The 115,343-nt window shown below is 58.7% G+C and carries 95 protein-coding genes, 1 tRNA gene and 1 pseudogene (2 of these 97 only partly in view); 38 read left to right on the forward strand and 59 right to left on the reverse strand.

Annotated elements, in window-relative coordinates:
- Positions 1 to 620 carry the 3' portion of an NAD(P)H-quinone oxidoreductase gene (locus ABXH05_RS03315; protein WP_353559767.1) on the forward strand. The gene continues 379 nt to the left of window position 1, outside the view, so 620 of the gene's 999 nt are visible here — the last part of the coding sequence; its start codon lies off the left edge, out of view; the stop codon is at positions 618 to 620.
- A gap of 185 nt (positions 621 to 805) precedes the next feature.
- Entirely contained in the window at positions 806 to 1,597 is a 792-nt protein-coding gene (locus tag ABXH05_RS03320; RefSeq protein ID WP_353559768.1) for a DUF1013 domain-containing protein, read from the forward strand.
- 24 nt (positions 1,598 to 1,621) lie between these two features.
- Here the strand turns inward: ABXH05_RS03320 and ABXH05_RS03325 are convergent, their stop codons facing one another.
- On the reverse strand, positions 1,622 to 2,410 hold the full coding sequence (locus ABXH05_RS03325) for an SDR family NAD(P)-dependent oxidoreductase (protein WP_353559769.1): 789 nt from the start codon (positions 2,408 to 2,410) through the stop codon (positions 1,622 to 1,624).
- A 4-nt stretch (positions 2,411 to 2,414) separates the two neighbouring features.
- A complete protein-coding gene (locus tag ABXH05_RS03330; RefSeq protein ID WP_353559770.1) occupies positions 2,415 to 4,340 on the reverse strand; it encodes a propionyl-CoA synthetase in 1,926 nt (641 codons plus the stop codon).
- Between the two features lie 146 nt (positions 4,341 to 4,486).
- Between ABXH05_RS03330 and ABXH05_RS03335 the strand changes: the two genes are divergently transcribed.
- On the forward strand, positions 4,487 to 5,242 hold the full coding sequence (locus tag ABXH05_RS03335; RefSeq protein WP_353559771.1) for a sulfite exporter TauE/SafE family protein: 756 nt from the start codon (positions 4,487 to 4,489) through the stop codon (positions 5,240 to 5,242).
- On the opposite strand, the gene ABXH05_RS03340 is transcribed toward ABXH05_RS03335, so the two are convergent.
- From ABXH05_RS03340 to ABXH05_RS03350, 3 genes are all read right to left on the reverse strand, one after another.
- On the reverse strand, positions 5,223 to 5,729 hold the full coding sequence (locus ABXH05_RS03340; RefSeq protein ID WP_353559772.1) for a MarR family winged helix-turn-helix transcriptional regulator: 507 nt from the start codon (positions 5,727 to 5,729) through the stop codon (positions 5,223 to 5,225). The two genes, ABXH05_RS03335 and ABXH05_RS03340, sit on opposite strands and share 20 nt — an antisense overlap.
- 24 nt (positions 5,730 to 5,753) lie before the next feature.
- Positions 5,754 to 6,899 (reverse strand): Acg family FMN-binding oxidoreductase, encoded by a 1,146-nt coding sequence (locus ABXH05_RS03345; protein ID WP_353559773.1) that lies wholly within the window; start codon positions 6,897 to 6,899, stop codon positions 5,754 to 5,756.
- A gap of 174 nt (positions 6,900 to 7,073) precedes the next feature.
- The gene (locus tag ABXH05_RS03350) at positions 7,074 to 7,256 is read right to left on the reverse strand and encodes a DUF465 domain-containing protein (protein WP_348137960.1); all 183 of its coding nucleotides are present in this window, start codon (positions 7,254 to 7,256) and stop codon (positions 7,074 to 7,076) included.
- A gap of 226 nt (positions 7,257 to 7,482) precedes the next feature.
- On the opposite strand from ABXH05_RS03350, the gene ABXH05_RS03355 reads away from it, so the two are divergent.
- Entirely contained in the window at positions 7,483 to 7,710 is a 228-nt protein-coding gene (locus ABXH05_RS03355) for a YdcH family protein (RefSeq protein WP_348137958.1), read from the forward strand.
- 33 nt (positions 7,711 to 7,743) lie between these two features.
- On the opposite strand, the gene ABXH05_RS03360 is transcribed toward ABXH05_RS03355, so the two are convergent.
- Positions 7,744 to 8,493 (reverse strand): GGDEF domain-containing protein, encoded by a 750-nt coding sequence (locus ABXH05_RS03360; protein WP_043949754.1) that lies wholly within the window; start codon positions 8,491 to 8,493, stop codon positions 7,744 to 7,746.
- A gap of 331 nt (positions 8,494 to 8,824) precedes the next feature.
- Here ABXH05_RS03360 and purE point away from each other — a divergent pair, with 331 nt between their 5' ends.
- On the forward strand, positions 8,825 to 9,331 hold the full coding sequence (purE, locus tag ABXH05_RS03365) for a 5-(carboxyamino)imidazole ribonucleotide mutase (protein ID WP_353559774.1): 507 nt from the start codon (positions 8,825 to 8,827) through the stop codon (positions 9,329 to 9,331).
- Complete coding sequence (locus ABXH05_RS03370) at positions 9,324 to 10,418, forward strand: 5-(carboxyamino)imidazole ribonucleotide synthase (RefSeq protein ID WP_353559775.1); 1,095 nt, start codon at positions 9,324 to 9,326, stop codon at positions 10,416 to 10,418. Before purE ends, ABXH05_RS03370 begins: the two co-directional genes overlap by 8 nt.
- 8 nt (positions 10,419 to 10,426) lie before the next feature.
- Here the strand turns inward: ABXH05_RS03370 and ABXH05_RS03375 are convergent, their stop codons facing one another.
- Both ABXH05_RS03375 and def read right to left on the reverse strand, forming a co-directional pair.
- On the reverse strand, positions 10,427 to 11,083 hold the full coding sequence (locus tag ABXH05_RS03375; protein WP_353559776.1) for a COQ9 family protein: 657 nt from the start codon (positions 11,081 to 11,083) through the stop codon (positions 10,427 to 10,429).
- Between the two features lie 43 nt (positions 11,084 to 11,126).
- Positions 11,127 to 11,708, reverse strand: coding sequence for a peptide deformylase (gene def / locus ABXH05_RS03380; protein WP_353559777.1), 582 nt, complete (start codon positions 11,706 to 11,708; stop codon positions 11,127 to 11,129).
- 263 nt (positions 11,709 to 11,971) lie between these two features.
- Here def and rpsU point away from each other — a divergent pair, with 263 nt between their 5' ends.
- The gene (gene rpsU, locus ABXH05_RS03385) at positions 11,972 to 12,202 is read left to right on the forward strand and encodes a 30S ribosomal protein S21 (protein ID WP_043949759.1); all 231 of its coding nucleotides are present in this window, start codon (positions 11,972 to 11,974) and stop codon (positions 12,200 to 12,202) included.
- A gap of 150 nt (positions 12,203 to 12,352) precedes the next feature.
- Here rpsU and ABXH05_RS03390 read toward each other — a convergent pair whose 3' ends face one another.
- The 8 genes and pseudogenes from ABXH05_RS03390 to ABXH05_RS03425 form a co-directional block, all read right to left on the reverse strand.
- The gene (locus tag ABXH05_RS03390; RefSeq protein WP_348137945.1) at positions 12,353 to 13,759 is read right to left on the reverse strand and encodes an NAD(P)(+) transhydrogenase (Re/Si-specific) subunit beta; all 1,407 of its coding nucleotides are present in this window, start codon (positions 13,757 to 13,759) and stop codon (positions 12,353 to 12,355) included.
- A gap of 12 nt (positions 13,760 to 13,771) precedes the next feature.
- Positions 13,772 to 14,092, reverse strand: a pseudogene (locus ABXH05_RS03395) (NAD(P) transhydrogenase subunit alpha part 2); the annotation flags it as partial.
- On the reverse strand, positions 14,086 to 15,225 hold the full coding sequence (locus ABXH05_RS03400; RefSeq protein WP_353559778.1) for a Re/Si-specific NAD(P)(+) transhydrogenase subunit alpha: 1,140 nt from the start codon (positions 15,223 to 15,225) through the stop codon (positions 14,086 to 14,088). The pseudogene ABXH05_RS03395 and the gene ABXH05_RS03400, both read right to left, overlap by 7 nt.
- Before the next feature lie 145 nt (positions 15,226 to 15,370).
- A complete protein-coding gene (locus ABXH05_RS03405) occupies positions 15,371 to 15,532 on the reverse strand; it encodes an aa3-type cytochrome c oxidase subunit IV (RefSeq protein WP_081826357.1) in 162 nt (53 codons plus the stop codon).
- A gap of 118 nt (positions 15,533 to 15,650) precedes the next feature.
- Positions 15,651 to 16,142, reverse strand: coding sequence for a PaaI family thioesterase (locus tag ABXH05_RS03410; protein ID WP_353559779.1), 492 nt, complete (start codon positions 16,140 to 16,142; stop codon positions 15,651 to 15,653).
- 59 nt (positions 16,143 to 16,201) lie between these two features.
- Positions 16,202 to 17,560, reverse strand: coding sequence for an ABC1 kinase family protein (locus ABXH05_RS03415; protein WP_353559780.1), 1,359 nt, complete (start codon positions 17,558 to 17,560; stop codon positions 16,202 to 16,204).
- 2 nt (positions 17,561 to 17,562) lie between these two features.
- Complete coding sequence (locus ABXH05_RS03420; protein WP_353559781.1) at positions 17,563 to 19,440, reverse strand: M3 family oligoendopeptidase; 1,878 nt, start codon at positions 19,438 to 19,440, stop codon at positions 17,563 to 17,565.
- 292 nt (positions 19,441 to 19,732) lie between these two features.
- Entirely contained in the window at positions 19,733 to 20,605 is an 873-nt protein-coding gene (locus tag ABXH05_RS03425) for an OmpA family protein (RefSeq protein ID WP_353559782.1), read from the reverse strand.
- Between the two features lie 436 nt (positions 20,606 to 21,041).
- Between ABXH05_RS03425 and ABXH05_RS03430 the strand changes: the two genes are divergently transcribed.
- Positions 21,042 to 22,556 (forward strand): sigma-54-dependent transcriptional regulator, encoded by a 1,515-nt coding sequence (locus ABXH05_RS03430; RefSeq protein ID WP_353559783.1) that lies wholly within the window; start codon positions 21,042 to 21,044, stop codon positions 22,554 to 22,556.
- 42 nt (positions 22,557 to 22,598) lie between these two features.
- Here the strand turns inward: ABXH05_RS03430 and ABXH05_RS03435 are convergent, their stop codons facing one another.
- The 4 genes from ABXH05_RS03435 to ABXH05_RS03450 form a co-directional block, all read right to left on the reverse strand.
- Complete coding sequence (locus ABXH05_RS03435) at positions 22,599 to 22,850, reverse strand: DUF2312 domain-containing protein (protein WP_043949767.1); 252 nt, start codon at positions 22,848 to 22,850, stop codon at positions 22,599 to 22,601.
- Between the two features lie 90 nt (positions 22,851 to 22,940).
- Positions 22,941 to 23,240, reverse strand: coding sequence for a DUF1244 domain-containing protein (locus tag ABXH05_RS03440; RefSeq protein WP_353559784.1), 300 nt, complete (start codon positions 23,238 to 23,240; stop codon positions 22,941 to 22,943).
- A 214-nt stretch (positions 23,241 to 23,454) separates the two neighbouring features.
- Positions 23,455 to 24,600 (reverse strand): carboxylate-amine ligase, encoded by a 1,146-nt coding sequence (locus ABXH05_RS03445; RefSeq protein ID WP_353559785.1) that lies wholly within the window; start codon positions 24,598 to 24,600, stop codon positions 23,455 to 23,457.
- Entirely contained in the window at positions 24,597 to 25,436 is an 840-nt protein-coding gene (locus ABXH05_RS03450) for an N-formylglutamate amidohydrolase (RefSeq protein ID WP_353559786.1), read from the reverse strand. Before ABXH05_RS03450 ends, ABXH05_RS03445 begins: the two co-directional genes overlap by 4 nt.
- Before the next feature lie 115 nt (positions 25,437 to 25,551).
- Here ABXH05_RS03450 and ABXH05_RS03455 point away from each other — a divergent pair, with 115 nt between their 5' ends.
- Positions 25,552 to 26,028, forward strand: a complete 477-nt coding sequence (locus ABXH05_RS03455) for a DUF1036 domain-containing protein (protein WP_353559787.1) — start codon at positions 25,552 to 25,554, stop codon at positions 26,026 to 26,028.
- 3 nt (positions 26,029 to 26,031) lie between these two features.
- Entirely contained in the window at positions 26,032 to 27,465 is a 1,434-nt protein-coding gene (gene pyk, locus ABXH05_RS03460) for a pyruvate kinase (RefSeq protein ID WP_353559788.1), read from the forward strand.
- Positions 27,466 to 27,480: 15 nt separating this feature from the next.
- Here pyk and ABXH05_RS03465 read toward each other — a convergent pair whose 3' ends face one another.
- The 5 genes from ABXH05_RS03465 to ykgO all read right to left on the reverse strand — a co-directional run bounded on the left by ABXH05_RS03465 (position 27,481) and on the right by ykgO (position 31,139).
- Positions 27,481 to 28,482, reverse strand: a complete 1,002-nt coding sequence (locus ABXH05_RS03465; protein ID WP_353559789.1) for an alpha/beta fold hydrolase — start codon at positions 28,480 to 28,482, stop codon at positions 27,481 to 27,483.
- Between the two features lie 78 nt (positions 28,483 to 28,560).
- Positions 28,561 to 29,130 carry a tetratricopeptide repeat protein gene (locus tag ABXH05_RS03470; RefSeq protein WP_353559790.1) on the reverse strand — a complete coding sequence of 190 codons (570 nt, stop codon included), beginning with the start codon at positions 29,128 to 29,130 and terminating at the stop codon, positions 28,561 to 28,563.
- A 65-nt stretch (positions 29,131 to 29,195) separates the two neighbouring features.
- On the reverse strand, positions 29,196 to 30,251 hold the full coding sequence (locus tag ABXH05_RS03475) for a saccharopine dehydrogenase family protein (protein WP_353559791.1): 1,056 nt from the start codon (positions 30,249 to 30,251) through the stop codon (positions 29,196 to 29,198).
- A 118-nt stretch (positions 30,252 to 30,369) separates the two neighbouring features.
- The gene (locus ABXH05_RS03480) at positions 30,370 to 30,978 is read right to left on the reverse strand and encodes an HAD family hydrolase (protein ID WP_353559792.1); all 609 of its coding nucleotides are present in this window, start codon (positions 30,976 to 30,978) and stop codon (positions 30,370 to 30,372) included.
- Between the two features lie 35 nt (positions 30,979 to 31,013).
- Positions 31,014 to 31,139: a type B 50S ribosomal protein L36 gene (gene ykgO / locus ABXH05_RS03485; protein ID WP_027842262.1), complete on the reverse strand. Its 126-nt coding sequence runs from the start codon at positions 31,137 to 31,139 to the stop codon at positions 31,014 to 31,016.
- A 282-nt stretch (positions 31,140 to 31,421) separates the two neighbouring features.
- On the opposite strand from ykgO, the gene ABXH05_RS03490 reads away from it, so the two are divergent.
- Positions 31,422 to 32,438 (forward strand): alpha/beta fold hydrolase, encoded by a 1,017-nt coding sequence (locus ABXH05_RS03490; RefSeq protein ID WP_353559793.1) that lies wholly within the window; start codon positions 31,422 to 31,424, stop codon positions 32,436 to 32,438.
- Between the two features lie 9 nt (positions 32,439 to 32,447).
- Here ABXH05_RS03490 and ABXH05_RS03495 read toward each other — a convergent pair whose 3' ends face one another.
- Positions 32,448 to 33,767: an MFS transporter gene (locus tag ABXH05_RS03495; protein ID WP_353559794.1), complete on the reverse strand. Its 1,320-nt coding sequence runs from the start codon at positions 33,765 to 33,767 to the stop codon at positions 32,448 to 32,450.
- A 126-nt stretch (positions 33,768 to 33,893) separates the two neighbouring features.
- Here ABXH05_RS03495 and ABXH05_RS03500 point away from each other — a divergent pair, with 126 nt between their 5' ends.
- Positions 33,894 to 34,622 carry an SDR family NAD(P)-dependent oxidoreductase gene (locus ABXH05_RS03500; protein WP_353559795.1) on the forward strand — a complete coding sequence of 243 codons (729 nt, stop codon included), beginning with the start codon at positions 33,894 to 33,896 and terminating at the stop codon, positions 34,620 to 34,622.
- Positions 34,623 to 34,630: 8 nt separating this feature from the next.
- A complete protein-coding gene (locus tag ABXH05_RS03505; RefSeq protein ID WP_353559796.1) occupies positions 34,631 to 36,163 on the forward strand; it encodes a cryptochrome/photolyase family protein in 1,533 nt (510 codons plus the stop codon).
- On the opposite strand, the gene ABXH05_RS03510 is transcribed toward ABXH05_RS03505, so the two are convergent.
- Both ABXH05_RS03510 and ABXH05_RS03515 read right to left on the reverse strand, forming a co-directional pair.
- Positions 36,141 to 36,293, reverse strand: a complete 153-nt coding sequence (locus ABXH05_RS03510) for a DUF2256 domain-containing protein (RefSeq protein ID WP_353559797.1) — start codon at positions 36,291 to 36,293, stop codon at positions 36,141 to 36,143. The two genes, ABXH05_RS03505 and ABXH05_RS03510, sit on opposite strands and share 23 nt — an antisense overlap.
- A gap of 44 nt (positions 36,294 to 36,337) precedes the next feature.
- Entirely contained in the window at positions 36,338 to 37,093 is a 756-nt protein-coding gene (locus tag ABXH05_RS03515) for a glutathione S-transferase family protein (RefSeq protein WP_353559798.1), read from the reverse strand.
- Positions 37,094 to 37,209: 116 nt separating this feature from the next.
- On the opposite strand from ABXH05_RS03515, the gene ABXH05_RS03520 reads away from it, so the two are divergent.
- The 3 genes from ABXH05_RS03520 to ABXH05_RS03530 all read left to right on the forward strand — a co-directional run bounded on the left by ABXH05_RS03520 (position 37,210) and on the right by ABXH05_RS03530 (position 40,569).
- On the forward strand, positions 37,210 to 37,797 hold the full coding sequence (locus tag ABXH05_RS03520; protein ID WP_353559799.1) for a TetR/AcrR family transcriptional regulator: 588 nt from the start codon (positions 37,210 to 37,212) through the stop codon (positions 37,795 to 37,797).
- 64 nt (positions 37,798 to 37,861) lie between these two features.
- On the forward strand, positions 37,862 to 39,094 hold the full coding sequence (locus tag ABXH05_RS03525; protein WP_353559800.1) for an acyl-CoA dehydrogenase family protein: 1,233 nt from the start codon (positions 37,862 to 37,864) through the stop codon (positions 39,092 to 39,094).
- Between the two features lie 53 nt (positions 39,095 to 39,147).
- On the forward strand, positions 39,148 to 40,569 hold the full coding sequence (locus tag ABXH05_RS03530) for a tetratricopeptide repeat protein (protein WP_353559801.1): 1,422 nt from the start codon (positions 39,148 to 39,150) through the stop codon (positions 40,567 to 40,569).
- Here the strand turns inward: ABXH05_RS03530 and ABXH05_RS03535 are convergent.
- Positions 40,566 to 41,675: a hypothetical protein gene (locus tag ABXH05_RS03535; protein ID WP_353559802.1), complete on the reverse strand. Its 1,110-nt coding sequence runs from the start codon at positions 41,673 to 41,675 to the stop codon at positions 40,566 to 40,568. The genes ABXH05_RS03530 and ABXH05_RS03535 overlap by 4 nt on opposite strands.
- A 162-nt stretch (positions 41,676 to 41,837) precedes the next feature.
- On the opposite strand from ABXH05_RS03535, the gene ABXH05_RS03540 reads away from it, so the two are divergent.
- The gene (locus ABXH05_RS03540; protein WP_353559803.1) at positions 41,838 to 42,518 is read left to right on the forward strand and encodes a nitroreductase; all 681 of its coding nucleotides are present in this window, start codon (positions 41,838 to 41,840) and stop codon (positions 42,516 to 42,518) included.
- A gap of 6 nt (positions 42,519 to 42,524) precedes the next feature.
- Here ABXH05_RS03540 and ABXH05_RS03545 read toward each other — a convergent pair whose 3' ends face one another.
- Positions 42,525 to 42,920, reverse strand: a complete 396-nt coding sequence (locus ABXH05_RS03545) for a hypothetical protein (RefSeq protein ID WP_353559804.1) — start codon at positions 42,918 to 42,920, stop codon at positions 42,525 to 42,527.
- A 186-nt stretch (positions 42,921 to 43,106) separates the two neighbouring features.
- Here ABXH05_RS03545 and ABXH05_RS03550 point away from each other — a divergent pair, with 186 nt between their 5' ends.
- Positions 43,107 to 43,532, forward strand: coding sequence for a Zn-ribbon domain-containing OB-fold protein (locus tag ABXH05_RS03550; protein ID WP_353559805.1), 426 nt, complete (start codon positions 43,107 to 43,109; stop codon positions 43,530 to 43,532).
- A gap of 2 nt (positions 43,533 to 43,534) precedes the next feature.
- Positions 43,535 to 44,680 carry a thiolase C-terminal domain-containing protein gene (locus ABXH05_RS03555; RefSeq protein ID WP_353559806.1) on the forward strand — a complete coding sequence of 382 codons (1,146 nt, stop codon included), beginning with the start codon at positions 43,535 to 43,537 and terminating at the stop codon, positions 44,678 to 44,680.
- Positions 44,681 to 44,712: 32 nt separating this feature from the next.
- Here ABXH05_RS03555 and ABXH05_RS03560 read toward each other — a convergent pair whose 3' ends face one another.
- From ABXH05_RS03560 to ABXH05_RS03575, 4 genes are all read right to left on the reverse strand, one after another.
- Positions 44,713 to 45,423, reverse strand: a complete 711-nt coding sequence (locus tag ABXH05_RS03560; RefSeq protein ID WP_353559807.1) for a DUF2461 domain-containing protein — start codon at positions 45,421 to 45,423, stop codon at positions 44,713 to 44,715.
- A 127-nt stretch (positions 45,424 to 45,550) separates the two neighbouring features.
- A complete protein-coding gene (locus tag ABXH05_RS03565) occupies positions 45,551 to 46,861 on the reverse strand; it encodes an HlyD family type I secretion periplasmic adaptor subunit (RefSeq protein WP_353559808.1) in 1,311 nt (436 codons plus the stop codon).
- Between the two features lie 35 nt (positions 46,862 to 46,896).
- On the reverse strand, positions 46,897 to 49,038 hold the full coding sequence (locus tag ABXH05_RS03570) for a peptidase domain-containing ABC transporter (protein ID WP_353559809.1): 2,142 nt from the start codon (positions 49,036 to 49,038) through the stop codon (positions 46,897 to 46,899).
- The gene (locus ABXH05_RS03575; RefSeq protein ID WP_353559810.1) at positions 49,035 to 50,876 is read right to left on the reverse strand and encodes a peptidase domain-containing ABC transporter; all 1,842 of its coding nucleotides are present in this window, start codon (positions 50,874 to 50,876) and stop codon (positions 49,035 to 49,037) included. Before ABXH05_RS03575 ends, ABXH05_RS03570 begins: the two co-directional genes overlap by 4 nt.
- 328 nt (positions 50,877 to 51,204) lie before the next feature.
- Here ABXH05_RS03575 and ABXH05_RS03580 point away from each other — a divergent pair, with 328 nt between their 5' ends.
- Positions 51,205 to 63,138 carry a hypothetical protein gene (locus ABXH05_RS03580; RefSeq protein WP_353559811.1) on the forward strand — a complete coding sequence of 3,978 codons (11,934 nt, stop codon included), beginning with the start codon at positions 51,205 to 51,207 and terminating at the stop codon, positions 63,136 to 63,138.
- 97 nt (positions 63,139 to 63,235) lie between these two features.
- Here ABXH05_RS03580 and ABXH05_RS03585 read toward each other — a convergent pair.
- Together ABXH05_RS03585 and cpdR are read right to left on the reverse strand one after the other, a co-directional pair.
- Positions 63,236 to 63,310 (reverse strand) — tRNA-Val (locus ABXH05_RS03585).
- Positions 63,311 to 63,450: 140 nt separating this feature from the next.
- Entirely contained in the window at positions 63,451 to 63,810 is a 360-nt protein-coding gene (gene cpdR, locus ABXH05_RS03590) for a cell cycle two-component system response regulator CpdR (protein WP_043949788.1), read from the reverse strand.
- 282 nt (positions 63,811 to 64,092) lie between these two features.
- On the opposite strand from cpdR, the gene ABXH05_RS03595 reads away from it, so the two are divergent.
- The 3 genes from ABXH05_RS03595 (at position 64,093) to ABXH05_RS03605 (ending at position 68,102) form a co-directional block, all read left to right on the forward strand.
- The gene (locus tag ABXH05_RS03595; protein WP_353559812.1) at positions 64,093 to 65,046 is read left to right on the forward strand and encodes an N-formylglutamate amidohydrolase; all 954 of its coding nucleotides are present in this window, start codon (positions 64,093 to 64,095) and stop codon (positions 65,044 to 65,046) included.
- Between the two features lie 517 nt (positions 65,047 to 65,563).
- Positions 65,564 to 66,358 (forward strand): lysozyme family protein, encoded by a 795-nt coding sequence (locus ABXH05_RS03600; protein WP_353559813.1) that lies wholly within the window; start codon positions 65,564 to 65,566, stop codon positions 66,356 to 66,358.
- A 175-nt stretch (positions 66,359 to 66,533) separates the two neighbouring features.
- Positions 66,534 to 68,102 (forward strand): FMN-binding glutamate synthase family protein, encoded by a 1,569-nt coding sequence (locus ABXH05_RS03605; RefSeq protein ID WP_353559814.1) that lies wholly within the window; start codon positions 66,534 to 66,536, stop codon positions 68,100 to 68,102.
- 19 nt (positions 68,103 to 68,121) lie between these two features.
- Here the strand turns inward: ABXH05_RS03605 and ABXH05_RS03610 are convergent, their stop codons facing one another.
- On the reverse strand, positions 68,122 to 69,015 hold the full coding sequence (locus ABXH05_RS03610) for a diacylglycerol/lipid kinase family protein (RefSeq protein ID WP_353560971.1): 894 nt from the start codon (positions 69,013 to 69,015) through the stop codon (positions 68,122 to 68,124).
- Between the two features lie 217 nt (positions 69,016 to 69,232).
- On the opposite strand from ABXH05_RS03610, the gene ABXH05_RS03615 reads away from it, so the two are divergent.
- The 5 genes from ABXH05_RS03615 to hisN all read left to right on the forward strand — a co-directional run bounded on the left by ABXH05_RS03615 (position 69,233) and on the right by hisN (position 75,250).
- Positions 69,233 to 70,393: a UDP-2,3-diacylglucosamine diphosphatase gene (locus tag ABXH05_RS03615; protein ID WP_353559815.1), complete on the forward strand. Its 1,161-nt coding sequence runs from the start codon at positions 69,233 to 69,235 to the stop codon at positions 70,391 to 70,393.
- Entirely contained in the window at positions 70,390 to 71,550 is a 1,161-nt protein-coding gene (locus tag ABXH05_RS03620) for a glycosyltransferase family 4 protein (protein WP_353559816.1), read from the forward strand. The genes ABXH05_RS03615 and ABXH05_RS03620 overlap by 4 nt, the downstream gene beginning before the upstream one ends.
- 129 nt (positions 71,551 to 71,679) lie before the next feature.
- Positions 71,680 to 72,354 (forward strand): YceI family protein, encoded by a 675-nt coding sequence (locus tag ABXH05_RS03625; RefSeq protein ID WP_353559817.1) that lies wholly within the window; start codon positions 71,680 to 71,682, stop codon positions 72,352 to 72,354.
- A gap of 181 nt (positions 72,355 to 72,535) precedes the next feature.
- Positions 72,536 to 74,371 (forward strand): translational GTPase TypA, encoded by a 1,836-nt coding sequence (gene typA / locus ABXH05_RS03630; RefSeq protein ID WP_353559818.1) that lies wholly within the window; start codon positions 72,536 to 72,538, stop codon positions 74,369 to 74,371.
- A gap of 60 nt (positions 74,372 to 74,431) precedes the next feature.
- On the forward strand, positions 74,432 to 75,250 hold the full coding sequence (gene hisN / locus ABXH05_RS03635; RefSeq protein ID WP_353559819.1) for a histidinol-phosphatase: 819 nt from the start codon (positions 74,432 to 74,434) through the stop codon (positions 75,248 to 75,250).
- Here the strand turns inward: hisN and ABXH05_RS03640 are convergent.
- Both ABXH05_RS03640 and ABXH05_RS03645 read right to left on the reverse strand, forming a co-directional pair.
- Positions 75,247 to 76,266: an alpha/beta fold hydrolase gene (locus ABXH05_RS03640; RefSeq protein ID WP_353559820.1), complete on the reverse strand. Its 1,020-nt coding sequence runs from the start codon at positions 76,264 to 76,266 to the stop codon at positions 75,247 to 75,249. The genes hisN and ABXH05_RS03640 overlap by 4 nt on opposite strands.
- Positions 76,263 to 76,403 carry a hypothetical protein gene (locus ABXH05_RS03645; protein WP_353559821.1) on the reverse strand — a complete coding sequence of 47 codons (141 nt, stop codon included), beginning with the start codon at positions 76,401 to 76,403 and terminating at the stop codon, positions 76,263 to 76,265. Before ABXH05_RS03645 ends, ABXH05_RS03640 begins: the two co-directional genes overlap by 4 nt.
- Between ABXH05_RS03645 and ABXH05_RS03650 the strand changes: the two genes are divergently transcribed.
- Entirely contained in the window at positions 76,404 to 78,413 is a 2,010-nt protein-coding gene (locus ABXH05_RS03650; RefSeq protein ID WP_353559822.1) for a DUF4838 domain-containing protein, read from the forward strand.
- Positions 78,414 to 78,422: 9 nt separating this feature from the next.
- Positions 78,423 to 79,979, forward strand: a complete 1,557-nt coding sequence (locus tag ABXH05_RS03655) for an acyl-CoA carboxylase subunit beta (RefSeq protein ID WP_353559823.1) — start codon at positions 78,423 to 78,425, stop codon at positions 79,977 to 79,979.
- A gap of 60 nt (positions 79,980 to 80,039) precedes the next feature.
- On the opposite strand, the gene ABXH05_RS03660 is transcribed toward ABXH05_RS03655, so the two are convergent.
- A complete protein-coding gene (locus ABXH05_RS03660; protein WP_353559824.1) occupies positions 80,040 to 80,897 on the reverse strand; it encodes a hypothetical protein in 858 nt (285 codons plus the stop codon).
- Between the two features lie 341 nt (positions 80,898 to 81,238).
- Complete coding sequence (locus tag ABXH05_RS03665) at positions 81,239 to 81,736, reverse strand: hypothetical protein (RefSeq protein ID WP_353559825.1); 498 nt, start codon at positions 81,734 to 81,736, stop codon at positions 81,239 to 81,241.
- Between the two features lie 346 nt (positions 81,737 to 82,082).
- On the opposite strand from ABXH05_RS03665, the gene ABXH05_RS03670 reads away from it, so the two are divergent.
- The 4 genes from ABXH05_RS03670 (at position 82,083) to ABXH05_RS03685 (ending at position 87,117) form a co-directional block, all read left to right on the forward strand.
- Entirely contained in the window at positions 82,083 to 83,120 is a 1,038-nt protein-coding gene (locus ABXH05_RS03670) for a TAXI family TRAP transporter solute-binding subunit (protein WP_353559826.1), read from the forward strand.
- A gap of 18 nt (positions 83,121 to 83,138) precedes the next feature.
- Positions 83,139 to 85,259 (forward strand): TRAP transporter permease, encoded by a 2,121-nt coding sequence (locus ABXH05_RS03675; RefSeq protein ID WP_353559827.1) that lies wholly within the window; start codon positions 83,139 to 83,141, stop codon positions 85,257 to 85,259.
- Between the two features lie 159 nt (positions 85,260 to 85,418).
- Positions 85,419 to 85,886, forward strand: a complete 468-nt coding sequence (locus ABXH05_RS03680) for an Hsp20 family protein (RefSeq protein ID WP_348137834.1) — start codon at positions 85,419 to 85,421, stop codon at positions 85,884 to 85,886.
- A gap of 220 nt (positions 85,887 to 86,106) precedes the next feature.
- Positions 86,107 to 87,117, forward strand: coding sequence for an alpha/beta hydrolase (locus tag ABXH05_RS03685; RefSeq protein ID WP_353559828.1), 1,011 nt, complete (start codon positions 86,107 to 86,109; stop codon positions 87,115 to 87,117).
- A gap of 14 nt (positions 87,118 to 87,131) precedes the next feature.
- On the opposite strand, the gene ABXH05_RS03690 is transcribed toward ABXH05_RS03685, so the two are convergent.
- From ABXH05_RS03690 to ABXH05_RS03700, 3 genes are all read right to left on the reverse strand, one after another.
- The gene (locus tag ABXH05_RS03690) at positions 87,132 to 87,590 is read right to left on the reverse strand and encodes an Hpt domain-containing protein (protein ID WP_353559829.1); all 459 of its coding nucleotides are present in this window, start codon (positions 87,588 to 87,590) and stop codon (positions 87,132 to 87,134) included.
- Between the two features lie 107 nt (positions 87,591 to 87,697).
- Positions 87,698 to 91,849 carry a translocation/assembly module TamB domain-containing protein gene (locus ABXH05_RS03695; protein WP_353559830.1) on the reverse strand — a complete coding sequence of 1,384 codons (4,152 nt, stop codon included), beginning with the start codon at positions 91,847 to 91,849 and terminating at the stop codon, positions 87,698 to 87,700.
- Positions 91,849 to 93,750 carry an autotransporter assembly complex protein TamA gene (locus tag ABXH05_RS03700; RefSeq protein WP_353559831.1) on the reverse strand — a complete coding sequence of 634 codons (1,902 nt, stop codon included), beginning with the start codon at positions 93,748 to 93,750 and terminating at the stop codon, positions 91,849 to 91,851. Before ABXH05_RS03700 ends, ABXH05_RS03695 begins: the two co-directional genes overlap by 1 nt.
- A 241-nt stretch (positions 93,751 to 93,991) precedes the next feature.
- Between ABXH05_RS03700 and ABXH05_RS03705 the strand changes: the two genes are divergently transcribed.
- Both ABXH05_RS03705 and ABXH05_RS03710 read left to right on the forward strand, forming a co-directional pair.
- Complete coding sequence (locus ABXH05_RS03705; RefSeq protein WP_353559832.1) at positions 93,992 to 94,807, forward strand: DUF2189 domain-containing protein; 816 nt, start codon at positions 93,992 to 93,994, stop codon at positions 94,805 to 94,807.
- 99 nt (positions 94,808 to 94,906) lie between these two features.
- The gene (locus ABXH05_RS03710) at positions 94,907 to 95,185 is read left to right on the forward strand and encodes a hypothetical protein (protein WP_353559833.1); all 279 of its coding nucleotides are present in this window, start codon (positions 94,907 to 94,909) and stop codon (positions 95,183 to 95,185) included.
- Positions 95,186 to 95,207: 22 nt separating this feature from the next.
- On the opposite strand, the gene ccoS is transcribed toward ABXH05_RS03710, so the two are convergent.
- The 14 genes from ccoS to ABXH05_RS03780 form a co-directional block, all read right to left on the reverse strand.
- On the reverse strand, positions 95,208 to 95,402 hold the full coding sequence (gene ccoS / locus ABXH05_RS03715; RefSeq protein WP_353559834.1) for a cbb3-type cytochrome oxidase assembly protein CcoS: 195 nt from the start codon (positions 95,400 to 95,402) through the stop codon (positions 95,208 to 95,210).
- Positions 95,402 to 97,648 carry a heavy metal translocating P-type ATPase gene (locus tag ABXH05_RS03720; RefSeq protein ID WP_353559835.1) on the reverse strand — a complete coding sequence of 749 codons (2,247 nt, stop codon included), beginning with the start codon at positions 97,646 to 97,648 and terminating at the stop codon, positions 95,402 to 95,404. Before ABXH05_RS03720 ends, ccoS begins: the two co-directional genes overlap by 1 nt.
- On the reverse strand, positions 97,641 to 98,183 hold the full coding sequence (locus ABXH05_RS03725) for a FixH family protein (protein ID WP_353559836.1): 543 nt from the start codon (positions 98,181 to 98,183) through the stop codon (positions 97,641 to 97,643). Before ABXH05_RS03725 ends, ABXH05_RS03720 begins: the two co-directional genes overlap by 8 nt.
- 4 nt (positions 98,184 to 98,187) lie before the next feature.
- The gene (ccoG, locus tag ABXH05_RS03730; protein WP_353559837.1) at positions 98,188 to 99,741 is read right to left on the reverse strand and encodes a cytochrome c oxidase accessory protein CcoG; all 1,554 of its coding nucleotides are present in this window, start codon (positions 99,739 to 99,741) and stop codon (positions 98,188 to 98,190) included.
- Between the two features lie 106 nt (positions 99,742 to 99,847).
- Positions 99,848 to 100,747, reverse strand: coding sequence for a cytochrome-c oxidase, cbb3-type subunit III (gene ccoP, locus ABXH05_RS03735; RefSeq protein ID WP_353559838.1), 900 nt, complete (start codon positions 100,745 to 100,747; stop codon positions 99,848 to 99,850).
- A complete protein-coding gene (locus tag ABXH05_RS03740) occupies positions 100,744 to 100,935 on the reverse strand; it encodes a cbb3-type cytochrome oxidase subunit 3 (RefSeq protein ID WP_353559839.1) in 192 nt (63 codons plus the stop codon). Before ABXH05_RS03740 ends, ccoP begins: the two co-directional genes overlap by 4 nt.
- Before the next feature lie 11 nt (positions 100,936 to 100,946).
- Positions 100,947 to 101,681 carry a cytochrome-c oxidase, cbb3-type subunit II gene (gene ccoO, locus ABXH05_RS03745; RefSeq protein WP_348137808.1) on the reverse strand — a complete coding sequence of 245 codons (735 nt, stop codon included), beginning with the start codon at positions 101,679 to 101,681 and terminating at the stop codon, positions 100,947 to 100,949.
- A gap of 14 nt (positions 101,682 to 101,695) precedes the next feature.
- Positions 101,696 to 103,396, reverse strand: a complete 1,701-nt coding sequence (ccoN, locus tag ABXH05_RS03750) for a cytochrome-c oxidase, cbb3-type subunit I (protein WP_502947709.1) — start codon at positions 103,394 to 103,396, stop codon at positions 101,696 to 101,698.
- Between the two features lie 240 nt (positions 103,397 to 103,636).
- Entirely contained in the window at positions 103,637 to 104,680 is a 1,044-nt protein-coding gene (locus tag ABXH05_RS03755; protein WP_353559840.1) for a threonine aldolase family protein, read from the reverse strand.
- A 26-nt stretch (positions 104,681 to 104,706) separates the two neighbouring features.
- A complete protein-coding gene (locus ABXH05_RS03760) occupies positions 104,707 to 105,090 on the reverse strand; it encodes a hypothetical protein (protein WP_353559841.1) in 384 nt (127 codons plus the stop codon).
- 85 nt (positions 105,091 to 105,175) lie between these two features.
- Positions 105,176 to 105,640: a DoxX family protein gene (locus ABXH05_RS03765; protein ID WP_353559842.1), complete on the reverse strand. Its 465-nt coding sequence runs from the start codon at positions 105,638 to 105,640 to the stop codon at positions 105,176 to 105,178.
- Positions 105,637 to 106,446 carry an HvfC/BufC N-terminal domain-containing protein gene (locus ABXH05_RS03770; protein ID WP_353559843.1) on the reverse strand — a complete coding sequence of 270 codons (810 nt, stop codon included), beginning with the start codon at positions 106,444 to 106,446 and terminating at the stop codon, positions 105,637 to 105,639. The genes ABXH05_RS03765 and ABXH05_RS03770 overlap by 4 nt, the downstream gene beginning before the upstream one ends.
- Positions 106,430 to 107,410 (reverse strand): MNIO family bufferin maturase, encoded by a 981-nt coding sequence (bufB, locus tag ABXH05_RS03775; RefSeq protein WP_353559844.1) that lies wholly within the window; start codon positions 107,408 to 107,410, stop codon positions 106,430 to 106,432. The genes ABXH05_RS03770 and bufB overlap by 17 nt, the downstream gene beginning before the upstream one ends.
- A gap of 58 nt (positions 107,411 to 107,468) precedes the next feature.
- Complete coding sequence (locus tag ABXH05_RS03780) at positions 107,469 to 107,765, reverse strand: BufA1 family periplasmic bufferin-type metallophore (RefSeq protein ID WP_353559845.1); 297 nt, start codon at positions 107,763 to 107,765, stop codon at positions 107,469 to 107,471.
- Positions 107,766 to 108,776: 1,011 nt separating this feature from the next.
- Between ABXH05_RS03780 and gltB the strand changes: the two genes are divergently transcribed.
- Both gltB and ABXH05_RS03790 read left to right on the forward strand, forming a co-directional pair.
- A complete protein-coding gene (gene gltB, locus ABXH05_RS03785) occupies positions 108,777 to 113,456 on the forward strand; it encodes a glutamate synthase large subunit (protein ID WP_353559846.1) in 4,680 nt (1,559 codons plus the stop codon).
- Positions 113,457 to 113,515: 59 nt separating this feature from the next.
- On the forward strand, positions 113,516 to 114,943 hold the full coding sequence (locus ABXH05_RS03790; RefSeq protein ID WP_353559847.1) for a glutamate synthase subunit beta: 1,428 nt from the start codon (positions 113,516 to 113,518) through the stop codon (positions 114,941 to 114,943).
- A 229-nt stretch (positions 114,944 to 115,172) separates the two neighbouring features.
- Here ABXH05_RS03790 and ABXH05_RS03795 read toward each other — a convergent pair whose 3' ends face one another.
- Positions 115,173 to 115,343, reverse strand: partial view of a hypothetical protein gene (locus ABXH05_RS03795; RefSeq protein WP_353559848.1) — the 3' end only. Its footprint extends 228 nt past the window's final position; only the last 171 of its 399 coding nucleotides appear in the window; the start codon falls outside the window, past its right edge; the stop codon is at positions 115,173 to 115,175.

The raw sequence follows: 115,343 nt of genomic DNA on the forward strand, positions 1-115,343 counted from the left end.
TGCCTGAAACCATCATGACGGTCTGGACCAATGTCTTTGAAGACGGCCAGCTGAGTCCCGGCGAAACGCTTTTGATCCATGGCGGGTCTTCAGGTATCGGCACCACGGCGATCCAGCTTGCCTCGACCCTTGGCGTCAAGGTCATCGCCACAGCGGGTAGCGCGGACAAATGCAAGGCCTGCGAAGATTTGGGCGCCGTTCGGGCCATCAATTATCGCGAAGAAGACTTCGTTGAGGTCGTCAAGGACGTGACCGACGGCAAAGGCGCTGACGTCATTCTCGATATGGTTGGCGGAGACTATGTTGCCCGCAACATCGAAGCCGCTGCCCGACAGGGCCGCATCGTCAACATCGCCTACATGTCCGGCTCCCGGGTGGAGGTGGATCTCCTGCCGCTCATGCTTAAACGCCTGACCCTGCGTGGCTCAACGCTGCGAGCACGCGACGTGGCTGAAAAAGCAAGGCTCACCTCAGAGGTGCGGATGCATGTCTGGCCACTGATCGAGGCCGGACGCATCAAGGCCGTGGTGGACGACACCTACCCGCTGGCAAATGCCTCAAAAGCCCACGAACGCATGGAATCCTCCGGGCATGTGGGCAAAATCCTGCTGACGCCATAGCAAAGGTGAAAATTCGCCCGATAACGGGTCTTTCATCGCCGCGCATCTAGGCCTATAAGACAGCTAATCCCTTCAACCAATTGGATGATCAGGGGCCGTACCTGGGATGGTACGGCGCGTCACGGCCTTATGCCGTTTCGCACATGACCCCGCTCATCCGCGCGCAAGCGAAGGAAACCTGGAAAATGACCGCTCCTCTTATGCCCAAAGCCACTGCCGTTTGGCTGGTGGACAATACCGCCCTCACCTTTGACCAGATCGCAGCCTTTTGTGGCCTGCACCCGCTGGAAGTAAAGGGCATTGCTGACGGCGACGTTGCCATGGGCATCAAGGGTCAGGACCCGGTAACCGCCGGTCAGATCACCCGCGACGAAATCAAGCGCGGCGAGGACGACACATCCTATGAGCTGAAGATTCTTGAATCGAAGCACGACCTGCCGGAGCCGAAAAAAGGCCGCAAGGGCCCGCGCTACACGCCCCTGTCCCGTCGTCAGGAGCGCCCGGACGCCATTGCATGGCTCGTGCGCTATCACCCGGAACTCACAGACGGCCAGATCGGCAAGCTCGTTGGCACCACCAAGCCAACCATTCAGTCGATCCGCGATCGCTCTCACTGGAACATGTCCAACATCAACCCGGTTGATCCGGTGACCCTGGGCCTCTCCACGCAGATCGAGCTTGATGCCGCCGTCCAGAAAGCCGGCCGCCGCCTGGAGCGCGAAGCCAAGAAGGCCGGCAAGTCCGTGGAAGATCTCGGCAAGCTTGCCCCAGCCACACAGGCACTGGCAGACGCTGCAGCGGGCATCACGCCAGCTGGCGAAGGCGACTTTGGTCAGGTACTTGATCCATCAGCCTCAGACACTCCCGACGCATCTGATGCGCGCGACGGCGAACGTCCTGATGTTGATTCAGTCTTCTCAAGCCTTGGCGGCAGCACTGTTGCCCCTGAAGAAGACGACGACACGCCTCAGGGCTAATGCCGCGCAGGCTGTCCCGGAAATCTAGCTCTGGCCTTCAACCGTCAGGTTGAGGGCCAGACGCCCTCCATCGGCATAAATGCATTCGCCGGTGATGTAGCTGGCGTCGTCTGACGCCAGAAAAACTGCCACCCCCGCAATTTCATCAGGTGATCCGACACGTCCCATGGGCGTACGCGACATAAGCCGTGCGCGTCCTGCGTCATCCGCATTCACGGACCGCAACATGCCCGTCGAGATAGACCCCGGCCCGATGGCATTGACCCTGATGTCATACTGAGCCAGCGAAACCGCCATGACTCGGGTGAGCTGGTTGATCGCACCTTTGGCCACCACATAGGGCACCTGATCAGGGATCGCGACCTGAGCGTTGACGGACGACATGTTGATGATCGCCCCCTGGCGCTGGTCTTCCTCATTCTGGCGTTTCATCACCCGCGCCACGGCCTGACCAGTAATGAAGGCGCCCGTAAGATTGACCTTCATGACCCGCTCGAAGTCAGCTTCGGTAAGATCAAGGAAGTCCGCTGAGTGAACCACCGCAGCGTTGTTGATCAGAACATCAACGCGCTCGTGCGCTTCAAGAGTGGCAGCCACAAGATTGTGCACGTCCAGCCGGTCTGACACATCGCACGCAACAAACTGCGCATTGCCGCCTGCCTCCTGAATGACCGAAGCAGCTTCAGCACCTGCCGTCTCGTCAATATCCGCAAGCATCACCCGCGCACCTTCACGCGCGAACCGGGCCGCACAGGCATATCCAATGCCCTGAGCCGCACCGGTAATGATCGCAACTTTGTCTCCGAGATCCATACCGTTATGCCTTCTTGCTCGTCGCACCGGTTGCATATCCCCGCGCGGTCACCGCAGTGGTAATCTCATCCAGAATGGCCGGGTCATCAATCGTTGCCGGCATCTTCCATTCAGTGCTGTCGCAGATCTTGCTCATCGTACCACGCAGGATTTTGCCCGATCGCGTCTTTGGAAGACGCTTAACGACAATCACGCTCTTGAAGGCTGCAACCGGTCCAATTTCCTGACGTACCAGCGCAACGCAGTCGCGCTCAATATCGTCAGCGCTGCGATCACACCCGGCCTTGAGCACGACAAACCCCAATGGCAGTTGTCCTTTGAGATCATCAGCGACACCAATGACCGCACACTCTGCCACATCCGACTGCCCCGCCAGCACTTCCTCCATGCCGCCCGTGGACAGCCTGTGCCCTGCCACATTGATGATGTCATCCGTGCGCGCCATGATGAAGAGATAGCCGTCTTCATCCTTGTATCCTGCGTCAGCCGTTTTGTAGTGCCCGGGGAACTCCTCAAGATACGCTTCTTTGAATCGATCCTCATTTTGCCAGAGGGTCGGAAGACACCCCGGCGGCAATGGCAGTTTCACGGCGATGGACCCGGTGGTGCCTGCCGCCACTTCGTGACCTGCATCATCAAGCACCCGCACGTCATAACCCGGCATGGGAACCGTCGGTGACCCATGCTTGATCGGCAGAAGCCCAAGCCCAGCCGGATTGGCAGCAATCGCCCACCCTGTTTCCGTTTGCCACCAATGGTCGATGACCGGCACTTTGAGTTGATCTTCTGCCCACTGAACCGTCGGTGGGTCAGCGCGCTCACCTGCAAGAAAAAGCATGGTGAAATCAGACAGATCATAGTCGCCAATCAGCGCGCCCTGAGGGTCCTGCTGCTTGATGGCGCGAAAGGCCGTGGGTGCTGTGAACAGCGCCTTTACCTTGTGCTCCGAAATTACCCGCCAGAAAGCACCTGCGTCCGGTGTGCCAACAGGTTTGCCTTCGTATAGGACACTGGTGCACCCGGCCAGAAGCGGTCCGTACACGATGTAGGAATGCCCGACGACCCACCCGACGTCAGACGCGGCCCAGAACACATCTCCCGCATTCATGCCGTAGACCGCGTTCATGGACCAGTTGAGCGCCACCATGTGCCCGCCATTGTCACGCACCACGCCCTTGGGCTGTCCGGTCGTGCCGGACGTATAGAGAATGTAGAGCGGATCCGTCGCCGCCACCGACACACAGTCCGCCCGTCGGCCATCCACTTTCGCCGTCGCGACACTATCGGCCCAGTCATGATCGCGGCCCGCCGTCATGGCAGCCATTTCCATCGGACGCTGCAGCACAAAGCAGGCGTCAGGCTTGTGAGATGATTGCTCAATCGCCGCATCAACAAGAGGCTTGTAGGGAACAACCCGGCCCGGTTCGATCCCGCAGGACGCCAACAGGATGGCCTTGGGTGTCGCGTCATCAATGCGTGTCGCCAGCTCATGCGCGGCAAAGCCACCAAACACCACCGAATGAACAACACCCAGTCGTGCGCACGCCAGCATCGCAATGGCAGCTTCCGGGATCATCGGCATGTAGATGATGGCACGGTCACCGGCCACGAGCCCCTGCTGCTTCAGCACCGCGGCAAGGGTGGCAACTTCCTCCAGAAGCTCTGAATAGGAGTACGTCTTCTTGGTTTGTGTGACCGGGCTGTCATAAATCAGCGCGGCGCGGTCTCCATGCCCCGCCTCAACATGACGGTCGAGACAATTATACGACGTGTTGCACATGGCACCGGCAAACCAGGATCCGTTGGCCTGGGCCGACGTGTCCAGCACCGTGTCCCACTTTTTGTCCCAATGGATGTCATTTGCCGCCTTGGCCCAAAACCCTTGCGGGTCATCACGCCATGCCTGATAGCTCTCGTCGTAAGTGCTCATAACCGTCCTGTTGTTTCCGCCCGGCGATCGCTTGCCAGCCAGCGATTTTGCGCTTTAGGGGTTTTGCCTTATAGCGGCCCAATCAATTTCCCACCGCAACAAGGGTGCATGCAAGCGCTCTTCTTACCTTGGACGCCATCCCGCACATGATCGAAGACCCGTGGTTCTACATCGCAGCCGTGCCTGCTGTACTCATCGTTGGAATTTCCAAAGGTGGGTTTGCGGCCGGGTTCGGCATCCTCGGTGTCCCTCTTATGGCATTGGTGATATCGCCCCTTCAGGCAGCTGCCATTTTGCTGCCCATTCTGTTGGCAATGGACGTTGTTGGCCTGTGGGCCTACCGGCGGAATTTTGACATGCCCAACCTGCGCATTCTCATCCCGGCTGCCGCTGTGGGCATCGGCATCGGTTGGATGACGGCCAGTCTGGTGCAATCCGAGCATGTGGCCTTGATTGTCGGCCTTGTAGCCCTGGCTTTCGCAGCTGACTTCTGGACCGGACAACGCCGTGAAGGTGTTCCTGGCCGCTCCGTGCGCAAAGGTGGGTTCTGGGGCGCTATCGCGGGCTTCACGAGCTTCGTGGCCCACGCAGGCGGCCCACCCTTTCAGGTCTACATGCTGCCCCAACGGCTAGACAAAACTCTCTATGTGGGAACCAGCGTGGTGTTCTTCTGGGCTGTGAACCTGATCAAGGTGCCGCCCTATCTGGCGCTGGGCCAGTTCGACACGACAAACCTGCTCACGGCCCTGGTCTTGATGCCCTTGGCACCCATTGGGATTCTTGTGGGCGTCAAATTGCACCACCTGATCCCCGAAGAGCCATTCTACAAACTCTGTTACGCAGGCGTGACGCTTGTAGGGCTAAAGCTTGTCTACGACGCGTCTATTGATCTTTTTGTTTAGCGGCGACTTCGCCAGCCAGTTCGCGGCTGTTGTCGAGTTCAATCCGAGCCGCCTGCAGCGTTGGTATCAATGTCGCAATCGCACTCAAATCAAGCCGCGTCGATAATTCCGCCAACAGCGGCATCAGACTCCCTACAGCAACCTCTCGAATGTCTCGCCCTGATTGCGTGATGTCGATCTTTTTTGATCGTCCATCATCGGGATCTCTCTCAGCCACAATGAAGCCAGCTTCATCAAGACGCTTGAGCGTATTTGTCATGGTCGCACGGCTCACCTGAAATGAGCTTGCCAATTGCGCCGGTGTGCGCGGACCGCCAAGCCGCACAAAATGGTTGAGCACTGAAAATTGCGGAACGGTCAAACCCTTGGGCAGTACGCGTTCAAATGCAGTGCGTGCCAACTGATCGATGATTCCGATCTCATTGAAAAATGTGAAGAGTGTCGGGTCATTCAGTTTGGACGGTTGATTGCTTTTGTCGATGTCCATTGAACTCAAAATACAAATAAAAAATCATGTGATCTTCGCATCAATCGGCCAACGTGGGCTAGGCGAAAGAGCGGGGCCGTAACCAACCCGCGCGAACATTTGCACGCGAGACCCTTGCTGGCCAAGTGTTTCATGCAACTCAGTCAGCAAAGCATCCATTTCCGGATACTCCTGAAGGGCCTGGCTCAGCGGATGAATGGCAATGCCAAGCTGGTTGGCCTTGAGGTTCATGCGTATCCAGTCACGACCCGATGCAATCTGATCTCGTCTCGTATTTGTTGCGGTTGCAACATAGACATACCCCATGGCTGACCAGATGATGTCGCGATACATGTCGATGCCCTGAGCGTACGCAGTGGACGTCATGTCGGAGAGTTCTTCACGCGTCAAAATGCCGGCCATGTTCAGCGCCTCAAGGAAAGCACCTCCCAAATCAATGCCATCCGGGTTGGCATTGATTTCACTCTTGCCGAACCGCATCACGTCGACGCTTTCCATGTAGGTTCTTGGCGTCTCGACCTCGATGAGATGTGCGCGCCAGCTCAGATCCTTCAATGTTTCAATTGACCCCTGGTCGTGAATGGTGCCGGTGATCGCACCATCACCCACCACACCGACGATGCTGGACATATCTTCGCGAGCCACCGGCTTGGACATATCAAACGGCTCCTTGTTTGACCGCCGATTGAAGACCTCCGCAAACAGAGGCGATGCGGCGACAGAACCATCCTTCACCAAAGTTACCCGTGCGATCGGCCGCCCATCGAGCACCGGCTCCGGCTCACCTTCCGGGAAGAGAGTAACGTCAGCACGATACCCGTCGCTCGCCGCCGCCATGCGCATGAGTTCAAGGAAGCAGCCCAGACCGATCACGATCTGACGATTGAACGGGTCTGTATGGGGAAGCATCTGATCCAGGTCATAGGACAACGTGAAACTGTCCTGGCCCTCAAGGGTCACCAGCCATGGCTGCTGATTGTGCGGATTGGGGGCGAGAACCGCGTATGACAGCGCGCGCTTGCGCGGGTCTGTGTAACCGCTGCCCGCCTGCGACCAGGGCGCCAGGGCTGTTTCCGGCGTGCGGGTGGCAATGAAGCCCGCTGTCCCTGCAGCCGCAATAACAGCAGTTGATCCGACGATTCGCAAAAATTGGCGACGAGACTTGGCCATGAGAATGCTCCCTATAATTCGATATCACACTATATAGTTTGAGATCGAATTAATACAAGGGACATCCGCTCAGATTGCTGTCCGGGCTTATGCCCAGACATGCGAAAAGCGCCAGACTTCCTGTCTGGCGCTTGCCGTACGCGTCATACTGATAGGTGCTAGAAGCCTGAAACGTCAGGCGGCGGTGTCTAACTCAAGGGACAATCGCTCAATTTCTTCTTTCAGCAGAAGTTTCTTCTTTTTGAGCTCTGAGATCACCAGATCGTCGCTGGCGGGACTCAGTTGTTCCTGCTCGATTTCCGTCTCTAGTAGCCGGTGCCGCTCGTGGAGTTCGTTGAGGTGCACTGATAGTGACATGCGTCGGGCCTCCCATATCTCTGTTGACGGACCATGAGTCTGACTCCAATTCACACGTCTGTTAAGCAAAATCGACATCCCCCTCAAAACTGCCGCCAAACGGGCATAAGTCTTGGATTTTTCAATAGACACATGACCTTGCAGCCCTTCTTCGCGCACGCTAGAAGGCAACCACACAGCGTAGGCTTGGGGCAGACGCAGCACTCAACTGGATGCACGGAGCGGCATGACTCAGGACGTTTCAACTGATGAAGCCGAAAGCGAAGACGCCCTGCGCGCAAAGCTTGTTCAGCTCCGCCAGCAGCATCGCGACATGGATGCTGCAATCGATGCACTGGAAGCAAGCGGTGCCGCAGACCCTTTACGCATTCGCCGCCTGAAGAAAATGAAGCTCGCCATTCGCGACGAGATTGGCTTCATCGAAGACCAGTTGGTACCCGACATCATTGCCTGAGGTCTTGGGGGTGGCTTGCCGTCAAAAGAGCCTCTAGCTCTTTTTCTCGCTTTCCTGACGCCGACGCTTTGCCACATACATGGCTTCGTCAGCACGCGCGAGGGCCGTCGCCGCGTCTTCACCTGGCTTGAACGCAACAGCACCCGGTGACACGGACACACCAATCTTGTGCCCCATGATCTCCAGCGGCGTGTCCGCAATTAGATGCATAAGGCTCTCAGCCTTTTCCATCGCATCGGCTTCATTGGCCTGCGCAAGAATGACAGCAAACTCGTCGCCACCAATGCGCCCGACAATGTCGGATTCACGCACATGCTCCACAAGTGCACCGGCTACATACTCAAGCACCGCATCCCCGGCAGCATGACCATAGGTGTCATTCACAGTCTTGAAATTGTTGAGGTCAATGAAGACAAGGCTCGCGGGAGCACCATAGCGCTCGGAAAATGAAATCATGCGGGAGAGTTCGCGCACGAAAGCGCGCCGGTTGAGAACCGGAACCAGAGAATCCGTATCGGCCTCTTGCTGAACCGCATCAAGCCGGCCACGCATGGTTGTGAGTTCTTTGCGCAGCGCATCAACCTCGGACATCAAGGTCATGAGCGCGTCGCGCACCTTGGGTGTCACTTCGGCCTCAGGAATGCCCATGATGGAAGCGGTGTCAGAAATCTGACGGGGTGCACTGGCAGCGCTAGCCGAGCCAGCAGCGGATGCCCGCGAGGGTGAACCTGCCCCCCGCACGGATGACACGGTCCCCGGCCGCCGTGTTCCTCCAACCTTCATGGTCAACCCCGCCTGTGTGTCGCCCACATATGGACGCCCTTCTGGGTGTGTCAGACGACCAATATCAGAGGCCCAACACGGTCATTAAGGCAGCAAAACATTGAAAAAGTGCCTATTGCTGCCCTTCCCACCTAAGCGAGCCACCTTAACAATTCATTTATGCCCGGTCCTAACCAAGGCAAATACGGCTCAAACTGGCACATAATTGCCCTTTAACCTCATAAACGCGGCATGCAGGCGATGCTTGCCATACGCCCGCCCGTGCCTATACTCCCCTGCTTTCCGCGCCCGGGCACGTCCCGGGCAGTCTTGTTTTGGGCATAGGCACTCTATGAGCGAAAGCACCTCCAGCACGTCTCCACTCGTTGGCATCATCATGGGCAGCCGCTCTGACTGGCCCACCATGACCCATGCCGCAGAAGCACTGGACGCGCTCGGCGTGCCTTATGAGACGCAGGTCGTCTCAGCGCACCGCACGCCTCAGCGCCTGTATGACTATGCCACCAGCGCCAAATCGCGCGGCTTGCATGTCATCATCGCAGGCGCTGGCGGCGCGGCTCATCTGCCCGGCATGGCCGCCTCCATGACACCACTGCCCGTCCTCGGCGTGCCGGTAGAAAGCGCTGCCCTCAAAGGCCAGGATTCCCTGCTTTCCATCGTCCAGATGCCCGGTGGCATTCCCGTCGGCACCCTTGCCATCGGCAAGGCCGGTGCCAAGAACGCAGGCCTGCTGGCCGCTGCCATTCTGGCAACCACCGATGACGCCCTTGCCGCCCGGCTGGATGCCTTCCGCGCAAACCAGACAGCCAGCGTCCAAGAGACAGTCGAAGATGCCTGATACCTCAGGCGCCCTTCCCCCCGGCAGCACAATCGGCATTCTGGGCGGCGGACAGCTGGGCCGGATGCTCGCAATGGCGGCGGCACGACTGGGCCTCAAGACGCACATCTATTGCCCCGAAGCTGAGTGCACAGCAGCTCAGGTCGCTGACGCGACCACCACCGCCGACTATGACGATGAATCAGCCCTCAAGGCCTTTGCGGCTGCCGTCGATGTCGTGACCTACGAATTTGAAAACGTCCCGACGGATACCGCCGCCCTCCTCGCCAGGCACGTGCCCGTGCGCCCCGGCGCCCGCGCGCTTGCCGTCGCGCAGGACCGGCTTGCAGAAAAAAGCTTCATGCGCGACCTGGGCATCAAGACCGCGCCCTTCGCAGACATCACAGGACCAGCAGACCTTGCTGCTGCCCTGGGTGAGATCGGCACCCCGGCCATCCTGAAAACGCGCCGCCTGGGCTATGACGGCAAAGGCCAGGCACGCATCAACGACACAGCCGCAGCGTCCGACGCATGGGATGCCGTAAAGCACCAGGCCTCGATCCTCGAAGGCTTCGTCAATTTTGAAGCAGAAATCTCCGTCATCGTTGCACGCAGCATCGACGGGACGACAGCGGCCTACGACCCTGCCCGGAATGACCATGAGAACCACATCCTGTCGCTCTCAACGGTCCCGTCCGGGTACTCAAACGACATCGAGGCCAAGGCCCGCGAGCTTGCCGAAAAGATCGCCGCCGAACTCGATTATGTCGGCGTCATGGGCGTCGAGCTTTTTGTTGTCGCTGGCACACAGGAGCTGGTGGTCAACGAGATTGCACCGCGCGTCCACAACTCCGGCCATTGGACACTGGAAGGCTGCACGGTAAGCCAGTTTGAGCAGCACATGCGTGCCGTCGCGGGCTGGCCACTTGGGTCGCCTGAGCGTCACTCAGATGCGCAGATGACTAATCTCATCGGTGACGATGTGGACGCCTGGCAGGACATGGCAGCTGAACCCAATGCGGGTCTGCACCTCTACGGCAAAGGCGACGCGCGCCCCGGCCGCAAGATGGGCCACATTACGCGCATCACACCCAAGACAACTCGCTGAATCACTGCCTAACGTCCAAGCGGATAGCGCAGCCGGGACACAAGGCCCAGCGGTGATGGCAACGCACCGAGAATCTTTTCGGCTCGGCCTTTTACCTTCTCGATCTGCATCACATCCGCAATCCGGCGATCAAGAAACTCCCAGGTCTTCTCATGGCCCTCGGTGTCGTCGCCAAACCAAACCGCAAGCGTGCTGGAGTAGACGCCGGACAGGATGAGACGCTTGGTATAAAAATTATAGTCCGTAGACGTATCACCTGCAGCGCGCCAGATGGCATCCAGCGTTCCATAAAGAGCGCGGACACCAGCCGTCCCTGACGTTGGAAGTGCCAGATAGGCCGTCGCACGGCGCAGGGCTTCCTTATTCCCTTCGTCCACTTCAAGGCGCGTCCGCACCGCAAAGGTAATGCGCTCACGCACCTTCATGGACGGCAGGTCAGACTTGGCAAGCTTGCTCGCCATCCGCTTGTCGCCCTGCTGAACAAAATACAAGACCAGGTCAGCTGTCCCGCCGGGAAACGCCAACCGTGCAAGCCCACTTTCAACACCGGCTTTCTTTGCGGCATTGCGCATGCTCTTGCCGGTCCATCCATCAAACGGGACGTCCGGGAGCGCAGCCTTGAGTATCTGCGAACGCGCTTTGTCGTAGTGTTTGTCTGCGGTCATTGTTCTGCTGCCTTTGCTGTGTCGGGCGCCCCTGCGGTCGCACTCAACCTTCGTCTTTGCTCTTGTTTATGTCTGACGGGCGGTCTCCGCCCCAGTGGCGGCCCTCCGTCTCAAAAATCAGATCCTTCAGATCATCCATCCGCTGGGGGTACAAAATGCCCTCAAGATGATCGCATTCATGGCACACGACCCGCGCATGAAAGCCCCGCGCCTCGCGCGACATGGCATTTCCCTCTATATCGAGCCCTGAATATCTTATACGGGTCGGCCTGGGAACCAGACCACGCATGCCCGGCACCGACAGGCACCCCTCCCAGCCCAGAGCGCGTTCTTCGGTCAAAATCTCGATTCTCGGGTTAATGAGCACGGTAAGGGGCGCGGTGTGGTCAAATGCCTCGTCTGCCTCCGTTCCCTCCGGCACGCGCTCGGGCGGTGCCTGAAAAATCACGATCTGCAGGGGTTCATGCACCTGGGGCGCAGCCAGGCCCGCCCCGTTGGCGTCAATCATTGTTTCCACCATATCCGCCACCAAATGGCGGATTTCTGGCGATTTTGGGTCCTCGACCGGTTGGGCTGGCTGCAGCAGAACCGGATGCCCCATGCGGGCTATCTTGCGAATGGTCATGGCCCTTATATGGACCCGCCAGACGCCAACGAAAAGCCAGCATCTGTGCGACATAAGGTGGACAACACCCCTGTCTTTTGGTACTTACCGCCCCTCTGGAATGCCTGACGGCATGCCCGGGGCAGGTTTTTGCGCGCTAGATGTTCCACTGACAGCGCGGCCTATCTGACCCGGACCCCGTCCAATCCAAACCGATACATACCCGTTTGCGCAGCTTTTCTGGCGCGCTGGGGTGAATTTTAAGCTCGAAGGGAGCTGAGTGCGTGCAAGTTCTGGTTCGCGACAACAACGTCGATCAAGCCCTGCGGGCTTTGAAGAAGAAGCTTCAGCGTGAAGGTGTGTTCCGCGAAATGAAGCTGCGCAACTACTACGAAAAGCCGTCTGAAAAGCGCGCCCGCGAAAAGGCTGAAGCCGTTCGCCGCGCCCGCAAGCTGGCCCGCAAGCGCGCCCAGCGTGAAGGTCTTCTGCCCAAAAAGGGCCGCGGCAAGCGCTAGTCGCGTCGCAAGACTGAAAACAATCAACGCCTCCGGTTTTCCGGGGGCGTTTTTTGTTGCCCGGCCCACGTCCCCAGGACGTCCACCAACACAACAAAAAAGGCCGGAGCAATTGCTCCGGCCTTTTGTCTGTCAGCTATGTGGCGGGGACTAGTTCAGACCCTTCACGATCTCTTCCACCATCTTCTTGGCGTCAGAGAACAGCATCATTGTGTTGTCGCGGAAGAACAGTTCGTTCTCCACACCGGCGTAACCCGAGCCCATGCCGCGCTTGATGAAGAGGACGGTTGCCGCCTTCTCAACATCCAGAATGGGCATCCCGAAGATCGGGCTGGCCGTATCCGTCTTCGCAGACGGGTTGGTCACGTCGTTGGCGCCGATAACAAACGCCACATCCGCCTGTGCGAATTCCGAGTTGATGTCTTCAAGCTCGAACACTTCGTCGTAAGGCACGTTTGCTTCAGCCAGCAGCACGTTCATGTGGCCTGGCATACGACCGGCCACCGGGTGAATGGCGTATTTGACCGTCACACCTTCAGCCTTGAGCGCATCCGCCATTTCACGCAGCGCATGCTGTGCCTGCGCCACCGCCATGCCGTACCCCGGCACGATGATCACAGACCCTGCATTCTTCATGATGAAGGCTGCATCGTCAGCAGAGCCCTGCTTCACGGGACGGGTTTCAACAGCGCCACCGGCAGCTGCCGTTTCGCCGCCAAAGCCACCCAGGATCACCGAGAAGAACGACCGGTTCATGCCCTTACACATGATGTAGGACAGGATCGCACCCGAGGAGCCCACAAGGGCACCTGTGATGATGAGAGCCGTGTTCTCAAGGGTGAAGCCCAGCGCCGCTGCTGCCCAGCCCGAATAGGAGTTGAGCATCGACACCACCACCGGCATATCAGCACCCCCAATGGGAATGATGAGCAGGAAGCCGATGATGAAGGACAGGACCGTAATGGCCAGGAAGGCTTCAATCGTCTGGTTGGCCGGATCAAGGCACAGGAAGATCACACCACCGACGATGGCAACTGCCAGCGCAATGTTGATGAGGTGACGTGCTGGCAGAATGATCGGTGCCCCGGACATGGTGCCCTGCAGCTTGGCAAAGGCAATGACCGAACCTGAGAAGGTGATGGCACCAATGGCCACACCCAGACCCATTTCAATGAGACTGACGATCTTGATGTTGCCCGTCACACCAATGCCGAAGGCCTCAGGTGACATGAAGGCAGCCCAGGCCACCAGCACAGCGGCCATACCCACAAGGGAGTGGAACGCCGCAACAAGCTGTGGCATGGCCGTCATGGCAATGCGGTTGGCCGTGATGGCACCGATGCCGCCACCAATGGCAATCGCGCCAATGATGTACATCCAGACTTCACTGCTGGTGATGTCCTGACGGATGAGCGTTGTGGCAATAGCGATGGCCATACCGACCATGCCGTACATATTGCCCTGACGGGACGTTTCAGGGCTGGAGAGCCCACGAAGCGCCATGATGAAAAGCACGCCGGAAACGAGATAGGCGAGCGCTGCGAGATTGGCAGACATATTTCAGGCCCCCTATTTCTTTTCTTTTTTCTTGTACATGGCCAGCATGCGCTGGGTGACGAGGAACCCGCCAAAGATGTTGACGCTGGCAAGCACCACGCCGGCAATACCAAGCCAGCGTGAGAAGCCCGCAGTCTCTGTTGCCGTCACATCCACCGCCACGGCGATAAGCGCACCAACGATGATCACGGAGGACACAGCGTTGGTCACCGACATCAAGGGCGTATGCAGTGCAGGCGTCACGCTCCACACCACGTAGTACCCAACGAAGATCGCAAGAACGAAAATCGCCAGTCGGAAAATGAAGGGATCGATTGCAGCTTCCATTAGGCCGCTCCTTCCTTAAGTGCCGGGTGCACCACCTGCCCATCTTTGGAGATGAGCGTGCCGGTGATGATTTCGTCTTCCCAGTCAATTGTGAGAGCGCCGGTTTCTTTGTCGACGAGCGGCGTAATGAAGTTCAGCAGGTTCTTGGCATACAGGCTGGACGCATCGTCAGCCAGACGACCAGGCACATTGCGGTGCCCCATGATCTTGACGCCATCAACGTCAACAATCTCACCGGGCTGAGACAGCGGGCAGTTGCCGCCGGCTTCAACCGCGAGATCAACAATGATCGAGCCCGGCTTCATGCTGCGAACCATTTCTTCGGTCACCAGCACCGGTGCCGGACGGCCCGGAATAAGCGCTGTTGTGATGACGATGTCCTGCTTGGCAATGGTCTCAGCCACAAGAGCGGCCTGCCGCTTCTTGTAGTCTTCGCTCATTTCCTTGGCATAACCACCAGCGGTCTCGCCTGTGTCGCCTTCATCAGGTTCCACCATCACGAATTTGCCGCCCAGGCTTTCCACCTGTTCAGCCGCCGCTGCTCGCACGTCCGTGGCGGACACAATGGCGCCCAGGCGCTTTGCTGTCGCGATGGCCTGAAGGCCCGCAACACCCGCACCCATGACGAACACGCGGGCCGGTGCAACCGTACCAGCAGCGGTCATCATCATCGGGAAGGCCCGAGTGAAGAGTTCCGCAGCATCAATAACGGCTTTGTAGCCTGCAAGGTTGGATTGCGACGAGAGCACGTCCATCGACTGGGCACGCGTGATACGCGGCATCAGTTCCATGGCAAACGACGTGACACCGGCAGCTGCCAATGCGTCATTCGTTTCTTTGCTCTGGTGTGGGTTGAGCATGGCAGCCAGAACAGCGCCGCGCTTCATCTTTGAAATTTCATCCGCATCCGGACCGCGCACCTTGAAGATGACATCAGCGTCACCCATGGCTGCAGCAGCATCAGCTGCAATGGTCGCTCCAGCTGCCTGAAACTCGGCGTCTGATACGGAAGAGGAAAGGCCAGCGCCCGCCTCCACGATCACATCAATGCCGAGTGCTGTGAGTTTTTTCACCGATTCCGGCGAGGCAGCGACGCGCGTTTCGTTGTCACGCCGCTCCTTTGGGATAGCAAGCTTCATATTTCTCCGCCCTGTTGGATTGGGTCCATGCCGTGCGTCCCTTTTGGAACATCACGTTTGAACGCGGACCTCTTTATTGGGCCATTGGTGGGATGAGCCTGATCGAAACGCAGCGATCAGAGCTCGCAGGCCTACGCTTCTGCCGCTAAAGCAGAAAAATGCCCATGAGAACAAGAATGACAATAACGGAGACTGTGCCCCATTTGGTCAGAGCAACAAAGCCGTCCCAAGTGCCAAAATGGCCCTCTGGCTCCATCTCTTTGCCCCAGGCTTCTGCTTCGAAAACTTCGTTTTTGGCGTCGGCCATAGGCCCCGTCTCCTTGGAAAGTGCAGGTAGTCATAAATACGTAGAATTCAGCCGGACTATAGGCGGCAAGCGGCCAATCGGGCAAGCAGTCCGCGCCTTTTCACCGTGATGAAAGACATTAGCCGCGGGCCGCCAAAAGGGGCGATTCGCCGGGTCTCTCACCCAGCATTTTGAAAAGACCGGTTCCCGTCATCAAAGTTCGCCCATCGGGGCCCGCCGGATCATTGCCGCCGGTCCAGATATGCCCCCGCACCGTGATGAAATCGCCGTCCTCCCCGGTCACCGACGCATTGCCCTGGACGAATTCGCCAAGTGCCGCCGACGACACAAAGTCCGTCACCAAGCGAACGGTGACCCAGAACCGGTGCTTCTCATAGGTGACCACGGATCCAAAGGCCATGTCAGCAAAGGCCATGAGCATGCCGCCGTGGCAGTTCTGAAAGCCGTTTGTGTGCCGCTCTCCGACCAGAAAGCCACGCGCCCAGGTGCCATCACCACTGAACCGCTGATAGATGGGGCCCACCTGATTCCCAAAGCCACCACGCCATGTGGCCGGACTGAAGTCCTCCGGAACGCCGTCTTCATTCATTGGGGTATCAGTCTGGGTCATGGATGCAGCTTGCCTGTCGCGGTGATGTAAATCCGGCAGCACACATACCCCAGTCGGGCCTACGCCTCCAGCGTGAGCCCGTTGGCCTTGAACTGCTTGGCCTGTCGCTTGACCAGAACATCATGATCAAACGCATCTATCTCGGCATTGAACAGATCATGGAAGTTTAACTCTGCTGCCAGATGGAGGAACACGCCGCCAAGTCCAATCGCTGCCCGGTCCATGAACACGAATTCGCGCGGCGGGGTCACCGGCCCATGTTTCTTAAGGGCTGCATGGACCTTTGTTGCTTCCTCGCGGCCATACTTGCCCGCTGACACACCGTCCGCAATCGTCCGGACCCGGTCATCCAGCAAGGGGCCATAGATGAATGATGCCCAGATATTGAGGACATCCACGAGCTCATTGTTGAGCTTCTCAAAGCCCCAGCTTTCATAGGCCGCCACCACACGGTCACGATCATCCGTCTGCAAACCGCGATACAGCTCAACGACGCCAGCAACGAATGTCGGTGGGAATTTACGGATGCAGCCATAGTCGAGGAGATTGATCCCGTGATCTTCCCGCACGGTGTAGTTGCCCAGATGTGGGTCGCCGTGGATCACACCAAAGTGGCTGAACGGGTGCCACCAGGCGCGGAACATTGCTGCTGCAATTGAGTTGCGGTCCTCAAGCGGGGCCTCCCTGAAGTCCAGCAGGGGTTGGCCATCCAGCCAGCTCATGGTGAGCAGGCGTTTCGTTGACAGGTCAGCCACCACGTCGGGCACACGAATGGTCTCATCACCCCTGAGCATGTGCTGGTACAGCGCGATGTGCCGGGCTTCCATGTCGTAATCGAGCTCTTCGCGCAGGCGCGCGCCGATCTCCTTGGACATCTGCCGCGTATCAATCACACCATCGATGCGGCGTTGAATAGCAAACACCATCTCAAGCTGCGTGAGATCTGCTTCCACAGCAGACTGCATGTCCGGGTATTGGAGTTTGCAAGCGACAGGCGCACCTTCCAAAGTCGTTGCCCGGTGCACCTGCCCCAAGGATGCTGCAGCGGCCGCATCACGCTCAAAGGATCCAAATTTCTTTTGCCAGTTGCGGCCGAGTTCAGATGCCATGCGTCGCTTCACAAACGGCCAGCCCATGGCAGGCGCGTTGGACTGCAACTGCGCCAGCTCAAGCGCATATTCTTCGGGTATGGCTTCTGGAATGGTGGCCAGCATCTGCGCCACCTTCATGATGGGGCCTTTCATGCCGCCCAGCGCGTCACGCAGTTCCGCCGCCACCGCCGCATCATCGATGTCACGACCAAACAGGCGCGCACCCGCGACCTTGGCGGCTATGCCACCGACCCCACCGCCGACCTTGGCGTAGCGCTTGGCGCGCCCGGCGATGCGGTTTTCTTCATTTGTCGGGGTGTCATCCATGACTAGGCCACCAGCCCTTCCAGATCGTCGATCAGACCTTCAATGACCGCCAGACCACCGGACCAGAAATCCGGATTGCGCGCATCAAGGCCAAACGGTGCCAGCAACTCGGAGTGATGCTTGGTGCCACCGGCCCGCAGCATATCAAGATAGGCCGTCGCAAAGTCTGGGTGCCCGTTCTCATAAACCCGGTAGAGAGAATTCACGAGGCAATCCCCAAACGCATAGGCATAAACATAGAACGGCGAGTGAATGAAATGCGGGATGTAGCACCAGAAGGTTTCATAGCCTTCATTGAGCTTGATCGCCGGGCCGAGGCTCTTCGCCTGAACGTCCATCCAGATACGGCCGATATCATCGGACGTGAGTTCGCCTTCGCGGCGGCTTAAATGCACATCGCGCTCAAACATGTAAAACGCGGTCTGGCGCACAACGGTGTTGATCATGTCCTCGACTTTGGACGCGAGCATGGCTCGGCGGGACCGCTCGTCCGGTGCATCGGCCAGCAAGGCCCTGAAGGTGAGCATCTCGCCAAACACCGATGCCGTTTCAGCCAGCGTCAGCGGTGTCTGGGACAGCAGCTGCCCTTGTGGTGCGGCAAGCACCTGATGCACCCCATGCCCAAGCTCATGAGCAAGGGTCATGACATCACGCAACTTGCCTTGATAATTGAGCAGCACATAAGGGTGCGCACTGGGCACGGTGGGATGCGAAAATGCCCCCGGTGATTTGCCTGGTCGTATCTGCGCATCAATCCAGCTTGATCCGCCTGACGGCTGGAAAAACCGGCCCGCAATTTCAGCCATGTCCGGCGCAAATCCGCGATAGGCATCCAGCACTGTCGTCTTTGCATCGTCCCAGGAGAGCTTGCGCTCGTCACTGTCCGGCAAGGGCGCATTGCGGTCCCAGTAATTGAGTTGATCGACACCCACCATGCGGGCCTTCAGCGCGTAATAGCGATGAGAGACCGATGCAAACCTGCTCTCCACCGCTGTGGCGAGGGCATCCACGACCTCCGGCTCGACCTGGTTGGACAGGTGCCGCGCCTGCGCAACATCTTCATAGCCGCGCCACCGGTCTTCTGTTTCCTTGTCCTTGGCAAGCGTGTTCGTAATCAGCGTAAAGGTGCTGACATTCTTCGCAAACGTATCTGCCAGGGACTTGGCACCCGCTTCACGTTCGGCGGGCGATGAACTGCTCAGCGTGTTGAGCGCCGGCTCGATGGGGACCTGCTCGCCATCAATGTCAAAGCGCAGCGCCGCCATGGTTTCATCAAATAGCCGGTTCCAGGCCGCAGCCCCTGTGACGCGTTTCTCAAGCAGTAGTTTTTCGAGGTCATCCGACAGCTGGTAGGGGCGCCATGCGCGCGCAGCAGTCAACCATGGCCGATAGCGCTCAAGCTTCTCGCTGTCCGCATAGGCCTTTTCAAGATCAGCCTCTTCAATACGATTGATATCGAGCGTGAAGAACAGGATCGAACTGCTGATTCCCGTCAGCTGTTCCTGCACGTCTCCATAGAACTTGGCGTAGGCGCCATGGGTCGTGTCGGTGGCATAGACAAGCCCGGCAAAGGATCCAATCCGGCCCATGCGCTCGTCCAGGGCTTCATAGGCTCCCAACGCCTCAGCAAGGGCATCAGCGCCTGATTCACCTTCGAGAATATTGTCGATATGGCCCGCATATGTTTTGGCGAAGGCCTCGGCTTCCGATTTGGCTGTGGCGATGTCCGCAAGGGCCGCGCTACGTCCCGCAAACGAACCCTCGCCGTCGTCAGCCCCACTCGCGGGATACAGGTCACCGAGATCCCACGCCGGCAGCGCCTCACTATCGCTGGAGTGTTTGGTGTCGGCGGTCGAAGGGCGCGATGCGGTGCTGCTCATTTTTGTACTCGGCTGAAAAACTGCGATAGGGCGGTCTTGGCGGCGGTGTTTGTGGCGGTGTTTGTGGCTGTCTTGCCCCGAACCAGACCGGGCAGGCCACACTAAGGGATATTGGCGTGGCTACCCGCACAATCAAACGGCGCGACCTCGATTTGCCAACGTGCCGCATCCCTCACGCCACCATCACCGATCGGTAGGCAATTCCGCAAAGAAAAAGGCCCGGCTGCGAGAGCCGGGCCTTCTTATTCTTGTCCAAGTGACCAAGGTCACTGGTGCTTATACGAACCCGCTACTAGCGGACCTCGATAACCGCACGGCGGTTGAGAGGCTCACGTACACCGTCACCTGTTGGAACTGCTGGTGAAGATTCACCTTCAGCACCCACGGAACCAACGGTCACACCCTGGGCAGCGAGCGCGTTTGCAACTGCATTCGAGCGGCGCTGTGACAGGCCCTGGTTGTAAGCAACTGAACCAGAGGTGTCAGTGTGGCCAACAACGTTGACTGTCGGGTTGTTGAATTCCTTGGTGAAGTTCGCAACTTCGTCGATCACTGCCATGGCAGCTGAAGTCAGGTTGAACTTGTCAAAGCCGAAGTAGATCACGAAGTCCTGGTCTGCTGCTGCAGATTCGCACTCGGTCAGTGCTTCGTAGAAAGCGACCTTTTCAGAGGCAACGCGTTCCGGCTGAACCGGACCACCGCGACCACCAAAGAAGGCACCGTCAACACCAAACTCGTTATCAGAAGCCTGCTCGACCCAACCGTCATAGTAACGCTGAGCTTTTGCACATGCGCAGCCACGATCATCGCGACCACCATTGTCCAGAGCTGCGATCAGGCGGCCACGGGCCTCCTGAAGCTCAGGAAGTTCTGAGTCCAGAACCTTGCGGCCCCAGGGAACATTGGCCGGATCAAACGGCGCAACCGGACCGCCAGCAAGCGCTGCGCGACCCTTTTCAGCGAAAAGAACCGAGTGACGCCATTCGCAGTCTACATAGACTTCCGATGTCGCACGGTCCTGATACTCAGCCGCTAGGCATGAGTAAAAATCATCTCCAGAAATTTCCTGATCCAGGAAGCTTTCCACATGGAAAGTCCCACCGAGGCCGCAGCCTGCTAGACCAAAAAATGCCCCCACCGCAATTAGCCGGGATAGCGTGTTCATCCCACTCTCCGTCATTCGAAATTTGCCTTCGCACCCCCCGAAATCGACGGGTGGCCGGGACCCGCCCGGGAACTAACCTAGTCCGCGTATCCAAGACTTTCATCGCACAAAGCCAGCCGCTGGGGCAACCGATTTCCCAGTGAAGCTGCCCGTTGAGCAACAGGAGTCACGTTTACGCAACACCCCGGAAAAGGCAGGTTTTTGTTAACCATAGAGTGCCTTTTCCCAGGTTGAGACAGTCAGAACCCAAGAATGGTGAAGTTGTTCCCCGATCTCTAAAACCCTCCTTAACCGCCTTGAGGCAAAGATGCCACCTCAAGACGGGCGCCTCGGCTCTATTCCAGTAGGAATGTTCGCGAAATATTCGCTTTCCGGGACCACCGCCTTGTCCAGTAACAGACAAATGCCCATCGGGCAGCGCGTTTCGGGGACCAGCATGGCTAAAACGATTCTCATTGTTGACGACGATCCGGCACAGACGCGGCTGATTTCTGCCGTTGTTGAGCGTGACGGCCACCGCGTCATGACCGCTGGTGGCGGCAATGAAGCCATTGCAACCCTTGAAGGCGCCCGCGCCGGCGAGATTGACCTTGTGGTGCTTGATCTGGTGATGCCGGAAACCGACGGTTGGGCTGTGATGGAGCGCGTGCACCCTGCCCGCCCAGAACTCCCGTTCATCGTGCTGACCGGTCACGGCGGTATCGACACAGTGGTTAAGGCCATGCAGGCTGGCGCCCGCGACTTCGTGGTAAAGCCCGCAAGTCCCGAACGTCTGCAGGTTTCCATCGCCAATGCGTTGAAACTTGAGGCTCTGGGCAAGGAAATTACCCGCCTTAAGAAGCATTCCACCGGCCAGCTCACATTTGATGACCTGATTGCCGAGAGCCCCGCCATGCGAAAAGTGGGAAAAATCGGCGACCGCGCAGCTCAATCCAACATTCCGATCCTCATTGAAGGCGAGTCGGGTGTGGGTAAGGAAATGATCGCTCGGGCCATTCAGGGCTCCAGCGACCGTGCGGGCAGGCCTTTTGTGACCGTAAACTGCGGTGCAATTCCCGAGAATCTGGTCGAATCGATCCTTTTTGGTCACGAAAAAGGTGCTTTTACCGGCGCTACAGAGAAACACGCTGGCAAATTCCAGGAAGCCCACGGTGGCACACTGTTCCTGGATGAAATCGGCGAACTGCCGCTGGATATGCAGGTAAAGCTGCTGCGGGCCCTGCAGGAAGGCGAAGTAGACCCTGTTGGTGCCAAAAAGCCGGTCAAGGTCGACATTCGCCTGATCTCTGCCACCAACCGCGACCTGATTCAGGCCGTGCAGGACGGCACGTTCCGCGAAGACCTCTATTACCGCCTCAATGTCTTCCCCGTCGCTGTTCCACCTCTGCGGGAACGCCGGGAGGATGTGGCTCCACTCACAGACCACTTCATTGCCCGGTTTGCTGCCGAAGAAGGCAAGCCTATTCGCGGCATGGACGCAGACGCTCGCTCCCTGCTTGAAGGCTTTGCCTGGCCCGGCAATGTTCGCCAGCTCGAAAACGCGGTCTTCCGTGCGGTCGTTTTGTGCGACACGGACATGCTGTGCTTTGAAGACTTTCCGCAGATCGCCAGCCTGGCGGGCGCTCAGGCCCGACCCAAGCCGCGTCTGCCAGACATTCAGCCGGCGGTCCTTGGCGCAGCCATGCCTGCTGCAGCACCACAATCACAGGCGGCTTTTGCAGCAGCACCTGCATACGCCGATGAACCAGCATACGAAGGACTGCCAAGCGACATCACGGCGCTGGATGAAAGCGGCAATCTGAAAAAACTGGAAGACATGGAGGCGGACATGATCCGTCTGGCCATCGAGAAATACGAAGGTCACATGTCGGAAGTCGCCCGCCGTCTGGGCATCGGACGCTCAACCCTCTATCGCAAGGTCCGCGATCTGGGCATTGAAGTCCGCGCCTGAGGCAGCATGCCCCCAGTCAAAAGCTGGACAGTCGGAAGTTGACTAGTCAGCAGCAAGACCAAGAGCCGACCGGTACAGATCGATGATCGCTTCCTGTTCCTGGAACTCGGCCCGGTCCAGCTTGCGTTCCCGCACGACACGGCGCAGCGCCTTCACATCGTAGCCATTGCCCTTGGCTTCTGCATAAACCTCACGGATATCGCCTGCGAGCGCTGCTTTTTCTTCTTCAAGCCGCTCGATGCGTTCAACGATGGATTTGAGTTGATCGCGGGCAACGCCGCCGGTCTGCGCCATGGTCAGCCTCTTTTGGGTTGAGGTGGTCGGGGAAAGGGCGCGGACATTAACCAGCCCGACCCCTGATCCGCAACCGCCTATCTGACCCTTTTAGCTGTGGTCCTTGGCTGCACCATCAAAAGCAGCCTTCTGTGCATCGGTCGCTTCCGTCTGATACTTCGCCTTCCAGTCCGCATAGGGCATGCCATAAACGATCTCGCGGGCAGCATCCTTAGAGATATCGACGCCCTGCTCGGCAGCGGCCTCGCCATACCAGCGCGACAGGCAATTCCGGCAAAACCCGGACAGATTCATCAAATCGATGTTTTGCACATCGGTGCGTTCCTGCAGATGCGCCACGAGACGGCGAAACGCAGCCGCTTCAAGTTCGGTTTTCTGATCGGCGGACATTTTCGTTCTCCAGTTCCCGCGTCATGTGCTGGGGTCAACGCAAAAGCGTGACCAACACAAAGCTAATTATCATGAGCAAATACCACGAACCGAGCTTCTGCATCGATCCCAGCGACCACATTGCGGTTTCATCTTGACGTTTGATATGGGCACAGCAATGCCCGTCACAAGGCCACGCTGTTGCCCGCAAGCCCATGAAAGCACGATTTAAAATTCAGGGTGCGACTGTGCCAATACCCCGCGCGGTCTCATCAATCAGATGATCCACTACAGCCCGCAGAGCTGCATCATGGTCAGCCCCGGTGGCCCGCGCCTCATCATAGGCAACCCGCTGCGCCTGCGAGCTGGTGCCGCGCCGGGCAATTGTCGCCACATGCATTAGTTCGTCCGTGCAGCCAAGCTCTCTGGCTTCTTCCTGAAGCAGTCCCACAAGTTCATCGGACAGATCACCGAAAGACACCATTTTACCCTGGCCAAAATCCGCCATGTCGCGCGTCACGCCATACCGCTGGGCCCGCCAGCGATTTTCTTCGATCAGAATGCGCGGATAGACGCGCCACCGCTGGTTCTTTTCGCGCAGGGTGAACAGCATCGAGAGCAGACACTGATAAAGCGCCGCCAGGGCAACAGCGTCTTCTATCCGTGTACAGACATCCGCCACCCGCGCTTCAAGCGTCGGCCACCGCACGGACGGCCGGATGTCCCACCAGATCTTGCTGGCATCTTCGATGGCACCAACTTCCACCAGTCGCGAAACCACCCGCTGATATTCAGGCCAGCTGTCGAATGAGTCCGGCACACCCGTGCGCGGCAGCGCGTCAAACACCGTCAACCGGTAAGACGCCATGCCCGTATCTTCGCCCTGCCAGTAGGGAGACGACGCTGACAGGGCCAGAATGTGCGGCAGGAAATAACTGACCTGGTTCATCAGATCGATGCGCAGGTCATCGTCCTCAATGCCACAGTGGATGTGCATGCCGCAGATCAGCAACCGCCGGACGGTGCCTGCCAGATCCTTGGCAATCTGATCGTAGCGCGCCTTTTCCGTGTGGTGCTGTTCGGACCATTTGGCAAAGGGGTGCGTGCTGGCTGCGATCGGCGCATATCCATATTCCGCAGCCACTTCGCACACAGCACCCCGAAGCCTTTTCAAGTCCGCGCGCACATCAGCCGGGGTTTCACAAATACCGGTGCCAATCTCAACCTGACTTTGGAGGAACTCCGGCGACACCTGCGTGCCAATGGCGTCAGACATTCTCGGCAACAGATCCGCCGGCGGCTCGGATACAAGATCACGCGTTTCCTTGTTGACCAGAAGATATTCTTCCTCAACGCCCAGAGTGAACGCAGGTCTTTTCATTGTGCTGCACCCTTTGCTTGGTCGTCTGTATGCGATCCAAAATACTCGACGGCATTGATGCCGGGAGATGTCTTGAGAATATCCAAGAGGATACGCGCCAGACGCTCCGCCCACTCCTGCGCACCCCCATGGGTGTCGATCAGGTCCTGCCGGATCTCTATGATGGAATGCGGCAACCCGCGCTGGGTGCCATGCCTGTACATCGTGTCGCCCCGCAATTGTCCTTTGTAGGGTTCATTGTCCCCAACAACCATGCCCGGCTCCATGCGCAGGGCCGACAAAAGAGCATGCGGCAGCCGATGGTCCTTGTCCCACAAAACACCCGAGTGCCAAGGCCGGGGATGCCCCCGCCACACAGGCGTGAAGCTGTGAAGCGAGACCACCAGCGGCGCCTCGCCTGTCGCGACCACCCGATCAATCATGGCCGTCACCGCATCATGATAAGGCTGCCAGCAGGTTGCCCGTCGACGGTCCACTTCGTCAGGGGTGACATGACGATTGCCCGGTATGATCGCACCGTCAGACAGTTTCATGACCAATGTTGGATCATCCGCCGCTCGGTTTGGATCAATCAGCAGCCGTGAAAAGCCCGACAGGACGGCAGGCGCTTGCAGGAGGTCCGCCAGGCGGCGCGTCACGTCAGCTGCCCCCACATCCCATCCGATGTGCCGCTCCAGGTCTGTTGGAGGCAGACCCAGCGTTCCATACTCGGCGGGCAGGGCATTGGAGGCGTGATCGCACAGCAAGACCACAGGCCCCACCGCACCCTCATTCACCAGGTGGAATGGCTGAAACGGCACTTCGGGCTTGGTCGACGAGATCGCGGCATGAGACATAACGCCAATTATACGAGACCCCACGGGAACTGACAGCCCGCTTGAGCGGTGATAGCGTGCCTTGGGCACCAACAGGTGACTCACTTTTAAGGACTGACAGGATATTTAGACCCGTATGAGACAGCTTTTTGCGAAACTCTTCCTGTCGGTCATTGTTGCGTGTGGCGGCCTGATTGGCCTCACGGCCACAGCCTCAGCCAGTCTGGACGTGTGCAATGAGTCCACAAGCCGTGTCGGTGTCGCGCTTGGCTACTACAGCCAGGATGTCTGGGTATCTGAAGGCTGGTGGCACATAGACGGCGGCGACTGCGCCCCGGTCATCCAAAGTGACCTCACCGCGCGCTACTATTATCTGTTCGCAATCGACTTTGATGCTGGCGGCGGCTGGTCTGGCCTCTCGACCCTGTGCGTTGCCCCGGGCGAGTTCACCATCTCTGGACGCAATGATTGTGAAACACGCGGCCACCACACCGCCGGCTTCATGGAAGTGGATACATCCCGGTCGCCTGACTGGACAGTTCGGCTGGACGAAGCAACCCGCACCCCTGATCCAAGCGCCACACTTGGCAACCTGACCAAAGAGGTGAACTGACCCGTGCGCCATCGCAATGTTCGTGTGCTCGCCACGCTGGGACCAGCCTCTGACACATTTGAAATGGTCTCAAAGCTTTATGAGTCAGGTGCAGACGCCTTTCGCCTGAACATGAGCCACTCGGACCATGCGGGCCTTGCCAGACGCGTTGCCATGCTGCGGGAGCTGGAACGGTCCGTTGAACACCCGATTTCTATCCTGGTTGACCTGCAAGGTCCCAAGCTGCGCGTTGGCGATATGGGCGAGGATGGCGTCGTTCTGGAGAACGGCCAGACCTTCACACTCGATCTGGACGACGCACCGGGCAGTAAGAGCCGCGCGCCATTGCCCCACCCTGAAATTCTGAAAGTCGCCGAGCCAGGGCATCACCTGCTGCTGGACGATGGCAAGATCAACCTGCGCGTGGAAGAGACGGACGGGTCGAGCCTCACCACCACAGTTGTTGCAGGCGGCAAACTGACATCTCGCAAGGGCGTCAACATTCCCGATGCCGTGCTGCCGATCCCTGCCCTCACCGCCAAGGACCGCAGTGACCTTGAAGCGGCCCTTAATCTCGACATTGACTGGATCGCCCTGTCATTCGTCCAGTCCGCCCAAGACGTAGCCGAAACCAAAAAGCTGGCCCGTGGTCGCGCCGCCGTTATGGCAAAGATAGAAAAGCCCTCCGCCATCAATGACCTGGATGCCATCCTCGATATTTCCGACGGGTTGATGGTTGCCCGAGGTGATCTGGGCGTGGAATGCCCGGTTGAAACAGTACCCGGCCTGCAAAAACGCATCACGCGTGCCGCCCGGCGCGCCGGCAAGCCCGTGGTCGTGGCAACGCAGATGCTCGAAAGCATGATCCAGAACCCCGTGCCGACCCGCGCGGAAGTGTCAGACGTCGCCACGGCAGTGTTTGAAGGGGCCGATGCAGTCATGCTCTCTGCAGAATCGGCGGCTGGTGACTACCCGGTCGAGGCCGTTGCGATGATGAACAGCATCGCTGAATCCATCGAGACCGACCCTAACTATGGCCAGATCATCAACGCCCAACGTACAGAACCCGAGCCCACAGGCCCTGATGCCTTGAGCAAGGCTGCGCGCACTGTTGCCGAAACACTCAATGCGGCAGCCATTGTTTGCTACACAACATCGGGATCAACCGGCATGCGGGCCGCCCGCGAACGCAGCAATGTGCCCGTGCTGGCGCTAACACCACACGCGCCCACAGCCCGGCGACTGTCTTTGGTGTGGGGCCTTAACTGCGTGATGACAGAAGACGCACGCGACTTGGATGACATGGTGGACCGTGCCGGACGCCTTGCGTTTCAGCAGGGTATGGCGCGCGTAGGCGATCGCATTGTCATCATGGCTGGCGTGCCCCTCGGCACGCCAGGCGCGACCAACATGCTGCGCGTCGCATTCGTTGCAGACAGCGCAGCCAACCACCCTTAGACGCGGCCGCTGAACTTACTGAACTTCAGCGAGTGTCTGACCTTCTTCCACAATCCTCAGGCCAGCCTGTGGTGCGTCGCCACGTGCCAGCCGGTCAATGGCATCAAGCACAATGTCGGGACGCGCATAGTGTGGCATATGACCCGTACCGCGCAGGCGAATGAGCTCAGATCCCTCAATGGCATCATGCAGCGGCTCGGAATGGATACCAAAGCCGACCGACCGGTCCCCGCCACCATGCACGATGATCGTGGGCACTTTGACCTCAGAATAGCGCTCCGACTGACGCGCCAGAGCTGACTTGAGATTACTCACATCAACCGAGTTATTACTGAAGTTGCCCGGGCGGAACAGCAGGTCCAGACCTATTTTCTCAGAGTAACTGTCCGGAGCGACATCAGGGTAGAAGTTGCCCACCACGCCCGGCTCCTTGAGTTGTTGCCCCGCAGGCACCATCAGCGTGCGGAGGAAAAATCCTCCAACCACAGGCGTCTGAACAATGCCGTGATACCACGCAACGCCGCCCTGCCAGGGATAGGTAGCGCCCGACATCGGAACAAGACCGATCAGATCATCAGGATGGTTCAGCGCATAGGCCATCACAACAGCCCCACCCCATGAGTGCCCCAGGATTACGTGCTTGCCTACACCGAGTTTCTCCAGCGCGCCATTGACGAGGCGCGCCTGCACGGCTGGATCATGAACATCATCAAGCGGTCCGCGCTCACTCCAGCCATGGCCGGGGCGATCGAAGGCAATAACGCGATGGGTCTTGGCAATGTCATCAAGAATGGACGTCGCAAAGTCCCGCAGATTGCCACTCGCGCCATGCACCAGAACAATCGGCACGCCTTGACCCTTGTCGACGTAGTGCAGCTTGGTGCCCTCTACCTCAACAAACTCACCCAGTGGCGGAAAGCGAGCCTCAGTCTGAGACCCGAACCAAAGCGTGTAGACGTAAAGCCCACCAAAAACTGCAACCAGCAGAAAAAGCACGGTGCCCATAACCCGTCCCATGATAACCCCAACAAAAATGAAATATCTGATCGTCCGGATACTGACAGCACCCAAACGCGACCCTATTGATGTGCCCTCTTAGATGCCCCGTCCTTCGACATCCACCTTCAGCCGTTCGATTGCCGCTTCGGCCCCTTCAAGCTGCGGATTGATTTCAAATGCGGCCCGATAGGCACCCAGCGCCGGCTCCTTGCGATCCAGATCATCGAACATGACCGCAAGACCCATGAGTGCAGCCCAATGGCGCGGTTCGCGCGCCAGCACCTGCGTCACGTCAGCGATGGCAGCATCATAGTCATTGATGACGTAATAGAGCGTCGCCCGCTTGTTCCAGGCCTCTGCGTAGTCCGGCTCAATCTCGATGGCTGTCGAGAACATATCCAGCGCAACAGCGTATTCCTGCGCCTCAAGCGCCTTGAGCCCCCGCAGCATGATGAGGTCAAGCGTCGGACTGCCTGAGTCGGACCACTGCCGCCAGATTTCATCCTCAATCAATGCTGCTTCGGCAGGACTTTGTGCCTTGGCCAGTTGATCGAACAGACGATCCAGCTCGGCAGAGGATGCTGCCAAGGCTGGAAATGCGCCCGTTGCAAAAACGATCAGAATCGCCTGCAAAGCCACACGAAACCGTGTCGGAAGAAAAGTCATACAGAAGTATATGTCCCTCAGGACCCCGTTGGCGAGTTACCGAACGGACAACAAGCTGTGAGCACTCAGGCGTTGAGGTCTTCTCGCCGCACCCCGTCAAACTCGGTGATGAAGTCAGCTCCATAGGCATTAGACGGTGTCTGGAAGCCGATCTTGACGTTACCGGCAGCTGCCCGCTGGGCGATTTCAAGCCCGGTTTCTGCTGTCAGAGTATAGCCTTCAGGTGTTTCCAGCCGACTGCGAACCACATTGCCGGCGCTGTCGGTTGCTTCACCTACAAGCGTCGTGAAGGAAGCTGCGCGCTGCTCATCGGTTGGTCCTTCGGGCATGCGCTCGATCTGCTTTTTGAGGAACCGTTGTACAGGCCCCGTTCCCATCACCCAGCGCGCCGCAGGCCCAAGGCCCGCCATCCGCTCCATGTCCTTGCTGGCTTCAAAGTAAATGGTGATGTCGGGAATGCCTGTAGAGTGATATGCGGTTGAAACATCACCCCACCCCACAGCAATCGAGTTACTTTCGCCTTTGCCATAATCCATTGTCCGACGCGGCGTCTTGCCAAGGGCAACAATCTTCTCACCGCGGCGCACCCGCGTGCCGGTCGAAATGCTTTCGACCATCGTCTTGCCGGTGCCGTGAGACATGTTGCCCATGCCCGCAATGCCCATCTCCAGGCGCTCTGCTTCCGGCAGCCGACGCTTCATATGCGCCGCCAGACAATCACTGGGAACGACATCAAAACCAACGCCCGGCAAAACCATGATGCCGGCCTTGCGCGCTTCCTCATCGCGGGCAGCGCAGGCCTCAAACACATCAATCTCGCCAGTGATATCCAGATAGTGGGTTTTTGTCCGGATGCAGGCATCAAGCATTGGCTTGGAAGTTGCCGAGAATGGCCCGGCGATGTGCAAGACCGCGTCCACCTTCTCCAGTGCCTTGTCCAGCGCATTGGGCCGGTCGAGCGAAATGGCGGCCCATTCAAGCCCCAATGGTTCGGCGATCGCCTGAACCTTGGACGCATTACGCCCCGCCAATATGGGCTTCAGGCCTTTTTGCGCTGCTACCCGTGCTGTGAGCTTGCCGGTGTAACCGGTCGCCCCGTAAATCATGAATCTGCCAGACATCGTATCCCCGCCCCCAAAACAGGCCGCACAGGACATCCCCTGTCGCGGCCCATGACTGTTTCTTGAAAGGATCGTGACGTGTCCCGCCCAGCTGGGCAAGGGCTGCCGCACAACAGATCTAGAGCAATCCGACAGCCGCCAATCGGGTGCGCAGATGGTCGGCTGACAGGAACTGATGCCCGATCATGCCGGCCTGGGTGGCAGCATCAGCATTCCCGGCAAGATCATCAACAAACAGCGCTTCACCAGCTTCAAGCCCGAACTGCTCAAGCGCCAGTTTGTAGATTGCAGGGTCAGGCTTCCTGAGCTGCACCTGCCCGGAAACAACAATGCCGCGAAAATGGTCCAGGAACGCATAGTCATCCGCATGGGGATGGGCCGGCGGCCAGGTCTGAGCGGGCCAATTGCTCAGGGCAAAGACCGGCACATCGCGCGCGACAAGCTCTTCAAGCACCGCCACGGTCTCAGGGATTGGCCCCATGACGGCTTTTTGCCAGTCCGTGGCCATCGCATCCAGTGCTGGTGCAAAGTGAGGATAGTCTCGCTTGTAGGGCGCCAATGTCTCTTCAAACGGCGCAAGCGTGTCATGGCACGCGTGATGGGCGCGCCAGAAAACCTCCGCCAGGAAGGCCTCCAACACGCCACGCGTTGCAAAATGCTGGTGAAAAATCAGGCGGGGGTCCCAGTCGATCAGGACACCACCAAGGTCGAAAACAACCGCTTTCACGCTTCCCGTCTCATGAGACATCAGCGTGAGAGCCCTTAGCCCTGGCGGGCTTTGAAGCGCGGGTTGACCTTGTTAATGACGTAAAGGCGGCCTTTACGGCGCACGATACGGCAGTTTTTGTCGCGCTTGGCCAGCGACTTGAGCGAATTGCGGACTTTCATCGGATCGGATCGCTTGTATCTTGGCGCCGAGTAACCGGCAGCTCATGAAAACGGAAAAGCCGGGAAATCCCGGCCAGTTGGCGCGGAAAATAACAGTACAGCCCCTCATGTCAACCACCTGAGCCAAGACTCATCTTCACAGCAGGCCTGTGCTGCATTTCCAATGCCGCACCTAGCCATATTGCTATGTCATCAGGTAAAGGTGACGCCCAGTCAGGAATTATGGTGGCACCCGCTCCCCGCGGCGCATTCATGCCCCCCATAAGGTGAGTACCCTATCCCATGAGTTACGAAGAGCGTCCACAAAACGCCAATAAGCCCGAAGGTCCGCCCTCCAACGCGCCCCTCGAAGAGCCGCTGGTCGAAATCAAAGAGCCACCCCTTTGGTTTACCCGGGCGCTTGCGGCACCGCGCGAGAGCCGTCACGTGACGGTAGACGGCACGCCGATTCACTACCTTTTGTGGGGTGCGCCCAAAGAGGGCGAAGCGCCCAAGCCGGGAATCGTTTTCGTTCATGGCAATGGCGCCCACGCCATGTGGTTCGCCCACATCGCGCCGTTCCTGTCGGAGCAGTTTCAGGTTGCCTCAATGGATCTGGGCGGCATGGGGGAAAGTGGATGGCGACCGGAACGCTACACCCGCGAAAGCTATGCTGAGGAAATCATTTCGGTCGTGCGCGACGCCAACATGACGCCCGGCTACGTGGTCGGCCACTCCTTCGGCGGCTTCGTATCGCTGATTGCAGCTTCGACCTATGGCGAGGAACTGGGCGGCTTCATCCAAGTCGACTTTGGTGTGCGCCCCAAAGGCGAGCATGAAGAATGGTTCAAGGACAATCCGCCACCTCGTCCCACCCGCGTCTATCCGGACTACGAAACTGCCCTTGGCCGTTTTCGCCTGGCACCGGACCAACCACTGGCCAATCGCTTCATCTTTGACTTCATCGCCAAGGAAAGCCTGCGCGAGGCAACCCCAGAGCCCGACCATCTCGGCCGGACATCAGAAGCTGCCGGCTGGACATGGAAATTCGATCCGAAAATCTTCTACGGGCTGGTGCTGGGGGCAGACCTCAATGAGCGCTTTGCTGACATGGCCTGCCGCAAGGCGGTCGTCATGGGCGGCCTGTCATGGAATGGCCAGCAGGAAGTCATGGACCACCACCGCAAAGTCGGTGGAGACGCAACGCCCATCTTCTCAATCCCCGAAGCCCGCCACCACGTCATGCTCGATCAGCCCCACGCATTCACCATGGCCATACAAGGCCTGGTGACAGCATGGGAAGCAGAGCGGCTGGCTTAGCAATCGGACTTAGCCCTTGGGCACCACGTCGCCGTCGTGGTCATCTTCATCGTCGTCATATCCAGCGCGTACGGACGAGACGAGCGGATGCAGCACGATGAAAATGCCCATGATCACCATCAGGCAGGCGGCAAGAATAAACGGTGCCTGCGGCATGATCTGATAGAGCGGCAGGGCAACAAATGGATTCACCACATGGCCCATGGCAGCGGTCGAGCCGATATACCCGGCAATGGATCCCTGCTCGTCAGGCTCGACGCTCAAGGACGCAGCCGCAGACAGACCCGGACGCAGCAATCCAAATCCAAGGCCGGAGGCCACAAGTGCCATGACCAGTGTGGCGTAGTTGCCGCCAGTGATCATCAGTCCAAAGGCGACGATCATGATCAGCGTGCCACTGCGCAACATGGTCTGCACCGACAGGTTCATCCGCTGAATAAGCACCAGCTGTGCAAACAGCGTCGACATCGCCATGGCCATCATGCCGACGCCGACCATCTGTGCAGCGTCTTCTACGCTCAGAGACAAGGTGTCCTGAAAGTAGAAGGCTGATACCTGCACAACGATGGACTGTCCCATCGCCATCAGCACTCCGACGATAAGAAACGGCCAGACCCGACTATCCTTGATCTTCAAGCGGTTCTTCTTGTCCTGACGCTCGCGCGGACGGGTCCGCTCAGGCAGCAGTACCCAGATCGCAATCGCGCTGGCAAAGGCTAGGGATCCCACAACAAAGAAAGGCGCGAGAAGCCCAAACACGATGAGCGCCGCGGCAACGCCCGGTCCAATAACAGTACCCATGCCGAATGCCGCGCCGATGGTAGCAACACCCGATGCCCGCTCCGCCCGGGTCGTCCGGTCAGCCACATAGGCCTGACTGGCCGGCATGGTGCCGGACCCAAACGCGCCGAAGATCGCACGCACGCCCACCAGCAAAGGGAACAACAGGGCCAGACCAATCATCCCCTGCATGCCCATCCAGATGAACACGGCGAAGCCAATGGTCGATGTGCCAAACCCGCAAAGTCCAATCAGCATGATCGGCTTGCGGCCCCACACATCACTGGTGCGTCCCCAGAACGGACTGGTGACAACCCAAAGCAAAGCTGAAAGAGAGAAAATCGCGCCGACCTGGACTTCAGTCAGCCCAAGATCGCGCGCCACCGGCGGCAGGACGGCAAAAAACAGGGATTGCCCCATGCCCAGACACAGCAGGCAGAAGAACAGAATACCAAAGGCGCGCTTACGCTCTCCAGGCGTCGTCTGCTGCAGCGCAGACAAGTCTTCTGCAGGCGCAGATTCGGATTGTTGATCTTTGTTTGAGGTCATCAGCCTTGCCGAATGGGTCCGCCTACATAGCTCACGTCACAGGGGACGGTCCACATATGGGGCGGAATGGCAGTTATTCACCCCGCCCGGTCAAGCAGACATAAAGCAAATAGCGAAAGAACAGACATGAGCGCACCATTCCTGATTTTCGGCGCCACCGGCGGCGTGGGGTCGGCATTGGCATCCAAACTTAATGCCAAAGGGCTCCCGCTTGTGCTCACTGGCCGCGATGAAGAGGCTTTGTCCAACTCAGCAGATCAACTTGGCGCCCGTCACCTGGTGGGTGATGTGACGCGAGATGATGACCTGACACGCATTGTCGAACAGGCCACAACCGACGATGGCCTCGCCGGCCTGGCCTTTTGCGTTGGGTCCATCGACCTGAAACCATTGCGGCGCATTACCGGCGACGATCTGACTGCAGCTTTTCAGCTAAACGCTGTTTCAGCAGCACTCGCCATTCAAAAGGCCGCTCCGGCATTGAAGAAGGCAAAAGGGTCTGTGGTCCTGTTTTCAACCATCGCCGTAGACCAGGGTTTCACCAACCATGCCATCGTTTCTGCGGCAAAGGGTGCGGTAGAAGGATTGGGGCGAGCCCTTGCAGCGGACCTCGCACCGGACATTCGCGTAAACATCGTGGCCCCCAGCTTGATGGACACACAACTCGCCGCCTCGATCACCCAATCAGAAGCCATGGCCCAGGGCATAGCGAAATTGCATCCCATTCCACGCCTTGGCGAAGCCGAGGATGCGGCAGCCCTTGCAGCATTTTTGCTGACGGATGAAAGCCCCTGGATCACCGGCCAGGTCATGCGCGTTGATGGTGGTCGCAGTCATCTGCGTACCAAGGGATAAGCAGAAGCATGGCGACAGTCCGCCTCATTCTCGGCGACCAGCTCAGCCCCGCCATGTCGTCACTTGCCGACATTGATCCCGACACAGACACGGTCTTGCTCGCTGAGGTTATGGCCGAGTGCACCTATGTGAAGCACCACAAGAAGAAGATCGTCTTCGTTCTGTCCGCCATGCGCCATTTCGCCCACGAACTGGAAGATCAGGGATACAATGTCGATTACGTCAAGCTGACCGACAGGGGCAACACGGGCACCCTGAAGGGCGAAGCTGAACGCGCGCTCAAAAGACACAAGGCAAACCGTCTGGTCGTAACGCGTTCCGGTGAGTTCCGCCTCGCAGAAGACATGGAAACCTGGTGCACCGACCTGGGTGTCGATGTTGAGCTACGCGACGACGATCGTTTCCTGTGCAAATTGGACGAGTTCAACGAGTGGGCAGAGGGGCGCAAGGAACTGCGCATGGAGTATTTCTATCGGGAGATGCGCCGCAAGACGTCCTTCCTGATGGACCAGAATGAAAAGCCCGAGGGCGGGCAATGGAACTTCGACAAAGACAACCGCAAACCGATCAAAGGTGATCTGGACTTTCCCGGCCCCTCAAAGTTCACCCCGGACGAGATCACCCAAGAGGTCATTGACCTCGTGAACAGCGAATTTGCTGATCACTTCGGACAGTCGGACGGTTTCACCTTCGCCACCACACGATCGCAGGCCGAGGACGCGCTACGCCATTTCATCCAGCATGCCCTGCCACGCTTTGGCGACTATCAGGATGCGATGACGGATAAAGACCCGCATCTGTTTCACAGCGTCATATCAACTTACCTGAATGCGGGACTGCTGGACGCCCACGCTGTATGTGCTGCCGCAGAAAACGCTTACAAAAACGGCGACGCCCCTCTCAATGCCGTCGAGGGCTTCATCAGGCAGATAATCGGTTGGCGAGAATTTGTCCGCGGCATCTATTGGCGCGAAATGCCCGACTACAAGACACGCAACACCCTGAATGCCACCACGCCCCTGCCGGAGTTCTTCTGGACCGGCGACACCAAAATGGCGTGCATGGCCCAAGCCATTGGCCAGACCCGTGACCACGCTTACGCCCACCACATTCAACGGCTGATGGTCACCGGTAACTTCGCCCTCATCGCCGGCCTGGACCCTGATGAAGTCAATGACTGGTACATGCGCGTTTACTCAGATGCCTATGAATGGGTGGAACTGCCCAACACCCACGGCATGGCCATATGGGCCGATGGTGGTGTGGTCGGGTCCAAGCCCTATGCCGCGAGCGGCAAATATATCGACCGCATGTCTGACCACTGCTCAAACTGCGCCTATAGCGTCAAGGAACAGACAGGCGAAACGGCATGCCCCTTCAATGCGCTGTACTGGGATTTTCTCGCTCGCCACGAAGAGCGCTTCAAAAAGAACGGTCGGATGGGGCTGGTCATGAAGTCGTTGGAGCGCATGAACTCACAAAAGCTCGACGCCACCCGCCAACGCGCCGCTGACATACTCAAGAACCTGGACGTGGTTTAGCCCGCGCACGCCGACATCGCTCGGAGCAATATCGGACATCCTCCCAGACATCCGCCCACTTGCGACGCCAGCTAAATGGGCGACCGCACGCGGCACAGTCCTTTGTTGGCAGGTCATGTTTCTTGCGCATGTCTCAGAACTTGGATCATCACCGGTCCGAGGCAAGCGCTTTGGCTAAGCCGCCGCCGTCACCGGTGCACGATGCCGCGCATACATGGTCCGAACCCACTGGACACCATGATGATCTGCAAACTGATCAAGATAGGCCTGCACACTCGGCGCCACAGGTCGTGGCTTCATCATGTCTGCATAGTCCAGCTGAACAGATGGCGCGAGAATGGCAGCGGCCGTGAGATCGGCAATTGTGAACTGGTCACCAACGAGGTACCCGGTGTCACGGGTTTGCGCCGCTACAAAGTCAAAGGCCTGTCGGGTCAGGGCATTGCCTTCTTCCAGAGCATCCGGGTGAATGTCCATGGACCTGCGCATCACCCCTTTCACAAGCGGCAGCATGCGCCGATAGATGAACCGCTTCGTAGGCGTTTGCCCCTGAGCAAACATCGAGCACAGATAGTCCGGCTCATCGATCAGGTGAACAAAAAGCGAGCGACGTTCCTTGACCGCAATGTCGCCGTCAAATTTCTCAACCAGATCCATGGCCTGTTTCCGGGCGTCTTCATCGGCAGGCAACAGGGCTGGCTGCGGGAAACGCTTTTCCAGCTCCAGAACAATGTCCGTAGATCCCGCAAGGACATCTCCCTCGCCAAACCGGATGACGGGCGTTTGCGTCTGCCCTGAAAGTTTCTTGATCTTGCCTGCATGGGGCCCGGGCATATAGGGAATGCGGGTATGGGGTATACCCTTGTAATCCAGCGCCCAACGCGCTTTTTCATTATAGTGCGACATGGGAAACATATGCAGTTCAATCATCGACCCGTCCTTCTGCCGTCAACAAACCAAGCCATATGCAGTGGCTTGATTTTCGGTCATCATCTATTAAATTATGACCATAATCTTATACCTGTTTTGGAGGCCGCGTAAAGCGCATGCGATATCCCCCCGGCCATAAGGAAGAAACCCGCGCCCGCATTGTGCAGGCAGCGGCGGACCTTTTCAGAACCCGCGGCTATGAAGGCGTTGGTGTCCAGGACATCATGAAGGAAGCAGGCCTCACCCATGGCGGGTTCTACGGCCACTTCAAATCCAAGCAGCATCTCTTTCAATCAGTAATGGGCCTTGAGGCCGACTTCCTGCGCCGCATGCGTGCGCGAACCGGCACCACCGGCAAGGCACTGCGGGACGAAGCCAAAGACATTTGCACAGGCTACCTTGAACCGGCCCACATGGACGCCATCAGCAAGGGATGCCCCATGGCCTCTCTCGCCGTAGATGCCGCCCGCGCGGACACCAAAACGCGCAAGGAGTTCGCCAGGGGATTGAGCGATCTGGAGCGAGAGTTTGCTCGTGGCCTCACGTCATCAGGGGAACCGGATTCGCGGGCGCTGGCTGCCATCGCACTCGCCGTTGGAGGCTTTATCCTTGGCCGTGCGTCAGGAGACAAAGACCTGCAGACAGCAATAATGTCAGCATCACGCGACGAAATTGCCAACCTGCTCGACCGCTCGAAACCTTAGGCGAGACGACGCCCATATCCCGCGATAGAGTGCTCCCGAAATCAATATATCGGGAGCAGCACCTATGGATCTCGCCCTCACCAAAGAGCACGACGCCTTCCGCGACGAAGTCCGGACATTTTTGAACGACAATCTGGACGAAGACCTCAAGCGCGCCGGCCGTCTGGGCACCAGCGTATATGCCGACTACGACGTCACCATGCGCTGGCACAAGATCCTGAACCGCAAAGGCTGGCTCGTCCCCGCATGGCCGGTTGAATATGGCGGCACGGGCTGGGACCTGATGCGCCAGTACATCTGGGCCAGCGAAACATCCAAGGCCGGAGCCCCGTCCCTGTCGCCCATGGGCGTGGGAATGATCGGGCCCGCTCTCATTGGCTACGGCACCAAGGAACAAAAGGATTATTACCTGCCACGCATCCGGGAGGGTGAAGACTTTTGGTGCCAGGGATATTCCGAACCCGGATCAGGGTCAGACCTCGCCTCCCTGCAGATGAAAGCGGAAGACAAGGGTGATCACTTTGTGTGTTCAGGAGCCAAGATCTGGACGACCCACGCCAATTATGCCAATCGCATTTTCTGCCTTGTCCGCACGGACGGCTCCAGCAAGCCTCAGGAAGGCATCACGTTTGTCCTTATGGACATGGATCAGCCCGGCGTAACGGTTGACCCACTTTTGATGCTCACCGGCGAGCACATCCAGAACCAGATTTTCTTCGAGAACGTCAAAGTTCCAAAGGAGAATGTGGTTGGAGAGGTCGGCAAGGGCTGGACCGTTGCCAAATATCTGCTCCAGTTCGAGCGTGGCAATGCCTATGCGCCGGGTTTGTATTCCCGTCTTGAGCGCATTCGCGCAGGCGCAGCCGATGAAAACGCGGGCACAGGCACCCGTCTGATTGACGAGCCCGGCTTTGCAACCAAGCTGGCCGAAGCCGAAGTTGAAATTGCCACCCTCGAATTCACAGAACATCGCATTCTGTCAGCGCTCGCGGCCGGAGACCCTCCCGGTGCGGAGTCTTCAATGCTCAAGACGCGCGGCACCGAGGTGAGTCAGCGTCTGACTGAAATTGCCATTGAAGCAGCGGCCTTTTATGGGGCGCCGTTTCAACCGCAATACACAAGTCCAGGCGGCCCCGTACCAAGTGCCCCCGTCCGCGACGGCAATCTGCCGCCTGTGGGGCCCGAGCGTTGGGTCACGGCTGTCCCCAAATACCTGAATGACCGAGCTGGCTCTATCTATGCCGGATCAAACGAGATTCAGCGCAATATCATGGCAAAGGCGGTGCTGGGGCTGTAGGCTCCGGCCTCTGTAGGCAAATCTGCCTGCGTTCTGCCTGAGGCTTCTAGAGAATGACTGCCATCCTTGATTGGCTCAATGAATACGAGTCCGCCCTTTCAGCCATCGCCGCCCTCATTCTGATCGGCACCGTGGCTGCAACGGTCGGACGAAACTGGCTGGTCAAAAACCGGACGTCGGGCGCGAACCCAGGCCCGTCAGCCGCTGCATCCCCAAATGCTCAGCAGCCCAGTACGGTCAGTGATCGCCCATCTATTGCGGTTCTGCCTTTCGAGAATACTTCCGGCGATCCATCCAAAGAAGCGGTAGCAGACGGCCTCACGAGCGAAATCATCGCCGGCCTGTCAGCCAACCGACATCTGTTCGTCATCGCCCGCAATTCCTGCTTCACCTACAAGGGCCGCAGTGTGGACGTGCGCGAGGTCTCACGCGAACTTGGCGTGCGATATGTCCTTGAAGGCACCGTTCGCACCCGGGATGATCGCGTGCGCGTCAGCGCTCAATTGATTGATGCCACCAATGGCGCGACCGCGTGGTCGCAGCGCTTTGACGTGCCCATTGATGACCTCTTTGAGTTGGACGACGTCGTGACAGCAGACATCGTCGCAGCTCTTATCCCCGAACTGCGTCGGGCAGAAGCCGCCCGCGCACGAGAAAACCCGGTCGGCCTCGACATCTGGTCGCGCGTGAACTCGGCATGGCTGGACCTGCAAAATGACCTTGCCAACCAGAATAATGCGAAGGACGTCATTCAGCGTCTGGAAGCTATTCTAGAAGAGGCACCCGAGTTTGCACTGGCCCATGGCGTGCTGGCACACGCCTATTCTCTCGCCTTCCAGCTCGGCGATGAGGAAACAAAGTCCACACAGGATCTCAAGGCCAAAACGACAGAACACCTGCAACGGGCTATCGCCCTGGACCCGGACGACCCGGCCATTCGCCATCTGGCCGGTGCGGCACTTTCAAATTACCGCGAAAGCGATGAGGCACGCCGCTCCTATCAAAAGGCGCTTGATCTCAACCCGGACTATGCCCCTGCCCTGGGAAGCCTTGGCGTGTCGCTTATCTACGCTGGCCGCACACAGGAAGCCATTGAACATATCGAACGGGCGCTTCGCCTCTCACCACGTGAACCGCAGGCTTACCACTGGCAGTCACATCTCGCCCTTGCTCACAATGTGCTTGGGAATCCCGCACTTGCCCTTGACTATGCGAAGACAGCATATGAGCGTCGCCCCACAATGATGGGCAGGGTCTCTCTCATCATGGCAAACGCTCTGCTGGGCAACACCGCAGAAGCGACGGTCTATGCCAACGAACTTAAGTCTGTCATGTCATCCACAATGACCAGAGCCAGCTACACGGAACTGCTCAATCAACTGGTGCAGGATGAGGATCGGTACCGCGAACTGCGTGACGCAATCGAGCCTTACCTGAACGATGAATATGTAGATGCGGAACAGACCGAGGCTTAGCCTAGCGCTGCATCGACCATCCGCTCAACAAAAGCACCGCCAAGCCACGAACTCACCGGAATAGCCAGATAAAGCCCAAATTGCGCAATGGTTGGCGCACTGATGGGTGTTTCCTGTGCCTTCTCCAGCCTGTCTTCATAAGCAAGAAGCGCCCCCATCTGGGCCAGACGCGGGTCATCTGCCTCTCGCACCTTTGTTTCGCTTGCCGCATCCAGCGCATTGAGATGCAGATGCGCAATCACTGCCCTGACCTCGGCAAGCGCAGTGTCCTTGGACCGACGAATGACACGCCGGCCAGCCATCGCCGGGGTTATTGCCGCAAGCCCACCAAGGATCGCGATGCAGGCCATGAAAACCAGAATGACGGTCGCTTCAATGTTGGTATCAAGCACAAAGAGCACGCCAATTGCTGCCCCGATCATCCAGATAAATGACGTATGCAGTCCCGCATTGACCAAGGGGCGCAATTTGTCGGCATCCAGCGGCCCCACTTCCAGCCGCGCAACCGTCTCCGTCAACAAGCGTCGCGCGCCAGTGACCATTTGATAGGAAGCCTTGGAGAGGCTTGCGATCAAAAAGGGTACAATGATCAAGAACCAGCCTGCTGCCCAGTAGGCCGACGGAGGTAGGTCCGTGTCCCAGGAGCTTGGTTGACCTGACATAAGCGACCAGGCGCCAGGCACGGAAAAGACCGGGATCAGCAATCCAAAGCACCACCCAAGTGACGAAGCGACAAGCCGCCCGGTCTTGTCTCCGGCAGCTGACCGAACATAAAGATCACGCAGCCCCGCGCGATCCAGGGATGGGGTGATCTCTGCCAGGGACGTGATGTCTCCCAAGTGGCGCACCTGAGCGTAAGGAAGAGCAAAGACCGTAAAGCCCGCAAGAAGCGACGTGACAATGGCAGCCCAGCTGTAGGGGTCCAGCGGAATACTGGAGTCACGCAACTCAAGTTGGATGGGCAACAGGCCAAAGGCATAGCCGGGAACAAAATAGGTGGCAGCAACAAGCACTGAGACAATCGGCGCTGCCATAGCGGGCGAAACACCCAAAAAGCGCACCAGTTTTGCTTCCCATGAGAAAGCCAGATCCTTGGGTACTCTCATCCGGTCCACGTCCCCTTTATGGTTCAGCCAAAGCGCTCCAGCACTGCGTTCAAGCGCCAAGCGTTTGCATTCTTGCAAAGCCTACAAAGAAGCCTTGCACAAACCCAGTGCTGTCTTAAGACTGCGCCTCGAAAGCTTTACCCGCCACTGACGGACACTTCCATGCACATAGATGATGCCATCCGTACACGCCGTTCCATACGTGCGTTCAAATCCGATCCTGTACCGCGGGACATCATAGACGATCTGCTGGACGTTGCCCGTCAGGCACCAAGCGGCACCAATGTACAGCCCTGGCATATTCATGTGGTGATGGGAGACGCGCGCAACAAGCTGGTGGATGCCGTTCTTCAGCACCGAGAAACACATCGCAAGGACGGTGCTCCGGATTCGTTTTCCGAGTTTCCCCGCGCCAGCAAGCGCAAGGAACCCTACACCACGCGCATGCGCACCCTCGGCAAAGCCATGTATGGCCTTCTTGAAATTCCCAAAGGCGACCAGGAAGCCAACTGGCGCCAGTGGGCACGCAACTATGAATTTTTCGATGCCCCGGTGGGATTGCTGTTCACCATCGACAAGGATCTTGAATATTCAAGCTGGGTCGACATGGGGATCATGCTTCAAACGATCATGCTGGCAGCACGCGCCCGTGGCCTTGACACCTGCGCACAGGGCGCCTGGAACAATTTCTGGACAGTCACGAAAGGCGTTCTGAATATTCCCGATACGGAATATGTCGTCTGCGGTATGTCACTTGGATATGCAGACGAGAACGCACCAGTGAACACACTTGTTGCAGAGCGTGAACCGGTTTCAGAGTTCGTGACGTTTCACGAAGACTAGGCCGCGCTAGAAACCCGACCGCTGAATACGATTGGCGCGAAAGCGAAACGCACGGTCAATGGCAGGTCCGCCGAGGCTCTGCCCAAATGCCGCGTCACGCGCCTGCCGAAACGCAATGTCTCCGTCGGCGCCATCACCTCGACGCGTGCTACCCGTCACGATGAAAAAGCCGCCACCACTGGAGCAGCAATGGCTGCCAAAGGTATTGCCGACGCCACCGCTGAGGCTGCCAAGAGCCATATGACCATTGAGACTGGGTGTCTGAGGTTGGACAGGCACATAAACCTCAGCATCCGCCCCCGACATCTGCCAGCTTCGGTTGGTGTCACCAGCCTGAGCTGAGGATGCAAAAGCGCCTGCGGCGAAAGCCACGGTCGCGATCAGTGATGCAAATGCTTTCATGGGTCCACCCTTTCAGCGGGTACCGGTCAAGATCTTAACATATGCAATGCGGCGCGGAATTCCCACTTTGGCACAGCACATGGTTAAGATCGGACGTCAAATTAACCTTCTGTTGAGTATGTGCTCCGGCCCGTTATCCTCCCGCCCGTCAAAACATTGTTGATAAGTCTGAAGGGAGGGCCCGGTATGCCCGCACCAAAACAGTTTCTACCCCAGCCAACGCCGGAGACGGCGCATTTCTGGGAAGGTGCAAAGGCAGGTGAACTTCGCCTGCAAAGATGCAGCGCCTGCAACCATGCCTACTTCCCGCCGCGCCCCTTCTGTCCCGATTGCGGCTCAAGGGATGTTGCCGTGTTCAAGGCAAGCGGCGACGCCAAGCTCTATTCCTATGTCATCAACCACCGTCCGCGCCCGGACTTTGGAGAGGAGCCGCATTCCATTGCCGTGGTTGAACTCGCCGAAGGCCCGCGCATGATGACCAACATTGTGGGCTGCCCCCAGACGCCTGAGGCACTGCAGCTGGACATGCCCCTCAAGGTGACGTTCGAGGATAAGTCTGACGACATCGCCCTGCCAAAATTCACGCCCGCAGATAGCCAGGCGGGAGCATAATCATGGGACAGAAAACAACAGCGATCGTCGGCGCGGCTGAAACAACCGACCTTGGCAAGATACCGCATCTGTCAGAGCTGATGCTGCATGCGGATGCAGCGCTCAATGCCCTTGACGATGCAGGCCTCAAAATCTCCGACATTGACGGCGTTGCCACCGCCGGCGAGAACCCCGGCACCCTCGCCTACTATCTGGGCATCACGCCCACCTGGGTGGACGGCACATCCGTCGGCGGCTGTTCCTTCATGCTGCATGTGCGCCATGCCATGGCCGCCATTGAAGCAGGATTGTGCACAACGGTGCTCGTCACCCACGGTGAAAGCGGCAAGAGCCGGGTCGGCGTCAACCGCGGCGGCGGTCGTGGTCCTACCAGTCTCAACGGCCAGTTTGAAGTGCCCTATGGCGTCATGGGACCGCCCTCCATGTTCACGATCCCGGTGCTGCGATATCTGAAGGACACCGGCACCACCATGGAGCAGCTCGCGTCAGTGGCCGTCGTTCAACGTGAATGGGCCGCAAAGAACCCGCGCGCCTATATGAAGGACCCGATCAATGTTGATGATGTTCTCAACTCCCGGATGATCGCATGGCCCTTCCGGCTTCTCATGTGTTGCCTCGTGACCGATGGCGGTGGTGCGTTGATCATAACGTCAGCAGACCGCGCCAAGGATTTTCCCAACAAGCCGGTTTACATCCTTGGCACCGGCGAAAGCACTGAAACCCCCATGGTCAGTCAGATGGAGGACTTCACCACGTCACGCGCCTTCCGCGTGGCAGGTCCCGCGGCCTTGGCATCCGCAGGCGTGAGTCACAACGATATTGACCATCTGATGATCTATGACGCCTTTGCACACCTGCCGCTCTATGGCCTTGAGGATCTTGGGTTCTGCGACCGCGGTGAGGCTGGTGCCTTCATAGCGGAAGGCAACACCCGCCCGGGTGGCAAACTGCCCCTCAACACCAATGGGGGTGGTCTCTCCTACATGCATTCAGGCATGTACGGCATGTATGCCCTGCAGGAGAGCGTGCGGCAGATGCGCGGCATAGCGCCCGCACAGGTGGAGGGTGCTGAAATCTCTATGTGTCACGGCGTCGGCGGCATGTTTGCAGCCTCCGGCTCCATCATCATGTCGAATGTCGCGCCATAACAAATGGCCTGAAGCTCCCAATAGCCTATAGCTCAGTGTGCTGATCCAATGGTTTTGGACAGCCACTGAGCCACGGGCTTCAAGGTCTTCAATCGACCACACACAAAGTCCACAGCGGTCGGCGTGAACAGCTGTTTTGGATGAGGCTCCTGCGTACCCATGTGAAAGCCAGAGTGGCGGATCAAATCTGCTTGAATGCCACCGGCTTCTTTCACGGCTGGGTATCCGCGCGGCACTGTCTTGTATTTGGGCGTCCCACGTTCCCAGCCGCCTGCCTCATGCGCCTTGGATATGATGGATGCAAACGCCTTTGCCTTTTTTGGATCCGCAATCGTGTCTCGATAGGTCTTAAGGCCGGTCGGCCCGAAATCCATCATGCCGCATCCAAGATGCAGCTGCGTTGGTGAAATGCGGAACCACAGGGCCGGCGACTTACGGTCAAACGCATCTCCCACCGGAAACATGAGAGACAGATGCGGTTTGTAAGGCGTCTTGTCCTTGGAGAACCGAACATCCTTGTTGATGCGCATGATCGATCCGTTCACCCGCGCTTCTGCATTGGCTCCAGGAACCGCCTTCGCCAAGGGTCCTGCCATAGCCGCAACAAACGCTTTGGCCGGACCAATATACAGGTCGTCGTACTCGGCTCGATGTGCATCAAACCAAGCCTTTTTATTGTTTGCCTGTAGCTCAGACAAAAATGTTGGAAGACCTTCGGGAAAACCATCAAACTGAGAAGACACCAGTACCATTCCTCTTATTAGATTATGACCATAATTCAACAAGAGCAAACCGATGTCCAGCCAGATTTGCAGTCGCAAGACTGACCGCAATCGAAGGCAAACTGGAGTGACTATGAAACGGTGAACGCTAGCGCTCGGAGAATGCCGTATCGAGGGAGCGGAACACCGGCTTGAGCAGGTAACGCACGATCGACTTCGAGCCGGTTACGATTTCCGCATTGACCACCATGCCCGGCAGCACCAGATGCTTGGCAAGCTCGCTACCCACAAAATTGCGGTCCAGCTTGATGGTCGCGTGATAGAAATGCTCCCCGCGCTCATCCTCAAATGTAGAAGCAGAAATTTTGCTTACACTGCCTTCAAGCGCACCGAAACGCGCAGGATCATAGGTCGTGACACGCACAAGCGCGCGGTCACCAACAGACACATGACCAATGTCCTTGGGATCAACCTCAACCTGAGCAACAAGCTCATCATCAAGAGGTACGATTTCCAGAACCGGATCGCCCGGCCGCACAACATCACCAACTGACTTGACCGTCAGGCCTTTCACAATGCCACGCGCAGGTGCACGCAAGGCCAGGCGCTTTACGCGATCCTGGGCTTTTGCAATCTGATTGTTCACTTCTTCAAGTTCGCCAAGAGCCCGTGCCCGGTCGCGCTTGGCTTCATCAAGCAGTCGGGCATCAATTTCCTTGAGGCTAAGCTCGGACTCGAGCATGGCCTGCTCCACTTCAGCGACCCGCCCCTGTGTTGTGATCAGTTCACCGCGTGTCTGCTCAACCGCCCGCTGGCTTTCAAGAAAAGCAATGCGGGACACAAGCCCTTTTTCAAGAAGACCACGACGCATATCCATCTGTTCTTCAAGAATGCTGACTTGTGTCTCAAGGTTTGTGACGCGCCGTTCCAGCGATGACAGTTCAGCCTTACGCTGCGCGATACGTGAACGCGCAACGCCGCGCTGCTCGGCGCGGGATGCTACCTGCAGTTCCCAGGCTTCCATCTGCTCGTGTGCAAGATGCCGGAACTCGGGATCTACTTCGAACGCAGGCTCCTGCTCATTCACAAAGGCTTCCTGACGCTCGGCAGTGAGCTCAAGAGACGCGGCCTTTGCGCGAGCCTGATCAAGATCCGCACCAGCAAGCGCTGGCTGGAACTGAACCAGTGCGTCACCTGCTTCCACAAGTGCGCCATTGCTCACCAGAATGTCGCCGACAATCCCGCCTTCAAGATGTTTGACTGTCAGCACCGACCCGGCCGGTTCTACCTGGCCCGCAGCAACCGCAAGCTCGCGAACAGTCGTCAAAGATGCCCAGACAATAGCCATCCCGACAAACAGACTGACGACCGTAAGAATGAGGCTCGCAACCCGTGGCGCTTTGCCTTCCTCAAGCGCAAGCGGCAACGCCAGGAGTTTTTCATCCGGCGCACCTAGCATACGGCGCTTAAGTCTATGAAGACCCAGTTTCACGTCTAGCCCCCGAACAATTCGGCAAGCACCTGGTCAGGTGGCCCATCAAGCGCCACACGACCCTGGTCAATTACAACAACACGATCAGCTATCTTCATATGGGAAGGGCGTTGAGTAACCATTAAAACTGTAGCGTTCCCCTTAAGTTTTGCGAGTTTTGCCCGCAAAAGCTCGTCCCCTTCGTCGTCCAGGTTGTTGGCTGGCTCATCAAGAAGGTAAATGGGCGCGTTCTTGACGTAGGCACGGGCCAGCGCAAAGCGCTGCTTCATGCCGTCAGCCATCCGCCGCTGGAACTGATCGGTCATCCGCGTCTCAAGCCCCTCAGGGAGCGAGGCCACGAATTCGCCAAGGCCCGCATCTTTCAATGCGTTCTGAATGTCGTCTTCGCTGGCTGTGGGCTGCGCCAGGCGCATGTTCTGCGCCAATGTCCCATGGAACACAGATGTGCGCTGCGCCACATATCCAATGGACTGACGAAGATCGCCCTTGTCGAGCTGGCGAAGGTCATTGCCGTCAATGCTCACTGCGCCAGCCTGCGGCATGTAAAGCGCCGAACAGATCTTGAGGATGGTCGATTTGCCAGACCCGCTTGAGCCCGTAATCGCGATCATCTCGCCGGGCTTCACTGCGAAGTCCACTCCGACCAGCGCCGGCTCGGCGCGAGGCGTGTATCGGAAGCTCACTTTGCCAAAGGCGATACGGCCCTTGAAGCTGCGATAGAACGATTGCTGCTGCCCGGGTTCGCGTTCAACCTGAATACGCATCAACTGATTGACCTGGGCCAGCGACTGCTTGACCTGCTCAATGCGGTTGATCCCAAGAAACGCTGCCTGAATAGGCGCGAGAAGCCGCCAGACCAATGCCATGGTGGCGATCAACGCACCAATGGTCATCATCTCTTCCATGACCATCAGGGTGCCAACGGCCAGCGTCGCAACACCTGACGCCATCATCATGGACTGACTCAAGGTCTGAACAATGACACCAAGATGCGACACAGAATGATGAGCCGCCGCCCCCTTGGCTGAGATGTCTCTGAAACGCGTTTTCCAGTGCAGACCATTGCCTGACTGACGAACCACACGCTGGTTCTCGATGGTTTCAATCAGGAATGCCTGACGCGCAGATCGCGCCTCACCCAGCTTGGCAACACGCGACTTGCTGATGGGCCATGTCACAAGCCCAAGAATGGTGAAGCCCACAATGAGCGCCACGGGCACAAACCCAATGACGCCGCCGATCATGAAGACCGTCACGAGGAACATGAGCAGGAACGGCAGGTCGAGTGCCGAAGCCGCCAGTGGCCCGGTAAAAACCTCGCGGACGGTTTCAAACTGTTTGAGACGTGCGATCTGTGCACCTATGGGCGCACGCTCTGTCATGCTGACGGGCATGTTGAGCAGCTTCTGAAAGGCAGCAGCCCCAATGAGCATATCGAGCCGCGCACCGACATAAGCCAGCATCTGCCCGCGCACCAGCCGCAACCCGCCGTCAGCCATGACGGCCAGCAGTACGCCACCCAGGAAGAATGCCAATGTCTCTGGCGACCGTGTGGCCACCACCTTGTCGTACACGCCCATGATAAAGAGCGGCACGACCACAGCAAAAATGTTGATGACAAATGTCAAGGCAATGGCCTGCCAGATGACCGCCTTGAACCGTTTGATCACATCGCCCAGCCAATTGCGCTGGGCCGCCTTTTCCTGCTCCTCGAGGGACTCGCTGGCTTTGCGAATATAGTACGCCGTGCCGAGTGTCCTGCTGGCAGAAACCTCAACAACATCCCCCAGCACACCGTCGAGCACCGTCAGCATGTCCCCATTGCGCTCGAGCACAAGGCCAGCCGTTTTGCCGTCCTGCTCAAAGAGACACGGCAAAAGCTCCGCACGCAGATCAGACAGCGTGGTCCGCTCAGGCACAGTCACGTAGTGCAGATTGGCCAACACCATCCGCAGATCGGCAAGGTCGAGAGAGTCCGCAAAGTGCGGCAGTGCTTCTGCCAAATGACGCGCTTCGCCACGCCAGCCCAGCGCATGAAGCAGCGGCACCAGACAGGCGCCCGTGGCGGATGTGGGTTGAAAGCTGGATATCGCGCCGCCATGCAACAGATTTTCAAGACGGGGCGCGGACGCATGCGTACTCATGCAGCACCTCCTGCCTGAACGGCGGCTTCCTGAGCTGTCTCTTCAGCGCCTTGCGCAGCAGCGTCGTCTGCTTCGATGTCGACTTCAGGGTCAGTACCCTGCCGTTGCGGTGTAAACTCGTGGTTGAGACGCGCGCGGCCCTTGCGGATGGAAATCACGCGATCAGCAAGCCGAATAAGCGACGGCCTGTGGCTGACGGCAATGATTGTGATCTTGCCCTTGAGCGCCATCAAAGCCTCGGTCAGCTGCGTATCCGCCTTGCGATCAAGCCCTGCATTGGCTTCATCAAAGAGAAGAATACGCGCGTCACGGGCAAGCGCGCGGGCAATCACAATACGCTGCATCATCCCGCCGGGCAGTTCGTCAGAGATGCCCTGACTGACCTCGGTGTCATACCCCTGCGGCAGCCGATGAATGTCTTCCTCCAGGCCGATCATCCGCGCTGCTTCGCGGGCACGGTCAATGGCATCGCCTTCGCGAAACATTGTGAGATTTTCCAGAATGGTGCCTTTGAAGAGTGTCGCCATGGCGGGCATGTAGGCAATGTCCATCGCCAGGTCGTCGCGCCTGGGACCACTCGCTTCATGCTGATCAATGAAGACCTGGCCATCGTCCGGGGAAAGCTCACCCATAATCATCTTGAGAAGCGTTGATTTGCCGTCGCCTTCCGGACCGGTAATCGCAAGCATTTCACCGGGCTTCACGATGAGACTGAACTTGTCGAGAATGGCACTATCCTCGCCATAGCCAAATGACACGTCACGGAAAGACACGTGGCCTTCCAGGTCCGCAATATGCTGCGGCTCAGCCTCAGGTGCTGCATCCATTTCCTGAAGCTCTGCGACCTGCGCCCGCGCAACATCAAGGCTCTGGAGCTGCGTCCACACGCTCATGCCTTTAAGCAGCGGCTGCAGCGCGCGGCCACCCAGCAAAGTGCAGGCAGCCAGACCACCCACGGACAACGTTCCACCGATCACCAGCAACGCGCCGGCGGAAACAATCAGGATCATCGTGAGGTTGGAAATGATGCCGCCGATAGTCTGAACGAGATTGCCCAGAACAATGGATTTGTACGCTGACCCGGCGCCCGTGCTCTGCAGCCGCTCATAGCGGCGCTGCATCTGCGGCTCCATGGCCATGCTCTTGATCGTCTGAATGCCAGACAGCGCTTCGATGATGAAGCTGTAACGACGGTCATCAAGCTCAGCCCTCTGGGCCTGGCGCTCCTTGAGCGCACGGCCGGCAAAGATGGATACCACAGCCAGCAAAGCAATCATGGCCAGAGGTACAAGTACCACCGGCCCACCAATCACAAAAATCAGTCCAAGGAAGATAAACAGGAACGGCAGATCCACCAGCAACAGCCGGGACTGCCCACCGTAAAACTCTCGCAGCGTGTCAATGGCCTGCAATCGATCGAGATGCACGCCAGGAGGCGCCTTCTCGATCTCCGAAGGACTTGCATAGAGGAAGCGCCCAACAAGCTCTGTTGCTGTTCGATGTTCAAACTGCGCCGCCGCCCAGCCCACAACATGCGCACGGGCAATTTTGAGAGTCGCATCCAGCACAAGCACAACGGCCAGCCCGCCCAGAAGCAGCCCGAAAGTGCCAAGCGCTTCGTTAGGCAGAATGCGATCATAAACTTGCAGGATGACCATCGGCAGGCCCAGAGCCAGCACATTGATGGCAAGCGAAGACAACCAGACAGCACGGCTCAGCCGAGGCGGCACGACACCGCTCTCGCTGTCCTCAGCCCCAAAGCCCATTTTCCGCATAAGACCTTGCTTAGCGGCAGGCGGGGTATCGGCTGCTTGCTCTTCCACAGACAGAAAATCCAATTCGGGCTCTCTCGATCCCCGATTGGTAAACGCGAACATTTTCAACTTAGTTAATTCAAATTTTAATGACCGCGGAATCAGGCCAAAAACACACACCCTGTGAGTTGCGGAAACTAGTAAATACACGCAATAGGCGAGAAATCGTCCCCCCGATCTTTACCAGTTCCTTAAAGCAAGACTTAACCGGTGTTGTTTCAAACTCTTCTCAACACTGAGGGAAGTTGCGTCCGCCGTTTGCCGAGCGCTTTTCGGCACAAGCGCACCTCCTCTCACAAAACGTCACCCCAGAAAGTTTCGGGCGACGGATGTATTGAACAGGAGTTCGAGTATGGCTGACGGTCAGGAAACCAACAGCACGCCCACCCCTAAGAAAGACAGCGACGCTGCTGAAGCGTTCCGTCTGGATAGCGCGAACGCGACTGCCCGCGATGAGGCAGTAGAGCGGGCACGCGACTATGGGTCTCTCGATGTCCTGCAGGGCGAAAGCGACCCTGCAAACCCGAATATTCATACAGGTACACGTGTCCCCATTGATCCGGGTACATCTGACGGCGTGGTCGGCGCACCGGATACTGACGCAAGTTTCGTCGGCTCAAGCATCACCGCTGAAGGCACGTCCACCAGCGACAACAATGGCAATCTTGGCAATACGCGCGGCGTGGCGTCCTTCACCGAAACACCGGTTGAAGCAACAGACGTTCCTCCCGCAGCCACCCTTGAGAACACAGACCTTGATGACACGCTGACCACAGGCATTTCGACCCTGGAAGCGCTGACAGATCGCATTGCGCGCCTGGCCGACAACCCGAATGGCGGACAGGATTCTGCCGTCGACCCACAGGCAGCTGCCGCACAAGATGCGTCCCAGGCGCCGGTCGTACCGGAAAACGATGGTGACGAGGAAATCGTCAACCGCCCGCCAACAGACATTCTGCTCGACAATGCCGGCGTCGTTGAAAACGCAGCGCCAGGCACAGTGGTGGCGGTTCTCAGCGCAATTGACCCGGATTCAGGTGAAGTCTTCACCTATGAGATCGTCGGCTCATCGGACATGTTCGAGATTGTCGGCAATGCCGTTCTCGTCAAGGAAGGCGCGGTCCTCGATCATGAGGCATTGGCCTCTGTTGACCTGCCCCTGCGCGTGACGGACAGCTCAGGCAATGTCTATTTCGAGACGGTGACCCTGGACATCGTGGACGTCAACGAAGTTGCGACCGACATCGCACTGGACGCCACTGTTGTTACAGAGAATGCCGCCGGCGCTGTCATTGGTACACTTTCCACCACAGACCAGGACGCAGGTGACACGCACACCTATGCTGTGTCTGATGATCGCTTTGAAGTGGTCGGCGGTCAGCTCAAGCTCAAAGACGGCGTTGCACTTGACCATGAAGCAGCCGACACAATTTCCATCGACGTGACAACCACCGACGCCGGAGGCCTGTCATACACAGAAACCTTCTCTGTCGTTGTCGATGACATCAATGAAGTCGCGATTGATATTACGCTCGACAACACTAGTGTTGCTGAAAATGCTGCAGGCGCTGTGGTTGGCACCCTGTCCACAACAGATCCCGACGCTGGCGACACCCATAGCTATTCTGTGTCTGATGCCCGCTTTGAAGTCGTCGACGGCGAACTTAAGCTCAAGGACGGCGTCGCGCTCGACCATGAAGCCGGCGACAGCGTGTCCATCGACGTCACGACAACCGATGCAGGCGGCCTGAGCCGTACCGAGACGTTCAACATCTCTGTTGGGGACGTCAATGAAGTTGCGACGGATATCGCCCTCGACAACACCTCCGTTTCCGAAAACGCAGCTGGCGCCGTGATCGGCAACCTGTCCACCACAGATGTCGATGATGGTGACACGCACAGCTATGCGGTTTCTGACGCTCGCTTCGAGGTTGTTGACGGCCAGCTGAAACTGAAAGACGGCGTCGCGCTCGACCATGAAGCTGGCGACAGCGTGTCCATTGACGTAACAACAACTGATGCTGGTGGCCTGTCGCGTACCGAGACGTTCAACATCTCGGTTGGCGACGTGAATGAAGTCGCCACAGACATCGCGCTCGACAACACGTCAGTGGCCGAAAACGCGGCTGGCGCAGTAATCGGCAACCTGTCCACGACAGATGTCGATGATGGCGACACTCACAGCTATGCCGTGTCTGACGCCCGCTTTGAAGTGGTTGATGGTCAGCTGAAGCTCAAGGACGGCGTCTCGCTCGATCATGAAGCAGGCGACAGCGTTGCCATCGACGTAACGACCACCGACGCAGGTGGCCTGAGCCGCACCGAGACGTTCAACATCTCTGTGGGCGACGTAAATGAAGTCGCCACCGATATCGCGCTCGACAACGCGTCTGTGGCCGAAAACGCGGCTGGCGCTGTGATCGGCAACCTGTCCACGACAGATGTCGATGATGGCGACACCCACAGCTATGCGGTTTCTGACGCTCGGTTCGAAGTGGTTGACGGCCAGCTGAAGCTGAAAGACGGCGTCACGCTCGACCATGAAGCTGGCGACAGCGTATCCATCGACGTCACAACCACCGATGCAGGCGGTCTGTCACGCACGGAGACATTCAACATCTCCGTTGGCGATGAAAACGAAGTTGCAACAGATATCGCGCTCGACAACACGTCAGTGGCCGAAAACGCTGCCGGTGCCGTCGTTGGAGCACTTTCCACAACGGACGTAGATGATGGCGATACCCATACCTACACCGTGTCCGACGCGCGCTTCGAGGTTGTTGACGGAAACCTGAAGCTCAAGGACGGCGTGTCTCTCGATCACGAGACCACCGACAGCGTATCTCTCGATGTCACCACCACAGATGCCGGTGGCCTGAGCCGTACGGAAACCTTCACCATTTCTGTTGGTGACGTAAACGAAGCGCCAATGGACATTGCGCTGGATGACGCCACATTTGCTCCTGCCGATTTTTCAGGACAGGACGGTGACAGCTCCGGCACAAGCATCAGCGACCGCGGCCTTGAAACAGACCAGGCCGTCGTCTCAATTTCATTTACGACAGCTGACAATACGAGCGGCGCGCAGACCCTGTTTGAGACAGGCGGCAGCGGCACCGGCCTCAACATCGTCATCGAGGACGGTCAGCTCAACGTGTATGCAGGCTCCGGTAACAATCTCGAACTGAGCGTGCCGATTGACGGCGAGACCTCCTACAACATGGCGCTGGAGCTGGACAAGACGAGCAACACGCTCAAGCTCCTTCTGTCCGATGATCTGAGCCCCGGCGAGATGACGGAGGCCAACAGCCTTGCCGCCTCAAAAACCGACTGGACTGATACAGACTGGGACGGTGGCGACGATCTGGGTATTGGTAATGCAGCAGGCAGCACCCAGGGTAACACTGGCGGTGACTTCCTTGGCACCATCGACGGGCCGGGCGTTCGCGTATTCTCTGATTCAGATCTCAATGACGTCATCCAGCTGGAACAGTCCAACGCGTCCATCAACGAAAATGATGCAGGCGCCGTTGTGGGAGATCTGTCTACAACTGATGTGGATGCTGGTGATACACACACCTACACAGTCTCCGACAACCGCTTTGAGGTCGTGGACGGACAGCTGAAGCTCAAGGACGGTGTCTCACTGGACCATGAAACCGAAAGCACGGTTTCCATGGATGTAACCACCACCGATTCAGGTGGCCTGACACACACCGAAACCTTCACGATTGCAATCGATGATGTGAACGAAGCACCCGTTGATATCACGCTCAGCGACCCCGACTACATCCGCGCTGACTACAACGGCCAGGATGGCGACAGCTCCTCCGACAGCATCAGCGATCGGGGTCTTGAAACGGATTCAGCCGTCGTCGCTGTTTCATTCACAACCTCAGAAGACACCAGCGGCGCGCAGACCCTGTTCGAAACAGGCGGTGGCGGCACCGGCCTCAACGTCGTGATCGAGGATGGTCAGCTCAACGTCTATGCAGGGTCAGGAAACAACCTGGAACTGAGCGTGCCCATTGACGGCGCCACATCCTACAACCTGGCCCTGGAGCTCGACAAAGCCAGCAATACACTGAAACTCCTGCTTTCAGACGAGCTGTCCCCCGGCGACATGACCGAGGCGAATAGCCTGGTTGCATCCAAGACAGACTGGAACGACAGCGATTGGGACGGTGGCGACACAATGAGTGTCGGCCATACGACCAGCAGCACCCAGGGCAGTGTCGGCGGCGAGTTTCTTGGCACCATTGACGGACCCGGTGTCCGCGTGTTTGCCAATGCTGATCTGGACTCCATCAAGGCAAATAGTGTCGGCGGTACTGTTGACGAGAATGATGCCGGTGCTGTGATTGGCAAGCTTTCCACAACGGATGTGGATGCTGGCGATAGCCACTCATACTCCGTGTCCGACGCTCGCTTTGAAGTTGTCGGTGGCCAGCTGAAGCTGAAAGATGGCGTATCCCTGGACCACGAAACAGCTGAAAGCGTTTCCATCGACGTCACAACCACCGACGCTGGCGGCCTGTCGCACACAGAAACATTCACCGTCACCGTCGGCGATGCAAACGAAGTTGCAACAGACATCAGCCTCGACAACACCACCGTCGCTGAAAATGCTGCTGGCGCCGTGGTCGGCACCCTGTCCACGACTGATGTAGATGATGGAGATACCCATAGCTATGCCGTTTCCGACAACCGCTTTGAGGTCGTTGATGGCGAACTGAAGCTGAAAGACGGCGTGTCCCTGGACCATGAAGCAGGCGACAGCGTTTCCATCGACGTCACCACCACCGACGCGGGCGGCCTGAGCCGCACTGAGACATTCAACATCTCTGTGGGCGACCTGAATGAAGTCGCCACAGACATTGCGCTCGACAACACCTCCGTTGCTGAAAACGCGGCGGGTGCCGTGATCGGTAACCTGTCAACGACAGATGTCGATGATGGAGACACCCATAGCTATGCAGTGTCCGACAACCGGTTTGAAGTTGTTGATGGCCAGCTGAAGCTGAAAGACGGTGTCGCACTGGACCACGAGTCTGGCGACAGCGTGTCCATCAACGTCACCACGACGGATGCTGGCGGCCTGTCACGCACAGAGACATTCAACATCTCTGTTGGCGACGAAAACGAAGTCGCAACAGACATTGCCTTGGACAATACATCCGTCGCCGAGAATGCGGCGGGTGCTGTCGTTGGTGCACTTTCCACAACAGACGTGGATGATGGCGACACCCATACGTACAGCGTGTCCGACGCGCGCTTCGAGGTTGTCGACGGCAATCTGAAGCTCAAGGACGGCGTATCGCTGGACCATGAAGCTGGCGACAGCATTTCCCTCGATGTCACCACTACAGATGCAGGTGGTCTGTCCCGGACAGAGAGCTTTGACATTGCAGTTGGCGACGTCAACGAAGTTGCGACGGACATTGCACTCGATAATACATCCGTTGCAGAGAACGCAGCCGGCGCTGTTGTTGGGACCCTGTCCACAACTGACGCAGACGATGGCGACACGCACAGCTATGCCGTGTCCGACAATCGCTTTGAGGTCGTGGATGGCGAACTGAAGCTCAAGGACGGTGTCGCGCTCGACCACGAAGCTGGCGACAGCATCTCCATCGACGTGACAACCACGGATGCAGGTGGCCTGAGCCGCACGGAGACGTTCAACATTTCCGTGGGTGACGCAAACGAAGTAGCCACCGACATTGCGTTGGACAATACGTCCGTTGCTGAAAACGCCGCTGGCGCTGTGGTCGGCACCCTGTCGACTACTGACGCGGATGATGGCGATACACACAGCTACAGCGTTTCAGACGCCCGCTTCGAAGTGGTGGACGGCGAGCTGAAGCTGAAAGATGGCGTCAGCCTTGATCACGAAGCCGGTGACAGCGTCTCAATTGACGTAACAACCACCGATGCAGGTGGCCTTGCACGTACCGAGACGTTCAGCATCTCTGTTGGCGATGAGAACGAAGTCGCCACCGATATCGCCCTGGACAACACCTCTGTTGCCGAAAATGCTGCTGGTGCAGTTGTAGGCACCCTATCCACCACAGACGTGGATGATGGTGACACACATAGCTACAGTGTCTCAGACGCTCGCTTCGAGGTGGTCGATGGCGAACTCAAGCTCAAGGACGGTGTCAGCCTCGACCACGAAGCTGGCGACAGCGTCTCCCTCGACGTGACGACCACCGATGCGGGCGGCCTGTCACGCACAGAGACATTCAACATCTCCGTCGGTGATGCGAACGAAGTTGCCACGGACATCAGCCTCGACAACACCTCCGTTGCGGAGAATGCAGCAGGCGCTGTGGTCGGCACACTGTCCACAACGGACGTGGATGATGGAGATACGCACAGCTACGCGGTTTCCGACGCGCGCTTTGAAGTCGTTGATGGCGAACTCAAGCTCAAAGACGGTGTCAGCCTCGATCACGAAGCTGGCGACAGCGTCTCCCTTGACGTCACAACCACCGATGCGGGTGGCCTGTCACGCACAGAGACATTCAGCATCACTGTGGGCGACGTCAATGAAGTCGCTACTGACATTGCACTGGACAACACATCCGTTGCCGAAAACGCAGCAGGCGCCGTCGTCGGCACCCTGTCCACCACCGACGCAGATGATGGCGATACACACAGCTACAGCGTTTCAGACGCCCGCTTTGAAGTCGTTGATGGCGAGCTGAAGCTCAAGGACGGCGTATCGCTGGACCATGAAGCAGGCGACAGCATCTCCATCGATGTCACAACAACCGATGCAGGCGGTCTGTCCCGTACAGAAAGCTTTGATATCGCCGTTAGCGATGTGAATGAAGTTGCGACAGACATCGCTTTGGACAACACCACTGTTGCCGAGAACAACGCCGGTGCCGTCATTGGCAACCTGGCCACAACAGATCCCGATGCGGGTGATACCCACAGCTATTCAGTCTCAGACGCCCGCTTTGAGGTCGTCGATGGCCAGCTCAAGCTCAAGGATGGCGTAAGCCTCGACAGCAACGATGCAGGCACTGTCTCCATCGACGTCACGACGACGGATGCAGGCGGACTGTCTCGTACAGAGAGCTTTGACATTGCAGTCAGCAACGTCAACGAAGCTGCGACCGACATCTCTCTGGACAACACGTCCGTAGCAGAAAACGCCGCTGGCGCCGTCGTTGGTACCTTGTCCACGACAGACGCAGACGTGGGCGACACACACACTTACACGGTCTCCGACGCGCGCTTTGAGGTGGTCGACGGCGAGTTGAAACTCAAAGATGGCGTGTCCTTGGACCACGAAGCCGGTGACAGCATTGCAATCGATGTCACCACGACCGATGCCGGAGGCCTTTCATTCACAGAAAGCTTCGACATTGCCGTTGGCGACGTGAATGAAGTCGCGACAGACATCTCGCTGGATAACACCTCCGTTGCTGAGAACGCAGCCGGTGCCGTCGTCGGCACCCTGTCCACAACGGATGTGGATGATGGCGACACCCACAGCTATTCCGTATCCGACGCCCGCTTTGAGGTGGTCGACGGCGAATTGAAGCTGAAAGACGGCGTGTCTCTTGATCACGAAGCCGGCGATAGCCTCTCGATTGACGTGACAACCACCGACGCCGGTGGCCTGAGCCGCACAGAGACCTTCTCGATCTCAGTCGGTGATGTGAACGAGGTCGCAACGGACATTGCGCTCGACAACACGTCTGTTGCTGAAAATGCCGCAGGCGCCGTCGTTGGAACTCTCTCCACAACAGACGTTGATGATAGTGACACCCATAGCTACAGCGTCTCAGACAGCCGCTTCGAGGTCGTCGATGGCGAACTGAAGCTCAAGGACGGCGTGAGCCTGGACCACGAGGCTGGCGACAGCGTCTCCCTTGATGTCACCACGACCGATGCAGGTGGCCTGTCCCGCACCGAAACGTTCACGATATCCGTCGGCGACGAAAACGAAGTTGCGACGGACATCAGCCTCGACAACACAACTGTTGCGGAGAATGCAGCCGGTGCCGTTGTGGGCACCCTGTCCACCACAGACGCGGATGATGGCGACACCCACAGCTATGCCGTGTCCGACAACCGTTTTGAGGTTGTCGATGGCGAGCTGAAACTCAAGGACGGCGTAAGCCTTGACCATGAGGCTGGCGACAGCATTTCGATCGACGTCACAACAACAGATGCCGGTGGCCTGTCTCGCACGGAAAGCTTCGACATTGCCGTTGGCGACGTGAATGAAGTTGCGACGGACATCAGCCTGGACAACACAACTGTGGCTGAGAATGCCGCTGGTGCCGTGGTTGGCACTTTGTCCACCACCGACGTGGATGACGGTGATACCCACAGCTATGCCGTGTCCGATAACCGTTTTGAGGTTGTCGATGGCGAACTGAAACTCAAGGACGGCGTAAGCCTTGATCACGAAGCTGGTGACAGCATCTCGATCGACGTGACCACCACCGATGCGGGAGGTCTGGCACGTACCGAGACGTTCAACATCTCTGTTGGCGACGAAAACGAGGCTGCGACAGACATTGCCCTCGACAACACGTCGGTGGCCGAAAACGCAGCCGGTGCTGTTGTTGGCACCCTGTCCACAACCGATGCAGATGACGGAGATACGCACAGCTACAGCGTCTCCGACACGCGCTTTGAAGTTGTAGGTGGCGAGCTGAAACTCAAGGATGGTGTATCGCTGGATCATGAAGCTGGCGACAGCATCTCCATTGATGTCACCACAACGGATGCGGGTGGCTTGTCCCGCACCGAAAGCTTCGACATTGCCGTCGGCGATGTGAATGAAGTTGCGACGGATATCAGCCTCGACAACACCACTGTGGCCGAGAATGCCGCGGGTGCCGTGGTGGGCACCTTGTCCACCACTGACGTCGATGACGGTGACACCCATAGCTACAGCGTCTCCGATACCCGCTTTGAGGTTGTAGACGGTGAGTTGAAGCTGAAGGACGGCGTCTCTCTCGACCACGAGGCAGGCGACAGCGTCTCAATCGACGTAACAACCACTGACGCAGGCGGCCTGACGCGGACAGAGACGTTCTCGATCACCGTCGGAGACGAAAACGAAGTTGCAACGGACATCAGCCTCGACAACACCACTGTGGCCGAGAATGCCGCAGGGGCCGTCGTCGGCAATCTGTCCACAACTGATGTGGACGATGGCGACACCCATAGCTATGCCGTCTCGGACAACCGCTTTGAGGTTGTCGACGGCGAACTGAAGCTTAAAGACGGCGTCGCGCTCGACCATGAAGCAGGCGACAGCGTCTCGATCGACGTCACAACAACCGACGCCGGTGGCCTCTCACGCACTGAGTCCTTCAACATCTCCGTCGGCGACGTGAATGAAGTGGCCACGGACATCTCCCTGGACAACACGTCTGTTGCTGAAAATGCGGCTGGCGCTGTCGTTGGCACGCTATCCACGACAGATGCAGATGACGGCGACACCCATAGCTACGCCGTCTCCGACAACCGCTTTGAGGTTGTCGACGGCGAACTGAAGCTTAAAGACGGCGTCGCGCTCGACCATGAAGCAGGCGACAGCGTCTCGATCGATGTCACGACAACCGATGCCGGTGGCCTGAGCCGCACAGAAACCTTCTCCATCTCTGTCGGTGATGTGAACGAGGTCGCAACAGACATCGCTCTCGACAACACGTCCGTTGCAGAAAACGCGGCAGGTGCCGTGATCGGCAATCTGTCCACCACCGATGTGGATGACGGTGACACCCACAGCTACAGCGTCTCCGACACCCGCTTTGAGGTTGTCGATGGCGAATTGAAGCTGAAAGACGGCGTATCACTCGATCACGAAGCCAACGCGACTGTTTCCATCGACGTGACAACCACTGATGCCGGTGGCCTGTCGCGCACGGAGACGTTCAACATATCTGTAGGCGATGTGGACGAAGTTGCATCCGCTCCGACCCTGGATGTCGGCAGCACCACCCGCACGCTCTTCTCAGAAGACTTTGAGAGCTGGACTGGGTCAGTCGTAGATGGAGGCGGCGACCACATTTCCGCTCAGAATGGCTGGTCGTCGGATGGCGTTGTAGAAGTGCGCGACAACGGCACTGGCGGCAACGGGTCTGAAACCGGATCAATCCACCACATCGAGCTGAATAACGATCCAACCGACACCTATGACGATGCACCAAACATCGCACGTTCGGTCGATACAGTGGACGGCGGCACTTACACCGTGACGTTCGACTACGCGCCCCGTCCTGGTTATGACGCAACGGTCAACCAGATTGAAGTGGTGTGGGACGGCCAGGTCGTGGCCACAATCTCCGCAGACGGCACGAGCGACAGCGCCCTCAACTGGCAGTCTCACACACTGACGCTATCAGGTGACGGCAATCCAGCGGAAATCGAGTTCCGCGAAGCCGGCACGGATACCGACTATGGCCGCGGCATGATGCTCGACAACATCCAGATGGTTGAAACCCTCGACAATGCCGCAAGCGGCATTGAAGGCGGAACGATTGATCTTCCCGACGTCTCTGCATCACTGACTGACACAGACGGCTCGGAAACATTGGCAGTTACGATCAGCGCAATCCCTGAAGGCGCTGTCCTGACCGATGGAGCAAACACGTTCACCGCAAGCTCTGGCAACACTTCCGTTGATGTATCCGGCTGGGACATGGACGGCATGTCCATCACCACACCGGACAACTTCACCGGAACAGCAGCCCTGCAGGTGACGGCAACATCCACCGAGTCTGAAGGTGGGGCCACGGCTTCTACCTCGACCACATTGAACGTGTATGTGGAAAACGTCGAAGAAGCCGCAACCGACATGGCTCTGGACAGCACAACGATTGCTGAAAACGCTGCGGGGGCCGTGATCGGCGCACTCAGCGTGACGGATGCCGATGTGGGTGACACGCACACCTTCACTGTCTCCGACAGCCGCTTTGAAGTTGTGGATGGCAACCTGAAACTCAAGGACGGCGTCAGCCTCGACCACGAATCTGAAGCAACCGTCGATGTATCTGTCACAGCAACAGACTCAGCAGGTCTGACCTACACAGAAGCATTCACCGTCAATGTGTCTGACGTTGATGAGACGGTCACGCTGTTCAGTGAAAACTTCAACGGCCTGAGCAATGGCACGCAGTCTGACAACGGGTCTTCCGCATGGAGCACTGACGACGAGCAGACGGAGTACGGTTCCTCGTCGGAACATGGCGTCAACAACAACGCCTATGAGTTCAGTCAGACCACTGACGACAGCAACGACAACGATTCGGTGGCCGTATGGCGCAGTGAAGAGATTGATATCTCAGGTCAGTCTGGCGTTGAACTAAGCTTTGACCTCACCGCGAACGGCGACATGGAAGAAAGCGGCTCCTGGCACGACTTCTTTAAGGCATATGCGGTTGTAGATGGTGAGCGGACTGAACTCATGGTCCAGGACGGCGACGCGGGCATGTCCGGGACACAGACTTTTACTTTCACCAACATTCCCGAGGGTGAAAAAGTCACTATCGAGTTTGAAGGCAAAACCACATCCAGCACGGAAAGCTTCACGCTGGACAACGTGGAACTAACGTCCAGCGGCGGCACGAATGTCAATCTGGGCGATGCCGGCACACCGGACGGTTGGACACCTGATGACGTCATCTATGCAGACGGCGGTGATGACGAACAAGGCAGTTCATCAGACGAATTGATGATCGGTGGCTCCGGCGACAACAAGCTCGAAGGCAAGGACGGCGACGATGAACTTCGCGGCGGCGCCGGCGAAGACGAACTCAAGGGCGGTGACGGCGACGACACCCTCTATGGCGGTGCCGACGACGACAAGCTCAAGGGCGAAGACGGCAACGACTACCTTGACGGTGGCTCCGGCGACGACAAGCTTGAAGGCAAGGATGGCGACGACATTCTGATCGGCGGTGCTGGCGACGACGAGCTCAAGGGCGGCAAGGATGATGACGTCCTGCGCGGCGGTGCCGGCGACGACGAAATGAAGGGCGAAGACGGCAACGACCTCTTCCTCTTTGGCACCGGCGACGGCTCCGATGAAATCGAAGGTGGCGGCGGCGGTTGGACCGACACCATCCGGCTTGAGAACGAAGACGGCACGTCACTTTCATCCGGCGACTGGACCCTGACCCTCGATGACGGCTCCATCCAGAGCCAGGACGGTGACTCCATCGATCTGTCAGAAGATGCGTCAGGCATCATCACGCTGACAGACGGCAGCGAGATCAGCTTTGAGGGCATCGAACGCATCGAGTGGTAGCCCACTTATGCTGCTGAGAAAAAAACAAAGGCGCTGACCAGACCTGGTCAGCGCCTTTTGCTTTTGGTTCCCACCGCCTTCTCTGCAGAGAAGAAAATGGTGGGCGCGGCTGGGATTGAACCAGCGACCCCTACGATGTCACCGTAGTGCTCTCCCACTGAGCTACGCGCCCCTCGCCTGCCGCAGCAGGAGGTTGGACTGCCAGTTTCCTAGCAGGGCGAACCATATATCGGGATTGCTGACGCGGTGCAACCACCCGTCACAGCCAAAGCTGAAACTTCCCGATTGAATTTTTGAAAGTGTAAAAGCGCCCTAGGCCGCGAGCAACCGGTCAACTTCCTGCACAAGCTCACGCAGATGGAATGGCTTGGAAAGGACGCGGGCTTCTTTTGGGGCTTCTGACTCGGGATTAAGCGCAACCGCGGCAAAGCCCGTGATGAACATGATCTTGAGCGTTGGATCGAGTTCCGCAGCGCGCCGCGCCAGCTCGATGCCATCCATTTCGGGCATGACAATATCTGTCAGAAGGACATCAAACACATCCCCGATCAGCTTTTCGTGGGCCAGGTCGCCGCTACCATAGGAAATGACGCTATGGCCGGCTTTTTCCAACGCGTTGGCCAGAAAGCGCCGCATGCTCTCATCATCTTCAGCCAACAAAATGCGCGCCATGGTCTGAGCCCCCGAATTCCCGCTCTTTTTGACCGAATCGACGCTTCTCAACGCCCCCGGTATGGGTTCGTTTATAGGAACCGAATGGTAAACGCAGAGTTAGCGCCTGCCACCGACAGCAAATAAAACGCCTCAAAAACTGAGCTTTTGTGACACGCATCCGCCAAAAAAGCGGCGAAGGCATTAAATCCCGACCTGCGCGTGCTACATTAAGGTTCCAGCCGTGCTCCTCTAGGTGCCGGACATTTCGCACCATGAATAAGGCAAGGGCAGGAGCCTTGAATGTCAGCTGACAGCACGGGGAACGAGACCGAAGGCGTAAAGGCGCATGAGGAACCGCGCCAGGATTTCAATCCGCCCTTCACCATCGCCGCACCGGATACCCAGACGGTGCCCTTTGCGCTGAATTCACCGCATTCAGGCCGCATCTACCCCCCCGCTTTCCTCTCCACTTCCCGGCTCGACGCCCTGTCGATCCGACGGTCTGAGGACAGCTTTGTGGACGAGATTTTTTCCGGTGCACCGCGTCTGGGTGCTCCCATGCTCAAGGCCAATTTTCCGCGCGCCTATCTGGACACCAACCGCGAGCCCTATGAGCTCGACCCGGCCATGTTCCACGACGCGCTGCCGCCCCATGCCAATACCCGCTCGGTTCGAGTTGCAGGCGGACTGGGCACAATCGCCCGCGTTGTTGCAGATTCCACTGAAATCTACCGCGCACCGTTGAGTTATGCAGAAGCCGATCACCGCATTCGCACGCTCTACATGCCCTATCATCAGGCGTTGTCAGACCTGCTGGAAACCACATTCCGCCGGTTTGGCTGCGCCGTGCTGCTGGATTGCCACTCGATGCCGTCTTTGGCGGGACCGTTTGAAGACGACATGGGCACGTCACGTGCTGATATCGTGCTGGGAGACCGCTATGGCGTGTCCGCTGCGCCTGCCCTGACCGACACGGCAGAACGCATTCTGACGGATCTGGGATACTCGGTGGTACGCAACACGCCCTATGCCGGTGGCTTCAACACGGAGCATTACGGTCGCCCCGCACAGGGCCTCCATGCCCTGCAGATAGAAATCAACCGGGCGCTCTATATGGACGAGGCCCGGGTGACGCGGGCTGCAGGCCTCAACCGGCTGACGCGGGATATGGGAGAGTTTGTGGCGCGCCTGGCCCTGATGGACCGCGCATTCCTGGCCCCGACATCTCCACCCAGCGCCCTATCCGCCGAATAGAAGTCCGCTGAATAGACAATCCTGACTCGCCCGCATCCGAGCAAAAAAAGAGGCCGTCTGGAAAATCCAGACGGCCCAAGTTCAGGGAGGAAACGCCCAGGAAGGGCAGCGGCAAGGCGGGCTGAGCGCTCGCAATGCCGCGTTGCAACAATCTGGCATTGCGCTGCACAAAATTCAAGGCATTCCGCCTCAAATGCAGGAAAATCAAACGCATAGCAGCCGTGCGGACGTGCATTTCTGTGTGTAAGTCCGCAAGCCCTTGATTGCAGTGCACAATTCGAACAGGTGAATGTGTGTTCACAAAAATACCAGCGTTTGGATGCCATGGGCTGGCCATCCCCTTGGGTAAGAGCCCGTTAACCTTTGTGACAGCAAAATAGACCCAGCAATTTTGCACCATAAGGGCCCAATACCGCCGTTTCCGGTACGGGTCGGGGCGGACAACGGGCACATGGCAAAAAGCCAGCCAGCAAGCACTGTTTCATCTCGGCGCGGTTTTTCCGCGGCGATCGCATTCGTGTGCACCTGCCTCTGTGCAACAGCAAGCCACGCAGAAGATATCGCCAAGGCAAATGATGCTGACTGGCAGGCCTGCCGCACGGCGGCTCAAAAGGTTGAGCGCGCCAATGACATGCCACAGGCCCTGCTTCAGGCCATGTCACTGGTCGAGACCGGACGCCGGGGCCCAGACGGCAAACACACCGCGTGGCCCTGGACAATCAATTCACATGGCAAAGGCTATCGCTTTGCAACCAAGCAGGACGCCATATGGGCGGTGCGGCGGTTGCGAGCTGATGGCGCACGCTCCATCGACATCGGCTGCATGCAGGTGAACCTGCGCTACCATCCGCGCGCGTTCACAAGCCTCGAAGAAGCTTTCGACCCTGCAGCCAACATGGCTTATGCGGCATCGTTCCTGACACGCCTAAAAGACCGCCACGGTAACTGGCGCGCTGCCAGCGCCCGCTATCACAGCTACAATCCAAAGCTGCGCGAAAAATACGCCAGCCGCGTTGACAAGACGCTGGCGCGCGAACGCAAGTTGCTTGCATCTGCCGCACCGCTTCTCGCCACATCGCCTGAAACAGCGGCCTCCTATATGGGGGCAGGTGATACTTCCATAATCACAGCGTCCCTGTCCGCAGACCCGTCCGCGAACTCCATTGCCAGCCTTGGTCTGCGTCCAACGCTGGTACCAGGATTGCGGCGCGGGCTGGATATCGCGCGTGAAGACGACACACAAGACACCGCTGCACTGCCAGCAAGTCGCCCGACAGGTGCACCTTCAGGCCGCCTGATCGCGGCGAGATAGACGTTTGGCGCGCGTCGCGCGTCAGTAACGGCCAGGTCACACACCCATCACAGTTTGTTGGTTGTGATGTGTACCCACATCGCAGGGCGTTGCACTTAGTATCAGTTGCGTAACTTGGTTGATCTCGCCGCCTCTGCACCCATTTGTGCAGCCTGAGTGGCCAGGGGGAATAACGATGCAACAAATCATCAGCGCGCTTCAGGTCTCATCGGTGGCGGACATCGTAAATCTGTTTGCCGCTCTCTTCATCTTCGTAGTCGGCGCGAGCTTCATCGTTGTCGTTGTGCTGTATGTCATTGACCGCACGCAGACAAAGCATGCCATCCGCCGGAACTACCCGGTCATCGGCCGCCTGCGCTACGTCGCTGAGGACCTTGGCAAATACTTCCGCCAGTACTTCTTTGCAGATGACCGCGCAGAGCTGCCCTTCAATCGGGCGCAGCGCGCATGGGTGTATCGGGCCGCCAAAGGCGTCGACACGACAGTGCCCTTCGGGTCAACCCGCGCACTTGCTCATGTGGGCACCAAGATTTTCGTCAACTGCCCGTTCCCGCAACTGGGCGACGACGAAACCCCTCCCAAGGAAATAACCGTCGGCCCCTATTGCCGCTCGCCCTATTCAACGGACAAGTTCTTCCACATTTCCGGCATGAGCTACGGTGCGATTTCCAAGCCAGCCGTTCAGGCCCTGTCGCGCGGTGCCAAGCGCGCCGGCATCTGGATGAATACCGGTGAAGGCGCTCTGTCCCCTTTCCATATTGAGGGTGGCGCAGACATCGTTTTTCAGATTGGCACGGCGAAATATGGTGTGCGCAATGACGATGGCAGCCTGGACGACAAGAAGCTGCGCAAAGTTGCCGAACGCGACCAGGTAAAGATGTTCGAAATCAAGCTCAGTCAGGGCGCCAAGCCCGGCAAGGGCGGTATTCTGCCCGGCGAAAAAGTCAGCAAGGAAATCGCCAAGATCCGAAGCATCAAGGCAGGACAGGATTCCATCAGCCCCAACCGCCACCCGGAAATCAATTCTGTGGGCGAGTTGCTGGATTTCGTCGCCCATGTCCGCGAAGTGACCGGCAAGCCGACAGGCATCAAGATGGTGCTTGGCGCTTATGGCTGGCTTGCGGGCTTCTGCGAAGAGATCAACCGGCGCGGCATTGAAAGCGCCCCGGACTTCATCACCCTGGACAGTGCCGATGGCGGCACGGGTGCAGCTCCCCAACCACTAATTGATTATGTCGGCCTGCAAATTCAGGAAAGTCTGCCCACGCTGGTGGATGCCCTGCTGGTGCACGGGCTGCGTGACCGCATCAAGGTCATTTCATCGGGCAAGCTGACCACGCCATCTGGCGTGGCCTGGGCGCTGTGCGCAGGCGCGGACTTCGTCACGTCTGCCCGCGGCTTCATGTTTGCGTTGGGCTGCATTCAGGCCCTTCAGTGCAACACCAATGAGTGCCCCTCCGGAGTCGCAACGCACAAGAAACACCTGCAACGCGGCCTTGTGGCAACCGACAAGGCTGAACGCGTCTATCGCTACGCCACCACCATGCATAAGGAAGTCGGCACTGTGGCGCACTCGTGCGGGGTTGATGATCCCCGCATGCTCAAGCGCCATCATTGTCGCATCATGGGTGCCAACAGCCGCACCATCGGCCTGCATGAAATGTATCCTCCCGGCGGCAGCTTTGCGCCGGCGGCGGAGAAGCCGGACACCCTTACGGATGGCTCGGGAATGGCAGCCCAGTAAGGCTGCACGGGCAATACCGCTAAGGCATGACGAGACGGATCTGGGGCGCTTTAGACACGTCCCAGCATTCAACTTCGATCGGCAGGGTGAACAGGTCATCGCCATCAACCTGAACCGGGTCCAGGCCCTGACCATCCGCAGGACGAATGGTGATGGCATTACTCGTCAGCACATTCACACCCGGCATTTTTTCCAGGCGGCCGAGCGCCAGACCAAGCAGAGCAAGCACAAGCGATGCGCGGTTGCGAGCTGAAACACACAGAGTTTTCAAACCCACGGCATCAAACCGGGCTGATGGCGCAAGACTATACGCCCCCGCATAATGCTCAGCGTTCGCGACAACGGCCCATCCACAGTCAAACGACTGGATGCCATCGCTCACCTCAAGGCGTGGTCCTGATTTCCCGAACACCTGCTTGATTCCAGCCCAGACAAAAGCCAGCTTTCCGAATCTGCGTTTCATGGCCGGGTCGATGGCATGGACCAGTCTCCCGTCAAATCCGGCACCGACCCACAACAGGAAGAACCGCTTGTTGACGCGCCCTGCACCAATCTGCCGCGGCTGGCCGTTTAGAAGCAAAGCTCCCAATGCATCGCTCGTGCGCGGAAGACCGATTTCGATGGCCAGTACATTCGCAGTCCCGGTGGGGATAACCCCAAGCGGCACTTCGCTGCCGGCAAGCCCGTTAGCAACTTCGTTGATCGTGCCGTCGCCACCTGCAGCAACCACAATCTCGGCAGACCCATCAAGGGCCGCCTCACGCGCAAACAGTTCCGCATCACCGGGTCCTGTTGTCTCACGCAATGTAACCGTCGCGCCTTCGCGGTTCATTGCCTCTACAACATCAATCAATTTGCGCCTTCTGCGCCACCCCGCCGTTGGGTTGTAGATGACCGTTACCGCCCGCCGCATGGCAGGAGGCGGGGCATTGTGGTTACCGGCGGTGCCTGCATTATCCGCGTACAAATGGTTCACCTCAGCGTCACAAAACGTTCATTCCCTGTCGGGATAGTCCCGCCAGATCACAGGCGGACACGCTTGATTCGATTGGTATTTTCAGCGCCGGACACAGTCGTGACGGCAAACACCAAAAAGATCAAGTACTCCGTATACGAATTATAAAACGCTTATGCGTTTTGATGTTTGGCCCTTGGTACTTGCGGTTCCCATGACACTTACCGGCATGCTGACACGCACATCCGACAACCCGATTGTTGCCACGGCAAAATCAGCCGGCAAGGCACTCCGGGCAAAACCCTTCCGGGACAGGCTTGCCCTGTTTGGACTACGCGCCCGCGGGCGAAAAAGGGTGAAGCGCAAGCATCTGATCGTGCGCGAGCCTGTACACCACCGCACCCTTTTTATTTCCGATACACATCTGGGCACACCGGGCTGCAAGGCAGAACTGCTGGCGGATTTCCTGCGTCACAATGAGGCCGACACACTCTACCTTGTGGGCGATATCATCGACGGCTGGCGCATCAAGCGGTCGTGGTACTGGAACGACGCCCACAATCAGGTCATTCAGGAAATACTGCGCAAAGCCCGGAAGGGCACACGGGTCATCTACGTACCCGGCAATCACGATGAAGCCCTGCGTGACTATATCGGCGTCACGCTGGCAGGTGTGGAAGTCATCAATGAGGACATCCACCGCGCTGCCGACGGAAAATCCTATCTGGTGCTGCATGGTGACCAGTTTGACGGGGTGGTGCGATACGCCAAATGGCTCGCCCATGTGGGTGACTGGGCCTACAACTTTGCCCTGGCCGCATCAGGGATGCTTCACAACATCCGCCGGACATTCGGGCTGTCTTACTGGTCGCTCTCTGCCTACCTGAAGCACAAGGTCAAAAACGCCGTCGAGTACATCTCGAACTACGAAGAAGCCGTGGCCCGCGAAGCGCGCGACCGCGGCGTGGACGGCGTAGTCTGCGGCCACATCCACCACGCTGAGGTGCGGGACATGGATGGCGTCACCTACATGAATGACGGTGACTGGGTCGAAAGCTGCACGGCGCTTGCCGAAGACATGACCGGTAATTTCACCATTCTGCACTGGACACGATTTGCGGCAGATGTGGACGCCGAGAAGGCTGAACACGAAAAGGCTCTGGGCTTCCTTCCTGCACCAGACCAGCCAGACGCAACACCCGCACACGAAGCATCACCTTCTTCCGAAGCCGAAGACGACCTCGACGAAGAGGTCGTCATAGATGGCAGCATTCCTGTCGCTGCACGCGACGAGGCTCCGCAAAAAACCATAAACCTAGCAAGCAGCGCAGCGTGACACACACCCAAACGTCGACCTCCGCCCTATCCGCCAGTCAAGCAACATCAACAACCCCCGTTGCTCATCCCGGTGGATTGCAGTTCAGCGAACCTGGCCAGCCCCTGCGCGTCCTGATTGTCACGGACGCATGGGAGCCGCAGGTCAATGGCGTCGTTCGCACATTGCAGCAGCTCGGCACTCAACTGGGCAAGATGGGGCACCAGGTACGCTATGTGACGCCCCTTGATTTCAAGACCATTCCAGCGCCGACCTATCCGGAAATCAGACTTGCGCTCTGGCCATTGCGCTGGATGGCGAAAGTCGTACGAGAGTTTGCGCCTTGCGCGATCCACATCGCGACAGAGGGACCGCTCGGTCTGGCGGCGCGCAATTACTGTGTACGCAACGGGCTGCCATTCTCAACGTCGTTCCACACGCGCTTCCCCGAATACATAAACGCCCGCTTCGGCACGCCTGTCGCCTGGGGCTATCGCTTTTTGCGCTGGTTCCATGGTCCGGCCACCACAATGATGGTCGCCACAAAGTCACTGCAGGAAGAGATGGCCGAGCGAAAATTTCCATCGACAGCCATCTGGTCACGCGGGGTGGACATTGATGTGTACAAACCCCGCCCTGATCTCAAGGAGAGTGCCTTTCTCAATCTCCCGCGTCCTTTGTGGCTGTATGTGGGCCGCGTGGCAGTTGAGAAAAACATAGAAGCTTTCCTGAAACTGGACCTGCCGGGAACAAAGCTTGTTGTGGGAGGTGGCCCGCAGCTGGACAGCCTCAGGCAAAAATACACCGACGTGCATTTTGTTGGCCCGAAGTTCGGTGAAGAGCTGGCCGAGCATTACGCTGCCAGTGACTGCTTCGTGTTTCCCAGCAAGACCGACACATTTGGCCTTGTCACCCTTGAGGCGCTCGCATCAGGTACGCCGGTCGCCGCTTACCCGGTTCAGGGACCAAAGGATGTGATTGGCGATGCACCTGTGGGGTGCCTGCGCGAAGACCTGCGCAGCGCCGCACTTACTGCTGTCAAAATCTCACCCGATCGCGCCCGCGCTTTCGCACTTGGTTACTCCTGGGAAGCCTGCACAAACCAGTTCATCAGCAATCTGGCAATCCAGCGACAGCCAGGGGTTGAGGGCAGCCGACCACGTCTTCTCAGGCGCTAAGCCGTATTCTCCCAAAGCTGCTCACATTTGCGTTAGTGAACCACCGCCCTCTCCCGGTTTCACTGGTAACCGACCGCAAGCATGTTAGGCTTTGCGGGAAAGTTGTGTTGCATACAGGGAGTTCAACGCATGTCTCATCATCATCGTTCCAAGGCCCGCGCCAAAGCTGCGGAGCAGGACACACAATCCACCCGCCTGTTTCTGCTGGTAACCGGCGCCCTCGCCGCCATTGCTCTTGTCTGGGCAGCCTTCTCGACGGTTGCACTGGCAGAAGATGCACCAGCGGCTGAAAGCGGCACATTCGCCATCGACGAAAGCCACGTGCACGCTGCCTTCAAAGTCAGCCATCTGGGCTTTTCTGAAACCATTGGCGGTTTCGACAAGATTTCCGGCAGCTTCACGCTTGATGCAGAAAACCTGTCTGCCAGCTCTGTGAGCGTCACAATTGATACCGCCAGCGTGGATTCAGGCTGGGACGCCCGCGACGAACATCTGCGCGGCGACGACTTCTTCAAGGTGGAAGAGTTTCCGGACATGACGTTCGCGTCCACAAGTGTCGAGCCAACCGGTGACACGACTGCAAAAGTCACCGGTGACCTGACAATGCTGGGTCAGACCCACCCGGTGACCCTGGATGTCACCTTCAATCAGGCCGGGAAACACCCGTTCTCAGGCAAATATGTGGCGGGTTTCTCAGCTACGGGCACACTGGATCGCACCCAGTGGGGCATGGAGTACGGCGTGCCGGCCATCGGCAAGGATATTGACCTGATGATTCAGGCCGAAGGCGTTCGCGCCGAGTAGAGACGCATGGCAGTGTTGCGCCGCAACATTTCCTCGACATAGCGGCCTGCCGGGACTATACCGGCGCCAGCAAACGTCCTCACAAGAAGGGCGCGGAAATGGGAGTTCCCCGATTCCGCGCCCTTCTTGCATGCGTCTTTTGGAAAAAGGCGCGCACCGACCACCAGATGGATCAAAAGACATGGCCGCTCAAGAACGCCGCAATATCGCGATTATCGCCCACGTTGACCACGGCAAGACCACCATGGTGGACAAGCTGTTTCAGGCATCAGGCATCTTCCGCGAAGGTCAGGAAGTCGAAGACCGCGCCATGGATTCCGGCGATCTGGAACGTGAGCGCGGGATCACCATTTCAGCGAAAGTTGCGAGCTTCGAGTGGAAGGGCGTCCGCATCAATCTGGTGGATACCCCGGGCCACGCCGACTTTGGCGGTGAAGTTGAACGCATCCTCTCCATGGTGGACGGCGTGTTGCTGCTGGTGGACGCCGCTGAAGGCGCCATGCCGCAGACAAAGTTCGTGACCATGAAAGCGCTGGCCCTGGGCCTGCGCCCTGTCGTCGTGATCAACAAGATGGACCGCAAGGATGCCCGTGCCGATTTCGTGCATGAGGCCGTGTTTGACCTGTTCGCATCCCTTGAAGCCAGCGACGAGCAGCTGGACTTCCCTGTGCTCTATGCATCAGCCCGCGAAGGCTGGGCGTCCGCAACCGAAGCAACAAGCGGCGACAACATGGACGCCCTGCTGGATGCCATCATTGAGCACGTGCCTGCCCCTGTGGACCTGGGCAATGAGGACGCTCCCTTTGAGCTTCTGGCAACCGGCATCGAGTCAGATCCTTTCCTTGGCCGCCTGCTGTCAGGCCGCATCAAGGCTGGCACCATCAAGCCCAACATGAACATCAAGGTCCTGACCCGCGACGGCGAAGAACGTGAGCGCGGCCGCGTCACCAAGGTGCTGGCCTTCCGCGGCCCCCTGCGTGAGCCTGTGGACAGTGCTGAGCCCGGCGACATCGTCGCCATTGCAGGCCTCAAGAACGCCACCGTGTCTGACACCTTGTGCGATGTGTCCATCAAGGAACCCCTTGATTCCAAGCCGGTTGATCCGCCCACCCTCGCCATCACCATGATGGTGAATGACAGCCCGCTGGCGGGCCGCGAAGGCTCCAAGGTTCAAAGCCGCGTCATTCGTGAGCGTCTGCTGCGCGAAGCTGAAGGTAATGTGGCCATCAAGATTTCAGAAGTCCCCGGCGGCGACGCCTATGAAGTTGCCGGCCGCGGCGAACTCCAGCTCGGCATTCTGATCGAGACCATGCGCCGCGAAGGCTTTGAAGTATCAATCTCCCGGCCGCGCGTGCTGATGCGCGAAGACGAGAACGGCAAGAAGATTGAACCTGCCGAAGAAGTCCAGATTGATGTGGACGAGGAATATACCGGCGTGGTCATCGACAAGCTGACCCAGCGCAAAGCCGAACTGATGGGCATGGTTCCCTCAGGCGCCGGTAAAACGCGCCTGACATTCATTTGCCCCGCTCGGTCGCTCATCGGCTACCAGGGTGAGTTCATGACGGACACACGCGGCACCGGCATCATGTCCCGCCTCTTCCATGGCTGGGTGCCATACGCTGGTGAAATCGGCGGACGTCATCATGGCGTGCTTATCGCCAACAGCGACGGCGAAGCTGTGGCCTATGCCCTTTGGAACCTCGAAGACCGTGGGTCCCTGTTCATCACACCGGGCACCAAAGTCTATCGCGGCATGATTATCGGTGCCAATTCGCGGCCGGATGATCTGGAAGTGAACCCTCTCAAGGGCAAGCAGCTGACCAACATCCGTACCAATTCGCGCGATGAAGCTGTGAAGCTCACAACGGTTCAGCCGATGGCGCTGGAACAGGCGATTTCCTACATCGGTGACGACGAACTGGTGGAAATCACGCCGGAGAACATCCGCCTGCGCAAGCGCTATCTGGACCCCAATGAGCGCAAGCGTAATCGCAGCGCCGCCGCTGCTCAGTAAGAGCACGCCTACGGGCGGTTTCAGCTTGTCGTTCCGGTCATTGGGCGTTACCCAAGGCCCATGAGCGATGATCTGAAACACATTGAGTCTTTCATCCACTCCCTCGCAGACGCGTCAGGTGCGGCCATCATGCCGTATTTCCGCACACGGCTGGACGTGGACAACAAACTGTCTGATGGCAAGTTTGACCCGGTGACAGAAGGCGATCGCGCCGGAGAGCGTGCAATCCGTGCATTGATCGACAGCGAGCATCCCGACCACGGCATTCTGGGCGAGGAGTACGGCCTCAAGGAGGGTCCGTCACCGATCTCCTGGATCATCGACCCCATCGACGGCACCCGCGTTTTCATGTCCGGCCTGCCCACATGGGGCACGCTGATCGGTGCCATGCAGAACACGGTGCCGGTGGTTGGTGTGATGGATCAGCCTTATACCGGCGAACGGTTCTTCGGCGGGCCGTCTGGCGCCAGGCTGATAACGCGCGACGGCGAACAGGCAATGAAATGCCGCTCTTGTGAAAGCCTGAGCAATGCCGTGCTGGGCGCAACAGACCCGCGTATGTTTGCCCAGTCACCAGACAAGGAAGTCTTCAGGACCCTCTCAGACAGTGTGAAGCTGCTGCGCTATGGCGGCGATTGCTACAACTACGCCATGGTCGCTCTTGGACAGATGGACCTCGTGGTCGAGGCCCACAATCAGGCCTACGACATTCTGCCTCTTGTGCCGATTGTCGAAGCCGCTGGTGGCATCGTCACCGACTGGGCCGGACGGCCATTGCGCTCAGGTGCTGATTTTGACCGCAGCAAAGGCAAGATGATTGCGGCAGGCGACAAGCGCATTCACGAAGCCGCGGTGAAAATCCTGTCTTCGGCAGCCTAGGCCAACACGCTTTCCGCAAAGCTATCAAACGCCGTCCAGAACGGGGCCTGCAGTTCGTCACGCTCCATCAGAATTTCATGTTTGCAGCCGTCGCATTTGACATAGGTAGAGCCGCGCACGCGGCGCGCATAGGCGGCCACCTGCTTTTCACTTACCAACACATCCTTCTCAGCCCCCGCAAACAGCACCGGCGTCTTGATGCTGGCGACAAAGCTGTCTGATTGCAGCAAGTCAATGCTCTCGGCGGCAGACCCAGCCCACCCAAGAGTGATCGACGCAAGCGCAAGTTCAGAGTTTGCTTTGACAATCGCGACCTGACGGGCGAAGCGCTCCGGGTCCGATGTCACGATGTTGTCGTCGAACGTATCAAGGCCCACCGCCTTGTCGTCCCCGCCGCCCGGCAAATACTTGTCTCCAAGCCCAAGCGCAATACCGGTGAATCCCATTAGCCGCATGCTGAGCATGGCACCAGTCGAAAGGCGCAAATCCACCATTGGTGCGCTCAGAGCGACGCCCTTCATCTTTGGCAGTCCCGCCGCAAGCGGTGCATCCGTATCTGCCAGATGCAGCCAGCGCATGAGATTGTTGCCACCCATGGAGTGCGCCATGCCGACAAGAGGCTGAGGCAGGTTCCGCTCGCTGACAAGCTTCATGAACTTTGCCATGTCACGATCAAATTCATTGAAGTGATCAATATGGCCTTTGAGACGGTTTTCGGTTCCACGCACCGAAAGCCCCTGTCCACGCCAGTCCATGGTGGCAACAGCAAACCCGCGCTCCCGTAGCTGGGTCACAACCTCAAAATACTTCTCGATGAATTCCGTGCGCCCGCCAAACAGCAGGACCGTTCCGCGTGCCTGTGAGCCGGTTGCCGGCCAGACCGCTCCACGCAGCGGTTTGCCGTCATATCCATCAAACCAGAAAGCGTCCGCACCTTCAGGACAGGGATTTTCAGGAATGTCGGTCAGGTCTGCCCCGGACGTTGGAGAAGGAGCAGTCACAGAAGGAGAGGTCACAGATAGTAATCCTTGCGGTTTTGAGCATCACAGTTGCTCAGCATTTTGTTGCCGGACTTTAGCAGGTAGGCTGCCTGAGTCTCAAAACCAAGGTCATTTGCCGCACGATCCGGCGCAAGACCTAAAGATCGCGCCATATGTCCACACCCGTTACTCTCGATTTTTCCAATGGCTGGCACATCGACGCAGCCCCCGGCTCCGGTCCGACCCAGGCAGCGGCCCAGGAACTTGCCGAGCACCTGGCCCTGATCGCTCCCCAGTCAGAGGGGCAAAGCGGCATCCGGATGTCTTTGGCATATCGTGATCAGGCAACCGACGGTTTCATCTGGAATGTTGCGGAAGGCCACGTTCAGCTCACCGGGAACAGCGAACGCGGCCTGCTCTATGCCATCTTCAGTTTTCTGACCCAGCTTGGCTTCGGCTGGCCCGGGCACAAGCTTGAAGACATGTGCATTCCATCCGGCCTGCGGTTTTCACTCCCTGAAGCCTGCGCCGAAACACCAAGCTTTGAAGGTCGATGCCTGATCGTCGGCCACCACGTGTTTCTGGCGGAGCACGAAGCCTGGATCAAATGGGCAGCGCGTAACTGCCTCAACACAGTCTTTGTGCATACCGCCGAAGAAGGTCTGGCCCTCGGCGCTGCTCCGGTTCACCAATGGCATGAGGTCAGCAATGCCGTCCGCGCCCAATGCGATCACTACGGCATGACGCTTGAGGTAGGAGGCCATGGCCTGTCGCGCCTTCTGCCCCGCGCCCTGTTTGACGATATGCCGGACGCTTTTCGCATGAAGGACGGCAAGCGCAGTCCCGACCACAATCTTGACCCCCTCAATGCGCAGGGAATGGCGGTCGTGCGCGACAATGCCCGGGCATGGTTTCAGCAAAACCCCGGCGCTGATGTCTACCACCTGTGGCCCGACGACATTCCCGGCGGCGGCTGGTCGCAAAGTCCTGAATGCGAGGGGCTAAGCGCATCCGACCAGGCCTTGATCGCCACCAACGCTCTTGCGGAAGAACTGGACCAGATCCACCCGGACGCGGAAGTCGCTCACATCGCCTATCACGATACGGAGCCCGCGCCGGGATCAGCCCGACCACGCAGCAATGTGTCGTTGCTGTGGGCCCCGCGCATGCGCAGCTACGCGCAGGGGGCCTTTGAGAGGTCATCCACCGTCAATGCGCGATACCCGCAGGAACTCGCTGCCAATGTGCAGCTGTTTCAAGACGCGCACGCCAAGCCGCTGCGCGTGTTCGAATACTATCTTGATGCGATCCTCTTTAAGTCCGTATTGCCACCGTTGGTCTCGCAGATGGCAGTCGATGCTATTGGCTACAAGGAAGCGGCCACACACACATTGCAGGCCCTGATGGTCGGCGGACGGCCATGGTGTGCACCACAGCTCAACGCCTATGCATTTGCCCAACTGGCCTGGGACAACACACTGTCGCCGCGCACCATCATTCAGCGCTTCGCGACCATGCTTGTCGGCGAAGCGGCGACAGGACATCTGGCAGATCACTACAATGCCCTGAGTGATGCGTTCTCACTTGCTCTTACCTTCGAGCCCCACGAGGCAAAGCCCGCCGCGGCTGCCGGAGCTGCAGACTTTCTGGACACACCCCCAACAGACATGGGCGACCCCTGGCACGCAACGCCGGACGACATTGCCCTTCGTCTGAGCTGGAAGTCAGACATCGAGCTGCAATTGAAACACGCTGCGGACGCGCTGGCCCGTGCAGGTCAATCCGCCAACCCCACGAAACACATTGTCGGCCTGCAGGCGGAATTTGCCCTTGCCCGCCTGTGGTTTGATTTCCACTTTGCCCGCCTGGGCCTCTATGACGCGTGGCACATGCGCGACACAGATGGGGGCAAAAAAGCGCAACAGGCTCTGGCTCGCGCCTACGCCATTTGCGATGCGGTCGATGACTGGGCCCAAACCCATATTGACGACGACCGATACCAGCAGAACACACAATTGCTGCACTGGTTGTTCTGGAGACTGCGGCTGGACTGGATACGCGAACAACTGGCCCCTGAAGGAGCGGAGCGCGACACTGTGCGGGCACAGCGCGTCTCTGACATGACCGCACGCTTTGCCATGGGGCGCACCCTTTGGACCAAACACACCGATACCAACACATAGTGAGACCACATGACCTGGGAAGATGAAGCCAAGGAAATTGCCGCCCGCCGCATCGAGGCAAAAGCACAAGGCGGCGATGAAGGCATTGCGAAACAGCACGCCAAGGGCCGCCTGACCATCCGCGAGCGCATCGCCCATCTGACTGACGACAAGAGCTTTCAGGAACTTGGCGAAGGAGCTGGCGCACCGGAGTTTGATGACGATGGAAATCGCACTGGCTTCACGCCGGCCAACTTTGTGCTTGGGTTTGCCAAGGTCGGAGGCCGTCGCGTCATCATTGGCGGTGAGGACTTTACCCTTAAGGGCGGATCGCCCAACCCCGCGGGCCTGCGCAAAAGCGTCTACTCAGAAGATGTGGCCCTGCAATACAAAGTGCCGTTGATCCGGCTGCACGAAGGCGGCGGCGGCTCCGTGGCAGGATCAGGCGGTGGCAAGGGAAGGTCCCGGCCCGTCGGCGACCCTGTTTTCTCCACACCGCGCTTCGTTTCGCTCGCCAAGACACTGGGCACCATTCCTGTGGCAAGTGCAGCCCTCGGCCCCGTCGCCGGGATGCCCGCAGCCCGTCTGGTCTCCTCGCACTTCACGGTGATGGCACAGAACGCACAGGTCTTGATTGCCGGACCGGCCGTTGTGGAACGCGCCACCGGGCACAAGATGACCAAGGAGGAGCTCGGCGGCCCGGATATCCACACAAAATCAGGCGTCATCGACAATGTGGCTGAAACGGAAGAGGCCGCCCTGGACGAAATCGCGCAGTTTCTCTCCTACATGCCTCAAAACGTGTATGAGGAAGCGCCCGTCATCTCCTGTGATGACCCGGTCGATCGCGCCGACGACAAACTTCTGTCCATCGTCCCGCGCGAGCGCCGCAAGCCCTACGCGATGCGGAAAATCATCAAGTCGGTTGTGGATGAGGGGTCTTGGTTTGAGATGACCCGCCGCTATGGCCCGTCTCTGATCACAGGCCTCGCTCGCATGGGGGGTCGGCCTGTCGGCATCCTCGGCAATGACTGCACCTATTATGCAGGCGCCATGACAGCCGACGCCGCCCGCAAGACCCGTCGTTTCGTGGATTTCTGCAATACGTTCAATTTGCCGGTCATTGCACTGGTGGACGAGCCGGGCTTCATGATCGGCCCTGATTCAGAAACGTCCGGTACGATTCGCGCAGGCGCTGAAGCCATTGCCGCTGTCATGAATGGTCGCGTGCCCTGGGCAAGTGTGATTGTCCGCAAGGTCTTTGGTGTGGCTGGCGCCGCCCACTTTGCCCCCGGCGGTCACGTTTTCTCCTGGCCCAGCGCTGAAACAGGTGCCCTGCCGGTGGAAGGAGGTGTGGCCGTCGCCTTTGGCAGGCAGATCGCCGCTGCAGAAGACCCGGACGCCAAGCGGCGTGAACTGGAAGAAATGCTGGCATCCAGCCAATCACCCTTCCCCCGGGCTGAAGGATTTTCGGTTCATGAGCTGATTGATCCACGCGAAACGCGGGCAAAACTCAACGAGTGGCTTGATTGGACCTGGCCCACCCTTCAACACCAGCTTGGGCCCTACCTTCGACCGATGGCCTGACCCAGACACAAAAACGCCCGGGCAGAACCCGGGCGTTTTCTTTTTCGTCAGCCGTGCGGCTTAGAGGTAGCGGTAGCCAAGCACGCTGCCTGTGTAGGCACAGATCCGCAGATCAACGTTGCGCTTATTGTGCTTGCCACGGACCTGGTAGTGATCGGTCCAGTCATTGCCGCCCTGAACATACTGCGCACCGTGGAAGTTAGAGTAGTTGTGCTTGTTCAGGTTAGAGCGCCAGTGCTTGAAAGGCTTGCGCTGCGGCTTGACGTTGTTGGCCAGGTTGTAGCGGTTCGCATTGCGCACATTCTTGATGTGGCCGTTGCGGCTGTTGACCGTGATCAGCTTGGCCTTGCCACGATGGTTGAGACCACGAACCTTGTAGACGTGACCCTTGAGGTCGACCCGGTCAAACCGCTTGAAGCCTTCGTGACGCAGACCAGCCAGCAACTTGCGGACACCAATCACCTTGTGGTGCGGCACTTCGTTTGGGTTGGCACGGCGGACATCAAACAGACGACCGGTGTATGGATCTGCCTTGGCCTGGCTGAAGCGACCGTTCTGACCAAAGCCCTTCACATGGTAGACGCCGTTGCGGAACACGATGTCCGTTACTTTGCCACCGGTGCGCTTCTGGATCAGCTTCACCGTCTTGGGGATGTAGTTGAAGCTCTTGCCGCCATGGCCGCCATTGCCCCAACCCTGCTGCATCTTGCGGGCCTGATGGTAATGCTCGGTGCGGTTCCAGCCATCATTGTAGCCGCCACGATTGTAGTTGTTGTTGTAGTGATGGACCTGACCGTTGCTGAAGGTCACACCACCACCGTGGCCATTGCTGATGCTGAATGAAAATCCACCGGCCTGGGCTGGTGCTGCGGCGGCCAGGGTGCCACCAACTGCTGCAAGGATAAGAAGCTTTTTCATAACGTGTTCTCCGTCTCTCATGTTGTGCCCGGATGTGCTCAAAGCGGGCCTTGATGTGAGCCACCGGGACAGTGGGTGGCTGATGTCTCAGCAGCGAAGCGGTTTGCCCCGTTGCTTGAGGAGGAGAATGGCAGGGGCGCTGTGAACTCCTTCTGGGACACCTGTTAAGAAACGCGTCAGGAACATGAACCCCACCCGACCAAGGTCATCAGTAAGCTGATAGATGTCGTCCCATGGCGCGAACGACATTGGGGTAGGCAAAAGAAAACGGGCGCCTCCGGTTCACCCGAAAACGCCCGCATTCAAGCCAAAAATCGTGAGCTGAGGCTCACTTGAATCAGCTAGTGGTACCGCCAACCAAGCACATTGCCCGTATAGGCACACACCCGAAGGTTCACGCCACGACCATATCCGTCATAGGCGCTCACAAAATAGTGAGGTGTCCAGTTGCGTCCATGGCCATGAAATTGGGCCCGGCGGAAATTGTGATAGCCGTGACCCGTCAGCGCGCGGATAAAGTTCTTGAACGGCCGCACATTGCCGTGATTCCGGTGATGATACCGGGGACCATAATTGTAGTTGCGGTTCTGATTGTAGTGTCGGCGATGCCAGTTCGACTGACGCCACCCGCCATAATAGTTCTGACCGCGGTGGTGATTATTGCCGCGATGATGATGGCGGCTGTCATGAATAAGGGTGACAGCACCACTGGCATCAATCGTCGATGTCAGAGCTTTGCCTGCCGGCAGTGATGCAGCGTTGGCAGGCACGATGGCGGCCAGGCCAAGAGCAAGTGCTCCAACCAGTCCGCCTGCTGCGTAAGTGAGTATCCGTTTCATAGATGCACTCCTCGAGAAGTTTCAACGGGCGCGGGACCGGCCAAACTGCTCGACCCCGCCTTGCATCCGGCTTGTTGGTGATGCCGCACCACCGGATACATGTCCCCACTCGTGAGTGTCGGTTTTTGGGCCTGAACCCAAACTGCACACGGCGTTAACCTTTTGGTCAGCTAGATGACCAAAAGCTAAGCTAGATGAACAACTTACAGGGTTAATGCAGTGGTACTTTTGGAGTCCATGACGGCCAAAATGAGGCAATGCACAATGTCAGGCAAAGCGCTGCGAATGCGGCCTGTGCCGTGATACGGTTGCCGCCAACCACCAACACAGGTCCGGAAGCCGACACATGCCTACCTTTGCCCGCTTCATCCGCTTCACATCTGCGGCAGCCATTCTTCTGAGCCAACTCGTGCTGGGACACACAGCACAGGCTGAGAACCGCCAGTACATTCTGGCGACAGCCACCACAGGCGGCACCTACTATCCCGTCGGCGTTGCGATCGCGACCCTGAGCAAGATCAAGCTGGAACCGACCAACGGCTTCTCATTGTCCGCCATCAGCTCTGCCGGATCCGGCGAGAACGTCAAACTGCTGCGTGACAACGAGGCCCAGTTTGCGATTCTTCAGGGTCTGTATGGCGCATGGGCGGCAACCGGCACCGGGCAGCTTGCCAATGACGGCCCGCAGGAAAACATCCGCTCCATCTCCATGCTCTGGCGCAATGTCGAACACTTCGTGCTGCGCCAGTCGGATGCACAGACAGGTACGATCACAGACCTCAAAGGCCTCGGCGAGCCATTCTCCATGGGCAAACGCAACTCAGGCTCGGAAGGATCTGCGAAACACATCCTTGCGGCTCTGGGCATTGAGCCGGGCACTGACTTTGACGTCATCAACCTTGGATATGGTCCCAGCGCCGACGCCATGCAGGACGGCAAGGCAGCAGGCATGAACACCCCAGCCGGGGCGCCGGTGAGTGCGGTGACACGCGCCTTTGCCGCAGCGAATGGTGAGCTGGTCGTCCTGAGCTTCAGCCCTGACGATACAGCAGCCATCAATGCAGCCCTGGGCGACAACACCGAATTGTGGACGGCCTTTGAGATTCCCGCCGACACCTATCCGGGCCAGACAGAAGCCGCACAAACCATCGCACAACCCAATTTCCTGGCCGTCAATGCAGATGTCAGCGATGACGACGTCTATGCGTTGACCAAGGCGTTGTATGAAAATCTGACTTTTCTCGGCGGCATCCACGCGGCAACCAAGGACATGAGTCTTGATAGCGCCATCACCGGCCTGCCGGTAGCGCTGCATCCCGGCGCTTTGCGCTACTACGAAGAAGCTGGCGTGGCGGTTCCTGACCGTCTCAAGCCGGCCGACTAGAGCGCGAATCTATCTCCCGTGTCATCACAGGACACCCAGGCACCAAGCCAACCTGATGTACCGACCGGCGGCATGCCGCGCCCGCAGCCATTGGGCCGACTGGGCATCGCCTTTGCGGTGACAATTGCCGCTGCCCATGTGTGGGCAAACGCATTTGCCACGCTGCCCGAGCTGCAGGCCGCTGGCTTTCATTTCGGTCTGTTTGCAGTGCTCTGCGTCCTGCTGTTTCCCGCGAGTAAAACCTGGTGGCTCCGTGTTGCCATCGACGGCACCATTGCGGTCACAGCCTTGGCAGCAGCGATCTATCTCTATGTGGCCGAAGACGCGCTGTATGAGCGTGGCGTTGAATTCATCCAGTCAGATTGGGTGGCCGCCAGCGTCGCCATCCTGATTGTTCTTGAGCTTGCCCGCAGAACCACCGGTTGGACTGTCCCCATTCTCACGGGCCTGGCCCTCACCTATGTGGTTCTTTGGGGCCCCCTTGTACCCGGCGCATTCTCCTTTGCGGGGCTGTCCTGGGAAACGTTGCTGTTCAGAAGTTACTTCGGCACGGACGGTATGTTCGGCCCCATCGCCCGCATCTCGTGGACATTTGTCTTCATGTTCATCCTGTTGGGCGCGTTCCTTGTGCGCTCCGGCGCCGGTGACTTCATCCTCGCCCTTGCGCGCGCCGCAGCAGGCCGCATGACAGGCGGCCCCGGCATTGTCGCCATTCTGGGGTCAGGCCTCATGGGCTCGATCACCGGCTCCGCCGTAGCTAACACTGTTTCAACCGGCGTCATCACGATTCCTTTGATGAAACGCGCAGGCTTCCCACCGAAATTTGCCGGCGGCGTCGAAGCCGCTGCCTCAACCGGCGGCCAGTTGATGCCTCCCGTCATGGGGGCTGGCGCCTTCGTGATGGCGTCCTTCACGCAGATTTCCTATCTCGAAATCATCGCGGTCTCAGTCCTGCCCGCACTGCTCTACTTCTTCACCGTCGGCGTTTTCGTGCGCATAGAGGCCGCCCGCATCGGTCTTGTCCCAAGTCCGGACGTTGAACCCCTATGGCCCGTCATCAAGGCAGGGTGGCACTTCCTCCTCCCCATTGCGGCGCTTGCGGGTTTGCTCATTGCGGGCTTCACGCCGGTCTATTCCGCAGCCATCGCCATCGCAGTGACTGTTGCCGCGTCCTGGCTGTCTCCAAACCCCATGCACCTGCGCGACATCATCGGCGCGGCTTCTGACGGGGCCGTGTCCATGGCACCCACCGCCATGTTGCTCATCTGCGTCGGGCTTATCGTCAACGTCGTCGGCATGACCGGCGTTGGCAACACTTTCTCGCTCATGCTCTCAAGCTGGGCAGGCGGCAGCCTGCTGCTGACCATCATTCTCGTCGCCCTTGCGTCCCTGGTGCTCGGCATGGGGCTTCCCGTGACCGCCAGCTACATCGTGCTGGCCACCCTTTCAGCACCAGCAATCTATGGCCTGATGGTCGAAGCAGAACTCGTTACCTCCTTGATGCTGGGGGCCTCGACGCCGGAACTCTCGGCCTACGCCATGCTGGTGGCACCAGAACTGGTCACCAGCATCGGCAATGCCATGAGCGAAGCGGACGCGCTGACACTGCTCGCAGCCCTTCCCGCCGACATTCGCAGCGGTCTGGCAGAGGGCATCATTGCGCCCGCCCTCCTCACCTCCATGCTGCTGGCGGCCCACCTGGTGATCTTCTGGCTCAGTCAGGATTCAAACGTAACGCCGCCCGTGGCGTTGTGTGCCTTTGCCGCCGCCTCCATCGCCGGCACCCGCCCCATGGAAACAGGCTTTGCCGCCTGGAAAATCGCCAAGGGCCTTTATCTCGTGCCGTTGCTTTTCGTCTATCAGCCGCTGATTATCGGCACAGGCATCGAGCCATTGGTGACGGCCCTCATGGCAGTCCCGGCCTTCACGGCTTTGGCAGCCGCCCTGCACGGCTACTTCGCCCAGCCACTTTCAATCCCTCTAAGGGTCATCCTGGGCATTGCCGGCGCCGCCATCATTGCACCCTGGGGGGAGCTCTGGATGCATGCCGCCATGGCAGCCGCCCTTGCCGTCGCTTTAGGTATCCTCTGGCAACGCCAGGCCAAAAATCCCGCAAAAGAGCCGGTTTCAGCCTCTTGAAGAGCCAATTTGCGCTTCCCAAATAGTAGGGGTGGACGCCGATGTCGGGTCCACGCTGCAGGTCTTCTTCGCAAACCGCGCCACATTCGGGCGGATCATTTGAAGCGACTGGCAGGCCGCAGCTTTGAAACGCAAACCGCTCCTTGGAGGATTTGTCTTATGCGTGCTTATGATTTTTCACCCCTTTACCGCAGCGCCATCGGCTTTGACCGTCTTGCAGGAATGCTGGATTCCGCCAGCCGCCTCGACGCTCAGGCCCCATCCTATCCACCCTTCAACGTGGAACGGGTCGATGAAAACGACACCCGCGTGACCATGGCCGTTGCGGGCTTTACCGAAGACGAGCTTGAGATCGAAGTGAAGGACCAGACCCTCACGATTTCCGGCAAGAAGTCTGAGGAATCCGACGATCGCACCTATCTGCATCGCGGCATTGCGGCCCGTAATTTCGAACGCCGCTTCCAGCTTGCAGACCATGTGCAGGTCACAGGCGCCAAGCTTGAAAACGGACTCCTTCATGTGGATACCCGCCGCGAAATCCCCGAGGCCCTGAAGCCCCGGTCGATTGCCATTCAGGCGGCAAATTCCGATGGTCAAAAGACCATTGAAGGCTCGCAGGCAGCCTAAATCCAAACGATTCCTCGGGCGCAGTTTCCCCCTGTATTGCAGTGCGGGAAACTGCGCCCGTATGTTTTCAAAAGCCGCATATAGGGGCCGGAAACAACCATATATGTCGCAGTGCAGCATTTAGGCTGGACTCAGCCCATCTTGGGCGCAAAACTCTCACGACATTTTTGCGACATCTATTCAGGGATCCCGTCTATCCCTGATCTCCTAAGGACACCCCATGGCCAGCTGGCAAAGCAAGCTCACCAGTCTGTTTCTTCGCGCCGCCGTAAAGCGCAAAATCAACCCGCACGCCAACCCGGCCGACGCCCGCGCACGGGTGGATCGTCTGGCCGCGCGATTCTCCAAGGACCAGGACTGGATCAAGGTCACACCGGTCTCCGCCAATGGCGTGCCCGGTGAATGGGTTGATGTTGCAAGCGACACCCCAGCCATTGCTTCAGGCACAGAACCAAAAGCCGGCAAAGTCCTGCTCTACCTGCACGGCGGCGGCTACATCGTCTGCAGCCCTGCAACCCATCGTCTGATGGTTGCCCGCATCTGCCGCGAAGCCGGCTTGAAGGCGCTGGTGATCGATTATCGTCTGGCCCCGGAGCATCCCTTTCCGGCTGCGGTAGAAGATGCCGAAGCGGCCTATCGCTGGCTCCTTGCTGCGGGTCATAAACCAGAAGACATCGTCATCGCTGGTGACAGTGCCGGCGGTGGCCTCACCATGTCGCTGCTGCTGACCCTGCGCGAACAGAACATGCCGATGCCTGCAGGCGCCGCACTTCTGTCTCCCTGGACGGACCTCGCCCTCACGGGCTGGACCATGCTCACAAATGCACGGCGTGATCCGATGCTGCGTCTCGACTCCGCATCGCTGGCCGTACGCCACTACTTGCAGGACACGACGCCGACCCACCCGATTGCATCGTCGATCTATGCGGACCTCACCGGCCTGCCCCCACTCTATGTGCAGGTGGGCGAGAACGAAATCCTGCTGGATGATTCACGACGTCTCGTTGCCATCGCGCAGAACCACGGCGTCGAGGCAAGCCTCGAGGAATGGCCGGGCATGCCACACGTGTTTCAGGCATTCGCCCATGTGCCGGAGTCAAAGCCTGCCATTGAAGGCATCGGCGCCTTTCTAAAGGCGCAGGCCAACCGCTCCGCCCTTGCAGCACCCGACACTGTTCAAGCACCGGCTCAAACGCCAGTACAAACTGAAGCTGTCGAAGCAGCAGAGTAATCTGTGGATGACGTCTAGGCTGCGGGAAGCTGCTTGATGAGCGCATGAGCTGCCTCATCGCTATCCGGCGACACGCCGTGTACAGCCATGTGGGTGAGCAGCTCAAAAGCGGCGTCAAGATAGTCCATCATCTGCGGGTCAACCTCGCGTTTCCCACGCACACATTCGCACAGCGGATCACACAACGCAGTCGCAGCCTCATACCCAAATGATGCCGCCTGGCCCTTGATGTCGTGCAATACGCCAAACGTGTCCACACATGCAGCCGCATGCTCATCGGTGCCAGGCGCATGAAGACGCAACCGCGCAATGGCTGCCTTGAGCAGATCGGCATCCTGGGTGAGCATACTGGGATAATCTTCGGCCATCTCGCCAATGGCTGCTTCGGCCGCGGCAATAGCCGCCAGCAGTTCATCATCAAGCTCTAGATCATCCTCAGCCAGTGCAGTTTGGCCCTCTTGATCAGCAATCATCTGTGCACCCGGTTTGTTGAAAGCGAACCCCTGTCCGCCACCAGATCACGAGACTAAACGCCCCCGGTTAACTTCACGATAATGCAACCTGACACACGAAAAATGGCTCAATAGTCCCGTTCCCAGGTCACTCCGACATCCGTATCGCCCGCAGCGCCGACCCCGCTTTCAAGGGAGACTTCATCCGTAAGCTCTACTTCCACGCTCACTTCGCCCGATCCAGAATCCAGTCCCTGACTGACCCCCACATAGACGCCTTCACGCACATAGGACCCGACCTCGACACCACTCTCGCCCACTGACAGCACATCAACTCCCAAGGCCCGGCGCATGGTGTCGAGCACACCGGCTCCACTTGAGGCACCTGAAAGTGTTGCCGCCGCATCCGCCAACTGCACAGCCTGAAGCGCCGACAATTGGCCAGTGCTGGTGCCAAAAAGAATACGCGCCAGAATTTCTTCCTGTGGCAACACAGGTTCCGAGGTCACAACAAGCGTTGGGTCAGACGAAAGCCCGCTGACCGACACAATGGCTTTGAAGCCGTCATCCTCATAGACCGCCTTCACATCGAGATAGGGATCAATCTCACGTCCCCCACTGAATTCAATGCGTCCGCCTGCCAGATCAAAGGTCTGGCCAAGGAAATCAAACGTGCCCCGTTCAACCTGAAACGCCCCGCGCAAGTCAGGCGCCGTTACAGATCCCAAAACCTCAAGCTGTCCCGACCATTCGGATTCAAGGCCACGTCCGCGCACGAAGGCTGAATTCGGCACATCAACATTCAGCGCCAGTTCAATAGGCGCCTCTTCATCTGAGCCAGCTTGAGCAGCATCAGGATCAAGGGGCTCTCCATCGGCAGACACCCGCGTCACATCAATTGTCTCAACGTCGGAGGCCAGCTGATCGGGGATCTGAGCCTCAAGCCGCTCAACCGTGATGTCGCCGCCAATCGTCAGCGGTTCAATCGCGCCATCAGCCCCCCGCGCCCACAAGACATTGATGTCGCCGCTTGCCAGAGCCGTAAGGTCATCACGCCCTAAAATGCGGAACGACGACATATCAAGAGCAACCCGCAGTCTGTCTCTTGCACTGTCGCGCATGTCAAAAGACCCGTCGCCCATCAACGTGCCTGTCGAACCGTCCCGTGCAGACACAGTAACAGTGGCCTCCCCGCTACGCGTTTCAACAGACACATCAAGCGGCGACAAAACAACACCAGTCTCAAAGCCTTCATACAGACCACCCTCCATCCGGGCAGTGCCTGCAAACACCATGTCAGAAAATGGACCACTGGCCGTGAGGTCCAGTTTCAAAAGCCCCGCCATCAAATGCCCGTCCACTGGCACCAGCGGCCACACGGCACCCACATCAAGTGTGCCTTTCAATTGCGCTTCAAGTCGGGACTTTGGTGCAAGGTAGGGCATACTACGGCGCGCCGTCATGGGCAGCGAAGCTGTAGCAAAAAGATCTTCGGCACCCGGCATGTCAGCTGTGAGGCGTGCTGTGGCAACACGCCCGTCCCAGTCTGCATCCAGAGTGAATTCAGGAATCTCAGAGGCACCGCCACCTCCCGCCAAAGACGAGAGCGTTACCGGCGAGACCACAATGTCCGCGCTGCCATTGCCCGTGCGGCCTTTGCCTGTGAGTTTGAGGTCGCCGCTGAGCGTGCCGCGCGCTTCGCTGGTTTGCCCCGCCAGCGCAATAAGCAGCCCCAAAGGCACATCCTGCGCCTGAGTGGTGGCAGCAAAAGCACCCGGCCGCTGCGCCACATCCAGAACAACACGCCCACTGCCAAGGGCAAGCGAAAGATCTTCAATACGCAGGCCATTGCCAAGCTGCACCGTCACAGGTGCTTCAAGTGCAACAGCCGTGCGCGCCAGCATGCCTTCAAGTGTCGAGAGCACGATGGCTGAAGCCGCCCCATCATAAAGAGCCTTTGCATCAAGCGTCCCGGTGCCTTGCTGCCCTTCAAAAGTCGAAAGACCATCCAAGTCTGCCGCAATGGCCAACTGCTCGACCTTGCCCGACACATCAACAACACCGCTTGCCGCAGAAATGTTGGCTACAGCCATGCGCTGGAGCGTCACTTTCGCAGACAGATCTCCGGCAGGCGCAATGGCACCCTTTAGGCGCAGCTGTTGCACGTCGACACCGCCCGCCTGCACCTGACGCAAGGCAGCATTCACGGAGACCCGGTTCCCGCGATCACTCGGGCGGCTTTTCACCGCAAAGGACCCGGCCCCGCCAAGCGGCGTTTCCACAATACGTCCAACGGCTGCGAGCGACTGAATTGTACCATCTATGTCCGCCGTAACGGCACCACCTGGCTGTACAGATGCGTTGCCGGTAACGGCCATATCCAGCAACGCAGCCGTGATGTCATCAATGGACGTCGTACCGTCCAGCGCTGTCAGCTTGGCCGTCACGGTGGCATCGGCCCCGGCAATACTGCCGTCAAACGCCACTGGACCGCTGACGCCGGGCGCAAGCTGCAACTCCGCCCGCACCGTACCATCCAACGCAACGCCACCAACTTGTGCGCCACGCAAGGCAAGTTGCGCGTCCGTTGAAAGGTTGTCCGGCGCGCCCCCTATCGTAGCTGCAAGGGACGCTGCTCCTGTCAGGGGCGTCCCAGCCAGCATCGAAAAAGGTAACAGGTCCTGTGCGGTGAAGTCCGTCTGAACGTCCAGCCGGGTCGGCGATACAGTGCCATTCACTTCAACGGTAAACAAAGCCGATGCAGGCGCGATGGAAAGCGCATCAATCCGAGTGCCATCGCCGTCCTTAGCCGACGCAAACCGTCCGTCCAAAACCAAAGACGCGCCAATCACCTCAGCCAATCCGTCTATGGGCAGGTGGGTCGGCGCAAACTCCGCTGTGACGTCACCGTCAATGCGCCCGTCAAACCAAAGTGTCTGTATGTCAGCACGCGCCTGAAGTGCACCCGCAGCATCCACCTCAGTAAGCTCTGCCCATGGCGCAATGTCCGCGGTCTCAACAACAGCAAGACCGCTCATCAACCCCGCATCCAGATCAACCCGTCCGGCAAAGGATGCAGCCAAACCGTCTGCTTCAACACTCAGTGTCTCAACATCAATCTGCGTCATGCTGGCATCCGACGTCAGATCAACAACCAGACCAATGATATCGGGTACTTGCACACCGGCGACCGCTGACAGCTTCACGGCATCGCCTGACAAAGTGAGATGCGGCGTGCCCAAGGGGTCTGCCAGCATCGCCTTGCCGGTGAGACCGGCATCACCCGCCACGATGTTCAAGCTGTCTGTTGAATAGACCTCACCGCTATGCGTAACGGCTGCCGTGACCTGTAGCGGCTGCGGCAAATCGCTAAGTGCAGAGCCGGGCACGAATGTAAGAGCAAGGTCCACCACCTCTCCTTCACGCCGGTCTCCCGCCAGCGATACATCCAGCACACCCATCTGGCCTGTCTGCGCGTTGACATGAGCATTCCATGCGTCAACCGGCCCCGACGCTTTGGCCGTGACCGTGACCACGGCGAGATCTTTGTTATCGGCAATCGATGCAATCAACCCGGGCGCACCCGGCACACCGTCAACAAGCTTCAGATCAAACTCAAACCGCTCGGCCGCCGGCGCAATGTTGGCCATGACCGCGAGGTCAAAATTACCACCGTCGCTGCGCGTCGCCGTCAGGTCGGTTTGCACATTACCGCCGGCAAGCATCACATGGCCACGCGTGGTCAGCGTAACTGTCTCATCCCCGGCAATCCCCGCAGCCAGAATTACCTGGGGCAGATCAAATGCATCAACCTGCACATCAACCGGCAGTGTGGGGATCAGAGGACCGGGAGGCTCATTCGTCTGGTCATCACTTTGTGCCAGCGCATGAAGCTTGATCTGTGAAACATCAAAGCGGCGCACATGCACCGTCCCGCTCAACAAAGCCCAGGGCGACCATGCAATATCAATGGTGTGCGCTTCAGCAATCAGTGTCCCGCCGTCACGCACTGTCAGCTTTTCAATACCAAGCTGCACCGGCCAGATGCCGTCGTACCCATCAATTTCAAATGTAAGCCCGTCGCCTTCGCCAAGCAGTGCAACAACCCGCGCACCTATGGCTTCACGCACCGGCGTGATCTGCAGCACGATGAAAGCGACCAGCGCCACGACCACGGCCAACGCCGCAAGGGACGCGGCACCGATGAGCACAAGGCGCAACAGCTTCGCAGCCAAAGCACGCACCCGCACCCAGTCCACATCATCAAGAAAGGAAGGCATCAAAAAGCCTGACCCAGCGTCACGTAGAACTTGAGGCTGGCCTCTTCGTCAGAGGGGGTGGTGATGGGATAGGCAAGATCAACACCCAGCGGACCAAAGGACGTGTAGTACCGAAAACCCAGCCCGCCTGCCCAGGCGAACTCATCCTTGAAGTCCGGGACGGATGCATCCGACACCGCGCCGCCATCAACAAACGGTACAATTCCGTAGTCATCCCAGAAGCGCCATCGCAACTCGTTGGAAAACTCGACAAGGCTGCGGCCACCTTCCTGCGTGCCGTCGCTGCCAAGCGGTGCAACTTCCTGAAACTCAAACCCGCGTATGGATCCGGCCCCGCCTGCAAAGAAGCGTTTGTCGGCCGGCAGTTCCCCCGTGCGTGCACCCACGATGGACCCAAGCCGGCCACGGGTCGCAAAGACGAGACTCTTCGAGTTGTTCAGCGGCAGGTAAGTGCGTGCCTCCGCATCCGCCACATGGAACGCCAGAAAGTCATTGAACTGGCCCGCATATGGCGTGGCCCCCACCGTCAGGCGGTACCCGCTGGTGGGGTCCAGTGCACTGTTGGATCCATCATAGCTTGCCCTCAGCGGCACACCCACAAGCATGGAGGTTTCAGTTGGCTCGCCAACTTCATCAATTTCGGCAATGTCCAGTACAACGCCTGCACGGCCGGTCCATCGCTCGCCCAGAGGTCGCTCAAGCGCTGCGGACAAAGTGCCACCAATACGCTCATACACGTCAGTGGATTCCCGTCCTGCCAACGCACCCAGCTCAAGGGTCTGCTGCGGCAGTCTGAAACCGGATACCCGGTAGCGCGCTTCTGCTTCCTGCTCAATCTCTGACAGACGCAGTTCAAAACGCAGCTGCTCGCCTTCGCCCAGCAGGTTGCGGTTCTCCCAATGCGCTTCAACACCAAAGCCTTCCGTACTGGAATACTTGGCACCCACACCGACTGTGCGGTGGGCACGTTCCGTCACTTTCAAGGTCACCGGCAGGGAGCCGTCAGCAGCAACCTGTTTGGCCGTTTCAAATCGCACACCAGTGAACAGGCCCGAGCGCACGAGCGCAGCACGCATTTCGCTCAGTTTCTTGGTGTCGTACTCTTCGCCGGCCTTGAAGGTTGCACGCTCATCGATATAGCGCGGCTCGACCCGCTCCAGTCCCTCGACTGTGAGCGCGCCAAACGTCGCCTTGTCGCCAAGCTGCACATGGGTGGTGACGTCCAGTGTGTCCGTCTCCACATTCGCCAGCGCTTTACGGCCAGCGGTCTTGGCAAAGGGAAATCCTGATTGCTGCAAAACCACAATCAGTTTCTTTTCCGCGCTCAGAATGGTGGACGCAATGGCAGGTGCTCCTGCCGCCACATCAAACGTGCCAAGCGTTGCGGGCAGGTCCTGGGTTGCGGCATCGGTATCGCGATAGTCAATCCGGCTGGCACCCATGACGAATTGTGGGCCCGGCGCAATGGACACCACAACGCCCATGGGTCCCGTCGGCACGTCCGGCTGAACGTCCATATCCGGCAGCTGGTCCGTTTGCGATGAGGCCGTATCGACCGGTTGAGGGACCGCATCGCCCCGGATGTCGATCTGATAGGCGGCGCTGCCTTCAAAGTAACCGCGAGACTGCAGCACCTTGGTCATGCGATTGATGTCTGATTGCGCCCGACGACGCAGGCCACCAATGCTGGGTGGCGGCGTATCGCGGCGCTGGACCAGTTGCGAGACGCTTTCCAGCCGCCCCAGCAGATCGCCGCTGACGCCTTCAAACCGCACCACGTAGCCACGCTCCGCCACAAGGCCCGGCGAGCGTTGGGCAGCGTCGGCCGGCACCGACGGAACGACAGCCATCGTCGGCAGCATCAATGCCGCAAACAGGTAAAGGACCCCGGTGCGCGTCACGCCGCTCCCAATCTGGCTGAAAGTTCCCATATTCCGCCAATATAGAGAGACATGGGCCATTCTGCGACCCACGCGCGCGGGACACAGCTGTGCCGGCCCAAAACCCGTAACCCCCTCAGAAAATGGGGGTTTTTGGTGCATTTTTCTGCGTCATCTGCCCGCGAAATTGCGCCGTATCAATTCACAGTCTGGTCACATCGCGCATAATGCTCATCATGGGGAAATACCGGGAGGACAGACCATGAGCTCGCAGGACACAAATCCGGATGCTATCGACCACTCGATGCCGCCGCCAAAAGCCCCGCCCGTGGTTCAAAGCATTGCCATGGACGCCCCCTGGCGCTGGCTCGCTGCCGGCTGGCGCGACATGTGGATGCGTCCCGGCCTGAGTTTGGGCTATGGCCTCGTCGCTGTCGGCACATCAGCCGGTCTCACCGCCCTGCTGATCTATCTGGAATTGTTTTCGCTGGTGCTGGTGCTCGCCGCAGGCTTCATGCTCGTCGGCCCGCTCCTCGCCGTCGGCCTTTATGAGATGTCGCGCAAGCTGGCAAAAGGCGAAACCGTCACCCGCAAGGACGTGGCCTTCGTCTCCACCGCAGCCCCCGTCCAGCTCGCCTTCATCGGCGTGTTGTTGTCCTTGATGCTGCTCGCCTGGATTCGCATCGCCACGCTGTTGTTCGCCATCTTCTTCGGCGTTGAATCAATCCCGCCCTTTGAACAGTTCTTCCCCGCACTCATTCTTGAGCCGCGCGGACTGGCCCTGCTCGTGGTCGGCACCCTCATCGGCGGCGCTATCGCAACGGTCGTGTTCGCCACCGCTGTCGTTTCCGTTCCCATGCTGCTGGAACGCGACATCGATGCGGTGACCGCCATCATTACCAGCGTCAGGGCCGTGAAGGAAAACCTCGGCCCCATGCTGTTGTGGGCGTGGCTCATTCTGGTGCTGACAACTTTCGGTATCGCCAGTCTCTTTGTGGGCCTCGTCGTCACCTTCCCCCTTGTCGGTCACGCCACATGGCACGCCTACAAGGAGGTGATTGCACCCGAAGCGGGGTAGCGGCGCTCATCCCCCGCTAACAGTGCGTTTAGCAAAAACACCTAGAATTCCCGTCTGCTCCTGGGGGACCACGCCCTCGCGCGCGAAAGGATTTCGAAGATGCAAACGCCGGTATCGCCCTACTTTTTTGCAAGCTTTGCCGCCCTCGGTGTCTTGGGCGTCATGGGCTGGATCGCCCTGTCCATCGTGGCGGCCCCTGCCGATGAGCCGATGTTTCACTTTGGTGAGTCTGGTGCCGTCACCGCCCTGTCGACGGTCTTCATGGCCATGTCCAGCGCGCTCGCCCTTGCGGTCTTTTACCTGCGCATGGACGACTGGAAATCCGGCGCCTGTTTCTGGCGCTCTGCGCGCGGTTTCTTGATCTCGCCGACAGGATGAAACGCCCTGATACCCCGCACGCCTAGAGCTTGTTGCGCGGCGGCTCATCGCTTGGCTGATCGCTGGGCGGAAAGTCGTCGTCATCATCAAACAGGATGCGTTCCGCCGCGCCATCAAGATCATCAAACTGACCGCTCTTGAGTGCCCACAAAAAGGCGGCAAGCCCGAGCAGCCCCAGAAACAACGCAGCCGGGATGAGCATCGCCAGTACGTCCATCAGTGCGCATCCTCTTTTGCGGTTTCAGGTAGCCCCATCCTGCCCCACCGTAGCCGAATGGCATTGGCCGTGACCAGAATGGACGACGATGACATGGCAATGGCCGCAATCAATGGCGTCACATAGCCCGCCACCGCGATGGGCACCGCCACCGCATTGTAGGCCAGCGATAGCCCAAAATTCTCCAGCACCAGCCGCTGGCTTCCGCGCGCCACATCAAGGGCCACGGTGACAGGCGCCAGCTCCTGTCCCTGGAACACCAGATCCGCCGCCGCCTGAGAGACATCAGCACCGGACGCAGGCGACATGGACACGTGAGCGGCCGCAAGTGCCGGGGCATCATTGAGACCATCGCCCACCATCAGCACCTTCGCACCCTGGGTCGCTAGCTCTTCAAGCCGGGCGATCTTGTCCTGTGGCAGCAAGCCACCGGCAAAGTCTGAAATGCCAGCCTCCTGCGCCACGGCCTCCACCGTGGCCAAACGGTCGCCGGACAAAAGCACAATCTTCATGCCGCGATCAGTTGCCCAATCAATGACGGCCGATGCGTCCTCACGCAAACCATCCAGAAATCCAAACCGCACCGGAGCTGCATCTCCACAGCGGAACCATATTTCAGGTCCGGTCGCGTCACTCTCAGCGACATCGACACCACCAACGAAAGCCGCACTGCCAAGGCGCGCCGCCTGCCCCTCAACGGTGCCCATCAGCCCCTGACCGGGATGCTCGCTCACATCATCACACTGGGCGCCCACTCCTGCCGCCTGAGCCAGCCCGCGGCTCAGGGGATGGGTACTCGCCCGTGCAAGGGTTGCAGCGCGTTCGAGCACCGTACGGTCAACACCCGCTTCATCAAGCGCAAGCCGCCCATGGGTCAGCGTGCCGGTCTTGTCGAAGACGAGCGTATCTACCTCCGCCAGCCGCTCCAGCGCATCGGAGGATTTGAGCAACACACCACGCGACAATAACCGCCCGCTTGCGACCACATGCACCACCGGCACAGCAAGCCCCAGCGCACAGGGGCAAGTAATAATCAGGACCGCAATGGCAATCTTGAGCGAGCCGTCCCAAGCCAGACCACCCAGCAGCATCCAGCCGATAAACGTCGCTGCCGCCAGAATGTGCACAGCAGGCGCATAGACCCGTGCTGCCCTGTCAGCGATACGCACAAAGGTGTCACGCCCTTGCTCGGCGGCTTCCATCAGCCGGACAATCTCACTCAGCAGCGTCGCTTCATCTCCCTTGGTCACGCGCACCCGCAGCGGCCCGGACATATTCAGCGTTCCGGCAAAGACGTCAGCCCCCGGTGCCACCGCCACCGGTGCTGTCTCCCCGGTGATGAGGCTCGTATCCAGATCAGACCGGCCTTCTTCCACAACCCCGTCAGCAGCAACGCGCTGGCCTGTTGCAACAGCCACCACCATGCCCGGCTTCAAGGCTTCCACAGGCATCGCCCGCGCCACGCCGTCGTCATCAATCACCGTGGCCGCGTCAGCCCGCAGTGCCAGCAGGTTTTGTGCGGCCAGCGCCGCACGGCCACGCATCTTCATGTCCAGTGTGCGCCCGATCAGCAGGAAGAACAGCAGCATGATCGAGGCATCAAAATAGACGTGCTTTGCCCCGGCAATGGTCTCAGCCAGGCTCATGCCTGCCGCCAGCAACACGGCCAGCGATATCGGCACATCCATGTTCATGGCACCGACACGCAACGCCCGGACGGCCGAGCGAAAGAACGGCCGCCCCGCATAGGCAATGGCCGGCATGGCAATCAGCCCGGATATCCAATGGAACATGTCCCGCGTAGCATGCTCCATGCCGCCGGAATGACCCGCCCACACCGAGACAGACAGCAACATCACATTGGCTGCCGCAAAGCCTGAGACGCCCATGCAGGTGATGAGTTCTTTTTCATCCCGCGCCTGCTGGGTTTCCAGCGTCTTGGGATCATAGGGCCGCGCGCCATACCCCGCGCCGACAATGGCGGACACAATCTCGCGCGGGCGCACCAATGCCTGCTCAAACACCACCGTCAGTCGTTTGGTGGACAGATTGAGCCGCCCATTGGCAACACCCTCAAGCCCGTTAACCGCGCGCTCCACGCGCTTGACGCAGCCACCACAATGAACGCCATCCACAACAAAATTGACGACGGACCCACCATCATCCAGCGCCCGCACATAGGTATCGGGAATGTCAGGAACATCCTGACCGATATCAGCACCACTGGAGACCGAGGCATCAGCCATCGCTGTCGCGGCCTCCCGCCCAGATGCGTTTTTCAAGATAATAGGGCGCCGCCTCTTCGCGCTCGAGCAGCAACCGCATCTCCCAGTGACCACGTGCGGGTAACGACGCCTGTGCGCGATACACGCCCGGTGCTGTTTCAGTCAGCGGTGCCACCATGTCTTCACCGCGCACGACAGGGCGCCAGAATGTCAGATCGCCGCCAAGCCCCGTCAGGGCCGCACCATTGGCATCACGCACCTGCACCGCCACAGTGGCATCTGCGCCGTCAGGCGTTGCAGTAAATGCCTCCTCAAAAGACACCTGCCACCCCAGCGCTTGTTGCGCGGCCGCCGCTTCCAGGCGTTCATTGTAGTCACGCCCGGTCTGATAGGCGTTCTGTGTCTCAATGCCTGAAAAGGTCGACAGCGCGATGTAGGTCATGATGCCGTTGACGGCAAAAATGACACCGAAGAACGCCACAAGCGCAGCCAGCGTATGAAAGCCGGTCCATCGGCGCTTGGCCTTGCTGGGTTTAACTGTCGCCGCCTCGGACATATCGCTAGCGCTCCTCAGGACCACGGAAGGTGGTCGGGTTTTTCACCTGCAGCCCACTGGCAGTGTCGGTGATGACAAAGGCAATGTCAGCCCGCCCGTCCTCAAGCGTTTCCACCCGGTCAGCAGGAAGAGACAGGAACAGGCGCACATTGCGCAGCCGGTCCGATTGAACGGCGACAGGCAGCGTCTCGAGGTCACTCTCGGTCAGGGTTGAAATCCTGACACCTTCAAGCCCCTCAACACTCACGGTGAACACCCGTTCTTCCGTCACCTTGTTGAGAATCTTGACTTCATATCCATTGCGGATCGAGCCGTCAGACAGGGTCACGAACAGCGGGTTGCGATCCTTGAGGACATTCACGTCCAGCGGCGAGCGCGTAATCAGCACGGACAACATGATGGCCCCGACCACCACGATCAGCGCGGCATACAGCAATGTGCGCGGCCGCAGCAGACGCACCCGCATGGGCAGGTCTTTGGTCCGCCGGTCCATATTGTCGAAATTATCATAGGTGATCAGGCCGCGCGGGCGATCAATCTTGTCCATGATGTCGTTGCAGGCATCAATGCACAACGCACACTGAATGCACTCAAGCTGGTCGCCATCACGAATATCAATCCCCATGGGGCACGCAACAACACACTGCTTGCAGTCGATGCAGTCACCACGGCCTTCCCACGTATCTCCCTTGCGGTGCGGCCCGCGCTGTTCGCCACGGTCAGCGCGATAGCTGACAAGGAAGGATTGATCATCCACCAATGCCCCCTGAATACGCGGCCATGGGCACATGTAAGTGCACACCTGCTCGCGCGCGAGACCGCCCAGCAGATAGGTCGTGGACGCAAACACACCAATGAAGAGATAGGCAACCATGGGCGCATCCAGCGTCAGCAGGTCCCGCGCCAGCTGCGGTGCATCGGCAAAGTAGAAGACCCAGGCGCCACCCGTCGCCACCGCAATCAGCAGCCACACTGAGTGCTTGGAGACTTTCTTGAAGAACTTGCTCAGCGACATGGAAGTCTTGTCGAGCTTCAGCCTTTTGTTACGGTCGCCCTCGATCATCCGCTCAACCATGATGAAGAGGTCCGTCCACACGGTCTGCGGGCAGGCATAGCCACACCACACACGGCCAAACAGGGCTGTGGCTAAAAACAGCGCCAGCGACGCCAGCACCAGCAGGCCGGTCACGAAATAGATTTCCTGCGGCCAGATTTCGATGAAAAAGAAATAGAACCGCCGCCCAGGCATATCCAGCAACACCGCCTGATCCGGCGCATTGGGGCCGCGGTCCCAGCGGATCCACGGCAGGATGTAATAGATGCCAAGGGTGACAGCCATCATCACCCATTTGACGTTGCGGAAGAGGCCATGCACCAGCTTGGGGTGAATGGCCTGGCGGCTGACATACAGGGAGCGGGAGGCAGCGGAGTTCACCGCCTCAACGTCATGCCGCTCGACCTTTTCATGCGCCTTCGCAGATGAAACGCCCGTCACATTTGCTGCAGCTTCCTGCGCAAGCGCTGCAAGACCGCCGCCGGTTTCATTCGATGCTGACATTCACGCCCCTCCTAGCCGGGACAAAGATCGTCCGTCATCTATAGGGGCTCATGTGCCGGGCCTCCCCACCCGGTCATCCGCCTACAGACAGTCCATATGCAACGCTCTATTCACCGCCACCAAGCGAGTGAACATACAGCGCAAGTTTCGCAATGGTGGCCTCGTCAAGCCGCCCCTGCCAAGCGGGCATGACGCCGCGCCGACTGTGAGCAATTGACGCATAGATGCTTTCTTCGTCACCGCCATAAAGCCAGATCGCGTCGGTCAGATCGGGCGCACCCAGCTCCTGGTTCCCGACGCCGCCTTCCATGTGACAGGTCACACATTGCGCACCGAAGAGCTCCTGGCCGCGCAGGGCCGCCTCTGCATCAACATCCTTGCCGGACAGCTGCAGCACATATTGCGTTGTGTCGCTGACTTCGGCCGCGGAGAAGATGCCGTCATCAAGGAACTTCGGCATGTCATTGAGCCGGGTGTCGTCATCAGCTTCCCAGCGAATGCCGTGACGCAGAGTCACGCGGATGTCTTCAAGCGTGCCGCCCCACAACCACGCATCGTCGTTGAGGTTGGGATAGCCCTTGAAGCCCTGCGCACCTCGCCCATGGCAGGCAGCGCAATTGTCACCAAAGGCACTCTCACCGCCGGCCAGCGCCACGGAATGAAGTTCCGGGTTGCCCGGCACGTCGCTCAGTTCGCCTGCCAGAATCTGATCGTCATAGACCCGCAATGCGGCCTGTGACTGTTCCACCTGCTCCGTCACAAGCGCGCGCTGGGAATAGCCCAGAATGCCCTGCGTGTAGCTGGAGGCAAGCGGCCATGCCGGGTAGAGCACCCAGTAGACGACCGCCCACAAAATGCAGGCGTAGAAGCTGTAGAGCCACCACTTCGGTAGCGGGTTATCCAGCTCGCGAATGCCGTCCCACTCATGGTCCGTGGTCTCGACACCGGTGTAGTCATCTACAAAGCGGCCGTCATCCGAGTTCTTGTTTTCACTGTTGTCACTCATTTGGACTGACCCCCGTTTGCCGAATTGGTCGCTGGCACATCGTCATCGTCGAGCGGCGCCATGGCCGCATGGTCAAAGCGCTGCTTGTTGCCGGGCCAAAGCGCGTAGGCAATGACACCGATGAAGCCGACAAACAGCATCACCAGGCCAATGGCCCCGCCGATACCTCTGATTTCGTCATATCCCATGATGTCAGCTCCTAGCGCATGTTCTCGCCCTCAGCCTGATAGGCTGAGAAGTCGACAAGGGTGCCAAGCATCTGCATGTAGGCGATCAGGGCATCCAGTTCGGAGATCATCTCCGGGTTGCCGTCAAAGTCGCGGATCTGCGCCTTGGGGTACCGCGCCAGCAGCGCGTCATAATCATCCCCGAACGGGTCCACCTGTGCCTTGATGTCGGATTCGGCATTTTCAACCATCTCGTCCGTATACGGCACACCAATCAACTGGTTGGTCTTGAGGTGATCCTCAAAGCCTTTGTAGTTGAGCGGTGTCGTCGCCAGGAACGGGTAGTTCGGCATGATGCTCTCCGGCACCACCGCACGCGGATCCGCCATGTGCAGCACATGCCAGTCATCCGAGTACTTGCCGCCGAGCCGCGCCAGATCCGGGCCGGTCCGTTTGGAGCCCCACTGGAAGGGATGGTCATACATGCTTTCCGCCGCCAGCGAGTAATGGCCGTAGCGCTCCACTTCGTCGCGCAGCGAGCGGATCATCTGGCTGTGACAGTTGTAGCAACCCTCACGGATGTAGATGTTGCGCCCCGCCAATTCCAGCGGAGAATAAGGCCGCATGCCGTCCACTTCCTCAATTGTTGAGGAGAGGAAGAACAATGGCGCGATCTGCACGATGCCGCCGATCGAGACCACCACCAGAATGGCGACCGTCAGGATCAGGGAGTTGCGCTCAAGTGTGCCGTGACTGAACAAGGACATGTGTCTCGCCCTCCCTATGCCGGTGCCGCAACCAGCTCGCCCTGTGGGGCGCGGCCGGCTGTTGCATCAAGGGGTTCGCTCGCGCGGATTTCACCCTTGGCGGTTTTGTACAGATTGTAAGCCATGATCAGGGAGCCGACGACGAACAGTGCGCCCCCCAGTGCACGGATCACATAGAACGGATGCATCGCTTCCACGGTCTCAACGAAGGAGTACTCAAGGAAGCCCAGCTCATCATAGGCCCGCCACATCAGGCCCTGCAGAATGCCCGACACCCACATGGAGGTGATGTAGAGCACGATGCCCAGCGTCGCGACCCAGAAGTGCCACTCAACCAGCGCCAGCGAGTAGAGCCGTTGACGACGCCACACCCATGGGGTGAGGCAGTAAAGAGCGCCAAAGCTCACAAAGCCGACCCAGCCCAGCGCACCGGAATGCACGTGGCCGATGGTCCAGTCCGTGTAGTGCGACAGGCCGTTCACAGCCTTGATGCTCATAAGCGGACCTTCAAAGGTGCTCATGCCGTAGAAGGCAACAGACACCACCAGCATGCGGATCACCGGGTCCGTCCTCAGACGGTCCCAGGCGCCCGCAAGCGTCATCAGCCCGTTGATCATGCCACCCCAGGAGGGCATCCACAGCATGATCGAGAACGTCGCCCCCAGCGTCTGCGCCCAGTCTGGCAGCGCTGTGAAATGCAAGTGATGCGGACCCGCCCAGATGTAGAGGAAGATCAGCGCCCAGAAGTGAATGATCGACAGGCGATAGGAATAGACCGGTCGCTCGGCACGCTTGGGAATGAAGTAATACATCAGCCCCAGGAAGCCGGCCGTGAGGAAGAAGCCCACCGCGTTATGGCCGTACCACCACTGGGTCATGGCGTCCTGAACGCCGGACATCAGGATGTAGGATTTGTCACCCGTGAACGACACCGGCACAGCCAGGTTGTTGACGATATGCAGCATCGCAATGGTGACGATGAAGGCGAGATAGAACCAGTTGGCCACATAGATGTGCGGCTCACGGCGACGCCACAGGGTGCCCAGGAACACCAGCAGATAGACGACCCACACAACGGTCAGCCACAGGTCGATATACCACTCAGGCTCTGCATATTCCTTGGACTGGGTAACGCCGAACACATAGCCGGTCGCTGCCAGCACAATGAACAGCTGATAGCCCCAGAACACGAACCACGGCGCAATGTCGCCCGCCAGCCGCGCCTTGCAGGTGCGCTGCACCACGTAGAACGATGTCGCGATGAGAATGTTGCCGCCAAAGGCAAAGATCACAGCCGACGTATGCACCGGCCGCAGACGCCCGAAATTCAGCTCCGCAATCCCGGTCAGCAGATCCGGGTAGGCCAGCTGCACCGCAATGACGAGACCGACAACGAACCCGACAACACCCCAGAAGGTGGAGGCGATGACGCCCCAGCGGATGACCGCATCATTGTACTGCACACCGTCAGGCGCCCGCGCGGTCGGGCCGCGCTGTAGAAAATCAAAGTGCCGGTCGCCGATCCACATGACCGCCAACAGGCAGAACAGTGTGATGAGGCCGCCATGCAGCATCATCGGACCACTGGATGCTCCGGCGATAACAAAAATGCCCAGAAAAGCCCCTGCGATGAACAGCGCAATCGCGCCCCACCCCATGGCTGTCAGTCGCCCATCATTGGCGATGGGAGGTTCTGGCGTATGTGTGTGCGTCATGACCCGTCGTGCCCCACTTCAATAGTCGCCCCCGCCGGTCATGGACAAAGGGGCTGTTATGTAAGGCTAAGTGCAGGAATGCTGGGGGTACAACATTGATATCGGTCAAATGGGCGCAAGAGTCGCACTTGCGCGACCACGGATATTGCGCCGCGTCATCATGGTTTTTTCTGTCACAAACAAACCCGCCACCCAGAACGTGAGCGTGACAAAGGCTCAGAGCCTCATCCGCCCTCAAAGTCAGGCCTGATAGCCGACAGCAGAGTGCAGTGCAGCGCGAAATTGCCGCACCTCTTCGTCTGTCGTCTGAAAAGAAGCCACCAGCCGAATGATCCCCGCCGCCGGGTCCCACGGCACAAAGGACACGCCCGAGTCGCGCAGTGTCGATATGGCAGCCTTGTCCTCAAAACGGACAAAGACCTCATCGCTCTCAACGGGATGAACCAGATCGACCCCTGCCGCCTCTGCCACGATGCCCGCCAGACCCTGAGCCTGACCATTGGCATGGGCTGCCAGCCGCAGCCATAGATCATCCGTCACATAGGCTTCAAGCTGGGCGGACAGAAACCGCATCTTGGAAAACAGATGACCGCCCCGCATGCGGCGCGCCTCAAACTGCTCCGCCAGGGACGGATCAAAGAAGATCGCTGCTTCCGCCGCCATGGCACCATTCTTGGTGGCACCGAAACTCAGTGCATCCACACCCGCTTTCCACGTCGCCTCTGCATGAGTGCAGCCAAGATGTGCCATGGCATTGGCAAAACGCGCCCCATCCATATGCACCCGAAGACCTTCCTTGTGGGCGCGGTCACACAGCACACCCACATCCTCGACGCTGTAGACGGTGCCGCTTTCCGTTGCCTGCGTCAGGCTCAGCACCTTGGGCAGCACATGATGCACATCACCACGCGGCAGAGCCGCAAACGCCTCTTCAAGCCCGGCCACATCCATGCGCCCGTGTTGACCAGGCACGGGAATGAGCTTGGCACCGTTTGAATAAAACTCCGGCGCGCCGCCCTCATCCACATTGATGTGACTCATCTGCTCACAGAACACAGCCCCCCAGGGCGGCGTGAGCGATGCCAGGATCAACGCATTGGCAGCCGTCCCCGTCGCCAGCGGAAACACGCGGACTTCGCGCTCGAATATCTCGGAGTACAGCGCATCAAGCCGCCGGGTAATCGCGTCCTTGCCATAGGCCCAGGCGGGCCCGTCATTGGCACGCGCAAGAGCGGCCATGATTTCAGGCGCAACGCCGCTCGCATTGTCAGATGAAAAATGCATCCCGTCCCCCGCCGCCGGATTGTCGCCTAGTGGCCACCAAGCCCGAGAAAGGTCAGCACCCCACCGACCACAAGCGCCAGCAGCCCCCAAAATCGGATGAAGTTGCCGCTCATCACCGGATTGAGAAGCCGCATGAAGGACGACCCGACAGCAATGAAGATCAGCCCTTCAATGAGTGTCGCCGCGGCCAGACCGGTGACGACCATCTCAAGTGGCGTATCAATTTTATGATGGGTCACCAGCAAAACGGCACCAATGAAAAATACCAGCACGCCGCAGACAAAAGAAAGCCCGGCGCTTTCACGCAGATCCGTCATCATGGCCCGGCTACGGTCAGGGGTCGCAACAAGGGCAATGCCCGCAGCAAGCATGTAGAGCCCAAATCCAAGGGCAATGGCTTCAGTCATCATGGGATTTGCTCCGCTATTGATTGATGTGTTTCAACCCTAGCAGCGCACCCTAACCCGACAGCCCGGTGCTGTCAGCGTGTCATGCCTATGCGGCGTATCGCTTGGCAATCAGATGATCGAGCGACAGCACACCCGGGCCACGAATGATGAGATACAGCATGCCAGTGGCCCACAGCAGGTGCAGGTTCCACGCACCGGGATAAACAAACGTCTGAATGACCGCCGTCATCACCAGCAGGCCCAGTGCACCAAATCGTGTGCCAAGACCCAAAATCAGCATGATCGGGAACACGTGCTCCGCAATGGTGCCCATGACCGCCGCCCAGTCGGACGGGATGAGCGGCAAAGCGTACTCATACTCGAACAGAAAATAGGTCGAGTCCTTGAGCGCAAAGCCATCAACCTTGAGCCGCGCTGACGTCCAGAAGACACCTGCCACCGCAACACGGGCGGCCACGGCAATCACCCATTCAGGCAGGGACGACATCAGCGCAATGACGCGCTGAACAAGTCCCGCCAGTCCATTGAGGGAAGTGGTTGCTGCAGTCATGACGTCACCTTTGATGTGTGGTCCGGTAGCACAAAGCTTCCGGCATTGAGCAGTTCGGCAAAAACGATCTGCGGATCGCCCTCAGGCTCTTCTTCAAACGCTGCAATCAGCGCACGGCCCAGGGTGGCACCACCCTGAACAGCACACAGAAAAGCGAACGCGCCCGGCGAGACCCGGCGCACCTCAACCTGCGCCTGCGGCCGCACCACAAAGATGCGTTCGTTGCGATCGTCTTCGGCAATTGACAGCACGCCATCTCGGTCAGGCTGGTTTGCCTGCCAGATGCGCGAAATGGGATAAGGCGACATCAAAAGTTGATGCGCTGGCGCAAGTTCAAGCACCAACCGGTCAAGCGCCTGCTCGCCCTGCACGTCAACAAATGCCTGGAGGTCCAGCGCGGTGAGCACGTCAGCATCCGCACCGTGATAGACCTTGTGCCAGGCATGCTCCAGCCGCGCGATATCAGGCAGATAGGGCACAGAGCGGGCGGGTTCAAAGCCTACCAGGAAGCCAGCAAAGTCCGGTGCAAACCCGATCAGGGAAGCAGCATCCGGCATGGAGCGCTCGAAATAGGCACGTGCCACGGCACGGAAAAACTCTTCACCTACAAGACGCTGGCAAACCGGATACAGCGCCGCCAGTGCATCTGTCAGGCTGGACGCGACATTATTGCGATAGACATCAAGCCGCGCACGATGGGGCAGCGGTTCATTGCCGATGGCCGCCAGGTCCAGCATCACCTGGCTGTTGGCCGGGTCGCGCAAGGCCGACGCAAAACTGGTCTGCAATTCAGCGAGCCGGGACATGACTCACCTCCTTTGTTGAAGTCTGTTTCAGCTTGCCGCGCGCGGTTGCAACTTCGCTCAGCAACACATCAAGCGCAGGCACGTCCTGGTCCCACTCAACAAGCGTTGGGCGCGGGCCAGCGACAGCGAGGAAATCGTCAAACAGCGTCCAGACATCCCCTGAGGGTGCCGAGCCATGGTCATCAATCTTGAGGGTGACGCCGCTGCGGTCATCATCGGAGTGGCCACCCAGATGAACTTCGCCAACAGCCTCAACATCAAACCGATCAAGGTAGTCACGCGGCGACGTTTGAAGGTTATGGGCGCTCACCACCACATTGTTGATGTCGAGCAGCAACCCGCATCCCGTGCGTTGCGCCATTGCGGAGAGAAACTCCGTCTCCGGAATATCGCTTTCTTCAAACGCCAGATAGTTGGACGGATTCTCGATGAGAATTTGGCGGCCCAGCGTCTCCTGTGTCTGGTCAACGTGGCGGCAGACAATGTCCAGCGCCTCTGATGTCAGCGTCACCGGCAGCAGATCATTGAAATAGGTGCCGCCATTTTCGCACCAGGCCAGATGCTCTGACACGAGGGCAGGCTCATAGCGATCAACAAGCGCGCGCAGATTTGCCAGGTGGTCACGGTCCAAAGGCCCCGCCCCACCAATCGACAATCCAATGCCATGGATCGAAAGCGCAAACCGCTCGCGGATAGCGGTGAGGTACCGGTGCGGCGCACCGCCGTCGCTGAAATAGTTTTCCGCATGCACCTCAAAGAAGTCCGCAGCACTGCCTTGCGAAAAGGCCTCAGACAAAATCTGAGAATAGTGCTGCGGCTTCAAAGAGGTACCCGCAGACGCAAGCTCAAGCCCGGGCGAGTCAAAAGCAGACTGCCCGGATGACCGCACGGATGTATTGGTCGCGAGGGGGGTGCGACCTGCAGCAGGGGTGTCAGCTGCAAACATCTCAGGGGAATGGGTCATCCGGGACATGCTTCTTACTCGTTGAACTGGAGCGGTGCGTTGTTCGACGTGTCAGGCGTTACGCAGGCACGTTGCTGTCGCTGTCTTCAAGCGACCCATTGCCGAACGGTGTTTCGATGGATGTGCAGGTGCCGGCAGGAACCAGCTTCCAGGCATTGGACTGATAATCGATCGTGGATGTGCCCTGGCATGAGGTGCCCGGACCGGCAGCGCAGTCGTTTTCACCGGCAAGGGCGACGCCGTAGCATTTTTCCATGTCAGCGGCGGCAGCAGGTGTGGCGGTCAGTGCGCCCATTGTGAGTGCGGCGGACAGGGCGCCGGCAGCGGCAAAGGCAGTTTTGGTTGCGGTCTTCATGGGGTGTCTCCTCTTGAGGTCATGGGGATCAGTGAGTTGGTCAGCGGTGTCTCTCACCGCCCCCACAACCTCGGAAACCAGCACCCAAAAAGGAACTCACGAAGCCGTCGCGTGGCCTCAAACACCTGTGATGACCGAGTGAAGACGTGCAACCGCTCCATGTCCGGCAGTCAGAACAGCTCGAGGACAGGCCACGCCGCGGTCATATGCGGGCGGTCTGTCGCCATGACGGATTCGGGAAAATGGTACGCAAGAGGCCCGCAGGCCGGACAAACGCGGCGGGGGACACCGCCGACCCGCGAGCACCCTTGCGACACTTCGACAGTGCCAAACCCGCCAAAAATTGGGAAATCACGACCCGTGTGAGTGCAGTAAAACGAGTGTGAGACCGCGTGAACAGGGCCGTTAACCGTGTTTACGCCCGGTTTTCAGCGGATTTTGGCGCGAAAACAGGCCAAAAACATGGAAAATTAACCTTTGCCACTGCGTGAAAAAGGTCATCATTCCTGACCTTGATTCAAAGGGCCCGTCTCTGGCACTATCCCCCGGCTTCGCAAAAGCCTGTCGTGACGTATTCATGCAGGCACAGCAAAGCGTGGGCAAAGGGGGCCGCCGCCTCAAATGAGCGGCAGCCAGACAGAGGACCTCCTGGGAGAGCGTCCCGGTCAGGTTCACCCTCAAGCCCTCACGGCAAAGGCTTTCGTAGTCGACACCCTCAGGTGAGCACATTGCGCTCACGCAAATCCAAAGGGGGGCGGCTCATGTTCGAAAGCCCCAAGGTCAATTTGTGACAAGGCGGCGTTCCGGCCGACCGCGTCCTCTTCTGCCCCGGTGTTTCAGGGCGTAGTGCAAGAGGACGGGCCATTCCGGTGACGCTGATTGTCGCGCGGACTTTTCGCTCCAGATTTGGAGCGGCCCCAGATTTCCGGGGGATAAGTCAAAACGGTTGGTTTTTTTACGGGCCTGCGCTGACATCGGCGCACTGCCCCGCAGTTTGAGAGGTTTGGCGGCATGACAAAGACCAGTGAAGGTCAGTTCCGTCCGGCAGGTATGCCCGCAGCAAGCGGCATGTATGACCCGCGCAACGAAAAAGACGCCTGCGGCATCGGCTTCGTCGCCAACATCAAGAACAAGAAGACTCACAAGACCGTTCAGGACGGTCTGTCGATCCTCTGCAATCTTGAGCACCGTGGCGCCGTAGGCGCAGACCCCAAGGCGGGAGACGGCGCAGGCATTCTCATTCAGATGCCGGATGCCTTCCTGCGCGCTGTCACCGCAGACCTGGGCTTCACGCTTCCCGCTGAGGGCGAATATGCGGTTGGCCAGTTCTTCATGCCCAAGGACGATGCCGACCGCGCCAACGTCATGGACCGCACGGAAAAAGTCGTGGCTGAAGAAGGCCAGGTTGTTCTTGGCTGGCGCGACGTACCGGTCGACAACTCAGACCTTGGCTATTCGGTTCTGCCGACAGAGCCCGTGCACATGCAGCTGTTCATTCAGCGCGGTCCCGGATGCGCAGATCAGGATGCGTTTGAGCGCAAGCTCTTCGTCATCCGTAAGGAAATCTGGAACCGCATTTACGCCGAAGACGTCAAACTGGCAGGCGACACCTATGTCACCTCCATGTCCTCGCGCGTGCTCAACTACAAGGGCATGCTGCTGTCTGATCAGGTCGGCAAATACTATCTCGATCTCTCCGACGAGCGCATGGTCTCGGCGCTCGCGCTTGTTCACCAGCGCTTCTCAACCAACACCTTCCCGACCTGGAGCCTTGCCCAGCCGTTCCGCATGATTTGCCACAATGGCGAAATCAACACCGTGCGCGGCAACGTCAACTGGATGGCGGCCCGCAAAGGCCCCATGCAATCTGACGTACTGGGTGATGATCTTGAAAAGATCTGGCCGGTCACCGTCGAAGGTCAGTCTGACTCGGCCTCCTTCGACAACGCGCTCGAACTCCTGGTGATGGGTGGCTACTCGCTCGCCCACGCCATGATGATGCTCATTCCCGAAGCCTGGGCCGGCCATGAACTCATGGACCCCAAGCGTCGCGCCTTCTACGAGCACCACGCAGCCCTGATGGAACCATGGGACGGCCCCGCCGCCATGGCCTTCACAGACGGTCGCCAGATCGGCGCCACCCTGGACCGCAACGGCCTGCGCCCTGCCCGTTACTTCGTCACCGACGATGACAATGTCATTCTCGCGTCAGAAATGGGCGTTCTTCCTTACCCGGAAGATCGCATCGTTGAAAAATGGCGTCTGCAGCCGGGCAAGATGCTGCTGATCGACCTTGAAGAAGGCCGCATCATCTCCGACGAGGAAATCAAGGAACAGATTTCCTCAATGGAGCCCTATCAGGAGTGGCTCGACGCCGCCCAGATCAATGTCGAGGATCTGCCGGACATCGGCGGCAACCCGCCTCAGCCAAATGTACCGCTGCTCAAGCGTCAGCAGGCGTTCGGCTACACCCAGGAAGACATCCGCACCCTGATGACTCCCATGGCCGCCACCGGTCAGGAAGCCATCGGCTCCATGGGTACCGACACGCCCATCGCGGTTCTGTCCGACAAGTCAAAGTCGCTGTTCAATTACTTCCAGCAGAACTTTGCCCAGGTTACCAACCCGCCGATCGACCCGATCCGCGAAGAGCTGGTGATGAGCCTCGTGTCGCTCATCGGCCCGCGTCCAAACCTGCTTGACCTGCACAAGCAGGGCGAGATGCGTCGCCTTGAGGTGCGCCAGCCGATCCTGCGCAACGAAGATCTGGAAAAGATCCGTGCCATCGGTGACATCGCGGACAACCACTTCCAGACCAAGACCCTGGACACCACCTTCGCGGCCGACCGTGGCGCCGATGGCATGAAGCCTGCGCTTGATGCCCTGTGCGAGCGCGCAGAGCGTGCTGTCAACGAAGGCTTCAACATCATCATCCTGTCAGACAGGCTGGTGAGCGAAGACCGTGTTGCGATCCCGTCCCTGCTGGCGACATCAGCTGTGCATCATCACCTGATCCGCAAAACCCTGCGCACCCGTGTGGGCCTTGTGGTTGAAACCGGCGAAGCGCGCGAAGTGCATCACTTCTGTGCGCTGGCTGGCTACGGTGCTGAAGCCATCAACCCATACCTCGCCTTTGAAAGCATGATCGCCAACAAGCATCAGCTTGGCGAAGACCTGGACGATGCAACCGTCAAGTCCCGCTTCATCAAGGCGGTCAACAAGGGCATCCTCAAGGTCATGTCCAAGATGGGCATCTCCACCTACCAGTCCTATTGTGGCGCCCAGATCTTTGACGCTGTCGGACTCTCCACGCAGTTCGTGCGTGACTATTTCTACGGCACCTCCACCAACATCGAAGGTGTGGGCCTGTCGGAAGTCGCGGAAGAAACCATTCAGCGTCACCTGCGTGCATTCTCCTCAGACCCCGTCCTGAAAAGCGCCCTGTCTGTTGGCGGCGAATACATGCAGCGTGTCCGCGGCGAAGAACACGCCTGGACGGCATCTTCCGTTGCCGACCTGCAGCACGCCGTACGTGGCAACAGCCAGGACAAATATAACGACTACGCCAAGGCCATGAACGACCAGTCCAAGCGACTGCTGACCATTCGCGGCCTGTTCCGTCTGAAGTCCGCAGAAGAAATTGGCCGCACGCCTGTCTCCATCGACGACGTGGAACCGGCACAGGACATCGTCAAACGCTTTGCAACCGGCGCCATGTCCTTTGGCTCCATCAGCCGCGAAGCGCACACGACACTGGCCAAGGCCATGAACCGCATCGGCGGCAAGTCCAACACCGGTGAAGGCGGCGAAGAAGTCGATCGCTTCACACCCCTGCCCGATGGCGACAGCATGCGCTCCGCCATCAAGCAGGTGGCGTCCGGCCGCTTTGGCGTCACCGCCGAGTACCTCGCCAACGCGGACATGATCCAGATTAAGATGGCGCAGGGTGCCAAGCCCGGCGAAGGCGGACAGCTGCCCGGCCATAAGGTCGATGCGGTCATCGCCAAGGTGCGTTACTCGACACCGGGCGTGGGCCTCATCTCCCCGCCCCCGCACCACGACATCTACTCAATCGAAGATCTGGCACAGCTGATCTACGACCTGAAGAACGTCAATCCGGCAGCAGACATTTCCGTGAAGCTGGTATCAGAAGTCGGCGTCGGCACGGTTGCAGCTGGCGTCTCCAAGGCGCGCGCTGACCATGTGACGATCTCAGGCTTTGAAGGCGGCACCGGGGCGTCCCCGCTAACCTCCATCAAGCATGCAGGCTCCCCATGGGAACTTGGCATCGCCGAAACACACCAGACGCTTGTGGCCAACGGCCTGCGTGGCCGTATTGCCGTGCAGGTGGATGGTGGCCTCAAGACGGGCCGCGACGTTGCCATCGGCGCCTTGCTGGGTGCCGACGAGTTTGGCTTCTCAACCGCACCGCTCATCGCGGCGGGCTGCATCATGATGCGCAAATGTCACCTCAACACCTGCCCTGTCGGTGTTGCGACCCAGGACCCCGTGCTGCGCAAGCGTTTCGTCGGTCTGCCTGAGCATGTCGTGAACTACTTCTTCTATGTGGCTGAAGAACTGCGCGCCATCATGGCGGAGATGGGCTTCACCAAGCTCTCCGACATGACCGGCCTGATGGATGCGCTTGATCAGACCGAAGCCGTTGCTCACTGGAAGGCGGAAGGCCTGGACGTATCCAAGCTCTTCGCCCGCCCTGCTGACAAGGAAGGCGTTGCCATCCGTCACTCCGAAGAGCAGCAGCATCCGATCCACGACATTCTCGACCGTCGCCTCATCGAACAGGCCAAGCCTGCCATCGAGAACGGCACACCGGTGACAATTGATACGTCCATCAACTCGATGGATCGCTCAGCCGGCGCCATGCTGTCTGGCCAGATTGCCAAGCATCACGGCCACAAGGGCCTGCCTCAGGATACCATCTCCGTGAAGCTGACCGGCACCGCCGGACAGAGCTTTGGCGCATGGCTGGCCCATGGCGTGTCCTTTGAGCTTGCCGGCGAAGCCAATGACTATGTGGGCAAGGGCCTGTCCGGTGGCCGTCTGGTCATCTACCCGCACCCCGACGCCAAGATCGTGCCGGAGAAGAGCATCATTGTCGGCAACACGGTGCTCTATGGCGCCATCACCGGCGAATGCTACTTCCGCGGCGTCGCAGGCGAACGCTTTGCGGTGCGCAACTCGGGCGCCATCGCCGTTGTTGAAGGCACCGGCGACCATTGCTGTGAATACATGACCGGCGGTGTTGTGGTTGTGCTGGGTGAAACCGGCCGCAACTTCGCAGCCGGCATGTCCGGCGGCATCGCCTATGTGCTGGATGAAGCAGGCGACTTTGAGCGTCGCTGCAACCTCTCAATGGTTGAGCTTGAACACATCACAGCCGAAGACGATGCCATGGAACGCATGGGCCACCAGGGCGGTGACCTTGAAACCCATGGCCGCGTTGACGTGAATTCGGACATGACGCGCTTTGACGCTGAACGTCTGCGCCAGCTGATTGAAAACCATGCACATCACACAGGCTCCACCCGGGCCCGCATGGTTCTCGACAACTGGGAAACCTATCTGCCGAAATTTGTGAAGGTGATGCCGGTCGACTACCGCCGCGCACTTGAAGAAATGAAGGCATCGAACACAAACGACGCAACTGCGTTCAAGGCCGCAGGCGAATAAGCCTGCGCCAAACGCAATCCGCGCCACGAAACGACTACAGACTGTGAAGGATAAGCCAGATGGGTAAAGTCACCGGCTTTCTTGAGATCGAACGTCAGGACCGCACATCCGCACCGGCATCAGACCGCGTACGGCACTTCCGCGAGTTCGTCATTCCCATGTCCGAAGAGGGCGTCAAAAACCAGGCAGCCCGCTGCATGGATTGCGGCATCCCCTATTGCCACAATGGCTGCCCGGTCAATAACCAGATCCCGGACTGGAATGATCTCGTCTATTCAGAGGACTGGGAGGAAGCAGCACGCAACCTCCACTCCACAAACAACTTCCCGGAGATGACCGGCCGCATCTGCCCCGCCCCGTGCGAAGCAGCCTGCACGCTGAATCTCATCGACGAGCCGGTGACCATCAAGTCAATCGAATGCGCCGTCGCGGACCGCGCAGCCGAAGAAGGCTGGATCCAGCCGCAGATACCCGCTGTCAAAACTGGCAAGACCGTTGCCGTTGTCGGCGCAGGTCCTGCGGGCATGGCATGCGCACAGCAGCTTGCCCGTGCCGGTCACGACGTCACGTTGTTTGAAAAGAACAACAAGGCCGGCGGCCTGATGCGCTATGGCATCCCCGACTTCAAGATGGAAAAGCACGTCATCGACCGCCGCATTGAGCAGATGAGCGCTGAAGGCGTGACCCTCAAGACCGGTGTCCACATCGGTGTCGACATCTCAGCCGAAGACCTGATGAAGGACTTTGATGCTGTCGTCATGTCTGGCGGCGCTGAAAAGCCACGCGACCTGCCAATCGAAGGCCGCGACCTCGACGGTGTGCACTTCGCCATGGACTTCCTGCCGCAGCAAAACCGTCGCAATGGCGACGAAAACCTCGGCAACGTCGCGCCCATCCTTGCAGGTGGCAAACGCGTGGTTGTCATCGGCGGTGGCGACACCGGCTCTGACTGCATCGGCACTTCCTTCCGTCAGGGCGCCGTCTCTGTCACCCAGCTGGAAATCATGCCGCAGCCACCTGAAAAGGAAGACAAGCTGATGACGTGGCCCAACTGGCCGCTGAAATTCCGCACCTCTTCCAGCCAGGCTGAAGGCGCTGACCGCGACTTCGCTGTCATGACCGCCAACTTCAATGGCGAAGACGGTCACGTGACATCGCTCACCTGCGTCAAGGTCGATGACAAGATGCAGAAGATCGAAGGCAGCGAGTTTGAGATCAAGGCTGACCTCGTCCTCCTCGCCATGGGCTTTGTCAGCCCCGTCCACGAAGGCATGATCGAAAGCCTCAACCCTGAAATGGACCCGCGCGGCAACGTGAAAGCCGAAACAGAAGGCGACAGCAGCTACAAGACATCCGTCGACAAGCTCTATGCCTGTGGCGACATGCGCCGTGGCCAGTCCCTCGTCGTCTGGGCCATCCGCGAAGGCCGCCAGTGCGCCCACACGGTCGACAAGGATCTCATGGGGTCAACGACGCTACCTCGCTAGGCCTGCGGACAATCAAAACTGCAAAAGCCCTTCAGCAATGCTGGAGGGCTTTTCTATTGCGTTGTCACCCGCATCCCCGGACTTGATCCGGGGCCTACTCGCATTTCACCTTGTCGAAGGGATCGAGGTCGGGCGGAAAGGCGGCTGCCAGACAAGCATTTGCTGCGGAGCGTTCGTTCTGAGAGTGGACCCCGGATCAAGTCCGGGGATACGGATGTGTTTTGGGCGCTTACTCAGCAACACCGCCGCGCAAATCATCTGGTGCGTCGCCCTGCTTCAGCCCGGCCACAAACGCATCGAAATCTTCCCATGTCGCATCATGCAGCGCGGTCACACTGTCATCCATGAGCGTGAAAAGCTCGGTCATGCCGTTCTTTTCCATCTGCTCATGCCACGCCTC

Source organism: Pyruvatibacter sp. HU-CL02332 (assembly GCF_040362765.1).
Classification (GTDB): Bacteria; Pseudomonadota; Alphaproteobacteria; order CGMCC-115125; family CGMCC-115125; genus Pyruvatibacter.

Bases quoted from the DNA above. Each gene is read 5' to 3' on its own strand.
- ABXH05_RS03320 (WP_353559768.1), top strand. From the start codon at position 806: ATGACCGCTCCTCTTATGCCCAAAGCCACTGCCGTTTGGCTGGTGGAC.
- ABXH05_RS03325 (WP_353559769.1), bottom strand. From the start codon at position 2,410: ATGGATCTCGGAGACAAAGTTGCGATCATTACCGGTGCGGCTCAGGGC.
- ABXH05_RS03330 (WP_353559770.1), bottom strand. From the start codon at position 4,340: ATGAGCACTTACGACGAGAGCTATCAGGCATGGCGTGATGACCCGCAA.
- ABXH05_RS03335 (WP_353559771.1), top strand. From the start codon at position 4,487: ATGATCGAAGACCCGTGGTTCTACATCGCAGCCGTGCCTGCTGTACTC.
- ABXH05_RS03340 (WP_353559772.1), bottom strand. From the start codon at position 5,729: ATGGACATCGACAAAAGCAATCAACCGTCCAAACTGAATGACCCGACA.
- ABXH05_RS03345 (WP_353559773.1), bottom strand. From the start codon at position 6,899: ATGGCCAAGTCTCGTCGCCAATTTTTGCGAATCGTCGGATCAACTGCT.
- ABXH05_RS03350 (WP_348137960.1), bottom strand. From the start codon at position 7,256: ATGTCACTATCAGTGCACCTCAACGAACTCCACGAGCGGCACCGGCTA.
- ABXH05_RS03355 (WP_348137958.1), top strand. From the start codon at position 7,483: ATGACTCAGGACGTTTCAACTGATGAAGCCGAAAGCGAAGACGCCCTG.
- ABXH05_RS03360 (WP_043949754.1), bottom strand. From the start codon at position 8,493: ATGAAGGTTGGAGGAACACGGCGGCCGGGGACCGTGTCATCCGTGCGG.
- purE (WP_353559774.1), top strand. From the start codon at position 8,825: ATGAGCGAAAGCACCTCCAGCACGTCTCCACTCGTTGGCATCATCATG.
- ABXH05_RS03370 (WP_353559775.1), top strand. From the start codon at position 9,324: ATGCCTGATACCTCAGGCGCCCTTCCCCCCGGCAGCACAATCGGCATT.
- ABXH05_RS03375 (WP_353559776.1), bottom strand. From the start codon at position 11,083: ATGACCGCAGACAAACACTACGACAAAGCGCGTTCGCAGATACTCAAG.
- def (WP_353559777.1), bottom strand. From the start codon at position 11,708: ATGACCATTCGCAAGATAGCCCGCATGGGGCATCCGGTTCTGCTGCAG.
- ABXH05_RS03390 (WP_348137945.1), bottom strand. From the start codon at position 13,759: ATGTCTGCCAATCTCGCAGCGCTCGCCTATCTCGTTTCCGGCGTGCTT.
- ABXH05_RS03400 (WP_353559778.1), bottom strand. From the start codon at position 15,225: ATGAAGCTTGCTATCCCAAAGGAGCGGCGTGACAACGAAACGCGCGTC.
- ABXH05_RS03405 (WP_081826357.1), bottom strand. From the start codon at position 15,532: ATGGCCGACGCCAAAAACGAAGTTTTCGAAGCAGAAGCCTGGGGCAAA.
- ABXH05_RS03410 (WP_353559779.1), bottom strand. From the start codon at position 16,142: ATGACCCAGACTGATACCCCAATGAATGAAGACGGCGTTCCGGAGGAC.
- ABXH05_RS03415 (WP_353559780.1), bottom strand. From the start codon at position 17,560: ATGGATGACACCCCGACAAATGAAGAAAACCGCATCGCCGGGCGCGCC.
- ABXH05_RS03420 (WP_353559781.1), bottom strand. From the start codon at position 19,440: ATGAGCAGCACCGCATCGCGCCCTTCGACCGCCGACACCAAACACTCC.
- ABXH05_RS03425 (WP_353559782.1), bottom strand. From the start codon at position 20,605: ATGAACACGCTATCCCGGCTAATTGCGGTGGGGGCATTTTTTGGTCTA.
- ABXH05_RS03430 (WP_353559783.1), top strand. From the start codon at position 21,042: ATGGCTAAAACGATTCTCATTGTTGACGACGATCCGGCACAGACGCGG.
- ABXH05_RS03435 (WP_043949767.1), bottom strand. From the start codon at position 22,850: ATGGCGCAGACCGGCGGCGTTGCCCGCGATCAACTCAAATCCATCGTT.
- ABXH05_RS03440 (WP_353559784.1), bottom strand. From the start codon at position 23,240: ATGTCCGCCGATCAGAAAACCGAACTTGAAGCGGCTGCGTTTCGCCGT.
- ABXH05_RS03445 (WP_353559785.1), bottom strand. From the start codon at position 24,600: ATGAAAAGACCTGCGTTCACTCTGGGCGTTGAGGAAGAATATCTTCTG.
- ABXH05_RS03450 (WP_353559786.1), bottom strand. From the start codon at position 25,436: ATGTCTCATGCCGCGATCTCGTCGACCAAGCCCGAAGTGCCGTTTCAG.
- ABXH05_RS03455 (WP_353559787.1), top strand. From the start codon at position 25,552: ATGAGACAGCTTTTTGCGAAACTCTTCCTGTCGGTCATTGTTGCGTGT.
- ABXH05_RS03465 (WP_353559789.1), bottom strand. From the start codon at position 28,482: ATGGGACGGGTTATGGGCACCGTGCTTTTTCTGCTGGTTGCAGTTTTT.
- ABXH05_RS03470 (WP_353559790.1), bottom strand. From the start codon at position 29,130: ATGACTTTTCTTCCGACACGGTTTCGTGTGGCTTTGCAGGCGATTCTG.
- ABXH05_RS03475 (WP_353559791.1), bottom strand. From the start codon at position 30,251: ATGTCTGGCAGATTCATGATTTACGGGGCGACCGGTTACACCGGCAAG.
- ykgO (WP_027842262.1), bottom strand. From the start codon at position 31,139: ATGAAAGTCCGCAATTCGCTCAAGTCGCTGGCCAAGCGCGACAAAAAC.
- ABXH05_RS03490 (WP_353559793.1), top strand. From the start codon at position 31,422: ATGAGTTACGAAGAGCGTCCACAAAACGCCAATAAGCCCGAAGGTCCG.
- ABXH05_RS03495 (WP_353559794.1), bottom strand. From the start codon at position 33,767: ATGACCTCAAACAAAGATCAACAATCCGAATCTGCGCCTGCAGAAGAC.
- ABXH05_RS03500 (WP_353559795.1), top strand. From the start codon at position 33,894: ATGAGCGCACCATTCCTGATTTTCGGCGCCACCGGCGGCGTGGGGTCG.
- ABXH05_RS03505 (WP_353559796.1), top strand. From the start codon at position 34,631: ATGGCGACAGTCCGCCTCATTCTCGGCGACCAGCTCAGCCCCGCCATG.
- ABXH05_RS03510 (WP_353559797.1), bottom strand. From the start codon at position 36,293: ATGCGCAAGAAACATGACCTGCCAACAAAGGACTGTGCCGCGTGCGGT.
- ABXH05_RS03515 (WP_353559798.1), bottom strand. From the start codon at position 37,093: ATGATTGAACTGCATATGTTTCCCATGTCGCACTATAATGAAAAAGCG.
- ABXH05_RS03520 (WP_353559799.1), top strand. From the start codon at position 37,210: ATGCGATATCCCCCCGGCCATAAGGAAGAAACCCGCGCCCGCATTGTG.
- ABXH05_RS03525 (WP_353559800.1), top strand. From the start codon at position 37,862: ATGGATCTCGCCCTCACCAAAGAGCACGACGCCTTCCGCGACGAAGTC.
- ABXH05_RS03530 (WP_353559801.1), top strand. From the start codon at position 39,148: ATGACTGCCATCCTTGATTGGCTCAATGAATACGAGTCCGCCCTTTCA.
- ABXH05_RS03535 (WP_353559802.1), bottom strand. From the start codon at position 41,675: ATGAGAGTACCCAAGGATCTGGCTTTCTCATGGGAAGCAAAACTGGTG.
- ABXH05_RS03540 (WP_353559803.1), top strand. From the start codon at position 41,838: ATGCACATAGATGATGCCATCCGTACACGCCGTTCCATACGTGCGTTC.
- ABXH05_RS03545 (WP_353559804.1), bottom strand. From the start codon at position 42,920: ATGAAAGCATTTGCATCACTGATCGCGACCGTGGCTTTCGCCGCAGGC.
- ABXH05_RS03550 (WP_353559805.1), top strand. From the start codon at position 43,107: ATGCCCGCACCAAAACAGTTTCTACCCCAGCCAACGCCGGAGACGGCG.
- ABXH05_RS03555 (WP_353559806.1), top strand. From the start codon at position 43,535: ATGGGACAGAAAACAACAGCGATCGTCGGCGCGGCTGAAACAACCGAC.
- ABXH05_RS03565 (WP_353559808.1), bottom strand. From the start codon at position 46,861: ATGCTAGGTGCGCCGGATGAAAAACTCCTGGCGTTGCCGCTTGCGCTT.
- ABXH05_RS03570 (WP_353559809.1), bottom strand. From the start codon at position 49,038: ATGAGTACGCATGCGTCCGCGCCCCGTCTTGAAAATCTGTTGCATGGC.
- ABXH05_RS03580 (WP_353559811.1), top strand. From the start codon at position 51,205: ATGGCTGACGGTCAGGAAACCAACAGCACGCCCACCCCTAAGAAAGAC.
- cpdR (WP_043949788.1), bottom strand. From the start codon at position 63,810: ATGGCGCGCATTTTGTTGGCTGAAGATGATGAGAGCATGCGGCGCTTT.
- ABXH05_RS03595 (WP_353559812.1), top strand. From the start codon at position 64,093: ATGTCAGCTGACAGCACGGGGAACGAGACCGAAGGCGTAAAGGCGCAT.
- ABXH05_RS03605 (WP_353559814.1), top strand. From the start codon at position 66,534: ATGCAACAAATCATCAGCGCGCTTCAGGTCTCATCGGTGGCGGACATC.
- ABXH05_RS03610 (WP_353560971.1), bottom strand. From the start codon at position 69,015: ATGCGGCGGGCGGTAACGGTCATCTACAACCCAACGGCGGGGTGGCGC.
- ABXH05_RS03615 (WP_353559815.1), top strand. From the start codon at position 69,233: ATGCGTTTTGATGTTTGGCCCTTGGTACTTGCGGTTCCCATGACACTT.
- ABXH05_RS03625 (WP_353559817.1), top strand. From the start codon at position 71,680: ATGTCTCATCATCATCGTTCCAAGGCCCGCGCCAAAGCTGCGGAGCAG.
- typA (WP_353559818.1), top strand. From the start codon at position 72,536: ATGGCCGCTCAAGAACGCCGCAATATCGCGATTATCGCCCACGTTGAC.
- hisN (WP_353559819.1), top strand. From the start codon at position 74,432: ATGAGCGATGATCTGAAACACATTGAGTCTTTCATCCACTCCCTCGCA.
- ABXH05_RS03645 (WP_353559821.1), bottom strand. From the start codon at position 76,403: ATGGCGCGATCTTTAGGTCTTGCGCCGGATCGTGCGGCAAATGACCTT.
- ABXH05_RS03650 (WP_353559822.1), top strand. From the start codon at position 76,404: ATGTCCACACCCGTTACTCTCGATTTTTCCAATGGCTGGCACATCGAC.
- ABXH05_RS03655 (WP_353559823.1), top strand. From the start codon at position 78,423: ATGACCTGGGAAGATGAAGCCAAGGAAATTGCCGCCCGCCGCATCGAG.
- ABXH05_RS03660 (WP_353559824.1), bottom strand. From the start codon at position 80,897: ATGAAAAAGCTTCTTATCCTTGCAGCAGTTGGTGGCACCCTGGCCGCC.
- ABXH05_RS03665 (WP_353559825.1), bottom strand. From the start codon at position 81,736: ATGAAACGGATACTCACTTACGCAGCAGGCGGACTGGTTGGAGCACTT.
- ABXH05_RS03670 (WP_353559826.1), top strand. From the start codon at position 82,083: ATGCCTACCTTTGCCCGCTTCATCCGCTTCACATCTGCGGCAGCCATT.
- ABXH05_RS03680 (WP_348137834.1), top strand. From the start codon at position 85,419: ATGCGTGCTTATGATTTTTCACCCCTTTACCGCAGCGCCATCGGCTTT.
- ABXH05_RS03685 (WP_353559828.1), top strand. From the start codon at position 86,107: ATGGCCAGCTGGCAAAGCAAGCTCACCAGTCTGTTTCTTCGCGCCGCC.
- ABXH05_RS03690 (WP_353559829.1), bottom strand. From the start codon at position 87,590: ATGATTGCTGATCAAGAGGGCCAAACTGCACTGGCTGAGGATGATCTA.
- ABXH05_RS03695 (WP_353559830.1), bottom strand. From the start codon at position 91,849: ATGCCTTCCTTTCTTGATGATGTGGACTGGGTGCGGGTGCGTGCTTTG.
- ABXH05_RS03705 (WP_353559832.1), top strand. From the start codon at position 93,992: ATGAGCTCGCAGGACACAAATCCGGATGCTATCGACCACTCGATGCCG.
- ABXH05_RS03710 (WP_353559833.1), top strand. From the start codon at position 94,907: ATGCAAACGCCGGTATCGCCCTACTTTTTTGCAAGCTTTGCCGCCCTC.
- ccoS (WP_353559834.1), bottom strand. From the start codon at position 95,402: ATGGACGTACTGGCGATGCTCATCCCGGCTGCGTTGTTTCTGGGGCTG.
- ABXH05_RS03720 (WP_353559835.1), bottom strand. From the start codon at position 97,648: ATGGCTGATGCCTCGGTCTCCAGTGGTGCTGATATCGGTCAGGATGTT.
- ABXH05_RS03725 (WP_353559836.1), bottom strand. From the start codon at position 98,183: ATGTCCGAGGCGGCGACAGTTAAACCCAGCAAGGCCAAGCGCCGATGG.
- ccoG (WP_353559837.1), bottom strand. From the start codon at position 99,741: ATGTCAGCATCGAATGAAACCGGCGGCGGTCTTGCAGCGCTTGCGCAG.
- ccoP (WP_353559838.1), bottom strand. From the start codon at position 100,747: ATGAGTGACAACAGTGAAAACAAGAACTCGGATGACGGCCGCTTTGTA.
- ABXH05_RS03740 (WP_353559839.1), bottom strand. From the start codon at position 100,935: ATGGGATATGACGAAATCAGAGGTATCGGCGGGGCCATTGGCCTGGTG.
- ccoO (WP_348137808.1), bottom strand. From the start codon at position 101,681: ATGTCCTTGTTCAGTCACGGCACACTTGAGCGCAACTCCCTGATCCTG.
- ccoN (WP_502947709.1), bottom strand. From the start codon at position 103,396: ATGACGCACACACATACGCCAGAACCTCCCATCGCCAATGATGGGCGA.
- ABXH05_RS03755 (WP_353559840.1), bottom strand. From the start codon at position 104,680: ATGCATTTTTCATCTGACAATGCGAGCGGCGTTGCGCCTGAAATCATG.
- ABXH05_RS03760 (WP_353559841.1), bottom strand. From the start codon at position 105,090: ATGATGACTGAAGCCATTGCCCTTGGATTTGGGCTCTACATGCTTGCT.
- ABXH05_RS03765 (WP_353559842.1), bottom strand. From the start codon at position 105,640: ATGACTGCAGCAACCACTTCCCTCAATGGACTGGCGGGACTTGTTCAG.
- ABXH05_RS03770 (WP_353559843.1), bottom strand. From the start codon at position 106,446: ATGTCCCGGCTCGCTGAATTGCAGACCAGTTTTGCGTCGGCCTTGCGC.
- bufB (WP_353559844.1), bottom strand. From the start codon at position 107,410: ATGACCCATTCCCCTGAGATGTTTGCAGCTGACACCCCTGCTGCAGGT.
- ABXH05_RS03780 (WP_353559845.1), bottom strand. From the start codon at position 107,765: ATGAAGACCGCAACCAAAACTGCCTTTGCCGCTGCCGGCGCCCTGTCC.
- gltB (WP_353559846.1), top strand. From the start codon at position 108,777: ATGACAAAGACCAGTGAAGGTCAGTTCCGTCCGGCAGGTATGCCCGCA.
- ABXH05_RS03790 (WP_353559847.1), top strand. From the start codon at position 113,516: ATGGGTAAAGTCACCGGCTTTCTTGAGATCGAACGTCAGGACCGCACA.